This window comes from Conexibacter sp. DBS9H8, from assembly GCF_023330685.1.
Taxonomy (GTDB): domain Bacteria; phylum Actinomycetota; class Thermoleophilia; order Solirubrobacterales; family Solirubrobacteraceae; genus Palsa-465.
This window is the reverse complement of sequence record NZ_CP097128.1, coordinates 1471174-1582507: the sequence shown is the minus strand read 5'-3', so window position 1 is coordinate 1582507 and position 111334 is coordinate 1471174. Positions and strand designations below refer to the sequence as shown.

Genomic DNA, 111334 nt, shown 5'->3' with positions numbered 1-111334 from the left:
CAGCCGCCGGCTGGGGGCACCCGTCGCGATGGCTCACACGCCCTCGGGCGCCGTCGCTGCGGAGGGGACCGCAGGTGCGGCGGCGAGGACGGCATCGAGCAGACCCGGGAAGCGCTCGTCAAGTGCCTCGCGGCGAAGGCGCAGCATCCGGCACTTGCCATCGACGCGCCGGGAGACGATCCCCGCCTCCCCGAGCACCCGGAGGTGGTGGGACTTGGTTGACTTGGCGATCGGCAGCTCGAGCGAGCCACACGTCCACTCACCACCCTCGGCGAGCGTCGCGACGATTCGCAATCTCAGCGGATCGCTGAGCGCGCCGAGGACGGCCGCGAGCTCGAGGTCGGCAGCGGCGACGTCGGACAGCGGGCCGGAGAAGGCCTCCTCACCGGCCGCATCGAAACTCGCAGCGCCGCCGGTGTCGATTGAGGCGCCAATTGAGGCGACGGCTGCATTGGGGTCGACGGCTGACCGCATCTCACCCCAATAGTACGAGAAACGTCGAACCGAGTGCTAGATTCGATGCTCTTCGTACTAATGCCGTGCCCGGTGTGTCACCGGCCGCCGTCTCAATCCGCGGCCCGGCGAACTCACGCCGGCGCCCGCCCCGCCGTTCTGTCCCCGACCCGCCGACCCGCCCGACCGGAGCCGCAGATGACGCTGACTGAGACGCCGACGCAGAGAACGCACCTCACCGCCACCCTGATCCTCGCCTGCCTCGCGCAGTTCATGGTCATCCTCGATGTGTCGGTGGTCAACGTCGCGCTGCCGGCAATCCGACACGCGCTCGGCTTCTCCGAGGACGGACTGCAGTGGGTCGTCAACGCCTACACGATCACCTTCGCCGGCTTCCTCCTGCTCGGGGGCCGCGCCGCCGACCTGCTCGGCCGCCGCCGGGTGTTCGTCAGCGGGCTCGTACTCTTCTCGCTCTCCTCGCTCGCCGGCGGCCTGTCAGACAGCCAGAGCATGCTCGTCATCGCCCGGCTGATCCAGGGTCTCGGTGGCGCGATCATCGCCCCCGCCAGCCTGTCGATCATCACCACCACCTTCACCGAGCCTGCCGAGCGCAACCGCGCGGTCGGGATCTGGGGCGCGATGGGCGGAGCCGGCGGCGCCGCCGGCGTGCTCCTCGGCGGAGTGCTGACCGACCTCCTCAGCTGGCGCTGGATCCTCTTCATCAACCTTCCGATCGGCCTGATCGCCGCGGCCGCCGCCCTGCGCCTGCTGAGTGAGAGCACCAACCCGCAGGCGACCCGCAACTTCGACCTCTCCGGCGCACTGACGGCCACCGTCGGCCTGTCGCTGCTCGTGTTCGGGATCGTCCGCACCGACACGACCGGCTGGGGCAACGTCACCACCGATGCACTGATCGCCGCAGGCGTCCTCCTGCTCGGCCTGTTCCTGCTCAACGAGGGGCGCATCGCCGCCGCCCCGCTGATGCCGCTGCGCCTGTTCGCCTCCCGCGCCCTCAGCGCCGCGAACGTGATCGTGATGCTCGTCGGCGGATCGACCTTCGGCATGTGGTTCTTCTTCTCCCTCTACCTCCAGCAGGTCCGCGGCTATTCCCCGCTGCACGCCGGGCTGATCTTCCTGCCGATGACGCTGGCGATCGTCGCCGGGTCGGTGATCGCCTCCCGGATCACGCTGGCGGTCGGAGCCAAGCGGCTGCTGATTTCCGGGATGGTCGTGCTCACCGTCGGCCTCGCCCTATTCTCGACGATCCAGGTGCACAGCAGCTACCTCGGCGGCATGCTCGCGCCCTGCCTGCTGACGTCGATCGCGATGCCGTTCGCCTTCATCCCCGGCACGATCACCGCGACAAGCGGAGTCGCCGCCCATGAGGCGGGCATCGCCTCCGGGATCGTCAACACCGCCCGAATGTTCGGCGGCGCCCTCGGCCTGGCGATTCTCGCCACCGTCGCCACGTCACGCTCGACGGCCCTGCTGCACCACCCGACCGCGGCGGTCCACACCGCCGACCAGGCCCTCGTCTCCGGCTTCCAGCTCGCCTTCCTGCTCGGAGCGGCGATGGCCGCGATCGGCGCCCTCGTGGCGATCTTCATCACCCCGCGGCGGGCCGTCGGGACCGCCCCGGCGCACCAGAACGCCCCGGCGATCGAGTTCTGAGCTCCAACAGCCCCGCCGGCCCCAGAACCGGCCCGCTCCCCGTCCGAGCGCGTGATCACGCACCGGCCCTGTGAGGCCGGTGCGTGACAATGGCGGGTGATGGCTCGCGTCTGTGTCACCCGCGCCCTGCCCGGTGCCGCGCTCAGCCGCCTGGCCGCTGCGCACGAGCTCGCCGTCTGGCCCGGAGCCCAGCCGCCGAGCCCCGCTGAGCTGCGTGCCCACGCCACCGGCGCGACGGCACTCATCACCCTCGTCGCCGACCGCGTCGATGAGGATCTGCTGAGCGCGCTCCCTGACCTGAGGATCGTCGCCAACTACGCGGTCGGCTACGACAACATCGACCTGGCGGCCGCCGCCCGGCACGGGGTCAGCGTCACCCACACGCCCGACGTGCTGACCGACGCGACGGCCGATCTCACCTGGGCGCTGCTGCTCGCCGCTGCCCGCCGGCTCATCCCCGCCGCCGACCACGCCCGCGAACGGTGGCCCGCCTGGCAGCCGGACGGGTTCCTGGGGGTGAGCGTCACCGGGGCGACCCTCGGAGTCATCGGGGCCGGCCGGATCGGCTCGGCGGTCGCCCGCCGGGCCGCCGGCTTTGACATGACCGTCCTCTCCTGTGGACGCGACCACGCCGGACTCGGGGAGCTGCTCGCCCGCTCGGACTTCGTCTCCCTCCACTGCCCGCTCACCCCCGCCACCCGCCACCTGATCAACGCCGGCACGCTCGCGCAGATGCCCTCGCGGGCGATCCTGATCAACACCGCCCGGGGCGGGATCGTCGACCAGCGCGCCCTCGCCGCCGCGCTCGCCGGCGGCCAGATCGCGGGGGCCGCCCTCGACGTCTGTGACCCTGAGCCGCTCCCGGCCGAGGACCCGCTGTGGCAGGCGCCGAACCTGCTGATCACCCCCCACATCGGCTCGGCGACGGTCACCGCCCGCACGCAGATGGCCGAGATCGCCGTCACCAACGTCCTCGCCGCCCTCGCCGGCGAGCCGGTCCCGAACCCGGTTCCGCACCCGAACGCGGTCTCGAGATGAGGGTCGCGGTGATCGACATCGGGACGAACACGACGCGGCTGTTCGTCGCCGACCTCGACGGTCGGCACATCTCCGCCGAGCTGACGCGGATCAGCCGGGTCACCCGGCTCGGAGCGGGGGTCGACGCCGACGCGATCCTCTCCCCCGCGGCCCTCGCCCGCGAGTTCACCGTGCTCGACGCGTACGCTGGCGAGATCGCCGAGCTCGCCGTTGACCGGACCGTCGCGGTGATGACGAGCGCCGTCCGGGACGCCGCGAACGGACCCGCCTTCGCCGCCGAGGTCCACGCCCGCTACGGGATCGACGCGCAGATCCTCACCGGGGAGCAGGAGGCGGCGCTCACCTACCGGGGGGCAACCGACACCGTCGCCCCCGACAGCGGCGAACGGATCCTCGTCGTCGACATCGGCGGCGGCTCCACCGAGCTCGTGCTCGGACACGGCCGCACGGCTGAGTTTCACGTCTCCGCCCAGGCCGGCGTCGTGCGCCAGGCCGACCGCCACCTCCACGGCGCGGAGGCGACCGCCGCCGAACTCGCCGCCCTCCGCGCCGACGTCGCCGCGACGCTCGCCGCCGGGGTGCCGCTGTCGCTGCGCTCAGGGGTGCAGCGGACGCTCGCGGTGGCGGGCACGCCGACCTCACTCGCGGCGATCGACCTCGCCCTGGACCCCTACGACCCGACCCGCACCCACGGGTACCGGCTCAGCCTCGAACGGGTTCAGAGCCTCGAGGCGCGGCTGCTGGCTCTCAGCGCCGACGAGCGGCGCAATCTTCCCGGCCTGCATCCCGATCGCGCCGGGGTGATCGTGCCCGGCACGGCGATTCTGCTCGCGGTGATGGACCTGTTCGGACTCGATGCGATCGAGGTCTCCGAACACGACATTCTCCGCGGCACGGCGCTGTGGCTCAGCTCCGGGGAACCGCTGGTGGCGCGCTGAGCCCGAGGCGGCCGGAGAGGTCGGCGCACTCGACACAGGCGGACTCGGGTATCAGCCCAAGACCGATCAGCAGCCCGAAGAGGCGACAGCCGAGGCAGAGCCCGAGCAGCGCCTCGAGGCCGGCCGCGGGCAGGAAGAGGGCGACAAGCACCTCGCCGACGCGGTGGTCGCCGGCAAGGAACCCGAGAAGGAGCGCGGCGGTGGCGAGGGCCGCCCCGATGCCCTGGGCAAACCGCTTGGGCGGACCAGGTACCGGCCGGCGCTCCCCGAGGCGGGGGGCGATGAGATTCTGGGCGGCCCAGCCGAGCGGGCTCAACCGGGGACCGGTGAGCACACGAGCCCAGAACCCGTAGGCGAGCGGCAGGGTCAGCCACCACCAGCCGGTCACCAGCAGCAGCACCGCCTCCATGAGGACGACCGCCGCGACGGCGCGCGCGGCCTTCTCGTTGACCGGATCGGGGAATGTGAAGAACACGCGAAGCGAAGCCATGACCCATACTCTACTGAGTCAATCGACTTACCCAGCGGGTCCTCGGCGGGCGTCCGCGGGAACCCAACCGCAGACCGCCGCGCATGGACGGATGTTCGATTGCGCTCTGGCCGTCGATCCCCGATCATCCCCGTGCGGGCGTCGACAGAATATGTTGACCACCGCACACATAGGCTGGGGCGAAGCCGCACAACGGCGCCTCCCGCCGCCTCAGCCATCTAAACCAGGCCCTTCCGGCACGTACCCCTGCCCGTCCCGTTTGGGCCAACCTGGATCGAAGGCCGTCTCCTACGGGAGGCGGCCTTCGTCCGTTCTTGGCCACTGACCGCTCAGGCGAGCCAGAGCACTCAGTGGAGGGAGACCGCTCAGGGAGATCATTCAGGCGAGATTGGCCCGGCGCGGGTAGGGCACCGACGGGTCGGTGAGCACGTTGACGAGCGCGGGACGACCTGCGCCGAGCGCCCGCTCGAGGGCGGCCCGCAGCCCGTCGGGCTCGGCGACGGTCTCTCCGTGCCCGCCAAGCGCCGCGACGACCTCGTCATAGCGCGTCCCGGGCGTGAGGTCAGCGGCCACCGAGTAGCCGTACAGCAGCTCCATCGGATGCTTCTCCAACGCCCAGATACCGTTGTTGGCAACGATCGAGACGACGGCGACGCCGTGGCGGACGAGCGTGTCCCAGTCCATCCCGGAGAACCCGAAGGCGCCGTCCCCCTGGAGCAGCACGACCTGGCGAGTGGGGTGGGCGAGCTTGGCGGCCAGCGCGTAGCCGGGCCCGGTCCCCAGACAGCCAAAGGGGCCGGGATCGAGCCAGCATCCAGGAGCGTAGGAGTCGAGCAGGCGACCGGCGAAGGAGACGAAGTCGCCGCCGTCCCCGATCACGATCGCGTCACGGTCGAGCAGGCCAGCGAGCTCGCCGTAGATGCGCATCGGGTGCAACGGGGCCCGCCCGTCACGCAGCTGGGCGGCCTCGGCGGTGCGGGCGTCGGTCTCAATCCGGCGCAGTGAGGGGACCCAGTCCGGATCAGCGCTGCCCGGGCCGGCGGAGCCGGCCAGCCCGTCCAGCAGCTCTCCGAGCGGCCCGATCAGCGTGTGGGCCGGCGTCCGGGCCGGTCGGTGGACCGGGGCGGCGACGTCAACGCTGATGAGCGTCGCCTCCGGCGCGAAAGCCGCCCCGAACCCGAGCCGAAAATCGAGCGGCACACCGACGATGACGGCGACGTCCGCCTCAGCGAGCGCCCGGGCGCGAGCGCGGGAGAAGGCGAGCGGATGGTCGGCGGGGAGGCAGCCGCGACCGAGCCCGTTGAGGAAGACCGGGATGCCGCGCGCCTCGGCGAGGCGACCCAGCGCCACCTCCCCCGCCCCCCAGTAGAGGCCGGTCCCGGCCATGATCACCGGCCGTCGCCCAGCGGCGAGGGCACGCGCCGCCGCCTCCAGCTCGGCACCGCGCGCCGGTCCGGCGCCCGCTGCGACCTCCGCAGCACCGCCGTCGATCCCCCGGCCCGGGTCCTCGCCGGCACCGAGCCGGTCAGCCGGTGCCGGCGCCACCGCGTCGGCGGGCAGGTGCTCGGGCGCGGAGCCGAAGATGAAGTCGAGCGGGAAATCGACGAACGTCGGGCCGCTGCGCGGCGCGAGCGCGGTCGCGATCGCCGCCTCGACGCGCGCGGGGATCGCCTCGGTCGACTCGGCGGTGACAGCCGACTTGGTGAGCGGCGCGATAAAGGGGACGTGATCGAGCTCCTGGAGGGAGCCCTGGCCCCAGCGCAGCGCCGGCGCCCGGCCGCCGAGGACGAGCATCGGCGTGTCGTTCTGCTGGGCCGAGGCGATCGCCGACATCGCGTTGGTGATCCCGGGGCCGGCGGTCAGCGCACACACCCCGAGGGTGCGGGTGACCTTGGCCCACCCCTCCGCGGCGAACGCGGCGGTCTGCTCGTGGCGGACGTCGATGATGTCGATCCCCTCGGCCCGGCAGCCGTCGTAGATCGGGAAGATGTGGCCGCCGGACAGGGTGAACAGCTTGCTGACCCCGTGGGCCTTGAGCCGCCGGGCGATCAGCGCTCCGCCGTGGAAGGAGTCGTCCATCTCAGGGACGCTACCGGCTCACCCGTCGGAGGCGTGCAGTCGGACCCCGTTCATCACCGCACCCGCGAGGATGATCAGGGCGACGACGTAGAACCAGCCGAGGACGATGATGATGAACACGATCGTCGTGCCGAAGCGAGCGATCGTCGAGATCGAGCTGAGATAGACCGGAAAGGCCGCGGCGAGGAGGCTGATCGCGACGGTCGCCGCCAGCGCGCCCGGCCACACCGCTCGCCACGGAACCCGGCGGTTGGGAACGCGGGAATAGACGGTGGCGAGGCACCCGAACAGCACGCCGACGCTGAAGATCAGGGAGGCGAGGAAGATGATCCCGTGCACGTGGCGGAGGGTGAAGGGGAGGTCCTCGGCTCCGGCCCGCAGCAGTGACTGGAGAGTCGGGACCATCACCGTCGCGAGCATCAACAGCACCATCACGAGCACCATCACGAGCCCGAACCGTTTCTGGGCCAGCCACGGCCGTGACGGCGTGTCGTAGATGCGGGAGAAGGACGTGTCGAGCGCCCCCCAGAAGGAGGAGGCGAGCCACAGTGAGGCGATCAGGGCGAGCACCCCGGTCGTCGGGGTCGAGGAGGCGACCTGGTGCAGCAGCGCGTCGAGCTGGTGGCGGGTCGTCCCGGGAAAGAACGCCTGCAGCGAACGCTCGATCGACTGCTCGGCGGGCGAGCTGGCGAGCAGTTGGCCGGCGACGAACAGTCCGAGCAGAGCGAGCGGGACGACGCCGAGCAGCATGTTGTAGGCGAGCATCGAGGAGAGCCCGGTGACGTTGGCCTGCCAGGCGCGGCGGCCGAAGGCGCGCAGCGGGTGGGGGACCGAGGCGTGTACGGCCCGGCGGGCGCTCACCCGTGCGCTGGGCAGCGCCCGGGCACGCCGCAGGCGCCGCTGGGAACGGAAGATGGCCATGGAGACGAAGGACATCCGGCAGCCTGATTCGCGGGCGCGGGCGATTGCCCTGCCCGCCGCGGCATCAGTCGTCGCTGCCGATCGCCGCGAAGTCCTCGGTGCTGGGATCACCCCGGCGGGCACGGATCGCCCGCTCGACCTGCCACACCTGCACGGGGACGGACTTGCCCTTCAGCTCCGCCGACCCGCGCGGCTCGAAGTGAAAGAGACCGTCGGGGAGCTCGGCGCGGGTCGCCTCGGTGATGAGGATCGTGTCCCCGGTCGCGCGGGTGACCTCCTCGACCCGCGCGGCCGTGTTGACCGCGTCGCCGATCACGGTGAATTCGACGCGGCCACCGCCACCGACGGTGCCGGCGATCACCTGCCCGGTGTTCACCCCGATGCCGACGTTGATCGTGCCGTCATAGCGGGCGCTGACGAGATCGGCGATTTCGAGCGCCGCCGAGGTCGCCGCGAGGGCGTGGTCGAGCAGCTCGTCCGGTGCGCCGAAGACGCCGAGCAGCCCGTCCCCGATGAACTTGTTCGCATGGCCGCCCCAGCGCAGCAGGACGGGCACGACGAGCTCCCAGAACTCGTTCAGCAGCGCCATCACATCGCGGGGCCGGGCGCGCTCGGAGAAGGCCGTGAACTCCCGGATGTCGAGGAAGAGGATCGAGATCTGACGCTCCTCCCCCTCGAGGTCCGAGCCCTCGCGCATCACCCGTTCGGCGAGCCCCGGGTCGACGTAGGCCGAGAACGCCTCCCGCAACGCCTCGCGCTCCTCCAGACCCTCAACCATCCGGTTGAAGGACTGGGCGAGCATGCCGCCCTCGTCGGTGGAGACGACCGGCACCCGCACGCTGAAGTCCCCCGCCTGAACCCGGTCGATCGCCCGGGAGATGTCCGACAGGGTGCTGCCGACCGTGCGCACGACGAGCACCAGCAACTCGAGGCTGAGGGTGAGCGAGACCCCGACCGCGAGCGCCCACTCGACGGCGAGGTGGTCGAGAGTCTGGGGGCGCCCCTCGTTCGAGAGTCCGGCGACGATCAGGGCGGTGACGATGTTGATCACCGGCGCCGCGAGGAACAGTCGCCAGCTCACGCCGAGTCCGGCGCGCTGGGCGTGGAAGTCGTCGGGCAACTCCGCGGAGAGGCGCTCGAGCACCGGGCGGCAGACGATCTCCATCAGGAAGTAGCGCACGACGACCGCACAGGCGATCACCGTCGTCCCGACGAGTGCGAGGATGACAAACCCGCTCACCCCGATCCCCAACCGCCAGGCAGCAAAGGCGATGAAGGGGAGGTAGCTGAACAGCAGAGGCAGCCGTGGTGAGCGACGGAAGTACTCGAGCGGAAGGCTCGCGAGGGCGCGCCAGGCCGCGACCGTGCCCTCGGGGGTCCGTTCCCCGCGCTCCCACGCACGGACGGGCGCGAACATCGCCCGGGTGAGGCGGATCCCGACGACGTTGTCGATCACGCACAGCCCCTGGGAGACGCCGACGAGCAGCCAGAACTGGCTCGCGTCCATCGCCACGAAGGCTCGGAAGAGCACCATCCCCCCGAGGAGAACGAGGTGCGCGCCGCCGAACTGAGCCCAGAGAAGGGCAAAGCTGTTGCGCCGCGCGAGAGCACGGATCATGCGGTCGACCGGGTCCTTCACAGTCCTAGTCTCCCACCTGACCCGGGGGACGCAAACGCCGCTGTCCGAAAAGGTCCGTGTCGTGCCGACTCGGACCGCCCCCGCTCCAGGCGCGGGCCGGGCTCACCCCGGTTCGGCCTCCAGGGCGTGAAAGGTGACGCTCGCCGCCGCGAAGGCGGACGTACGGGTGAGAGCGGCAAACCCCGAGAACCAGCCGTCGACGATCTGCACCGCCGGGGCGTCGGTGATCCCGCGCGCCTGAAGGGTGCGGCGGTTGGCGGTCAGGCGCAGGTCAAGCAGCGGGTCTTCGGCGGCCTCGAGGGCGTGGTTGACCGCCAGCCCGGAGGCGGCAGCCGCCTCGGCGATCAGGTCCGGCTCGGACGGATCGAAGCCGCCGGCGAAGGCGAGCCGCAGCGCCGCGAGCGCGAACCCGGAGCCGCAGCCGGCCAGAACGGCGTAGGCGGCCGCGCGGGAGACGGGACGAGCGTCGAAGGGGAACACGTCCGGCTCCACCAGCGGCAACCGGTGGGCAATCGCGAGGGCGCGGGCGTCGGCGAGCCGGGCGCCGGCTGGCCCCGCGGGTCGTCCGCTCATCATCGGCACCCAGGTGATCTCACCCAGCTCCCGTTCGATCCGCTCGGCGACGAGATAGGAGACCGGGCAGTCGAGGGCGAAGTAGAACGCCGCGGGCGGGCGGGCGCCGCTTGGCGCCTCCTCCGCCTCCGGGCCGTCGCCCAGCCGAGTGCGGCCGCCGTTGCGACGGGCCATCCGCTCGGTCAAGTCGATCAACTGTCCCATAGCCACCTCTATCGGTCAGATGCGTCCGAATCCTTCGGAAACTCGACACATTCGTGATGGTGGACCTCTCTGCCCACGCCTGCCCCCGCTCCAAAACCCGTCGCTTCACGGAAAGGATGGAGCGGCAGACCTCAGTGTTACGCCGTTCTCAGAGAATTTCTAGATCTTGGTGCAAGAAGGGGTGCAAGAAATCGGACATTTCCGCCCGCCGCCCGAACCGGTAACATGAAAGACCGAGCCAGTCGGGGGACCCGTGCTCGACAGCCATGACGGCTGTGATGACCGGCACACACTGATAACTGCGGGAGTCTCGTTGCCCCACGTTCCATCGCCCAAGCGGCATCCCTATGCCCAATGGTCCCCTGATGCGCGCGCGCTTGACATCGTCGGCGACAAGTGGACGCTGCTGATCGTCCGTGATCTCGCGGCTGGGCCCCGCCGGTTCGTCGAGCTCCAGCGCGTCCTGCCCGGAATCTCCACGGAGCAGCTGCGCTCGCGGCTCAACCGGATGGTCGCCGACGGGATCCTCACCCGCCAGCGCTATCGCGAGGTCCCGCCCCGGGTTGACTACGAGCTCACCCCCCGCGCGCGGGATCTCCTCCCTGTCCTCGGTGCGCTCGCGCGTTGGGGTTATGAGTGGGCGTGGTCGGCACCGCGGACCGGAGAACGCGTTGACGTCGGGGCGATCTTCCGGCTCGCCGCGGGCCTGCTGAGCGGCGCCGATGAGCCGACCGCCGTCGAACTGACCGTCACCGACGCCGACCCGGAGGGTCAGCCGTTGACCTACACGGTGCTGCTCGGCCGCAATGGTGCGGAGGTGCAGGCGCGGCCGGGAGATCTGCCGGCCGCCACCGCCTCGGCGACGACGGCAGGGTGGATCCGCGCCCTCACCCGTCAGGATCTCGGCGGCGTCAGGGTGGATGGAGACGCACAGCTCGCCCACCGTGTGATCGCCGAGCTTGGCCAGGAGGAGATCCAGCTCGCCGCCCGCGACCGTGGCGCCGGGACCGAGCCCGAGACCGGGGCTGGTGAGGCCCGCGCCGCGTGAGCGGCGCCGGCGGCCGATACCCGGGGCGGGGATCGAACCCGCAGCCGCCGTCAGGCGAGCGGTTTTTAAGACCGCCGACTTTGCCAATTTGTCCACCCGGGCTCCGAACGCGGATGTTAGGTGGCCTTGTCCGTTTCAGCCAGCGTTGATAGCGTCGCCACGAGGTTCCCTGTGATCGTCAGCACCCCTGAGATACCGACGATGTCCGATCGGGGCCTGCGCTCTCCCCTCATCCGCCTTCAGCCGGACTCCCACCTTGTCACCCGCCTGCGCGCGGGGGACGATCGCGCCTTCGACGTGATCGTCGACCGCTACCAGACCCGTCTGCTCAGTTTCTGCCGACACATGCTCGGCTCTCATGAGGATGCCGAGGACGTCCTCCAGGAGACCTTCTCGGCCGCCTACCACGCGATCCGCGCGGACGATCGGCCGATCAACCTACGCCCGTGGTTGTACAAGATCGCCCGCAACCGCTGCCTCAACCATCTCCGGCGAACGCCGGCGATCGGGCTGGACTCGATGGACGACCTGTTCTACGGACACGGGGAGAGCACGGCTGACCTCGTTCACCGGCGCGAGGACTTTCGGCTGTTGCTCAACGACATTCAGGCGCTCCCCGAGTCCCAGCGCACGGCGCTGATCCTGCGTGAGATGGACGCCCTCTCCTATGACCAGATCGCCGAGGCGATGGAGACGACCGTTTCGTCGGTGAAATCTCTGCTCGTCCGGGCGCGGATCTCCCTCGCCGAGGCTGGCGAGGCGCGTCTGCTCAGCTGTGATGATGTCCGCGCTCACCTCGCCGAGACCGCCGAAGGGCTACGGCGACGCGTGGCCGCCCCGGTCAAACGCCACATCAAGGCGTGTGCGTGTTGCCAGGGGTTCGAGCACCAGCTGCGACAGACCGAACGTGTGCTGACCGCCTTGTTCCCGCTGGCGGGCGTCGGTCCCGGCCTGTGGGGTCTGTTCGCCCGTCACGGCACTCGAACCCGGCAGACGAACTGGCGGCCCGCGCACGCCGTCGGACCGGCCGGGTCGGGCAGCGGGGTCAGCGCCGCCGCGGGGGCGAGCGCCACGAGCGCCGCCCCCACCGGACTGCTCGGCGCTGGGATGGCCGGGATCTCGGTCAAAGCGGCGGCCGGAATCACCGTGGCCCTGATCGCCGCGGGCGCGACGATCGGCGCGGAATCGTCTCGCTCCCCCTCCGAGCCGAGCCTGGCCCGTCCCAGCCGCACGCTCACCGCCACTCGCGGGCGAACGGGTCCGTCGGCAGAGCCGGGACGGCTCACCGCCGGGCGGAGGTCCCGCGGGCCACTCGATCTCACCAGCGGCGTGCGCTCATCGGCGCGGACCGCGTCCTCCTCCAGCCGGTCAGAGGCGACGCAGGGCGGTGACCGGGCAGGCACCCTCACGCCGACGTCCACCCTGGCTGGCCAATTCGGCGCCCTTGTCACCCATGGGTCCAGCACCAAGAGCGGACCGTCATCGTTGCCGAGGGTCCATACATCAGCCGGGCCGGGTTCCGTCGAGCTCGGGCCGGAGGGGTCCTCGGCCGCGACCGTCGGGGCCGTCAACCACGCCGGCTCGGCGGCCGCGAGCGCCACCGGCACGATGCTGAGCGGCGTGGCGCCCACCAGTCTGAAGGGATCGACGGCACCGAGCGTTCCCGTGCCACCTTCCGTTCAGGTGTCAGGCTCGACTCTGACCTCGGCGATCCTGGGCCAGACCACGGCCGCGAGTCAGACGTCGGGCACGCACCCGGCCGCGACGTCCACCTCGCTGACCGATCCCCGCTTCTGAGCCGCCGCCGAACCGCCTCAACGATCGCCTCAGGTTCGGTCACGACGCCGCTCAAGCGCTGCCTGATAGGCACCCTCGAGACGGCTGAGGGCGGCGTGTTCACCGTAGGGACCCGCCGTTGCCACGCGGGCGGACTCGCCCTGGTGACGGCGCTCCTGAGGGTTCTGCCACAGCGTGCGCAGCGCCTCCGCCCAGGCCCCGGGCAGGTCGGGATCGACGAGGGTTCCCCCACCCGCCTGCACGAGTTCGGCGAGCCCGCCGCGAGGTGAAGCGATCACCGGGACGCCGGCGGCGAAGGCGTCGAGCGCGCCGTAGCCGAACGCCTCCTCACACCGCGAGGGAACGAGCAGGACCGCCGCGCGGCGAAGCTGGTCGGCGAGTGCCTCCGCGTCCAACCAGCCGGTGAAGGCGACCCGCGCACCGCTGCGGCGGGCGAGCTCGGCCAGCCGCGCCCGGTCCGGCCCGTCCCCGGCGACGGTGAGCGGCACCCCTGCGCCCGCGGCCGCTCGGATCGCCGTGTCGTAACCCTTCTCCGGCACGAGCCGACCCGCCGCGAGGGCGTGGGACCCCGCATCTGCCACCGACCGGGGCGCCCAGGCGCCGTCGGGCAGGAAGTGCGGGACAACGCTCACGCGCGTCTCGGGCAGGCCGTGTCCGGCCAGCAGCGCCCGGTGGGCGTGGCTGAGGCTGATCAGCCGGTCGGTGTGGGCGAGCAGACGGCGCTGCTGGAGGGCGAGCCCGGCGGCGTAGGTGACGGCCTCGGGCAGCGGTCCGCGGCAGCGGTGCACGAGCCCGGGCAGCGTGTTGACCCCGCGACAGAGGTGGCAGGGGGCGCCGTCGCGGTAGCCGACGCCGGTCGCGCAGAAGAGACGGAAGTTGTGGAGGGTGAGCACGGTCGCCGCCCCGGCCGCGCGGGCGGCGGCGAGGGCTCGCCAGCCGAACCCGGGGTGGAGGTTGTGAGCATGGACCACATCGGCACCCAGGTCGGTGACGGCGGCGGCGACAGCGGCGGGATCGAGGCCGCCCACAAGCAGACCCCGGGCGGCGTCGAGACGTCCGATCTCCGTGCTGTCGCGCTCCCAGATCAGCGCACGATGACCGCGACGCTCGAGCAAGTCGGCGGTCGCCGCGACCGCCCGCTCCTCACCCCCGGGGGCGCGGTAGCGGTTGTGGAGCAGGAGGACGCGCATCGGTGGGCGCCGAGTGTGTCAAGCTCGCCCGCATGAGCGCCCCGCCCGCCGGCCGGGTCCCGGACCACCTCCACCCACTGCGGGTGACCGTGGTGATGCCGGTGGCCGCCCCCTACCGTGAGGGCCTGTTCCGGTCCGTCGCCGCGGACCCGCGGATCCGCCTGCGGGTCGTCTACCTGGACGCCAGGCAGCCGAGCTGGGACGTACCGGCCGGCTACTTCCACACCGACCACCCCTACCCGGCCGTGCACCTGCGCTCCTCGCAGCTGCCCCGCCGCGGCCGTACCCCGGTGATGGTGCCTCGAGGGATCCGCGCCGCCCTGCGCGCCGGTGACCCGGAGGTGATCGTCGCCTCCGAATACGGGCCGGCAGCGCTGGTCACCCGGGCTTGGGCGGCCCGGCGCGGCGTCCCCCACCTCCTCTTGACCGAGTGCACGGCGGCCGTCGATGACCACATCAGCGGCTTGCAACGCCGCCTCCAGCACGCCTTCGCACGGCGCGTCGACGGCGCGATCGCCGTGAGCTCACCCGCCCGTCAACGTCTGCTCGAACTCGGCCTCCCCGCCGACCGGGTCGCCGTCGCCCTCCAGGCCGCCGAGCTCGCGCACATCCGGGCGGCCCGGAGCACACGGGAGGCCGCGGCGCTCCGAGGCGACCGGGGCACGCGCGTGGACGAGCAGGCCGAGTTCACACCGGCGGTGGACGCGAACGGGGCGGCCTCGGCCCTGCGGGTGCTGAGCGTCGCCCGGCTCGTGCCGGACAAGAACCTCGCGCTCCTGTTGCGCGCCGCCGCGCAGGCCGCCGCCGAGCTGCCGCGGCCGGTCACCGTCGACGTCGTCGGGGAAGGGTTCCTGCGCTCCCGGCTCGAGGCGCTTGCCGGGGAGTTGCCGATCACCGTCACCTTCCACGGCCACCGGCACGGCCCGGAACTGGCCGCCCTGTACGCCGCCGCGGACGTCTTTGTGCTCCTCAGCGCCTACGAGCCCTTCGGAGTCGTCATCCGTGAGGCGGCGGCCGCCGGGCTGCCGATCATCACCACCTCCGCGGTCGGCGCCGCCCCCGACGTCGCCCGGGACGGGGCCAATGCCCGGCTCGTCCCGCCGGGCGACCTCTCGGCCGCCGTGGTGGCGCTCACCCGCGTCCTCGGCGACCCGGCCACGGCCGGGCAGATGGCGGCCGCAAGCCTCACCGTTGACGCGGAGACCGCCGGCGGTGAGGCCGCGGCGTTCATTGAGGCCATCCTCGCCGCCGCACGGCGTCACGGCCGCCAGCCGGCGGCTGCGGGCCACGGAGACGGGTGACGCCAACGGCGCCGGCGACGCCAACGGCGCCGGCAACGGCCACAGCCGCAACCACGGCGGCGGCGACGGCGTCGCCAGGGGGTCGAACCCGGGCCCACACCCAAGCCTCAACCTCTCATCAAGACTGAGAGATCGGCCTGATCGCCCGTGATCACGGGCGATCACAGTCTCGCAGCAGAATCGGCAGCACCTGATCGGCGAGCGCGGCGATAGTCCGCTCACGGTCGTAGAGGGCAAGCGCCTGACGGGCCGCCAGCTGGTATTCGCTGCTCTCGGGCGCCTGCAGGCCGGCCGCGAGGGCACGCGCCAGTGCTGCCGGGCTACGGTCCGTCGCGACATGGTCGGCGGCGAGGCTGCGGGCGAGGGCGAGGGCGGGAAACGGGCCGCCGGCCGGCGCAGCGACGAGCCGCGCCCCGGCAGCGAGTGCCTCCAGCGGCGCCTGGCCGAAGTCCTCCCAGGCGGCGGCGCTGAGGAACACCTGGGCGCGGGCGAGCAGCGCCCGGAACCGGTCGGGCTCGATCATTCCGAGCAGTTCGCAGCGCAGCGGCAGCGTGATGATCCCGGCGCGGCGGAGGAACTCCCGCGCCCACCCCGGCTCGATTCCGGTGACGAGCAGGCGGGGCCGGCTCGGTCCACCCGGACCGGCCGCCGAACCGGGGGCGCCCAGCGGCCTGGCGGGCTCCAGCCGTCCGGCGGGCTGAGGCGAGTCGGCGGACCCCGACGGTCCGGCACAGTCCGGCGTGAGCTCCCCCTCACGCTCGAGGTAGGCCTGCCAGGCGCGGCAGAGCAGCGTCAGCCCCTTGGCCTTGGGGTCGGGGACGTAGGCGACCACGAGTGGCTCCCGGAACGGGGTCGGTGCCGGACCCATGCGGACCGGCGGCGGGATGACGATCGCGCGGCGCACACCCCGTGGCAGCGCCTCCGCGGCGGGAGGGCTCCAGGGGAGCACGACCGAGGCCCGGGCCAACCGGCTCGCCTCAAGCCGGTGGAGAACCCGGTTTCGCGCCCCCGGGCGGTTGAGCCGTGCCGGCGAGTCGAGCCAGACCGCGTCGTTGCGTCCGGGAGCACTCGGAGCGAGCAGGGAGGCGGTGGTCGTCGAGAAGATGACGGCTCGGGGGCGGTGGCGCGCCAGCCCGGCGCCTACGGCACGGCGGGCCGCGAGTGCCTCAACGATGTCGTTGACCGGGTAACCGCGGCGCAGCCGTCCGGTCATGCCGATCCGCACGCCACACACGCGAACGCGGGCGCCCGCCGACGCGAGCATCGCCGCGAGTTCCCCGTCGGCGACCCGGAGACCCCGGGTTGTCCCCAGCGACAGGATCAGCACATCCACCCCGGCTCCCGGGCCGTTCACCCCCTCACCCCCCACGAGACGCGTGGCGGGCGCGGGGCGGCGAGCACGCCGGCGTAGGCGGCGAGGGTCGCCTCCCCGCAGCGCGTCCAGGTGAAGTGGGCGGCGACGGTCGCGCGGGCGGCGGTCCCGAGCTCCCCGAGAGCGTTCCGGTTCGCGTCGAGGCGCTCGATCAGCTCCGACAGCTCCGCCGGCACGCCAGGGGTGACAAGCAGCATCCCGGGCCCGGCGGCGGCGATGTCCTCCGGTCCCCCCTCCCCGCGACCGCCGACGGCAGGGACCCCGGCGGCCATCGCCTCGATGAAGGCGACACCGAAGGGCTCCTGCACCCCCGGCATCACGAACAGGTCGGCGTCAGCGAGCCGGGCGAGCGCGTGTGCATGGTCGAGCTGGCCAGTGAACGTGACGTGAGCGCCGAGTCCGAGCGCCTCTGCGCGTGCCGTCAGGGCGGACCGTTGCTCACCGTCGCCGATCACCGTCCAGCTCGGCCGACGGTCAACCGGAATCGCCGCGATCGCCTCGAGGACGGTGTGGTGGTGCTTGCGTGCCTGCAGGTGGGCGATGGTGATGAGCCGCAACGGCCCCGAGCGCGCCGTTGGGCTCTCACCCCCCCCGGTTCGGGCGGGGAGGTCGGCCCCGAGGTGGAGCACCCGAACGCGCTCCGGGGCGGCGCCGAGCTCGAGACACCGGCGCCGAGCCCAGCCACTGTTGGCGAGGACGAGCTGGGCGCGCGTGAGGGCGGCTCTCACCGCCCTCGCCCCCACGGCCGAGCGCGTCGGGACGTCGGTCAGGTCGGGCCCGTGCGCGGAGAGGATCAGCGGCACCCTGTGGCGGCGGGCCCAGCCGCTCGCGGCGTGACCGGCCGGCGCGAGCGTGTGAACGTGGAGGAGGTCAAAGGGCCAGCGGGCGGCAAGTCGTGAGAGGGCACGGGCGAGCGGTGGCGCCATCCAGTGGCCCCAGCTGCCGTAGGAGAGCGGGCGCGGGGGGCCGAGCCAGGGGACCGGGGTGACGGGGATCCCCTCCAGGGACCACGGACGCAGGTCGCGGCGCGCCCCGTCGAACCAGACCCGGAGGGCGTGCCGGTCCCCGCCGCGAACGCGCGCCAGGACAGCACGCGGCGGCACCGGGCGGCGCAGCGCCAGCACCTCGATCTCCACGCCCGCGGCGGTCGCCGCCACCGCCTGGCGGTGGGCCCAGATCCCGTGGACGGGGTCCGCGGGTGAGGGGTACCACTCGGCGATGACGGCGACCCTCACCTCGGCGCTCGGGCGGGTCGGGGCGGCCGGGTCAGACCGTGTGGGTCTGGCCCGGCTCGAGCACGACGACGTGGGAGGTCGTCGCCGACTCGACGTCGGACTTGAACTGCGCGACGTCGATCTCGATCGGCGGGAACGTGTTGTAGTGGCAGGGGATGACGTGCCTGGCCCCGATCAGTTCGGCCGCGTCCACCCCGTCGACGGGATCCATCGTGTACCAGCCGCCGACGGGCAGGATCGCGTAGTCGATCGGGTGGCGCTTGCCGATCAGCGCCATGTCGGAGAACAGCGCGGTGTCCCCGGCGTGGTAGACGATCGTGTCCTTGAAGTTGATCAGGTAGCCGGCCGGGATCGAGGCGTTGCCCTTGGGCGTCGTCGACGTGTGCCAGGCGGGGACCATCTTGGCCCAGCCCCAGTCGAAGCGGACGGTGCCGCCCATGTTGATGCCCGTCGCCTCAACCCCGTCCTCACCGAGTTCGTCGGCGATCTCGACGATCGCCACGACCGCCGCCCCGGTCCGCTTGGCGATCGCGACCGTGTCACCGAGGTGGTCGCCGTGGCCGTGGGTAATGAGGATCGCCGTCGCGTCGACGTCCTCGGCGGCGATCGCCGCCTTCGGGTTGCCGGTGAGGAACGGGTCGATGAGGACGGTGGTGTCTCCGTCGGAGAGGGCAAAGGCCGCGTGGCCCAGATAGCGGATCTCAGTCATGGCTGTCCTAGGTGTCGTGGGTACAAGGGAGGGTCGAGGCGACGGGGGCATGCCCGCCGAAGGCGACGGTCCCCGTCGCTCATACCGGGTGCAGGCGGGACACGGGGAAGCCGACGACGATCCCCGCGGCGAGGCCCACCCCGTCCGCTACCCAGCTTGCCTCCGGGGCAACCAGCGGCATCAGCGCGACGACGAGCGCGAGCACGCCGGCGCCGGTGAGATCGCCGTCATAGTCCTCACGGGCGAGGGCGGCCCGCAGGTCGGGCACCGCCCAGGCGGCACACAGCGCGAGGGCGGCACCGTTGGCCCCGTCGATGAGGCTGTGGGAGACCTGCAGGCCGACGGCGGTGCCGGCGGCCGCGCCGAGGAGGAAGACGACGGCCATCAGCAGCGTCCCGTGGCGGCGCTCCCACAGCGTTCCGAACAGGGCGATGACGCCGATCGTGATCACCGCGTACCCGGTGTTCTCGTAGACGAACGGGGCGGTGAACACGCGCCAGTAGTGGGGTTGCAACGAGCCGAAGGCGACGAGCTGGGAGAGGTTGACCAGGCCGGTCCGCCACAGCAGCGTCCCGGCGAAGCTGAGCAGAACGACGAGCGCGGTGCCGTAGGGGTGGGAGTCGTGACGGATGCCCGGGATCTCACCTCGGCGGAGCCGCGGCAGGGTCGGCGACGGCGGACGGTGCCGACGCTTCTCGGCGATCCGGCCGTCGCGATCGAGCTTGGGTGCGCGCTTCTGGATGCGGTTGCCGCAGTACGGGCACTCGGTGATGTAGGGGCTGACCTCGGCGCCGCAGTGCTTGCAGATCACGAACAGGTCAGGACCACCGGAAGCCACGCTCGGATTCTATAGCCCGCACGCCACGATCGAGAACACGGCGCAACCGGACGGTATCGTGACGGTCAATACCCGGCGGAGCGCTGGGACCTTCACACCGCCCCCACCCTGAACCGCGAAGGAGTGCCACCCATGGCCAGCGTGACCGAGTCCACCATCGACCGCATCTCCGAGCTGCTCGGTGACGACGCCGACGCTCTCCTCAGCCACACGTCCGAGACGATCGACGCGTCGATGCTGCACCTCCCCGGGCCGGACTTCCTCGAGCGGGTGATGCTCGACACCGACCGCAGCGCCCAGGTGATCCGCAACCTCCACCAGCTCTTTCACACCGGTCGACTCGCCGGTACCGGGTACGTGTCGATCCTTCCGGTGGACCAGGGCATCGAGCACTCGGCCGCCGCGAGCTTCGCCCCGAACCCGATCTACTTCGACCCCGCCCGGATCGTCGAGCTCGCGATCGAGGGGGGATGCAACGCCGTCGCCTCCACCTTCGGTGTCCTCGGTGCGGTCTCGCGCAAGTACGCCCACCGGATCCCGTTCATCGTCAAGCTCAACCACAACGAGCTTCTCACCTACCCGAACCAGTTCGACCAGATCCCCTTCGGCAGCGTCCAGCGCGCCTGGGAGCTCGGCGCCGCGGCGGTCGGAGCGACGATCTACTTCGGCTCCGATCAGGCAACCCGGCAGATCCAGGAAGTCTCCGCGGCCTTCGAGGAGGCCCACGAGCTCGGGATGTTCACCGTCCTCTGGTGCTACCTGCGCAACCCGGCGTTCAAGCAGAACGGCACCGACTATCACCTCTCCGCCGACCTCACCGGGCAGGCCAACCACCTCGGGGTGACGATCGAGGCCGACATCATCAAGCAGAAGCTGCCCGAGAACAACGGCGGCTACCTGGCGATGCAGGCGATCGACAAGAGCTACGGCAAGACCTCCAAGCTCGTCTACGAGAAGCTGACGAGTGACAACCCGATCGACCTGTGCCGCTACCAGCTCGCCAACTGTTACATGGGCCGGGCGGGCCTGATCAACTCCGGCGGTGCGTCCTCGGGGGCGACGGACCTCGCCGAGGCGGTGCGCACCGCGGTGATCAACAAGCGCGCGGGTGGCACCGGCCTGATCTCCGGGCGCAAGGCCTTCCAGCGCCCGATGCCCGACGGCGTCGCGCTGCTCAACGCGATCCAGGACGTCTACCTCAACCGCGAGATCACGATCGCCTGAGCCGTCAGCCGGGCCCCGGGGGTGACCGCGCCGCCTCGCGGACGCACACCCCGGGGCCCGGGCCTCGCCGTGAGCCGGGCCGGGGTGGTCGGCCACCACCGGGCCCGGTCCTCTTCCGGCGACCGGCTCCTGACTTCTACACTCACGCCGCGATGTCTGAGCACCATTACGGCATGCGGATGCGCCAGAGCCTCGCCCAGTTCGAGCGGGCGTTCCTCGTCCAGCAGCAAGAGGAGGAGCGACGTCGAGCGGAGCTAGAGACCGAGTTGGCCGCCCGGTCGCGCGCTCGTTTCCGCGCCCGTCAACAGCAGCGCAGCTCCAAGCGGTTCTACCTGCTTGCCCTCTCGCTCGTGGCGACCGCGGTCGTGGTGACGGCGGCGATGCTCGGCACCCTCTACATCCTCCTCGTCTGACGCGCTCACAACCGCGCCTCCTCCCCGGGATGCCGGGCGGTCAGGTCGCCGGCCCGCCCAGGTCGCGCAGGGCGGCGTCCACCTCGGCGACCACCTCATCCCCCGCGCCCGCGAGTCGTTCGTCCTGAATTTCGAGATAGACCTCGGTACGGAACACCGGCACGTGCCGTGGCGCCTGGATTCCGATGCGGACCTTCTCACCCATGATGGCGAGCACCGAAACCTCGATCTCGTCACCGATCATGATGCTCTGGTTCGGCTTCCTCGTGAGTACCAGCACTGGCTGCCTCCCTGCTCGACGTGAACCCTCAGCGCACCAGTGCGCTCAGGTTGCGGCACCGACCCCGGCCGAGTCAGCAACCTCGCGCGAGCATACCGGCCCGGCCCGGGCGCTGACAACCGCCAGTACCGACAGCGCCGGCCGAGCCGGTGCGCTCGGGCCGCCGGAACCCGGCCGACAGGGCGCCGGGCCGGCCCCGGCGGGACGGGCGGGGCGCCGGGCCGCGCGACCTTGACTATTCTCAGCTCTCAATGCCAAGAAAATCTTTGAGGCCGGAGCTGAACCGGATCCGTGGCTGGGTGCGCCAAGGGCGCACGGACGCGTGGATCGCCCATCAGCTCGAGGTCACCGTGCAACAGATCCAGGCCTTCAAGCGTGAACAGGCGCTCGAGCCCGGGGGCGACCCCGACGGCGTCGAGATCACCGTCGACTTCGATGAGGAAATCGACTTGCGAGCCGAAGATGACGCACTGATCGCCGCTGAGCTTGACGCCGAGGCCGAAGCCCGAGCCGCCGAGGAAGCCGCCGCCGCCGAGGCCGCCGCCGAGGCCGCCGCCGCAGCCGCCGCCGCCAAGGCCGCCGCCGGCGAGGACGACGAGAGCGACGGCGAGGAGGACGACAAACCCAAGCGGCGGCGCGGTCGCCGCGGCGGTACACGGACGACCCGGCGCAAGAAGCCCGTCGGCCCGCTCGAGGCGACCTTCGACCACGGTGAGGAGGGCTACGGTCTGTGGCTCGACCCCGCCGTCGAGGACGACCCCGTCTACGCCGAGTACTGGGCCGGCCACCGGCCGGTCGAGGTGACGATCGAGGAGGACCAGATCATCATCCGCCGCGTCGTCACTGAGGCTGAGGCGGACGCTGAGGCCGACGGCGACGACGACGAGTGAGCGCCGCGGGGGGCGCGGAGCGGGGCCCTGTGACGGGCTCTCTCAGCTCCCCTCGGACTCCTCCGGGAGCCGGCGGCGGCCACCGCCGTAATCGTAGGCGCGCCGGACGTAGCGGCTGAAGGCCGCTCCGATGATCGTCGGCATGTCCCAGGCCTCGGGATGCTCGGGCATCAGCCGGGTCGCGAGATCGAAGCACCAGTCATTTCCCTCGAGGTAGAGCGCACCGAGGGCTGCGGCTGAGAACGGCGCACCGAGCCGGCGGCGCAGTTCGGCGACGACCGCATCGATCACCACCTCGAGCCGGCGCCGCTGGGCCGGGTCGGCGGCCCGCAGCCGCCGATCCCCGTCATCCCAGAGCACCGCGAGCGCCTCGAAGTCGATCTCCGGCTCCATCAGGAGCGCCTCCGCCTCGGGCTCAGTGGGTGATGATGAAGGACTGCTCCCCGCGCCCGACCATGCCGAGCTGACGGGCCCGGGCGAGGATCGTCGCCCGCTGGGTGAGTGCGTGCTCCTCCGCCAACAGCGTCCGGTTCTCGGCCGCGAGACGGTGGACTTGGGCGAGGCCGCGCTCGGCCTGGGCGTGGCGGGCCAGCAACCCGGCCAGACCGGTGATCCAAAGGTAGGCGATCAGTGCGAGCACGGCGATCATGCCGCCCCGGGCCGCCCGATCCCAGCGGATCCGTGACAACGGCGCCCGGGAACGGACCCGCCGCGGCGCGAAGCCCGCCGCGGCAGCGCTCCGCGGCCGGGGTGACGAGCCGGCGCGCGTCGCCGAGCGGTCGCTTCGGGACAGTGAACGGGCAGCAGCAGAACGGGCGGGCGGCATCGACTCGCTGTGTCCTTCGACACCCGCCGCGGCGCTCCTCCCCGGGGTCGCGCCCGCGATTCAGACATCCGCCGCGGCGCTCCTCCCCCGTCACGGCCCGCGGCTCAGATCCGGAACACCGAGCGACCCGGGTACTCGGCCTCGGGCCCGAGCACCTCGGCGATCCGCAGCAGCTGGTTGTACTTGGCGACCCGATCGGTCCGAGACGGAGCGCCCGTCTTGATCTGACCGCATCCGGTCGCGACGGCGAGGTCGGCGATCGTCACGTCCTCGGTCTCCCCCGAGCGGTGCGACATCACCGCGGTGTAGCCGGCCTCCCGGGCCATCCGGATCGCCGCGAGCGTCTCCGACAGCGTGCCGATCTGGTTGACCTTGATCAGGATCGAGTTGGCAACCCCCGCGTCAATGCCCCGCTTGAGCCGGTCGGTGTTGGTGACAAAGAGGTCGTCGCCGACCAGCTGGATGCGGGAGCCGAGCCGGTCGGTGAGACGCCCCCAACCGGTCCAGTCCTCCTCGGCCATCCCGTCCTCGATCGAGACGATCGGGTAGCGGCCGGCCAGCTCGGCCCAGTACAGCGACAGCTCCTCCGCCGACAGCGCCCGCCGTTCGTGGGTGAGCACGTAGGACCCGTTCTCGTAGATCTCCGACGTGGCCGGGTCAAGCGCGATGAACACCTGCTCCCCCGGGACGTACCCGGCCGCCCGGATCCCGGCGACGAGCACCTCGAGCGCCTCCTCATTGGAGGCGAGGTCAGGGGCGAATCCCCCCTCGTCACCGACGGTCGTGCCGAGGCCGCGGTGCTGCAGGGTCGCGCGCAGACTGTGGAAGACCTCCGCCCCAACGCGCAGAGCCTCCGGGAAGCTGTCAAAGCCGGCGGGGACGATCATGAACTCCTGGAAGTCGACCGAGTTGTCCGCGTGGGCCCCACCGTTGAGGACGTTCATCATCGGCACCGGGAGAATATGGGCGCTCTCCCCGCCGAGGTAGCGCCACAGTGGCAGCCGCTCCTCCGCGGCGGCGGCGTGGGCGGCGGCGAGGGAGACGGCGAGGATCGCGTTGGCGCCGAGGCGGGATTTGTTCGCGGTCCCGTCGAGGCTGATCAGCGTCCGGTCCAGCGCCGCCTGGGCGGAGGCGTCCATGCCGCGGATCGCCGCGGCGATCTCTGCGTTGACGTTCTCCACCGCACGGGTCACCCCGCGACCGAGGAAGGCGCTGCCGCCGTCCCGCAGCTCGGTCGCCTCGAACTCGCCCGTGGAGGCACCGGAGGGGACCGCGGCCCGACCCCATGCCCCCGACTTCACGCTCAGCTCGACCTCCACGGTCGGGTTGCCGCGGCTGTCGAGGATCTGGCGGGCGTGGACATGTTCGATCTGGCTCATGGGGTGGGGGGCTCCTGTCTGCCTGCTTTCAGGGCCGCACGCGCGTAGAAGGCGAGCTGCCGGTCAGAGTTGAGATCGTTCCAGCTCTCCCCGCAGGAGGCGGCCTCCTCCACGCCGGCCTCCACGCGGGCACGAAACCGGTCGGCGGAGGCACGCAGGGCAAGCTCCGGGTCGACCTTCAGCTTGCGGGCAACGTTGACGCCGGCAAACAGCAGGTCTCCGAGCTCGTGGAAGCGTTCCTCCGGGGTCGTTGCGGCCCCGACCGCCACGAGTGCGTCAGCGACCGCGTCCCGGGCGGCGGCCTCGCTGGCGGGGTCAAAGCCGCTTGAGGCGGCCCGCCGCTGGAGCTTGCGGGCATACAGCGGGCCGGGCAGGTTGGCGGGCACCTCCCCGAACACACCCGGCTCCCGGCCCGGCTCGGTCGCCTTGATCGCGTCCCAGTTGGCGAGCACCTCCGCGGCGGTCGCGGCCTCAGCGTCCCCGAACACGTGCGGGTGGCGACGGATCAGCTTCTGGGCCGCGTGGCGGGCAACCGCACCGAGATCCCCGGCGTTCCGCTCCTGCAGCAGCAGAGCGAGGAAGTGAACCTGGAAGAGGACGTCCCCGAGCTCGTCCAGCAGCTTGGCGTCATCGCCGGAGTGGGCGGCGTCGGCCAGCTCGTAGGCCTCCTCGAGGGTGTGGGGGACGATGCTCTGGGCCGTCTGCTCCCGGTCCCAGGGGCAGTCGGCGCGCAGGCGCCGGACGATCGCGTCCAGGCGCCCGATCGCGTCGGTGATGTCCTCGGCGCCGTCCACGGCGGGCGCAGGTTACTTCTTCTTCGTGTGTGACGGTGTCGTCGCGCCGCTCTCCGGGTTGACCGTCACCGTCGAGCCGGCGGGACTCGTGCTCGTGCTGCTCGGCGCCGTCACCGTCGAGCCGGCGGCGCTCGAGGGAGCCGTCGTCGTCTTCGGCGGCGTGTAGCCGTGACAGTCGACCATCGAGTAGGCCGGCTGGCAGTAGGTGGACGGCCCCCACTGAGCCTTGACCGTCTTGTCGATCTTCGCCTGGGCGGCCGTGTCGTACTGCTGCTGGAGCAGGGTCTTGATCTCCGCGGTCACCTTCGACAGCGGCTGGGTGACCGCCGGGGTGATCTTGGTCACCTCAACGAGGTAGTAGCCGAAGGTTCCCTTGACCGGGCCCTCGAGCTTGTTCAGCGGCGCGGAGAAGATCACCTTGTTGACCGCGGCCTCCTCCTGCCCACTCTGCAGGCCGGTGATCACGCCGCCGGTCGCCTTGCTCGCGCTGTTGGTCGAGTACTGCTTGGCGACGCTCGCCCAGCTGCGGCCCGCCTTGACCGCCGCGAGCGCCGCGTCGATCGTGCTCAGTGAGCTCGTCTGGATCAGCTTGACGTTGCGGGACTCGGGGCTGCCGAACTGGCTCTGGTGGCTCGCGTAGTACTGCTTGATCCGGGCCGGGGTGATCTTCGGGACCTGACGGCTGATCAGGCGCTGGAAGAGCGTGTTGACGCGAAGGCGGAAGGTGATGTCCTGGGGGGTCTCGCCGGTCTCGACGAGGAACGCCTTGTACTGGGCGGTCGTCGGGAACGTCTGGGCCTTGGCGGTCTTATACGCCTTGGCGGCGTCGGCGGCCGTGTAGCGCAGGCCGTCCTTGTAGGCGGTTCCCTGATACCAGTAGGCCTTGATCAGGAAGTCCATCACCTGGCTGGAGAGCTGGGCGAAGAGGAGCTTGCAGTCGTTGCGGATCGTCGCCGCCGGCGTCTTGGCGTAGGTGGCGATCTGAGCGCGCACCTGAGCGATGCAGCCGGTGAAGCTCGGCGGGTCGGTCGGGACGATCACCGGGCCGCCGCTCTGGGCGGCGTTGCCCTTCTCCGCGACGTACATCCAGTGGTTGAACGCCTGGGTGGAGATCGGGTTGCCGGCGACCATCGCCACGTCAGAGGCGGGGACCGTGGTCGAGGAGCCACACGCCGCCACCGCGACGATCACAACAAAAACGGCGCCGAGCGCCGTGACATACCGCATTATCTTCGTTCTCACGAGGGCGGATCGTAGCGGCCCCGCCGTCGACGGGTCCGCAGCGGTCGCCGATTCCTTACGAAGTTGTTAACGCCTGGGCCCGCTCGGCGGGGGCCGCATCGGCCTCCTCGGCACCCGCCCGCAACAATCCGAGCAGCGCGTCGGCGACCCCGAGCACCGCGGGGAACTGGGCGGCGGTGATCTGGTTCGCGCCGGCGTCCCCGACCCGGACCGACAGCTGGGAGCGGCCCGACTCGTACACGGCCGCCGGAATCTCGGCGCGCAGCGCCTTGGCCTGGGCGGAGGTGAGGCCGACCGGTGCGACGGCGAGTCGGCCCTGGCGGAGGGAGACGCTGTCGACCCCGGCCTGGCCCAGCTTGATCCGGGCGATCTGCAGGGAGATGAGGTTCTCCAGCGGCTCGGGGATCGGCCCGAACCGGTCGACGAGCTCGTCGGAGAGGAGCCCAAGGTCGGCCACCTCACGCGCCCCGGCGATCCGCCGGTGCACGTCCACCTTCGCCTGCTCATAGGGGATGTAGGCAGCCGGCACGTAGGCGTCGACGTTGACGTCGAGGCGGACGGGCTCCCAGTCGGCCTCACCGTCCTCCCCGTCGACGCCCGACAGCGCCTGGACGGCGTCGTCGAGCATCTGCATGTAGAGCTCGAACCCGAGCGCGGCGACATGCCCGGACTGCTCGTCCCCGAGCAGGTTGCCCGCCCCGCGGATCTCGAGGTCGCGCATGGCCACCTTGAATCCGGCGCCGAGCTCGGTGTAGTCGCTGAGGGCGGCGAGACGCTGGCCGGCGTCGGCGGTCAGCGTCGCCGCTGACGGGTACAGCAGGTAGGCGTAGGCCCGCTCACGCGAGCGGCCGACGCGGCCACGGATCTGGTAGAGCTGGGAGAGGCCGAAGGTGTCGGCCCGTTCGACGATCAACGTGTTCGCCTGGGGGATGTCGATCCCCGATTCGATGATCGACGTCGCCACGAGCACGTCCGCCTCGCCGCGCAGGAACGCCATCATCTGGCGCTCGAGTTCGCCCTCCTCCATCTGCCCGTGGGCGACGGTGAAGGACATCTCCGGGCACAGGCCACGCAGCCGGACGGCGACCTCGTCGATGTCCTCGACCCGGTTGTGGAGGAAGAACGCCTGGCCGCCGCGGGCCTTCTCGCGCAGCAGCGCGCCCTTGACGAGTGCCTCGTCGTACTCGCCGACGTAGGTCTTCACGGGGCGGCGGCCCTCCGGGGCGGTCTCGATCACCGTGATGTCGCGGATCCCCGCCAGCGACATCTGCAAGGTCCGCGGGATCGGGGTGGCCGACATCGCGATCACGTCGACCTTCAGCTTCATCTGGCGCAGCAGCTCCTTCTGCTTGACGCCGAAGCGCTGCTCCTCATCGACGACGAGCAGCCCGAGATCCTTGGCACGCACGTCCCGGCTCAACAGCCGGTGGGTGCCGATGAGGATGTCGACCTGCCCGGCGGAGAACGCCTCGATCGCCGCCTTCTGCTCGGCGGCCGGCCGGAAGCGCGAGACGTGCTCGATCCGCACCGGATAGTCCTTGAGCCGTTCGGAGAAGGTGCCGAAGTGCTGCTGGGCGAGGATCGTCGTCGGCACGAGCACCATCACCTGCTTGTTGTCCTGCACCGCCTTGAACGCCGCCCGCAGCGCGACCTCGGTCTTGCCGTAGCCGACGTCACCGCAGATCAGCCGGTCCATCGGCCGCGGCGCCTCCATGTCCGCCTTGACGAACTCGATCGCGTCACGCTGATCGGGGGTCTCGGTGTAGGCGAAGGCGTCCTCGAACGCCCGCTGCCAGTCGGTGTCGGGCGAGAAGGCGAACCCTTCGCGGCGCTTGCGTTCGGCGTACAGGTTGAGCAGCTCGCCGGCGAGCTCCCGGGCGGCCTTGCGCGCCCGCGACTTGACCGTCTCCCAGGACTTGCCGCCCAGCTTGGACAGGCTGACGCCCGCCCCGCCGACGTAGCGGCTGATCTTCGCGAGCTGGTCGACGGGCATGAACACCCGGTCTGAGCCGGCATACTCGAGGGTGAGGTAGTCGCGGGTCACCCCGGCGACCGTCTTGGTGTCAAAGCCACCGAAGCGGGCGATCCCGTGGTCCTCGTGGACGATCAGGTCGCCGGTCCGCAGCTCCGTGAAGGACCGCAGCGCCCCCCGCCGGCCGATTCGGCCGGGCCCCTCACCCGCCTGACGGCGGCGGAAGAGCCGGTGCTCGGGGATCACCGCGAGCTCGAACTGGGGGGCGATGAACCCCTCGCGCAGGCGGCCGTGGGCGAAGGACAGGGGCGCCCGGGCTGCTGCCGGTCCACCGAGACCGGCATCAGCTCCACCCGTTCCGGTCGCCAGCCAGGCGACCTTGAGCCGCCCGAGGTTGTAGGCGGCGCGCTCGCCCTCGCCCCGGTTGGGCCAGACGATGACGGTCCGGTAGCCGCTGCGGGTCAGCTTCTCCAATTCCGGCTCGGCGGCGGCGATCCCGCGGGCGGCGATGTCGGCCGCCTGGGCGCGGAAGCTGAAGGGCTGGTCCTGCTCGAGGCTGGAGAGACGGATCCGGGCGCGACGGTCGATCTCGGCGCTGACCGTCTCGGGCGCGAGGTAGAGATGGTGGGCGTCACGGTCGTGGAAGGCGGCGCTGACGTCCTGGAAGTGGTCGGCGAGCGCGGGGGCGAGCTCCTCCTCGGCGGCGAGGATCACCGGGGCGTCGGTGAGCTCGAGGAAGGCGCGGAAATCCTCGGTCGGCAGCAGCTCGGTGATGTCGGGCCGGTTGTCGTCCTCGGCGGCGAGCTCGGCGAGCTCGCGGTATTCGAGGGTGAGCTCGGCGGCGGGGGCGATCTCCACCCGCTCAAGCGTTTCGAGGCTGCGCTGGGTGAAGGTCGAGAAGGCACGGATGCTCTCCACCTCGTCCCCGAACAGATCGACCCGGACGGCGCGGTCCTCGGTGGAGGGGAACACGTCGAGGATGTCCCCGCGGACTGCGAACTGGCCCCGGTCCTCCACCTGGTCGACGCGCTCGTAGCCGGCGGCGACGAGGTCGGCGGCGGTCTCCTCGAGGTCGATGAGCTCGCCGCTGGCGACGGTGAACCCGTGCGGGCGCAGGCTCGGGTCGGGAACCTTTTCGGCGAGCGCGACAGCGGAGACGACGACGACCGGTGCGCGGTCGCCGGCCGGGTCGAGTAGGGCGTCGAGGGCAGCGATCCGCTGGCCGATCAGGTGAGCGGGCGGGTTGAGGTGCGACTCATAGGTCACCCCGCGGGTCGGGTAGTAGCGGACGGTGCGCGGGGCGAGCCAGGCCCGCAGGCTCGCGGCGAGGTCCCGTGCCTGACGGTCGTCGCCGGCGACGACGAGCATCGGCGTCGAGGGGTCGCGGTGGGCGAGCGCGGCGATCAGGTAGGGCCGCAGGACCCCGGAGACGAAGGCACGTCCACCGTCGGTGGCCAGCCGGGCCGTCTGGGGATCGCGGTCGGCGTGATCGAGCAGCTCGGCGAGCATCGGCTCTGCTCAGTCTAGGCGTCGTCGGGAGCGGCTTCGGCGGCCGCGATCAGCGCGGTGGCCGCGGCGACGCCGGCGTCGACGAGGTCAGCGACCGCGTCCGCGGGCTGACGGAAGCGGCCGAGCACGTAGGCGGCGACGACGTCCGGATCGGTGCTGTTCGGCCGTCCGACCCCGAGCCGGACGCGGGGAAAGTCTCGGGTGCCGAGCGCCCGGGAGATCGACTTGAGGCCGTTGTGTCCGGCGAGCCCGCCACCGAACTTCGTCCGTACCTCGCCAAACGGTGTGTCGATCTCGTCGTGGAGGACGAGGACCCGCTCGGGCGGGACCCGAAGCTCACCGCGGGCCGGGCCGACGCTCGCGCCCGAGTCGTTCATGTAGGTCTGGGGGCAGAGAATCGCGACCGCGGGACCTCGCGCCGGCGCCCCGGGGATGGCGCCGGGCCGGATCGCCGCCGTCCCGATGCTGATGAGACCGCGATAGCGCGACTGGGGACTGGGCATCCCCCACTCGTCACGAAGTCGCTCGGCGACGACGAAGCCGACGTTGTGCGGGGTGCCCTGATACTGGGCACCCGGGTTGCCGAGGCCGACGATCAGCCAGCTGACCGGATGGCTCGGTCGCGCGGGCACGGACGAGGCGGTGATGAGCGAGTCGCGGGCGTCAGGCGGAGCCGACGGGTCGCGACGAGTCGCCGCCTAGGCGGCGGCGTCCTCGCCGGCCGTGGGCTCGTCGCCCTCGGTGGCCGCGTCGGCGTCCGCCTCAGCCTCACCGACGAGCTCAGTCTCGGTCTCGATCTCGTCATCGCCGCCGGTGGCGCGACTGGCCCGGGACGCGCTGATCGTGGCGACCGGAGCGTCCATGTCCCCGAGGATCGTGACGCCGTCCGGGGCGACGATCGCGCTGAGAGCGACGGTCGCACCGACCTTGAGGGCTGAGACGTCGAGCACGAGCGCGTCGGGGATGTCGCTCGGAAGCGCCTCGACGGTGACCTCACGGAGAATGTGCTCGAGGATGCCGCCCTGCTTGACGCCGGGCGCGTCATCGGCGCCGGCGAGTTCGATCGTCACCTGCGTCTGGATCGCCTCGTTGAGGTTGACCCGGAGCAGGTCGAGGTGGGTCGTCACGCCGGTGACCGGGTGCCGGACGAGGTCCTTGAGCACCACCGGGCTCGGCGTGGACCCCTCGAGCTGGAGGTCGATGACCGCGCCGGCGTGGGCGAGGGTGTGGCGCAGGTCACGTTCGTGGACGGCGAAGGCGACCGGCTCCTGGCCGCCTCCGTAGACGACTCCGGGGACGAAACCCTCCCGGCGCAGACGGCGAACGGCCCGCGAATTGGACGGCTCGCGGGGCGTTGCGGCCAGGGCGGATGAAGACGATTCGGGCATAACAGGCGTCGATGGTAGCGGGCGCCCACAGAGGGCCGCTGCGGCGGGGCCGAGGGGTGGCGGCCGGGGCATGACCGGGGCGCGAACGCCCCCGTGGCCGGCTGTGTGATCGCCCGCGCCAGGGCGTGGCGGCGGTGACCTCAGTCCCGTCGTCCCAACCTCGCCAAATCCTACCCCCGGGATGTAACCTATTCCAAATGTCGGAGTTCGAGCTCCTCGCCTGGATGTTCGGGATCCATCTCGTCGGCTTCATCGCCGTGGGAATCCTGATGCTTCCCACGTTGCGTGACGACGGCGACCCTCCGACGGATCAGGACAGCGGCTCCGACGACGGCTGGGGCAACCTGCCCAACAGTCGTCCTGACCCCCGGGGCTGGCCGGGGGGCGGCCTGCCCCTCCCCGATGCCGAGCAGTCGAGTGTGCGGCTACGCGAGCCCGGGCGGCTCGCCGACAAGGTTCCCAACCGCGATCGCCGACCGGTCCGCGATCCGCGACGCACGCCGGTCCCCTCGCCGGGACACGGCCCCTCCCACCACTGACCGTCGTCCTCCGGTGCCGCCGCCGGACGCCGTCGGGACCCCGGGGGTTCAGGCGGCGTCGCTGATCTCGAGGAACCGCTCGACCGACGCCTCCTGGTGGGCGAGCCGCTCGGCGAGACGCCGGGCACGGTTCGCCGAGTAGTCGAGGAAGTCGACGACGCAGGCCTCGGGATCCTCCTGGAGCGGGTAGATCTTCGTGACGTCCTGCTGGGCACAGACGATCCCCAGGGGCGGGCGGCCCTCCGCGAGCGTGCGCGGACTCGTCACGGCGGTGACGAGCAGTTGCAGGTCCGGGGCGATCAGCGCCGTCGGCAACAGCCGCGGTTTCGGCAGCGCAAGGTCGAGGTTGACGCGGTGATCGATCTCGATCACCCGCCCGGCGAGCCGCTGCAGCGGCTCCCGCCAGACCGCGAGGACGACGTCGGCGGACAGCACCGCGTCCCGGAGCGTGCGCGCCTGCGCGCCGTACAGCTCGCGGGCCTCGTCGGCGTCCTCGGCATCGGCGAGGTCGAGGTCGCACGGGACCCGCAGCAGCTCACCGGCACTCAGCACCGAGCCCGCGCCGCGGCTGCCCGGGGTGAGGTAGGTCTGCAGGGTGCCGAGGTCACGACGGGCGTAGAAGACGACGGTCACCGCCTCAGAGACCGGCAGCCCGTCGATGCGCAGGGAGACCGAGACGGCCGAGCTGTCGTCGAGCAGCGCCCGCCGCAGCAGGTCCTCGGCGCCGTCCTGCTCCTCGTGGTGACCGGATTCGAACATCTCTACCTCCTGAATCGGCACTTCCGCTCGCTCATTTATGCATGAGACACGGTCGTTGCGCCAGCTCCAGGCGGAGCGGGGTGCCCGCCGCCGGCTGGCCCGACGCACAGGCGGGCGGCGGGCCGCCGCACGCGAGGAGCGCCGGCCGGTACCCTCGGCAGCCGTGCGCGTGCTCTACACCCCGTTCAAGATCCTCGCCGGCCTGCTCGCCCGACGGGCCGGGCAGGCCGCCCTCACCGACATCTGGGCGACCTTCGCCGACGGCACGCCGCCCCCACCGGCCCACACGAGCCGACGCCCACTCGGAGCGGTGTTCTTCACCGCCGCGGTCCAGGCGGCGATCCTCGCCGGGGTCGGTGCCGTCATCGACCAGCTCGCCGCCCGCAGCTTCCATCACCTCTTCGGCGCGTGGCCGGGGAAGGCCCCGGCCACGGCGGACCCGGTCGACCCCGCGGCCGGCTGACGCCGGCCGCCCCGCCCGCCCGGGCCCGGGGGCTCAGAAGAGCTGGTTCTCCCCGCCGAAGACGCCCGACACCGACCCGTCGGTGAAGATCTGGCGGATCGAGGCGGTGAGGAGGTCGGCGACCGACAGGGTCGTGACGTTCGCGGGCGCACCGGGACGGAGGGTCACCGTATCGGTGACGACGATCTGCTCAAAGCCGGCGGCGGTGAGGTTCGCCCACGCCTGACCGGAGAAGATGCCGTGGGTGGCCGCCGCATACACCCGGCTCGCCCCGGCGTCGAGCACCGCGTCCGCGGCGGCCTTCAGCGTGCCGGCGGTATCGATGATGTCGTCGACGAGCACGGCCGTCTTGTCCTTGACGTCACCGATCACGTAGTTGATCTCGGCGACCTGCTGGGCGGGCCGTTCCTTGTTGAGGATCGCCAGGTCGGCGCCCATCTTGGCGGCGAAGCGCTTGTTGAGCTTGACGCGACCGGCGTCCGGGGCGACGACGACGAGATCGTGCAGCCCGAGGTCGGTGAAGTACTGGGTGAGGATGAACATCGCCGTCATGTGGTCACAGGGCTTCTGGAAGAAGCCCTGGATCTGGCCGGCGTGGAGGTCCATCGTGAGGATCCGGTCGATCCCGGCCGCCTCGAGCATCCGGGCGACGAGCCGGGCGGTGATCGGCTCCCGCGGCGCCGACTTCTTGTCCTGGCGCGAGTACCCGTACCACGGGCTGACGGCGATCACGCGGTGGGCGGAGCCCCCGACGGCGGCGTCGACCATCACGAGCAGTTCCATCAGCGCATCGTTGGCGGTGAGATCGTTCTCGGGGTTGCCGCAGATCGGCTGGACGATGAACACGTCCGCCCCGCGGACGGACTCCTCGAAGCGGCCGTACACCTCCCCGTTGGAGAAGGTCTTCAGGGTCACGTTGGTGAGGTTGACCCCGAGCTTGTCCGCGATCCTGCCCGCCAGGCGCGGGTTGGCCCGGCCGGAGACGAGCATCAGGCGCTTGTCCGCCTCCGCGTGCATGTCAGACAGGCTCAGGCTCGTGCCGACGCCGCGGGGCTCAGAGTCAATCAGGCTCATGGTCGGCCAGATGCTAGGGCTCGACGGGGATGGACGGCGCCCGCCTCAGCGGCCCGGCGGCAGCTCAACCCCGCACTTTGGCGTCGTTGTCTCGGTCGAGGTAGCCATCGACGTTGCGCTGAGCCGAGCGGGCAACCCCCGGCGAGCCGGCCAATGCCCCCGGGGGAACGTCCTGGCCGATCACCGAGCCGGCGGCGGTGAAGGCACCCTCCCCGAGCCGGACCGGCGCGACGAGCGTCGTGTCGACGCTCGTCTTCACCCGCGCCCCGATCGTCGTCCGCGCCTTGCGCCGCGTACGCGCGTCGTAGTTGGCGGTGATCGTCGCCGCGCCGAGATTGACGTCCGCGCCGATGTCGGCATCGCCGATGTAGCTGAGGTGAGGCACCTTCGAGCCGGGGCCGACGTCGGCGTTCTTGATCTCGACGAAGGTGCCGGCCTTCGCGCCCGCCCGGAGCACCGTGCCGGGCCGGAGGGAGGCGAACGGACCGACGCTCACCCGCCCCTCGAGCACCGCCCCGTTGACGTGGGAGTGAACGACTCGTGCCCCCTCCCCCACCGTCGCGTCGATCAGCGTCGTGTGCGGGCCGATCACCGCCCCGGCGGCGACCGAGGTGGCGCCGAGCAGGCAGCAGCCCGGCTCGATTTGGACGTCGGGGGCGACCGTCACCCCGACGTCTGCGGTCGTCATCGCCGGGTTGACGATCGTCGCCCCTGCCGCCATCAGCTGCTCGAGGATCCGCGCCTGGGCGACCCGGGTGACCGCGGCAAGCTGGATCCGGTCGTTGACCCCCCACATCTCGACCGGGTCGGCGAGCCGGTGGGCGCCCACCCGCGCCCCGTCGCCACGCAGGACCGCGAGGACGTCCGGGAGGTAGAACTCGCCCTGGGCGTTGGCGTTGTCGATCCGCGCGAGCGCGTCCCCGAGCGCCGCACCGGCGAAGGCGAAGATGCCCGAGTTGACCTCCTGGATCGCCAGCTCGGCGTCCGTCGCGTCCCCAGCCGCCTTCGCCTCGACGACCCTCACCACCTCACCGGCGGCGTCCCGGACGACCCGTCCGTAGGCGCCGGGCTGATCGAGGATGGCGGTGAGCACGGTCGCGGCGGCCCCAGCGGCGGCGTGCGCGGCGAGCAGGCCGGTGAGGGAGGCCGCCCTGAGCAGAGGCGTGTCACCGGTGAGCACGGCGACGGTGTCGGCCCCGGCGATCTCCCCGAGGGCGGCGCGGACGGCGTCTCCGGTTCCCAGCGGCCGCTCCTGGATGACGACCCGGACGTCCGCGTCGAGATGGGAGCCCAGCGGCGCGCCGGGCGCGTCGACGACGACGATCGTCTGCGCCCCGGCCGCCCGGGCGGTCGCGACGGTCCAGCCGATCATCGCCCGGCCGCAGATCGGGTGGGCGAGCTTGGGCAGCTCTGACCGCATCCGGGTGCCCTTCCCGGCGGCGAGGATCACGACAACGGGTGACGCCACGATCGGCCTGATGCTAGGGGATGGACTGCCGGCACCGAGATCCGGGCGCGGGCGCGGGTTCCGCGAGTCGAGGCCGCCCGGAGCGAGGCCGCGGAGGCCGACGGTGGCAGCCAGACCCGGGCGGGAGCCGGTCAGCTGGGGAGCCGGGACTCGAACCCAGACCTAACAGCTCCAAAGGCTGCCGTGCTGCCATTACACCACTCCCCACAGGAGTCGCCGCCGGACCCGGCGGCACCCGTCCACCGCGAGCCGAACGCGTCCGCCGGTGACCCAGGTCACGATATCTCAGGGTGGCGGCGGCGCGGGCCGTCCCCGCCCGAGCGCGCGGGCGAGCAGCGGGCTCAGCAGCGGATCCGCGAGGGCGGCGCGGACGTCAGCGGGCCGGTGGATCGCCCGTTCGACCCGCAGCACGCCGACATCGAGCGGGGGCCGTGATTCGCGCAGCGCGGAGGCGAGCACGAGCCCGACGGCGCTCGTGGACCGCCACGCCTGCTCGGCGAGGCTGAACAGCTGAGGCAGGGGGCGGGCGAGACCGAGCAGGTAGAAGCCCCCGTCAAAGACGGGTCCGAGCACGACGTCGGCACCCTTGGCGAGATCGGCGAGCGCCATCTCCCCGTGCGCAGGGCCGAGGGTGGCGAGGTCCGGCCAGGCGATCAGCACGGGGCCGGCGTGATCCTCGAACACGCGTCCGACGGCGTGCCGGAAGCGCCCGGCGATCCCCTCCCCGACCTGGGGGAAGCTGATCAGGCCCTCCCCGAGCAGGGCGGTCATCTCCGGACCGGCGTCGGCGGGCTCATAGGCGATGTAGAGCCCATCCGGGCCAAGCGCGCGAGCCCAGTTGACCGCGTGCACGAGCAGGGCGGCATGGGCCCGCACGGCGCCGTCGACGCCAAGCAGCGGCTCGAGCGCGAGCCGGACGGTCCCGCGCCGCGGCGCGCGGGCGAAGATGAGGATGTTCACGGCTCGAACCGGTAGAGGGTGCCGGCCGCCGACGGCGGCTCGACGGCGATCCGGGGCAGAGCGCGGGTGAGCACCTCAGCGACCACCCCCGAGCTCGCGCCGAGCAGCCCGACCAGCACCTCGACGGGGGTCGTCGCTCCCGGGTGGACCTCGTTGGCGTGATCGGTGACATAGCCGAGCAGCGCGTAGGGCAGCTCGAGCTCTCCGCAGAGGACCGTCTCAGGACCGCCGGTCTGGCTGACGGCGACGACCCCGGCGGCGGCGAGCTGGGCGATCTCCGCCGGCGTGTTGAACCGGGGCCCGTCGACGTGGCCGTAGCAGCCACCGACCCGGACGGCGAGCCCGGCGTCGGTGGCGGCGTCGGCGAGAGCACGGCCCATGGTGGCCGCGTAGGGGCCGCCATGGAGGATCCAGTGGCCGCGGGCGCGGTCGCCGGGCGTGTCGAAGAACGTGCACAGCGACCCGTCGGGCAGCCGGTTGGCGAGGAACAGGAGGTCGTCGAAGACGATCAGCTGCCCGAGCTCGAGCGCCGGGTCGACCGCGCCGCAGGCGGTCACGCCGATCACCGCACTCGCCCCGCACCGCTTGAGCGCGTAGGTGTTGGCCCGGTGGTTGACGAGGTTGGACAGGCGCGCGTGGCCCGGGCCGTGGCGGGAGACCTGGAGGGCGTCAACCCCGCCGAGGCGGCCTCGCTGCACCGACACATGGCCGTAGGGCGTCTCGACGCCGACGCTCTCTGCAGTGTCAAAGCCGGGGAGGGCGTGGCTGCCCGAGCCGGTGATCAGGCCGATGCTCATGACAGCCGCGATGCTAGTGGGCCTGCCCCGGCCTCCCGTCGGACCGGGTGCCTCAGCGCGCGACACGCCCGCCCGCCCCGGTCGCCCGGCGAACCCCGGCTCCTCAGCGCGGCACCCGCCCGCCTTCGGCCCCCGGCTCAGTCGCCGGGCCACGGGGTGCGGCGATTCCGAGCACGCGCATCGCCTTGAGGCCGAGGGACAGCTTCTCGCGCCCGTCGGTGGACTGGACGTCGAGGCCGGTCAGCTCGCGGACCCGCTCGAAGCGGTACCGGACCGTGTGGCGGTGGGTGATCAGCCGGGCGGCGGTTGCGTTGACGTTCGCGTCACAGTCGAGGAAGGTGGCGAGAGTGCCGAGCAGATCGGTCTCGTACTGCTCGTCGTAGGCGACAAGCGGGTGGACCGTCTCGGCGTAGAAGCGCTGAAGTTCGGCCGGGTCGCTCATGTACGGGAGCAGCAGCTGGTAGGTGCCGGTCGCCTCGAAGGCGAGGTCGGTCGCGCCCGCCTCCCCCTCGACGACGTTGAGGGCGAGCATCGCCTCATTCGCCGCCCGCGGCAGGTCGAGGGGATCCTCGGCCCGGCGGGAGCGGCCGAGAGCGAACCCGAACCCGTCCAGACCGGCCTCGAGTTCGCGCAGGATCGCCGCCGAGACGCGCCGCGCGATCTCCCCGTCGGCGTCGGGGATGAGGACGATCACCGTCGCCGCCCCCGTCTCAGCCGGGGCCGCGATCGCGCCGGGGGCGATCGAGCGGGCCCCACGGGCGGTCACCGCGAGCAGGCGCCGGCGCCAGTCATCCTCGGTCGGCCGCTGCGGGCGGGCGCGGACGATGACGACGCTCGAGCCCGCCGACAGATCGGTCCCGAGCTCACGGCCGCGGGCGAGCAGGTCCTCGACGTCCGGGATCTGGCGGACGATGACGGCGCGCAGGAACGCGGTCGCCGCCTCCTCAGAGGCCCGCTCGGGCGCGCGCACCCGCTCGACCTCGGAGGCGATCAGGGTGCTGACGAGGGCGAGCACCGAGGCGTCCGGCGCTCCCTCGCGGGTCCGCATCCGGAGGTGACCGACCGCGGAGTCCGCGACCGTCAGGGTGACCGTCTGGACCCCGTCACTGTCGCGCATCAGCGAGCGCTCGTCCGCGGGGGAACGGGCGGCGACGGCAAGGACGGAGGCGGTCCGGTCGATCAGCACAAGTGAGGCGTCGAGGGCGCGCGCGGCCGCGCGCAGGATCTCGGGCAGACCCGCTCCCGCCTGGACGGCATGGGTGATCTCCGCGAGCGCGGCGAGGTTGGGCATGCCGGCGGGCGCGCCGGGCGGGGTCCCGTCGGGGAGCGAACTCATCTCCGCGGTCGCCTCAGAACAGCCGCGGCCACTCGGCAACCGCGACCGCGCCGATCAGCAGGCCGATGCCGACGAGCATCGCGAGCACATACAGCGACAGCGCGAAGGCGGCCCCCCGCTCCCACACGGTCCGGTAGGAACGCAGGGCCGGGACGGCGATCAGGCCGAAGAAGGCGACCACGGCGATCAGCAGACAGCCGCCGCAGATGAGATAGGTGACGTCCGAGTTGGTCATCGACTCAGACGAGATTGTGACGAACCGGAGAGCGGAAGGGCAATCCGGGCGGCCGGAAACCGCCGCTGCAGGCGCTCCAGTGCGGCGTCAGCGGCCTCACCGGCCCGCTCCCCCCACCACAGGCCGACCGCGGTCGGCCCCGATCCGGAGACGATCGCCTGCTCGGCCCCGGCGTCGGTGAGCGCACTGAGCCGCTCGGCGAGCTCCGGACACAGCGACAGCGCCGCGGGCGCAAGGTCGTTGACGACCGCCTCGGGTCCGAAGGATCCGCGCCGAAGGCCGTCGGCGAGGCCGGCCGCGAGCATCGCGAGCTCCTGGGTGGTCCGGCCGAGGCCGAGCCGGTCGGCCTCGGCAAACACGGCGGCGGTCGACAGGCCCGTTGCCGCGGGCAGGACGACGGAGGCGTGCGGGGCGATCCCGGCGCCGCGGACCAAGCCGCGGTCCCCCGCCCCGGTGGCGAGGCACAGTCCGGGGTCGATCAGCGCCGGCACGTCGGCCCCGAGCTCCCGCCCGATCGCGTACACGTCGATCCCGGCGCCGTCGTGGGCGGCCCGCGCGAGCAGCGCGGCCGCGTCCGAGGATCCGCCGCCCATCCCGGCGGCGACCGGGATCTGCTTGTCGATGCGGACCCGGACCGGCGGCGCGGCCCAGCCGGCCCGGCGGAGCGCGGCGAGCGCGGCGGCGGCGAGGTTCGGTCCGCTCACGCCCGGGCAGACCACCTCGTCCCGGGCCACTCCGAACTCGAGGGTGAGGGTGTCGGCAAGGTCGAGCGCCTCGAACACGGTGACGAGCTCGTGGCGGCCGTCGGGACGAATCGGGCCGAGGTGAAGGCAGAGGTTGACTTTGGCGGGGGCGAGCAGGCGCAGACGGGACGGGCGCTCGGACGCGCCCGGCCGCGGCGGTTCGCCGCCGGTCACGTCAGCCTCCCGGCGAGGGCGAGGAACTGCTCGGGGGCGAGCGCCTCGGCTCGCACGTCCGCGGGCAGCCCGAGCGATCCGAGCGCCTCCACGACGGCGGCGCGCACCTCAGCCGATCCGCCGCGGGCGAGGGCGACCGACCGGGCAAGCGCCTTGCGCCGATGGCTGAAGGCGTCGTGGACGAGCGCCCGCACCGGACCCCAGTCCGCGAGCTGATCCCCGGGTCCGCCCGGCCCGAGCCCGTGTCCCGGGCTCCGCCCGTCGGTGATGGCGAGCCCACCGCCGCCATCACCGCCACCGCACCGGCGCCGGGTCAGCCCGAGCAGGACCGAGTCGACGTTCGGAACCGGCCGGAACACGCTGCGGGAGACGGGGCGCAGCACGCGCACCTCACAGGCGAGCTGGGCGAGTACGGAGGGGATCCCGTAGGCGGGGCTGCCGGGCCGGGCGGCGAAGCGCTCCCCGACCTCACGCTGAACCATCACGACCCAGTCGTCGATCGCGGTCTCAAACACGCTCTTGAGGATGACGGTCGCCGCGACGCTGTAAGGGAGGTTGGCGACGAGCTTGCTCGGCGCCGGTTCGAGCGCGCCGAGGTCAGCGCCGACGGCGTCCTCCAGCCACAGGCGCCCGTGGCCGGCGAGGATCGCCGCGAGACCGTCGGCGAGGCGCCGGTCGATCTCGATCACGTGCACGAACCGGGTGTCGGCGACGAGCCGGCGGGTGAGGATCCCCTCCCCGCCGCCGATCTCGAGGATGACGTCGGCGGCGTCGAGAGCGGCGAGCCGGGCGATCACCGCGACGATGTTCGGATCGATCAGGAAGTTCTGGCCCAGCGACCCCGGCCCGGTCCGGCGCGGGCTCACCAGCCGAGCACCGCCGCGGCGGCCGCCTCCACCCCGGCGGTGAGGGCCGTGATCGGTACCCGCCGGTGCTCGGCGATCGCGGCGGCGGTGTCGAGAACCCGGGCGGGCGTGTTCGGCGTGCCGCGGTGGGGAACCGGGCTGAGGTAGGGCGCGTCGGTCTCCACCAGCAGCCGTTCGGCGGGGACGGCGAGCGCGGCGTCGCGAAGAGCTGCGTTGGCCGGGTAGGTGACGTTGCCGGCGAAGGAGATCCACCAGTCCGGGTGGGCGAGGCACTCCCCGACCCGGTCGGGCATCGAGAAGCAATGGAGAATCACCTTCAGCCCGGCCGCGTGCGTGTCGAGGATCGCGAGAGTCTCCGCCTCGGCCGCCCGCGTGTGGATGACGAGCGGCTTGGCGACCGCACGGGCGATCGCGATGTGAGCGAGGAACACGCGCTCCTGATCGGCGGCGGGGGCACCCTGACGGTAGTGGTCAAGCCCGGTCTCCCCGACGGCGGCACAGCGCGGGTCGGCGGCGAGCTCGGCGAGCTCGGCGAGGGCGCCGTCGTCGACGCCACCGGCCTCATTCGGGTGGATCCCGACGGCGGCGTGAACAACGCCGGGGAACCGGTCGACGGCGCCGAGCGCGTCCCGCGAGCTCTCCAGGTTCGTCCCGACCGTCAGCAGCTTGCCGACCCCGGCGGCGGTCGCCTCGGCCACCGTGGCGGCCTGGTCGGGCCCGCAGAGGTGGAGGTGGGTGTGGCTGTCGATCACGCCGCCGGCGCCTTGGGGAACAGCGGCGCGATCGTCGCCACGCGCACCGGCGGACCGTCGGTCCCGGCCCCGAACGCCGCGGCGCCATACCCCGACTCGGGCCGGCCGAGCGCGTTCAGCAGCGTGTGCGCCGAGGTCGGGATGTAGGGCGCGAGGAGAACGGCGAGGGCCCGCACCCCCTCATGCAGGGAGGCGAGGACGCTGTCGAGCTGGCCCGTGGCTGTGGGCTCACGGGCCAGCTCCCACGGTCGCCGCTCCTCGACGTAACGGTTGAGGCGCCGCACGCGCTGCCAGATCGCCTCGAGCCCGCCGCTGAGGTCGATCGCGTCGATCGCGGCGGCGACCGTGTCGGGGAGGCCGGTGAAGGCGTCGACGAGCTCGGGGTCGAGCGGGGCCGGAGGCACCTGCCCGTCGCGGTAGCGGACGATCATCGCGAGGGTGCGGGAGGCGAGGTTGCCGAGGTCGTTGGCGAGCTCGGACTCATAACGGGCGGTGAGCGCGTCGAGGCTGACGGGGCCGTCGGTCCCGTAGCGGACGTCGCGCATCAGGTAGAAGCGGAGCGGATCGGGGGAGCCGAAGCGGTCGACCGCCTCGGCCGGGTCGATCCCGTTGCCGAAGGACTTCGACATCCGGCGGCCGTCGGCGGCGGCGAGGTGCCCGTGGACGTAGACGCCGCGGGGCGGCTCCAGCCCGGCCGCCATCAGCAGCGCCGGCCAGAAGATCGTGTGGAACTTGAGGATGTCCTTGCCGATCATGTGGACGTCCGCCGGCCACAGCGCCGCGGTGAGGTCGACGCCCGGGCGGGCGAAGCCGGGAGCGGTGTAGTAGTTCAGCAGCGCGTCGAACCAGACGTAGAAGACGTGCCCGGGATCCCACGGGACGGTGATCCCCCAGTTGAGCTTGGCCCGGGAGAGGGAGACGTCCTGGAGGCCACCGGCGAGGAACGCCTCAGCCTCGTTGCGGGCCCGGGCGGGCGCGATGAAGCCGGGGTGCTCGCTAAAGAACGTCTCGAGCCGCTCCTGGAAGGCCGACAGGGCGAAGAAGTAGTTCTCCTCATGCTCGCGGGTGAGCGGAATCTCATGAATCGGGCAGCGGTTTCCCTCGAGGATCTCGTTCTCCACCTTGAAGTCGGCACAGCGCGGGCAGTACCACCCCGCGTAGGTGCCCTTGTAGACGTAGCCGTTGTCGTGGACGGTCTGCAGCACCGCCTGGACGCGGCGGGCGTGCTCGGGGTCGGTCGTGCGGATGAAGAAGTCAGGTTCGACGCTGAGGGTCGGCAGCATCGCCTGGAACTTCGCCGCGTTGAGGTCAGCCCACGCGCGCGGCTCCATCCCGTTGGCGCGGGCCGAATCGGCGACAGGCTCGCCATGCTCGTCGGTGCCGGTGAGGAAGAACACGTCCTCACCCCGCTGGCGGTGATGGCGGGCGACGATGTCGGAGGCGATCGCCTCATAGGCGTGGCCGAGGTGTGGCCGGCCGTTGACGTAGGAGATGGACGTGGTGATGTAGAAGGCCATGGTCAGTCGCTGACGTCGGGGTCGGTGGCAGTGGATGCGTCGACCGGGTCGGGGCGGACGCTGTGGCCGTCCGGCGGGGCGGGGTCGGGGTCGGCCGTGAGGGCGCGGTAGAGCGTGTTGGCGGCGGTGTGGGTGAGCTCGGCGACGACGCCGGCGGCGACCCGCGGCTTGGCTCCGGAGGCGATCAGGCGCCGCAGCGCGACCAGGGCCGGGGCGAGGTCGACGTCGGCGGGGGGCGGGGCGGCACCGATGACGAGGACGACCTCCCCGCGCGGCGGCTCCTCGCCGTAGCGGGCGGCGAGCTCGTCCGCCCGCCCGCGGACGACCTCTTCATGAACCTTGGTCAGCTCGCGGCAGACGGCGACCGGGCGGCCGGGGTCGAGCTCGGCGAGCACGGCGAGGGAGGCCCCCACTCGGCGCGGGGACTCGAAGGCGACGACCGTCTCGGTCGCGGTGAAAACGGCCTCCAGTTCGGCCCGCTTGCGCGGAAGGAACCCCTTGAAGCTCCAGCTGTCGGAGGGCAGCGCGGAGGCCACGAGGGCGGCGAGGGCGGCACTGGGGCCGGGAAGCACCTCGACGCCGACTCCGGCGGCGACGCAGGCACGGACGAGCACGTACCCGGGGTCCGAGACGAGCGGCATCCCGGCGTCCGCGACGAGGACGACGGTCTCACCGTGATGCATGCGTCGCACGAGGTCGGCCGCCCGGGCGGGCTCGTTGTGCTCGTGGTAGCTGACGAGCGTCGCGCCGACCCCATAGTGTTTGAGCAGCACACCGGTGCGACGGGTGTCCTCACAGGCGATCACGTCGGCGGCCCGGAGCACGGCGAGGGCGCGCAGGGTGATGTCCTCGAGGTTGCCGATCGGGGTCGGGCAGATGATCAGCTTGCCACTCATCGCCGTCATGCTGACAGGCTCACGCCGAGGTCGGAGCGCCGTCGAGCTCGCTGAGGGCGAGCACCGCGGCCCCGAGCATCCCGGCCTCGATCCCGAACCGTGCCGGCACCAACCGCACCCCGTCCGCGCACGGCGGAAGGGCACGGCGCGCGAACTCGGCCCGCGCCGGCGCGAGCAGCCGCTCGCCGGCGGCGATCACCCCGCCGCCGATCACGATCACCTCCGGGTTGAAGATGTTCGCGAGAGTCGCGCACGCCGTGCCGAGCCGGGTGCCGATCAGCTCGAGGACGACGAGCGCGGGGACGTCGCCGTCCCAGGCCAGTTCACTGACCACCGGCCCGAGCGGGTCGGTGCCGGCGGCGACCGCACGGCCGAGCCCGCTGTCAGGATGCTCGGCCCCGATTCGGACCGCCTCCCGCTCGAGGGCGGTGCCGGAGGCGAGCGCCTCCAGGCAGCCCCGACCGGGACAGTGGCCCTGACAGGGCGGCCCGTCCGCGTCGATGACGATGTGCCCGAGCTCGGCGGCGGTGCCGATGCTGCCGCGGTAGAGGCGCCCGTTGAGGATCAACCCGCCGCCGATCCCGGTCCCGATCGTCAGCGCGATCGCGTTGTCGGTGCCGACCGCGGCCCCGGCCCGATGTTCGGCGAGCGCGGCGAGGTTGCCGTCGTTGTCGACGACGCAGGGCAACCCGAGGCGCTCGGACATCAGCGCCGCGAACGGGACGTCCCCGAGTTCGAGGTTGATCGCGAGCCGGCTCACGCCGGTGCGGCGATCGATCATCGACGGGATCCCGAACCCGACCCCGATCACCTCACCGCCGGCGTGCTCGATCGCCTCCTCAACCGCCTGTTGTACCGTTTGCAGGAGGAGTTGCGGGTCGAGACCGCGAACTGGTAAGCGGGTGCGATGGTGCACCGCCAGCCCGGCGTCGACCGCCCCGGCCAACACCTTGGAACCGCCGACGTCAACGCCGATGACGCGGCGGCCAGGCATGCGCCCACTATATGGAATGCCCGGATGAGCCGTCAGCCCCCTGAAGACCCCGAATATCGTGCCTACCGCGCGAGTGGCGAGCGCCCGGGCCGGCGCGGGGGGGCGACGCACGCCGCCCGCCGGGGTCGGGCGAGCCGTCCGCAGGTCGACGCGTTCCTCGACGACCCGGACGATCGGCCCTCACCGGGCCGCGAGCCGGAGCCCAGCTACCGCGTCTACCGGTCCGCTCCGCGGGGCGTCGGGGCCCGCCTGCGCGGAGAGAGCGAGTCCGAGCTCGGACGCCGGATCGAGGCGGCCGAGCGCGCCGGCGGGGCAGGCAGGGCCAGGAGCGCGAGCGGACGGGGACGTGACCGGGTCCGCCGCCGGGGTGCGGCGACCGTCCTGGGCAGCCCGCGCGGACTCGCGCGCTGGGGCCTACGGACCTGGACGGTGTGGCGGGCGCTGAAGTATCTCGCCGTCCTCGCCGTCGCCTGGGTGGCGCTGTCGGCGGTGCTGTTCGTCATCTCCGCTCAGAACAAGGCGGGCAACATCCCGCCGGCGCTCGCCAAGGCGCTCACGCCGGTGTCCGCGCCGATGCTCGTCTCCGCCCAGAACGTGCTCGTGCTCGGACTCGACAACCGGCCGACGACGGGCTACAGCTCCCACGAGCCGGGCTCCAACTACAACGAGGCGGTCGCCAACACGGACACGATCATGCTCTGGCACGTCGGGGGCGGCGTGTCGCGCCGCCTGTCGATCCCCCGCGACACGCTCGTCGCCATCCCCGGGCTCGGGGAGGCGAAGATCAACGCCGCCTGGTCCCAGAGCCCGGCGCTGACGGTGAAGATCGTCGAGGGCCTCACCGGGGTGAAGATCAATCACGTGATCATCGTCGACCTCGGCAACTTCCCCCAGTTCATCAACGACATCGGCGGGGTGACGGTGACGACGCCGCGGATCTGCTCGACGATCTCCGGCGGGGTCAAGAACGGCGGCTACAGCCTGTTTCTCAAGCCGGGCTCCCACCACCTCACCGGGACCGAGGCGCTCACCCTCGCCCGCACCCGCGACAACTCCTGCAACCTCGCCTACAACGACATCAACCGCGAGAAGATGCAGCAGGTGATCCTCAACGGGATCAAATCCCAGCTGTTCAGCGCCCCCGCGTTCTTCCACCTTCCGTGGGCGGCCTGGGACGCCCCCGGCGTCGTGCAAACCGACATGGGCGCCTCAACGCTGCTGCAGCTGTTCGTCTCCTCCGAGCTCGGCGGCGCCTACACGCCCCAGACGCTCAACGAGACCAACGGGGTCTACAACGGTCAGGACGTGCTGATCCCGAGCGCCGCCGACATCCGGGCCAAGGTCCACCAACTCCTCGACGGCTGAGAACTCCTCGACGGTGCAGGAGCCGCCCCCCGGGGCTCCGCGACGACCGAGGCTCCGTGACGGCGGAGCCGCCCGAAGCGGGTCAGTCGGACTTGGCGGCGGCAGCCGGCGCCGACGACGTCGAGTCCGAGGAGCCGGAGGAACCGGAGTCTGAACTCGAGGAATCCGAGCTCGAGCTCGATCCCCCGCCGTCACCGCCGGCGGCGTCCTTCTCCTTGGCGCGGCGCTTGGTCCCGTAGTCGGTGTTGTAGAAGCCCGAGCCCTTGAAGTGGATCGCCGGGGCGCTGAGCACGCGCTCGGCCTTGGCCCCGCAGATCTCGCACGTGGTGAGCGGATCCTCAGAGAAACTCTGGATCGCGTCAAAGACGTGCCCCTTCTTGCACTTGTACTCGTACAACGGCATGGGGGTGAGGATAGTGGGCCCGCCCCGGAAGGCTCGACTGACCTACCCTCAGCGCTGATGAGCGACGCGACCAGCCCCACTCCTGATGCCGTCACGATGGAGAAGATCGTCTCCCTGTGCAAGCGGCGCGGCTTCGTCTTCCCCGCCTCGGAGATCTACGGCGGGATCGGCAACACCTACGACTACGGCCACTACGGGGTGCTGCTCAAGAACAACGTCAAGGCGCAGTGGTGGCGGGCGATGCTCCAGGAACGCGATGACGTCGTCGCGCTTGACTCGGCGATCATCCAGCACCCGCGGACCTGGGAGGCCTCCGGTCACCTCGCCGGCTTCACCGACCCGTTGATCGACTGTCGCACCTGCAAGAAACGGTTCCGCGCCGACAAACTCGAGGACGGCCAGTGCGGACAGAAACCGTCCAAGCGCCCCGGTGAGGCGGAGTCCTGCGATCTCACCGAGGCGCGTGAGTTCAACCTGATGTTCAAGACCCAGGTCGGCCCGGTCGCCGATGAGGGGTCCGTCGTCTACCTGCGGCCCGAGACCGCCCAGGGGATCTTCCTCAACTTCAAGCAGTACCTGCAGTTCAGCCGCAAGAAGCCGCCGTTCGGCATCGCCCAGGTCGGCAAGTCGTTCCGCAACGAGATCACGCCGGCGAACTTCATCTTCCGCACACGCGAGTTCGAGCAGATGGAGATGGAGTTCTTCGTCCCCCCGACGGAGGCCGGGACGTGGTACGAGTACTGGAAGCGCGAGCGCTTCGACTGGTACCTGCGCCTCGGGGTGCGGCCCGACCGGCTCCGTCTGCGCGAGCACGACCCGGACGAGCTGAGCCACTACTCGAGCGGGACGGCCGACGTCGAGTACCGGTTCCCGATGGGTTGGGGCGAACTCGAGGGGATCGCCAACCGCGGCAACTTCGACCTCACCCAGCATGCGGCCGCCTCCCGCCAGAACCTCGAGTACGTCGACACCGCGACCGGCGAGCGCTACCTCCCGCACGTGATCGAGCCGGCCGCCGGAGCGGACCGGGCCGCGCTCACCTTCCTCATCGACGCCTACGACGAGGATGAGATCGACGGAGAGACCCGGACCGTGTTGCGCCTGCACCCGGCGATCGCGCCCGTCAAGGTGGCGGTGCTGCCGCTCGTCAAGAAGGACGGCCAGCCCGAGCTCGCCCGCCAGATCGTCGCCGCCCTGCGTGAGCTGATGCAGGTCGAATACGACGAAGGCGGCGCGATCGGACGGCGCTACCGCCGCCAGGATGAGATCGGCACCCCGTGGGCGGTCACCGTCGACCACCAGTCCCTCGAGGACGCGACGGTCACCGTCAGAGACCGCGACAGCCTCACCCAGGAGCGGCTCCCGATCTCCGGGCTGCCCGCCCACTTCCAGGCGCGGCTGCGCGCCCCGTGGCGTTCCCCCAAAGCCGGCTGAGCCGGCTGCGGTCCCGTACGCCCGGGCCGGTGTCGACCCCGGCCCAACGCGAGCGGGGTGGGGTCCCGGCGTGCACGCCGGGACCCCACCGGATCAGTACCCGGACGATGAGCTGCTGGAGCTGCTCTTGGTCGTCTTGGTGAGCGGCTGACCGCTTGGGCTCAGCACGTACCAGACCCCACCGAAGCTGTGGATTCCCTGCCCGGTGGCGCGCCCCGGACCGGAGTCGCCGATGAACTCATAGAGCGGGTGGCCGTCGAGGGTGAGCTGGCTCATCCCTGCGTGATGCCAGACCCCGACCTTGCCGTGCAGGCCACGGGCGGTCGGGTGCGCGGCGGTCACCGCCGGCCAGACGTGCAGGCAGGCCTTGGTCGCGCACTTGGGGTGGGCGATGGTGTTACCGGTCAGCTGGTAGACGGGACGGCCTGCGCCGGTGACGACGATCTGCTCCTTGACGCCGTTGACGGTCACCTTGGCGGTCATCAGGGCGGCCTTGCTCATCTTCGCCGCACTGTTCGTCGTCGCACTCGACGTCGCCTTCGCCTTGGTCTTGGCGGTCGCGGAATGGGCGGAGGCGGCGTTGGCCGCCGAGCCGCAGCCGCTGATCGCAACGGCACTGGCGGCGATCGCGACGAGAGGGCCGACGGGAAGGATCTTGGGCATATGCATCTCCTGGTTGGTGTGCTGTCTCCTGTCAGACGCCAACGTCGTCACAACCTTCCCGACCATAAGCTCCCGGTGGCGCGATGGCAGGCCACCGTCTTGACCCCGACTCCCTCGGCGACCACATCGATCGTCTCTATCGGGCCGCCTGGAGCCTCACCGGCTCACGTGAGGAGGCCGAGGACCTGGTCCAGGAGACCTTTGCACGGGTTCTCGCCCGGCCCCGGTGGGTGACGCGAGCCAACGACGTCGGCTACCTGCTGAGCGCGCTCACCAACACGCACCGATCACGCCGGCGCTCTCGTCAGCGCCGCCCGGTGCTCGTCCCCGCGCTCGAGGACGATCAGCTCGCCGACGTCCGCGCGGGCGCGACCCCCGAGCGTCACCTCGAGACCAGTGAGCTGTACGCCGCGATCGCCGAACTGCCGGGGGAGTTCCGGGAGGCGGTCGTCGCCGTTGACGTCGTCGGCCTGTCCTACCGGGAGGCGGCCGAGCACCTCCGGGTGCCGGAGGCGACGATCGCCACCCGCGTGCACCGTGGGCGCAAGCGGCTGGCGGCGCGGCTCGGGTAGCGGAGGGGAGGCCGCGGCTCCGGCAGCGCAGGTCGGGACCGAGCGGCGGCCGGGTGTTCAGCTGCTCGCGATGGCGAGGAGACGGGCGGCAGAGAGGTTGGCGCTCAGCAGCAGGCAGCTATGCCCGGCCTCCTGCCAGCTCACGACGGTGCGGGGCCCGAGGCGGAACGTCGAGTAGCCGCGTGACTGGCCTCTGAGCACGGGACGGGCCGCGACCGCATAGGTGACCGCCACCTGACCGGCGCGCGTGAGGTAACCGGAGACCTCAAGCGCACGGCCCCCGACGAACACCGTGCGCGTCCCGGTCGTCCTCCATCCCGGGCGACTGAGGACGGCGGGGAGGTGGATCCCGGCGAAGCCGCGGTAGGCCCGCCGCCCTGTCCCGCCCGACGCGGAAGCCGGCCCGGACCAGCCGCCGGCCCGGGGCAGTGACGCGGCCGCCGCGAGGACCGTCGGTCCGGAGTGCCCGCCCGTACCGAGGCTCAGGATGAGGGCGATCGCGAGCGCGGCGATCAGCGCGACGGCACCGGCCAGCGGGCGCGGTCCCCGCGGGCCGAGACCGATCCCCCGGTGCGGTGGGGTCCCCCCGGCGGATCTGGACACGCGCCGCAGCCCGGTCCGCCGGGCAGGACCGGCGTCGGCGCGCTCGAGGATCCGCCGGTGCAGATCCTCGGGCGCGTGCTCGCTGACGCGAGCACGCGCCAGTTCGGCGGCGATCCAATCGACCTCAGGCTCGCGCTCGCGTTCCACTCACTCCACCTTAACGGCATGGCAATGGCATTCCTGTCGATCGCCAGGACGCACGATCGGGCACAAACCTTCCCGCCCCCGGTCATCGCGGTGCCCTGCGCCGGACCCGCTCAGCGGTAGCGTGCGCGGACGCTGATGCTGAGTCCGCCGGGGCGGCGCGCCCCGGCGACCGACAGCACCTCAAGGTGCGGGTCGGAGAAAACGGTGAGGTGGAAAATCGAGAAGAGGCCGGCCCCGGCGACGACGACGCTGCCGTTCACGGCGGATACGGTCGCCTCCGCGCTGACGGGGCCGAGGAAGGGCACGTTGGCGGTGCCCAGGAGCGTGAGCTGACCGCCGGCGGAGGCGACGGGCGTGACCGAGCTGAGAAACGGCACGGCACCGCGCAGCGTCGCCTCGGAGATGTCGCCGCTCCCGGTGACCAGGGTGCCGCGCTTGGTCACCGTCACCCCGGTGAGGGTGAGCAGCCCGGCGGTGACCGAGTGGACACGCACCTGGAGAACATTGACCCCGGCCGCCTGCTCGAGGTCGCTGGCCACCTGGGCGGCATCGGCCCGGTAGTGCCCCATCACGACGCTGACGCGGTCGGCCGCCCCGAAGAGCAGTTCGATCGCCGGGAACACGGAGACCCGGGCGCTGAGGACGTTCCCGTGGGGCGCGAGCCGGGAGCGGATCGTCTGGGCGGCGATCCCGGGCAGGACGAGCTGGCCGACCCCGAAGGCGAGGATCGCCACGGCGGCGGCCGTGGCGATCCCCAGACGGGCGCGAAGGCTCAGAGCCGATCAGGCCGCGGGCGGCGGCGTTCCCGCGCCCGCTGCGGCGGGCGGCTCAGGCGGGGTGTACTGAAACTCCTCCTCGGCCCCGAACAGGGCATCGAGCAGCTTGGAGCGCAGCGACTCGGAGACGACCAGGGCGGCGACAGCGGCGCCGCCACCCAGCGTGAGGATCCGCTTGACCGAACCCTTCTTCTGCTTGGCGAGCACCTTGCCCTCAGCGGCGACCGCCGCACCCTTGCGGGCGAGCTTGCGCTGCTGCTTGGCGGCCTTGCGGCTCGCCTTCCTGCCCATCCGCTTGAGCTCCCGCTTGGCCTGCTTGCGCGCCTTCCGGCCCGTGGCGGGAAGGCGGTCAGCGGCAGCCTGTCCTTCGTCGATCAGCTTCTCGACCGCCTCACGGAGCTGAGACTCGTCGATGAGACGCTTCAGCAGGGAGCTGGCTTCCTCCGCCAGATCGCCCCCCACCGAACTCGCGTTGCCGAGCTTGGTGCGCTTGGCCATATATCTCTCCTTTGGGCAGCTTGAGGATGGCCCGAGCATACCCGCGAACCTCACCGGACATGCACGGCGATCAGGCGTGCAGGGCGCCCTGTTCGGCCGGCGAGGGAAACGCCCAGGCGACCTGCAGGCGTCGCTCGTGGCGGAAGTTGAGCCGCAGCTGCTGGGGTGGGCGCAGCCCACCGGGATGGTTGGGCCGGTAGGTCGGACACGGCGCCGCCTCACTCACCGCGCAGAGCATGTTCTCACCGAAGAAGCAGCTGTCACAACTCGGCTTCGCGGCGACTCCGGGGTTCGGCATGCCCGTCACTAAAGCGGCTCCCCGAGCGGGTCGCAACGCCGAAACCCGGAAATCGCATGACTTTCTCCGTCGAGGCGTTTTCCCTGGATCCTGCAGGGTTTTTCCGATCCCAGCGCGGTTCTCCCCGCATTTTCCGTAGCTTTGAGGGGAATGGAGATCCTCATCCTCGGCATCACCGGCGCGGTCGGGTCCGCTCTCGCGCCCGGTCTGCTCGCCGACGGGCACCGTGTCCGCGGGCTCAGTCGGCGTGCGCCGGACCTGCGCCAGCACCCCCACCTCGCCGAGGTCGAGTTCTTCGCCGGCGACGCGGTGAGCGGAGCCGGGTTGGATCGCGCCCTCCGCGGCGTCGACGTCGGCTACTACCTGATCCACTCGATGGAGGGGCCGAGCGGCGCCGCCTTCCCCTCATTCGAGCGCCGCGCCGCCGAGCATTACGCCTTCGCCGCCCGCCTCGCCGGCGTTCGCCGCACCCTCTACCTCGGCGGGCCGGTTCCACCCGGGGTCCGCCCCTCCCCCCACCTCGCCAGCCGCCTCGCCGTCGAGTCGCTGCTGCTCGGGGCGACCCCGGAGGCGCTCGCCTTCCGCGCCTCGATCGTGATCGGCGCCCAGTCGCGCTCCTTCCGCTTCCTCGTCCGCCTCGTCGAGCGGCTGCCGGTGCTCGCGCTGCCCGCCTGGCGCGAACACCGCACCGCGCCCGTCGACGACCGCGACGTCAGCGCGTTCCTGCGGGCGGGGGCGACCGTCGCCGACCCCGGCGCACGCGCCCTTGACATTTCGGGGCCCGACGTGCTCAGCTACCGCGCCCTGATCGAACGGATCCGTGATCTGATGATGCTCGAACGACCGACCCTCCCCCTCCCCGGAATCACCCTCACCCCGATCGCCGCCCGCGTCGCCGCCCTGATCGCCGGAGAGGACCCCGACTTCATCCGCCCGTTGATGGAGAGCCTCGACAGCGACCTGCTTCCCGACGGCGCCGCGGCCGCCGCACTGCTCGGGGTTCGCCGTCACCGGCTCGACGCCGCGATCGAGCACGCCCTCGCACAGTGGGAGACCAGCGAACCGCTGGCGGCCCGATGAACCCGCACCGGCCATGACCGTCGTCAACGCGTCCATCGAGATCGCCGTCGCCCCTGACGTCGTCTTTGCGACCATCCTCGACCCGAACCGGCTCGCCGACTGGGTGACCATCCACCGGTCCGTGAAGGTCAAATCCGCCAACCCGACGGCGGAGGGGTCCGAGATGGATCAGGTCCTCTCCCTCCACGGTCTCTCGGTGACGATCCACTGGACACTCACCTCGGTGCAGGCACCGACGGAGGCGCAATGGCACGGGCGAGGCCCGGCCGGGTCTCGGGCCGCGATCCGCTACTGCCTCAGCGGGCCGGCCGAGGGACCGACCCGGTTTGACTATGCAAACGAGTTCACGGCACCGGGGGGCCCGATCGGCAAGGCCGCCTCACGGGTGGTCGTCGGTCCGGCGTCAGCGCGTGAGGCCAACCGCTCCCTCGCCAAGCTCAAGGCGCTACTGGAGCACTGAGGTCCGTCCGCCGCCCCGGACCGCGGGTCGGGGCGCCGACCGTCAGGGTGACGTGACCGTCAAGGCTGACGAGGGGGGAGAAATGCGTCCACAGAACACATTTCTCCCCCCTCGCGGTGTCTGCCTCCCCCTCGCGGTGTCCGTACCATCGGCCGGAGAATCGGCTGTCCCGGTCCGCCATTGCCGCCTTTGGCAGGTGACCCGCTAGGGTGATATGTCTTTCCCACCCTTTTGAGGAGCAACTGAATGGCAGATTTCGTTGATGCGACAGTTCGTGACATTGACACACGGATGGCCGAACTTCAGGAGGAACTGACCCGCCTTGAGGCGGCGCGCAGTGCTCTCACCGGCGGCCGTCGCAGCGCCGGACGGCCGCGGGGCGCGAGCACCGCCGGCGAGTCCAGCACCGAGGCGCCGCCAGCGCGTGCGGCGACGCCGCGGGGGAAGGCCGCCTCCGGGAGCCGCCGTCGCGGTCCGGGCCGTCCGCGGGGACGCCGCAACGGCAGCACGCGCGCCAACCAGGCCCTCACGCTCGTTCAGCAGCGGCCCGGGATCACCATTCCCCAGATCGCCGAGGAGCTGACGATCGAGCCGAACTACCTTTACCGCGTGATGCCCAAGCTCGTCTCCGACGGGCTCGTCAAGCGCGACGGTCAGGGCTGGCACCCGGTCGAGGGTGCGGCGACGACGACCGCCGAGTAAGGCCCCGAGGCACTCGGTGGGGGGTACCTCGACTCGGCCGAGGGACCGTCACCACGGTGCCGACGGCGCCGATCTCAGAACCGGTCGCTGACACGGAAAGCAACCCGACTCCGGGACCGGTCACACACTGTCAGTGTGTGACCGGTACCCCAGGCGAGTCACTTCGGTCCAGATTCAGATCAGGCCGAGCTCGGTGATCTGGGCGCGCTCGTCCGCGAGTTCCTGAGCGGTTGCGTCGATTCGCGCACGGGAGAACGTGTTGATCTCCAAGCCCTGCACGATCCTGTAGGTCCCACCGTGGGTGGTGACCGGGAAGGAGGAGATGAGCCCCGCGGGCACCCCGTAGGAACCGTCAGAGGTCACCGACATCGACACCCAGTCACCGGCAGGGGTGCCGGCGACCCAGTCATGGACGTGATCGATGGCGGCGTTCGCCGCCGAGGCGGCCGAGGACGCGCCGCGCGCGTCGATGATCGCCGCCCCGCGCTTCTGCACCGTCGGAATGAAATCGTGCTCGAGCCACTCCTGATCGTCGATCGCAGCGACGGCGTTCTCCCCGGCGAGCTTCGCGTGGAAGATGTCCGGATACTGCGTCGAGGAGTGGTTACCCCAGATCGTGACGTTGGTGATGTCGGCGATCGTCACACCGGCCTTCCTGGCCAGCTGCGCCTTGGCGCGGTTGTGATCGAGGCGCGTCATCGCGGTGAACCGCTCGGCCGGAATGTCGGGCGCGTGGGATCGGGCGATGAGAGCGTTGGTGTTCGCCGGGTTGCCGACGACGAGCACCTTGATGTCCGCGGCTGCGTGGGCGTTGAGCGCCGCACCCTGTGGCTTGAAGATCCCGCCGTTGGCTTCGAGCAGGTCGGCGCGTTCCATTCCCGGACCGCGGGGCCGCGAGCCGACGAGCAGGGCGACGTTGGCGCCGTCGAAGGCGACGTTGGGATCGTCGGAGATGTCGACGGAGGCGAGCAGCGGAAAGGCACAGTCGTCGAGTTCCATCGCGGTCCCCTCGGCCGCCTTGAGGGCGGGCGCGATCTCCAGCAGCGACAGCGCGACGGGCGTGTCGGGACCGAGCAGGTGGCCGCTGGCGATCCGGAACAAGAGGGCGTATCCGATCTGTCCGGCCGCGCCGGTGACCGCGACCTTCACGGGGGGGTGACTCACAGTTTCTTCTCCTGGTGGCTCAAAGCTGGCTCGATCCTACGAGGTCCGCCCCGGGGGAGGCTCGCCGCCAGACCGACGGCCTCTGACCGGCGGGAGGAAGGCCGCCGGCAAGGCCCGGGCGGGGGCCGGGAAGGGACCCCCTCCCCGGCCCCCGCCCCTCAGTCGAGCGCGATCCCGTACACGGCGGAGAGCTTGGCCTTGAGGTAGGCGACGAAGGGACCGACCTCGATGCCGGTCCCGACGACGCGCTCGAGCAGCCCCGGGGTGAGGTACTTGGCGCCGTGACGGTGAACGTGGGTGCCCAGCCACTCCCGCAGCCGCGAGAGCTCCCCCGCGGCGAGCGAGTCAGCAAGGTCGGGGATGTCGCGGTTGACCGCCCCCCACAACTGGCCGGCGATCAGGTTCCCGAGCGCGTAGGTGGAGAAGTACCCGATCAGCCCGCCCGACCAGTGCACGTCCTGGAGCACCCCGTCTGCGTCACTGGGCACGTCGATGCCGAGGTACTCCTTGTACTTGGCGTTCCAGGCCTCCGGCAGATCGGCCACCGCGAGAGTGCCGTTGACGAGCGCCTGCTCGAGCTCGAAGCGGATGATGATGTGCAGGCCATAGGTCGCCTCGTCAGCCTCAACGCGGATGAGCGACGGGGAGATCCGGTTGACCGCGCGGAACAGCGCGTCGGGGCTGACCCCGGTCAGGGCGCCGCCGAAGCAGTCGGCGACCTTCGGGGCGAGAACCTCGGCGAATGGACGTCCGCGCCCGACCATGTTCTCCCACAGCCGGCTCTGTGACTCGTGTACGCCGAGGGAGACGCCGTGCCCGAGCGGCGTGCGCATCAGCTCGGGAGCGACCTGAGCCTCATAGAGCCCATGGCCGGTTTCGTGCATCGCCCCGAACAGGCTGGAGGCGAAGTACCCCTCCTCCCAGCGGTCGGTGATCCGCACGTCGGTGGCGCCGAAGCTCGTCGCGAACGGGTGGGCGGAATCATCCATCCGCCACCCCTCCGGGTTCCAGCCCTGGAGGGAGATGACCTCGCGGACGAGCCGGCGCTGAGCCTCGACGGGGAAGTGACCGTGGAGGATCGAGGTGTCGACCTCACGGGCACTCAACGTCGCGATGAGGGGAACGAGCTCGTCGCGCAACTCCGAGAACAGCCGGGTCACCTCAGCGGTCGTCATCTGCGGCTCATAGTCGTCCAGCAGCACGTCATAGGCGCAGTCGAAGCCGTCAAAGCATTCGACGTAGCGCCGCTTCAGCTCGAGGTTGTGCGTGAGCGCCGGGATGAAGGCGGCGAAGTCGTTGCCGGCCCGCGCGGTGACCCACACCTCCTGCCCAAGGGAGGAGGCGCGGGCGATCTCCCCGGCCAGGTCGGTCGGGACTTTGCGCGCCTTCTCCCACACCCGACGGGCGTGGAAGACGAGCGCGACATCATCATCGTCGGGGCTGTCACGTCCGGCCGCGTCCAGCTCGGCCGCGGCAGCGTCGAGCAGCCGGCCGACCTCAGCGGAGACGAACCGTTCGTGGGCGAGCCGTTCGAGGGTGGCGAGCATCTCCGCCCGCTGGGCTGCCCCGCGCGGAGGCATCTGTGTGTGCTGATCCCAACTGGCCAGCTCGGCGGCCTGGGTGAGGTCCTCGACCTCGGCGAGCCGCTCACGCAGCTGCTGGAGCTTGGTACTCATCAGATCTCCTTCAGATCGGGGACGGGCGGGGCGGACGCGCTGTGCCACCATTGCAGCATGTTCCGACCGGGTGGCTCGATCAAGCTGGCACGCATCGCCGGCATCAGAATCGGGGTCGACGCGACCTGGTTCCTCATGCTGTTCCTGATGATCTTCCTCGTCTCCGGGTCCTTCCGGACGGTGCTGGGCTCCTCCGACGCCGTCGCCTACCTGACGACGCTTGCGACCGTCCTGCTGTTCTTCGCCTCCCTCATCCTGCACGAACTCGGGCACGCCCTCGCCGCCCGCCGGGAGGGGATCACCGTCAACCGGATCGAACTGTTCCTGTTCGGCGGAATCACCCAGATGAGTCGGGATGCCGCCACCCCCGGCGAGGAGTTCCGGATCGCCGTCGCCGGCCCGCTCGGCACGCTCCTGTTCGGACTGATCTGCGCGGGAGTGGACATGGCGATCGTCGGTCCGAGCCGCCTCATCGACGCGATCGAACTGACCGGTGGGGTCCGCCTCACCCCCGTGCTGCTCGCCCTCTCCTGGCTACTGGTGATGAACGCGGCGATCCTCGTCTTCAACCTGATCCCCGCCTACCCGCTCGACGGCGGACGGATCGCACGCGCGATCGTCTGGCGTCGCACCGACAGCAAGGTCGCCGGCACGCGGGCGGCGGCGACGCTCGGGCAGTGGCTCGCCCTGCTGATCGGCGGTGGAGGCTTCCTCCTCCTGCTCCGCCACGACACCTTCACCGGGATCTGGCTGATGATCGTCGCCTGGATGATCTACTCGAGCGCCCGGGCGAGCCTGCGCCAAAGTCGGGTGGCCGAGCGGATGGAGACGATCCGGGTCTCGGACATCATGGACCACGAGCCGGTGATCATCACCTCCTCGGTCCCGGCCACCCAGGCCCTCGATGAGTTCTTTCACCGCTACGACGCGACGTGGCTGCCCGTCGTCGACGACCGTGGCCACTACCTCGGGATCTCCCAGCGCGATGCGGTCGCCCGGGCGACGGAGGCCGGCGAGGGCTGGCTGACGGTCGCCTCGATGCTGGAGGCCGACGACGGGGACTCACGCGTCTCCGAAGACCGCCCGCTCAGCGACCTGATCGCCCTGCCCGCCCTCGGCCGGCTCGGTGGGGTCGTCGCCGTCGACGTCAACGGGATCGTGCGTGGCGTCGTCACCCTCGATCAGGTCAAGCGCGCGCTGATGAGCCTGTTCCCCTCCAGCCAGACCTGAGCCGCGCGTATCATCGCCCGCTCCGCCCCGCACAGGCACGGGGGGCGGGGCGCCTCCGGCGCGCCGACGCCCGCTGCCCCCCACACGCACGAGGGGCGGGGCGCCTCCCAGCGCTCCGCCCCTCTCCTACCCCTGATCGTCCCTGATGGAAGTTGTGTGTCGCCGGTGCCCCGCACCGGCGATGTCGTCATGGTGACGGACCCGGCGCAATCCGTCGTCCCCTGAGGTGGGTGATCTTGGGGGTGCAAGGGGGATGGTGAACGGGTGATCTGCCCATCACCCGTTCTGGTAGCCTCATGGTCGTCACGGGAGACGCCGATGGAGAGAGAGATATGTCGCTGCGCGCCCCCGTCACCGTCGTCCTGTCCCAGTTCGAGGACATCATCGGCCTCGGCCTGAGGGTGCTCATCGACGGTGACCCCGGCCTCGAGCTCGTCGCCCACAACGTCCCCCACAGCGAGCTCGCCGCCGTCCTGCTCCGGCACGCCCCGCGGGTGGCGGTGCTCAACTTCGGCTCCCTCGTCTCGGCCACCGACCTGCGGGCCCTGCGACGCAGCTGCCCGGACACGCGACTGCTCGTGCTCGCCAACCACCCCGGCCCGAACGAGTGCCGCCAGCTGCTTTCCTTCGGCGCCGACGCCTGCCTCGCCAAGCACACCGAGGCGCGGGACGTGCTGCACGCCATCCACCTCGCCTCCCGCGGCCTCCAGGTCCTCCCGGCGATGGACGGCGGCGGCGAGGAACGGGCGCCCGCGCCCGGACCGGACCTGCTCACCCCGCGTGAGGCCGACGTCCTCACCCTGCTTCAGCGCGGCCGTTCCAACGCAGAGATCGCCCTCGAGCTGTCGGTCGGGATCGAGACGGTCCGGACCCACGCGCGACGGGTCTACCGCAAGCTCGGGGTCAGGACCCGGCGGGAACTGCGCAGCGCGTCCGGCCGGACCTGATCAGCGCCTCGGCGATCTGGACCGCGTTCGTCGCCGCGCCCTTACGCAGGTTGTCGGCGACGACGAACATCTGAAAGGCCCGCGGGTGGCTCGCGTCGTCGCGCAGGCGGCCGACGAACACCTCATCCCGACCCTCGGCGCGCAGCGGCGAGGGCACGTTCTCGAGGACAACCCCAGGCGCAGCCGCCAGCAGTGCCCGCACGTCGTCGATGGCGATCGGCTCGCGGGTCTGGACGTTGACGCTCTCAGAGTGGCCGACCCGGACGGGGACGCGCACGCAGGTGACGGCGACCGCGATGCTGTCGTCCTCGAGGATCTTTCCCGTCTCGAAGATCATCTTGCGCTCCTCATCGGTGTGGTCGTCCCCGTCGGGGAAGCTGCCGGCCGCACCGATCACGTTGAAGGCGATGTGGTCCGGGTAGACGGCCGGGGCCGGCAGCGGCGCGCCGGCGAGGGCGGCCGCCGCCTCCGCGTCCAGGGCGCTGAGCGCAGCCACGCCGGTGCCCGATACCGACTGGTAGGTGGAGACGATCAGCCGCTCGATCCCGACCGCCCGGTGGATCGGGGCGAGGGCGACCATCAGCTGCATCGTCGAGCAGTTCGGGTTGGCGACGATCCCCGGCGTGTCCGGACCGATCCCCGACAGCGCATGCGGGTTGACCTCGGCGACGACGAGCGGGACCGCCGGGTCCCGCCGGAACGCGGAGGAGTTGTCGATCACGGTCGCCCCGGCCGCTACGAACCTCGGCGCCCAGTCCCGGGAGGTGGCCGCCCCGGCCGAGAACAGGGCGAGATCGAACCCGGACAGGTCGGCGGCCTCATCGAGTCCGCGCACCGTCCGACCGCCGAGCACCCGCCCGGCTGACCGCGGGGTGGCAAACAGGGTGAGGTCGCCGTCGAGCCCGCGCTCGGCGAGGCAGGCGAGCATCACCGTGCCGACCGCGCCGGTCGCCCCGACGACGGCGATCCGCGGGGTCACCGCCCACCTCCGGGGCCGGTCCCACAGACCGGCGAAGTCGGCGCGGTCATCGTGACTGCTGTCCGATCGGAAGCTCCTGCTCGCCGCCGCCGAGACCGAAGGCGGTGTGAAGGGCGAGCACGGCCGCCGGGACGGCGTCCTCGCGGATCAGGCAGGTGATCTTGATCGGGGAGGTGTGGATGATCTCGATGTTGATCTCCTCCTCGGCGAGAACCTGGAACACCTTGGCGGCGACCCCGGGGTGTGAGCGCATCCCCGCCCCGATGATCGACACCTTGCCGACCTGCTCGTCGAGGGCGATGCCGCTGATCCCCAGCTCGGTGGCGACGGGGCCGAGGGCGGTCTCGGCGGCGTGGAGATCGTCGGCGGCGAGAGTGAAGGAGACCTCGGCCTGGACCCCCTCCCCCTTGGGCTCGTTCTGGACGATCGTGTCGACGTTGACGCCCGCCTCCGCCAGCGCGGTGAAGATCGCAGCGGCCGCGCCCGGCCGATCGGGGACGCCGCTGAGGGTGATCAGCGCCTCCTCGGTCGTGTGGGTGACAGCGGTGATGAGCGGGTTCTCCATGGTCTCCTCCTCCCCGACGACCACCGTGCCGGTGGCGTCGCTGAAACTCGAACGGCAGTGGATCCGGACCCCGTGGGTCCGGGCGTACTCGACGCTGCGCAGCTGCAGCACCTTCGCCCCGGAGGCGGCCATCTCGAGCATCTCCTCGAAGGAGACGACCGGCAGTTTGCGGGCGTCGGGGACGATCCGCGGGTCGGCGCTGTAGACCCCGTCGACGTCGGTGTAGATCTCACACACCTCCGCGGAGACGGCCGCGGCGAGCGCGACCGCGGTCGTATCCGAGCCGCCGCGCCCGAGCGTCGTCACGTCGCGGGAGGTCGACACGCCCTGGAAGCCGGCGACGAGGACGATCATGTCCTCCTCGAGCGCCTTGCGAATCCGGTCGGCACGCACGTCGATGATCCGCGCCCGGGTGTGGGAGGTGTCGGTGACGATCCCGGCCTGGGAGCCGGTGAGGGAGATCGCGCGGTGACCAAGGTCGTTGATCGCCATCGCACACAGGGCGCAGGAGATCCGCTCGCCGGTGGACAGGAGCATGTCCATCTCCCGCGGGTCGGGGTGGGCGGAGACCTCCAGGGCGGCGGCGATCAGCTCATCGGTCGTGTGGCCGCGGGCGGACAGGACGGCGACGACCCGCCGGCCCGCCTCCCGCTGGGCGACGATCCGGGCGGCGGCCCGGCGGATCTTCTGGGCGTCGGCGACGGAGGTGCCGCCGAACTTCATCACCACGGTCGGTTGCATGCGCGCAGTGGAGGGTAGAGGGCGGCGGCTGCGGTAGGGTATCCAGACAGAACATCAATCCCGGGGAGCCCCCCACCGGGGGGGCTGAGAGGGCGCTTGGCTGCGCCGACCCGCCGAACCTGATCTGGCTCATACCAGCGAAGGGAGGACCGCATGACTCAGCTGTCTGAGGCCCGTGAGGGCACCGTCACCACCGCGATGGCGCGCGTCGCCGAACGGGAGGCGCTCGACCCCGAGACGATCCGCACCGAGGTCGCCGCCGGCCGGATGGTGATTCCCGCCAACGTCGGCCACCACCGGCTCGACCCGATGGGGATCGGCATCGCCGCGCGCGTGAAGATCAACGCGAACATCGGCAACTCGCCGACGAGCTCGTCCCTGGGCGAGGAGGTCGACAAGCTGCTGCTCGCCCAGCGGTGGGGAGCCGACACGGTGATGGACCTCTCCACCGGCAAGAAGATCGAGGCGATCCGCGAGGCGATCCTCGCGGAGGCGACCGTGCCGATCGGGACCGTGCCGATCTACGAGGCGCTCGAGCGGGCCGGCTCGCCGGGTGAGCTGAGCGCCGAGCTGCTGTGTGCGGTGATCGAGGATCAGGCCCGCCAGGGGGTCGACTACATGACCATCCACGCCGGGGTACTGCTGGAGCACCTGCCCCTGTGCCGGGACCGGGTGACCGGCATCGTCTCCCGTGGCGGTGGTCTGCTCGCTCGCTGGATGGTCGAGCACAGCGCCGAGAACCCGCTCTATGAGGCCTTCGACGACGTGCTGGAGATCTGTGCCCGCTATGACGTGACGATCTCCCTCGGCGACGGCCTTCGCCCCGGATGCATCGCCGACGCCTCCGACGCCGCCCAGTTCGCCGAGCTCGACACGCTCGGCGAGCTCGTTCAACGCTGCCGGGCCGCCGGGGTCCAGGCGATGGTCGAGGGGCCCGGCCACATCCCCCTCGATCAGCTCGAGATGAACGTCGCCCGCCAGCAGACCGTCTGTGACGGCGCGCCGTTCTACACCCTCGGGCCGCTGGTGACCGACATCGCCCCCGGCTATGACCACATCACCTCAGCGATCGGGGCGGCGATCGTCGGCTGGCACGGCACCTCGATGCTCTGCTACGTCACCCCGAAGGAGCACCTCGGGCTGCCGAACGCCGAGGACGTCAAGCAGGGGCTGATCGCCTACCGGATCGCCGCCCACGCCGCCGACCTCGCGCGCGGATCGACGCGGGCGGCCGCCTGGGACCGGGAACTGTCAGAGGCCCGCTTCTCCTTTGACTGGAACCGCCAGTTCGATCTGTCACTGGACCCCGATACCGCACGGGCGATGCACGACGAGACCCTCGCCGACGACTACTTCAAGACGGCGGAGTTCTGTGCGATGTGCGGGCCCAAGTACTGCCCGATGCACAACTTCCGCAACGTCGACTGGGACGCGCTCACAGCGCTCGCCGACCGGAGAAGGCGCGCCCGAGCGTAAGTTCGTCGGCGTACTCGAGGTCGGCGCCGACCGGCAGCCCGGAGGCGAGGCGGGTCACCGCCACCTCCGGGCTGGCGGCGCGGAGGTGAGCGGCGATGTGCAGGGCCGTCGCCTCCCCCGTCGTCGTCGGGTTGGTGGCGATGACGACCTCGCGAACGCCGTCGACGGCGACCCGCGCGTACAACTCGTTCAGCTTCAGGTCCTCGGGGTCGATCCCGTCGATCGGGGAGAGCGCCCCGCCGAGGATGTGGTAGCGGCCCCGCCACTCGTGGGTCCGCTCGATCGGGATCACGTCCGCGGGCTCCTCGACGACGCAGATCAGCCCCTCGTCGCGGCGGGCGTCCTGGCAGATAACACAACGAGGCCCCTCCGCGAGGTTGAAGCACACCTCACAGAAGGTGATCTTCTCCTTCACCTCGCGGATCGCGGCGGCGAGGGCGAAGGCGTCGTCCTCGGTCGCCTTGAGCAGGTGGAAGGCGAGCCGCTGGGCGGTGCGGCCGCCAACCCCCGGGAGCTTGGACAGCTCGGTGATGAGACGCTGCAGCGGCGGGGCGTGAAGGGACACGGAGGCTTTGGGGGGTACCGGGGCGGGGGGGTGCCGGGGGTGGCGGGGGTGGCGGGGGCGCCGGGGGCGCTAGAACCCGGGGATCCCGAGGCCACCCATGCTCTGTCCGAGCGGGCCGGCGGCCGCCTCCATCCGGGAGGCGGCGAGCTCCTGGGCCTTGCGGATCCCCTCGTTGACGGCCGACAAGACGAGGTCGGAGAGCATCTCGACATCCTCGGGGTCGACCGCCTCAGGGGCGATCGTGATCGCCTTGAGGACCATCTCCCCGGTCACCTCGACGCTGACGGCGCCGCCGCCGACCGTCGCGGTCACCGTCTCGTCCTTGAGCGCCTCCTGGGCGCGGGCCATGTCGGCCTGCATCTTCTGGACCTGCTTGAGCATCTGCTGCATGTTGGGTTGGGGCGGCATCTACGTTCTCCTCAGTCGGTGAGTTCCTCGGCGTCAAAGGTCTCGACGAGACTCTGGATCAGCTCGGCCTCTGAGAGCTTGTCAGAGGCCGGTGGGGCGACCCCCGGCGCCGGGTCGGCGTGCGGATCGGCGATCACGTAGCGCAGCGCGAGACGGACGCCGGTGACCGCATGGACGGCGTTGGCGGCACTCTGGCGGTGATGCTCGTTGCCTTCGAGCTTGCGCTTCTGAAACTGGGCGCCGGCTGGGAGCGCGAGGGTGAGCTCTCCATCGCTGAGTGCGACGGGAACGGCGACACGCAGCAGTGCCGCGAGCATCTCATTCTCGGCCCGGATCGCCTCGACGACGGCGGGCCACACGTCGGCCATCTCCGGGAGGGCGGGAAGGGACGGGGGTGGCGGTGGTGCCGGCGGGGCGGGCGCCGGCGGGGCGGGCGCCGGCGGGGCGGGCGCCGGCGGGGCGGGCGCCGGCGGGGCGGGCGCCGGCGGGGCGGGCGCCGGCGGGACCGTCGCCGCGACGGCGCGCGGGGCCGGGGCGCCCCGGCCCTGCTCGAGCCGCTCGATCCGGGACAGCAGCGCGGCGACGGACGGGTCGTACTCGGGCGCGGCGGCGCGGATCAGCACGAGCTCAAGCTGGATCCGTGCCTGGGCGCCGTCACCGATCGCGCCGAGGGCGCTGGAGATGAGATCGAGCAGCCGGACCGCGTCGGTCGGCGCGAGCGCCTCCGCCTGGGCGCGCAGGCGGGCATCCCGGTCGGAGGTGAGGGCGAGCTCCGGCGGCACGCTGCCGATCACCTGCACGGCGAGCAGCTCGCGGGCGTGGGACTCGAGGTCGCGCAGCACCTGACCGGGATCGCGCCCGGTCCCGGCGAGCGCGTGGCCGGCCCGCAGGGCCGCCGCGGGGTCACGGGCGATCATCGCCTCCACCGCAGCGAACAGTGCCTCCGCGTCGGCGATCCCGAGCACCGCCAACACGTCGGCAGGCACGATCGGGGCGTCCCCGGCGTAGTCGACGAGCTGCTCGAGGGTGCCGAGGGCGTCCCGGTAGGAGCCCGTCGCGTGGCGCGCGATCAGCGCCGCCGCCCCGTCGGCGAGGGCGATCCCCTCCTGGGCGGAGACCCGGGTGAGCAGGCCGGCGATCTGCTCCGCGCCGGGCCGACCGAAGTCGAAGCGGTGGCAGCGGTCGACGACGGTCGGCAGCACCTTCTGGGCCTCCGTCGTCGCGAGCACGAAGACGGTGTGGGGCGGCGGCTCCTCGAGGGTCTTGAGGAACGCGTTCCAGGCCTGGCTGGAGAGCATGTGGGCCTCATCGAGGATGTAGACCTTGTGGCGGCCACTCACCGGGGCGTAGGCGACGGTCTCGCGGAGCTCGCGGATGTCGTCGACGGAGTTGTTGGAGGCGGCGTCCATCTCGATCACGTCGAGGGAGGTCGCGTTGGCGATCGACACGCACGAGTCACACACGCCGCACGGCGTCACCGTCGGGCCGTTCACGCAGTTGAGACAGGCGGCGAGGATCTTGGCCATCGAGGTCTTGCCGGTCCCGCGCGAGCCGACGAACAGATAGGCGTGGTGGACCTTGTCGCGCTCCACCGCGTGGGTGAGGGTCCGCACGACGTGCTCCTGGCCGACCACGTCCGCGAAGCTACGGGGGCGGTGACGGCGATAGAGAGAGGGTCCGGCAGGCACGGCCGCGGAGTCTAGAGGCGCGCCGGACGACCGCAGACGCCCCGCCGCGCCTGGAGGTTGCCGCTTAAGGCTGCTTGCTTCCGCACCTGACCTGGTTCACAGGCCTCCACCGCGACGGGACGGCATCGATTCTAGATCAGCCCCGCTGGGCCGGGCGATGCAGCCCTCCCGGCAGGGCCGGGGGGCCGCTAATGTCGCCCGCTCATGGTCGTCGGGGTGCTCGGACTCGGATACGTGGGGCTGCCGCTCGCGGTCGCCTTCGCTGAGGCGGGGGCGGAGGTGATCGCCGTCGACACCGACCCGGCGAAGGTCCGGGCGATCCGCGCCGGCGCGTCCTACATCGAGGATGTCAGCTCCCTCCGGCTCGCCGCCGTCGCCGGACAGCTGACGGCGACGACGAGCTACAGCCCGCTCAACCATGCAGAGGCGGTCATCCTCTGCGTGCCGACGCCCCTCAGCGTCAACCGCGAGCCCGACCTCGGCCCGCTGCGCTCGGCGGTCACCCAGCTCGGCCAGGTCGTCTCCCCCGGCCAGCTGATCGTGCTCGAGTCGACGACCTACCCGGGCACGACCCGGGATCTGCTCGTCCCCGAGCTGACCCGTATCTCCGGTCTGCGCGTCCCGGAGGATCTCAACGTCGCCTTCTCCCCCGAGCGGATCGACCCCGGCCGGACCGACTACACGCTCGCGAACACGCCGAAGGTGATCGGTGGGCTCACCTCGGCCTGCGGCGCTCGCGCCCGCGCCCTGTATGCGACCGTGTGCGCCGAGACCGTCGAGGTCTCCAGCCCGGAGGCGGCCGAGCTCACCAAGCTGCTGGAGAACATCTTCCGCAGCGTGAACATCGCGATGGTCAACGAGCTGGCGATCCTCGCCGAGCGGATGGGGATTGACATCTGGGAGGTGATCGACGCCGCCGCGACCAAGCCCTACGGGTTCATGCCGTTCTCCCCCGGGCCCGGAATGGGCGGCCACTGCCTGCCGGTCGATCCGTTCTACCTCACCTGGCGGGCGCGTGAGTTCCACATGTCGACAGAGTTCATCGAGCTCGCCGGCAAGATCAACCAGCAGATGCCGACCCACTGCGTCGAACGGATCGAGCTCGCCCTCAACGATCAGAGCAAGCCGATCCGCGGCTCGGCGATCACGGTCCTCGGGGTCGCCTACAAGGGCGGGGTCGCCGACGTCCGCGAGAGCCCGGCGATCCGGATCATCGAGTCGCTCGCCCAGCGCGGGGCACGCCTGCGCTACCACGACCCCTACGTGGCCTCGCTTGCCGAGCTCAGCCTCACGAGCGTGCCGCTCCCCGAGGCGCTCGCCGGCGCGGACGCGGTCGTCCTGATCACCGCCCACCCGGGCATCGACCACCTCGCGATCGCCCGCGATGCCGCCCTGTTCGTCGATCTGCGCGGGGTCACCCGCGGGGTCGATGCCCCCAACATCGTCCGCCTGTAGGGTGAGTCCATGCCCGCCATCCGCCTGCTCCTCGCCGACGTCGACGGAACCCTCGTCACCTCCGAGAAGGAGCTGACCGACGCGGCGATCGCCGCCGTCCACCGCCTTCACGAGGCGAAGATCATCTTCGCGGTGACCAGCGGCCGTCCCCCGCGCGGGATGGAGATGCTCGTCGAGCCGCTCGGGCTGGAGGGTCCGATCGCCGCGTTCAACGGCGGCCTCATCGTCGACCCGCAGATGCAGCCGATCGAGCAGAAGACGATCCCCGAGGACCTCGTCGCCGACATCATCGCCGTCATCTCCGACTCCGCCGACGCCTGGGTCTACCGGGACGCCGACTGGTTCATCCCCGACCCCGACGGCGCCCACGTCGCCCGCGAGACGAGCACCGTCCAGTTCGATCCGACCGTCAGCGACAATCTCGCCGCGATCACCGCCAACGTCGAGAAGATCACCGGCGTCAGCGACGACCACGACGCGATCGCCCGGCTCGAGCGGGCGCTGGCGGACCGCTTCGGCGACCACGTCTCCGCCGCCCGCTCCCAGCCCTACTACGTCGACGTCACCCACCCGCAGGCGAACAAGGGCGGCGTCGTCGCCTATCTCGCCCACCACTACGGGATCGACCCGGGCGAGATCGCCACGATCGGCGACATGCCCAACGACGTGAGCATGTTCACCCCCTCGGGCCTGTCGATCGCGATGGGCCAGGCCGACGACGAGGTCAAGGACGCCGCCACCCACGTCACCGCCACCAACGACGAGGACGGCTTCGCCAAGGCCATCGACCGGTTCATCCTCACCGACTGACGCACCGGCGCCGGTGGCGGAGGCGCCGGCTGTGGGCTCGGCACCCCCGTCGGCGTGAGCCGAAGCCTCAGACGGCGACCTCGGCGAGGGAGCGCGCTCGAGCACGTGCCCGCCGCCGCGTCATAGTCTCTCAAACGGGAGGTGTAGGGGTGCCGTCTCGGGTTCGGGGACGCTGCGCGCCACCAGCGCAACTGCGCGACGTCACCGCCCCGGCGGCCCCGGCGTCGCCGAGGCCGCCGAGGTGGCGGAGAGCGCCTTAGATCGTCGCCGCGTCGATGACGAACCGATAGCGGACGTCCGAGTCCACGACCCGGTCCCAGGCGGTGTCGATCTCGTCCGCGGAGATCAGCTCGATGTCGGCCCCGATGCCGTGCTCGGCACAGAAGTCGAGCATCTCCTGGGTCCTGGCGATCCCGCCGATCATCGACCCGGCCCACACCTTGTCGCCCTGGATGAGGCTGAAGGGGTGGATCGGGATCGTCGTATCCGCCGGCGGGGCGCCGACGTTGACGACCGCCCCCCCGCGGCGCAGGAGGTCGAGCAGCCCGCTCATGTCCAGCGGCGCCGAGACGGTGTTGATGATCAGGTCAAAGCTCGCCCGGTGGGCCTTGAGCGCCCCCGCCTCTGAGGTGTTGAGGAAGTGCTGGGCACCGAGGGCGGCCGCGTCATCGGCCTTGGCGGCGGTGCGGGAGAGCACGGCGACCTCCGCGCCCATCGCGACGGCGAGCTTGACCGCCATGTGCCCGAGACCACCGAGCCCCACGACGCCGACGCGCTTGCCCGGGCCGGCCCCCCAGCGCTTGAGCGGCGAGTAGGTGGTGATGCCCGCGCACATCAGCGGCGCGGCGACGTCGAGTCCGATTCCCTCCGGGATGTGGCAGACGAAGTGGTCCTTGACGACGGTGTGGGTGCTGTAGCCGCCGTCATGCCAGTGACCGTCATAGCCACGCGAGTTGTACTGCTCGACCATCCCCCGCTCACAGAACTGCTCCTGACCGTCCGTGCAGGCGCCGCACTCTCCGCAGGAGTCGACCATCACGCCAACCCCGACGCGGTCGCCGACCTTGACCTTGGTCACCGCCTCTCCGACCTCCTCGACGGTTCCGGCCACCTCGTGTCCGGGGACGAGCGGGAAGTGGGTGCCGGCCCACTCGTCTCGGCCGGTGTGGATGTCCGAGTGGCAGATGCCGGCGTAGTGGACTTTGATCTTGACGTCATGGGGCCCGAGGTCACGGCGTTCGATCGTGACCTGGGTGAACGGCTCGGAGGGTCCCGCGGTGGCGCGGGCGGTGACGGAGGTGGGCATGGCATTGATTCTACGAGGGTCGAACTGACCCGCCGGCGGCATCCCGGCACAGCGCTTCCACGTCCTCGATGCGACCGCCGGCCCCGGCGGCGCGATCCGTGTGCTGTGCAGCACATTTTGCGTCGGGGGCCTGTCCAGGAGCCTGCTCACCCTCTTGGGCCTCGGGCTGACATCTCCGGCGCTCCCGGCTTGCACGTACCGGGACCGTTAGCGGGAGGGGAACGCCGGTCGGCCCAGGAACCACGCCGCCAAACCAGGATGCGAGCAGTCCAGGTGAGGTCGACGGCCGCCGGCGCGTCACCGCCATCGCCACGCCTCCGTTTGACCGGCCTCCCGGGAGGGTACGCTAAATTGTCCGTACATTTAGCGTGCGATGGGCCTCCCAGATGGAGAACTCAGAGCACAGGAGGCCATAGATGAAGAACACGATCCTCAAGACCAAGGGCGGCGCTTCGGTCGCGCTGATGGGCTTGGCCCTGACGGCGTGCGGGAGCCAGAGTGCGTCCGCAGCCGGAAACCCGGCGCCGAAGCAGGTCGCGGCAGCAGGCAGCTCGGCGACGTCGGCGAACCGTCCCGCGCCGCCGAGCTATCACGTGGTCGCAACCTGGCCGGCAGGGTCGACGCCCCACTTTCCGGGGGTCGACCCTCAGCTGCACAAGCTCTTCGTGAGCAACCTCGCCGCCGGCACGCTGACGGTCATCGACACGCGGACGGGGAAGATATCCGGAACCATCAAGTTGGGCGGGACGGTCCATACCGTCGTGGTCGACGCCAAGACCCAGCGGGTGTATGTCACCGACATCGCGCGAGGCTATCTCGACGTCATCAACGCCCGGACCGACGCGGTGATCAAGGAGCTGCCCGTCGGAGCCCACCTGCACGGCCTGGCGGTCTCGAACCGACTTCACGAGGCGTTCGTCACAGACGTCGCCCAGAGCAGGCTCTACGTCGTAAACACGCTGACCAACAAGGTTGTCAACCCTGCGGGGCTCGCCGTCGGGGCCAATCCGTGGGGCGTGGCCGTCGACGCGGGCACCCGCACCGCTTATGTGGCCAACACCGGAGTCACACTCACCGGGACGGTCGATCCGGCCGGCGACAGTGTAAGCGTGGTCAACCTGTCCACCATGACGGTGACCAAGACGATCACCGTCGGCCCCCACCCCTGGAACGTTGCGACGGATCCCCGCGCCAACACGATCTACGTGGGCGTCGCAGGTAGTGGGCAGGTGGCGGTGATCCGTAACGGCGCCGTGGTCACTGATATCGCGGTCGGCAAGTCACCCCACGGTGTCGCTCTCGACCGGAAGCTAGGTGTGCTCTTCGTGAACAACAGCCTCTCCAATACCGTGTCGATCATCAACGTCGCCGCCGATACCGTCAGCGCGACCGTCAAGGTAGGATCCCAACCGCAAGGTGTGGCCGTTGGTCCCAAAGGGACCGTCTATGTCGTCAACCAGAAGTCAGGGACCGTTTCGGTGCTTCGCCGCACGACGGGATGACGCGCCCCACCGCCCAGCGAGCCCACCCACGTGGGCGAACCTCGCCAGGCGGTGCCGGGCACATGATGGTGTCGGTCACCAGCGCGCGGACGCCCGTCCGCCAATCCGCAGCCTCCGGGGATCAGCGCACGGGCGTCTCGGGGACCGTCAGCGTACGCGCAGGAACACGTAGCGGCCGGCGACGTTCCGGGTCGCGCGGTGACGGTTGTCGAGCGCGTGCTCCCAGATGTGGTAGACGCCCGGCCGCAGGTGGACGCGCAGGAAGAATGTCCAGCGTGTCGTTCCACGGGCGCGCAGGTAGTCGTGGGGTCGACAGCCGCCAAAGCGGGTGAACCGGTGTCGGCCGGTGAGGAAGGCGCACTCGAGCCGACGATGGAACCGGCGGACCCGGGCGATCGCGATCCCGACGTGGACGATCCGGTCGGGGCAGTGGGCAAAGGCGTCCCCGCGCAGCTGCAGGAAGCGGGCGTTGAGGCGCTTGGCCGTGATGTGAGTCACCGGCATCTCCGACCGGGTCTGGCAGCCCGCTGCGTGGTTGTGCCGCTTCTTCGTCGTCGTCGGGCCTTTGGGTGACGCCGGCGTGGTCGGGTGCACCGGTGCCGTGCCGGCCGGCATCGGCGAGCAGTTCGAGCCTTTGACCCCGCCGACGACGACGTTGACCCCGACCGAGTCGGTCCGGCCCTGATCGGTCGAGTACGGCGCAAGGTTGTCGGAGCTGTCGATCGTCCCCAGGGTCACCTGATCAAACGCCTGGGGATCGGTGAGCAGCGCACCGGCCGATGGGGACCCCACCTCGCTGGTGGGAACCGTCACCGTGATCACTCCGGTCGTCGTGTTGACGCTGCCGGTCGCCGCCGAGCCTGCGGTATCCGTGTAGGAGCCGAAGTTGGGGGAGCCCTTGGTTTCGAACGGGCCGGTGTTCCCGGAACTGTAGGTGAAGCCGCCCCCGGACGATTCGACCGCCTGGGCGTAGTAGACGAGCCCGTGGTACTCCCACGCGACATAGAAGGTGAGCGAGTTGGAGTCCGGGGGCACTCCCTGGGAGAGGTCCGGGACCGTCCAGGTGGCGGTGATCTTCGCCGCGCTCGGCGAACTGAGCGTCGCGTTGGTGAGGTCCGCGCCCGGCTGGTTGCCGAGGCTGACGTCGGCCGGGTCGGTGGCGTTGCCGACCGGCGAGTTCATGCTCGCCGTGCAGACGCTCACCGCCGGCCGCTCGGTGCCCGTGTAGGACACCGGCGAGGTCGTCTCTCCATCCGCGGCCTGCATGAAGTCCGACACGTTCAGGGACCCCCAGCCCGAGGCGTAGTCCCAGCCGGGACCGGGCTGGTAGACGCCGTTACCGGTGTCGGTCTCAGAGGCGGTGATGTCGTAGAAATCCTGGCCGTACTGACCGCCGCACGGCGCGGCCGAGCACGTGTCCGCGCTGGACGCCAGCTGGTAGATGAGCGGGTCGGCGAAGCCGTTGCCCCCAGCCGCCTGGACCTTCGCTGCGGCCGCCGACTGGATCCGGGCCCACTGCCCCATCATCAGCGGACTGGACAGGCTCGTTCCGCCCTCCGAGGAGGGGTTCCCGTCGATGTAGATGAAGTACCCGTCGCCGGTGATGTTTCCGGACAGGTCGGCGACGTCGGGCACCCCACGACAGAGCGGAGCGTTGCCGGTGTAGACGACGCTGCCGGAGGCGTTGGAGATGCAATCGTGGTTGATGTGAGCGACCTTGGACTGCCAGCTGGGCGCGGGGATGAACTCGCTCGACCCGCCGCCGCCGGTACTCCAGGAGGTCATCGCGGACTGCTTGTTGGCGCCGGTCGGGTACGTCGTGCCCGGTGAGGAGACGACGGTTCCGCCGACACAGACGACGTACGCGCTCGCGCACGGGTAGTTGACGAGCGGCACCGGCTGGGGGGCGACCCCGTTGCCGGCCCCGGCGACGGGGATGGCGACCTCAGGGCAGCCCGAGCCGGTGTCCCCGGCGGCGGCGAACAGGGTGCGGCCCTCCATCGTCGCCTGCTCGAGCACGGGTTCGGCGCCCGCCTCCAGCTCGTCTCCGAGTTCGGTGCCGTAGGGCTGCTGGGCCAGCGGGCCGGAGACCGGGTTGGTCGGGTTGGCCTCACATTCGCCGAAGCTGGCGTTCATCTCCGCCGGACCGGTCGGATCGTTGGCCCAGGCGCTGAAGGCCGAGAGGATGTCGGCGTCATAGAGCGTCTTGGCGAAGAAGAAGTCGAGCTGCTTGGCGTCGGGGGCCATTCCGGTTGAGGACTGGGAGTCGAGGTACCACTCGATTGCGCCGGTGTTATCCCCATAGGCGCTGTCGGGCCCGCCCTCGGTCTCGATCGTCCGCACCGGGATCTTCGGCAGGCCGACGGCGTTCTCGAACAGGCGCAGCTGGGCGGTGACGCTGGAGGTCTCCCCCTCACCGATGATCCCGATCTTCTGGCCCTGTCCGAGCGCTTCATGGGAGCTCGCGAGCTCCGCGGGGGTCGTCAGGCCGGTGGTCGGGTTCGGGAGCGTGGTCGCCCCCGGCATGTTGTAGATGCCCCACAGCTCCTGCGGGGTGTAGACCTGCTCGTTACCGGACTGGATGCCGACCCCGGGAATGAGTTTGGCGTGCGCGGCACGTTTGTGCTGGCGCACAAGAAAGGCCCGCACTGCCGCGGCCCGCTGGAGGGTCGGGAGGCCGGCGACCCGGTGGCCGGTGAGGCTGGCCAGGCTCATCTTGTCGACCGTGTTGAGACCGAGGACGGCACGGATCGGGAGGCTGTCGGGGACCGACGGCGCGACGTTGTTGGCCAGGAAGGTATGGTCGCCGTAGCTGTAGCGGCTGATGGTGACGTTGAACAGACGGTCCAGTTGCGCGGGAGCGCCGGTGGCGAGGATGTACGCCCCGCCGGGTTCGACGTCGGTGACCGTCAGGCCGCCCGAGGTGAGGAAGGCCTTGACCGCCGCCGTCGTCGCCGGGCTGACCCCGAAGCGCCGCTGGAACTGCGCGACGGTGAGAAAGTGGTGGTACTCGGGGCTGGAGCGGTCATACATCGCGGCCTGCAGCGCGGCTTCGGCCGCGGGGTGCGGGCCGTTGACGGCCACCCCAACGGTCATCTGCGTACCCGCCGGCGGAGCGCCGATCCGGGTGGCCCGTGAGATGCCCGCCAGCCAGCCGGGCACGAGATGGGTCCCCGAGGCCGCCGTCGCCTGGGCCGCCCCGACTCCCAGCACGACGGCGCCGGTGCCGAGCAGCCCCAGCGTCAGCGCGACGGCGAGCAGCTGCGCCCTCAGGGAAGCGCCGAGATGAGCGGGACCGCCGGCTTTCCGGGGGTGCATTCGCAGTCGTCGTCTCATCGTGGCTCGCTCCTTGATCGTTCTCGGCCCCGCGCCGAGGGTTGCACCGGCTCTCAGCCGGCCGGGGGGCGGCGGACCGCCCTTCACCCCCCGATAACAACCGGAGGCGCGCGAAGTTGCGGTGCGCTCGCGGGGGGACCCCTGCGTGGCCGCCGCCGGGCCGAAGGGGGTGCGGGCCCGGGGCCCGAGCCGGGATGACGACCGTGCCGCCCTCCGCTAACCTCGACATGCCCGACGGGCGCGTAGCTCAGTGGGAGAGCGCTCGCTTCACACGCGAGAGGTCGGTGGTTCGAAACCACCCGTGCCCATCACCGCGAGAGTCCGACGGGGACTCCTGCAGAGGCCGCTGACCGGTTCGCTGCCCGGCAGCGACCGGTTCGCGCCACCTCCGGGTTCACCTGGCGAGGGCCGCCCGCGAATGCGCGCTCTCGGTCTCGTCCCGGGCCACCGGCCCCAGCAGCGATCCGAAGGCGGTCGCGTTCCCGAGCAGCCGGCCGATGTCGGCCGCCGACCCTGGCCGGGCGAAGAGGTACCCCTGGCCGATGTCAAAGCCGAGCTCGCGCACGATCCGCAGCTGCTGAGCGGTCTCGATGCCCTCAGCCACGATCTTGAGACCGAGCGAGCGACTCATCGTCACGATCGCCTCCACGATCGCCCGGGCCCGATGGTCGTTCCCGAGCTCGGCGATGAAGGAGCGGTCGACCTTGACCACCGAGGCGGGAAACCGGCGCAGATAGGAGAGTGAGGCGTACCCGGTCCCGAAATCATCGATCCCGATCTCCGTGCCGAGGCAACGCAGCGCGGTGAGCACGCTCAGGCCCGCCTCCGCATCATCGAGGACGACACTTTCGGTCACCTCGAGCAGCAGGCGTGCCGGGTCGGCGCAGCGATGCTCGAGCGCCGCGGTGACGCGCGGTATCAGCTCAGGGTCAGAGAGCTGTCGCACTGACAGGTTGACCGACATCCACGGGCTCGTGGCGATCGCGGCATCGTTCTCCCAGGCGGCCAGCTGGCGCAGAGCCTCCGTGAGCACCCAGGTCCCGATCGGGACGATCAGGCCCGTGTCCTCCGCCAGCCCGATGAACTCGCCCGGCGTCACCAGCGCCTCCGGCCGTTGCCAGCGCAGCAGCGCCTCAACTCCGACGATCGCACCGGTGTGCAGGTCGACCTCAGGTTGGTAGTGCAGTCGCAACTCCCCCCGTGCGATGGCGTGACGCAGGGCGCTCTCCAGCTCGAGGCGATGCGCGATCCGCTCGCGCAGCGCATCGGAGAAGAACTCGTACCGAGCGCGTCCCAGCTCCTTGGAGCGATACATCGCCGCGTCGGCTTGCTCGATCAGGGCGCCTGGCTCCTCCGAGCCGTCGGCAAGGGCGATGCCGATGCTCGCACTGACGAGAAACTGCTCCCCGTCAAGGGTGAACGGCTCGCGAAGGCTCACGCCGAGGCGGTCGGCGATCATCACGACGGGATACTCATCGGTGAGCGCTTCACACACGATCACAAACTCGTCGCCGCCCAGTCGACCGAGCGTGTCCTCACAGCGGATGACCCTACTGAGGCGAGCCGCGACCTCACTCAGCAGTCGGTCGCCCGCGGCGTGCCCGAGCGTGTCGTTGATCGCCTTGAAGCCGTCCAGATCGACGAAGAACACCGCGGTCCGCTCCCCATCGGCACGGGACTGACGCGCGAGTGAGCGCTTGAGCAGGTCGAGGATCAAGACCCGGTTGGGCAATCCCGTGAGCGCATCGTGGGTGGCCTGATGCACGAGTGCCTCGGCGGCCCGCTGGCGCTCAACCACGCGCCCCAGCTGCGTCCCCGCCTGGGACATCAGCGCGAGCAGTTCCAGGTCCGGCTCGAGGACAGAGTCAGCAAAGAACTCAAGGGCACCGACAACGTCCGGACCGGCCAGAAGCGGGAAGCACAACGCCGTGCGCAGCTGCGCGGCACGCATCGCATCGTCGCGCGGGAGGGACATAAGCCCGGCCGGATCGGACATCCACACGGCCCTGCCGTCCTTCAGGACGCGGCCGGGAAGTCCGACCCCGGGGCCGAAGCGCAGGCCGCGGGAAGCCTCACAGAACGGGGCGTGCCGATCGGTGTCGCCCGCCCACACGTCCGTCGACACCATCTCGTCGGCTCGATCGCGGAGCCACAGATGTCCCAGGCGCCAGGACGCGTGCGCCCGGATCGCCTCCAGGCTCGTCGCGATGGCCGGCTCGATGCCGGTGGCCTCATTCGCCGCCGTGGCCACCGTCTCGAGCAGCACCAACCCCTGCTGCTTGTCATAGAGCTCACGGGTCGCACGTTCGCTGATCCTCTCGGCCTCCTGGCGGGCCAGGCGCTGGCGCCGGAGCTGACGTTCCAGACGGTCCACCCGCGCCTGGATCTCCGGCAGTTCGGTCAACGCGTACGGCTGAAGCGAATATTCATCCGACACTCCCGATCCCCTCTGTTCATGCACTGCGGCTGGTCGATGGTGACGGTCTGCCCGTAGTGCTCACCCGCTCCGATCAACAAGCCCTCGGCAAAGGCACAGAGCTTGCGCGGCGAGTAGTAGTCCATCCCCAGCCAGTCAGCGTCGGACGTATCGAACCCGAACTCGGGGACGATGGCGCCCGGGTAGAGCTTGCGAACCTCCGGATGGATGATCTCGTTGAGAGTGAGCACGAAGGAGCGGGCATCAACGTGCCGGGAGAACAGCTGCGGGTACCGCTCGGCGAACAGAGGCAGCGACCGCTGCCCGAACCAGCGAACGACGTCATCGGACCGAACCTCGAGCACCGATGCGGCGGCGCCGACGAGCGCGAACAGGTCCTCGTCCGGATAGCTCCCCAGCGAGGTGTAGACGCCATCGAGGCAGCTCACGTCGAGCAGCTCCTCCCAGACGTCCTCCCCGTGGTCGGCGACCACGCTCTGCTCGAGCAGGTTGAAGACGATGCCCTTCACGGTGCCGGCAATCTTGCCGCACCCGGCGACACACGACGCGGGGGAGTGAGGACGACGGGGTTCGGATGCATGCGTTCGGGTGTCGTCACCGGGATCATCAAGGCGGTCTGGGTCGGGGGCGTCTCCCCGCGGCCGTTATCGGTGTATCGGCCCATCGGCTTGAGCCGCAGCTTCCGCCGGCGCGATCCCCAGTTCCGGACACGGTGGCGCACGTTTGTGCGCTGACAGGGCCGGTTTTCTCCCACCACCCCCGGGTAGGGCAGGAGCAGGCTCATTGACCCTCTCCCTCGATCGGAAGGCCCCGTCTGATGCAGGCAGCTCCCCCGAAGATCGCCGTCGTCACCGGCGGCAGCGCCGGTGTCGGCCGCGCCACCGTCCGCGCCCTCGCCGACCGCGGCTATGACGTCGCGGTCCTCGCCCGGGGGCGGGCCGGACTTGAGGCGGCCGTGGCGGAGGTGAAGGACTGCGGCCGCCGCGGGCTCGCGCTCGCCTGCGACGTCAGTGACGAGACGGCGGTTGAGGCGGCGGCCGACCGCGTGGAGGCCGAGCTGGGGGCGATCGACGTGTGGGTCAACGCCGCGTTCGCCGGCGCGCTTGCGTTCTTCTGGGATACGACACCGGCCGAGTTCCGCCGAATGACCGATGTCACCTACTACGGTCAGGTCAACGGCACCCGAGCGGCGCTGGCGCGAATGCGCGCCCGCAACCACGGCACGATCATCAACGTCGGCTCGGCGATGGCGTTCCGGTCGATCCCGCTCCAGTCGGCCTACTGCGGCGCCAAGCACGCCGTCACGGGGTTCACCGAATCGGTGCTCACCGAGTTGAAGCACGAACGCAGCGCCGTCCGGATCTGCATGGTGCAGCTGCCGGGGCTCAACACCCCGCAGTTCAACTGGAACCTCAACCGAATGCCCGCCCACCCGAGGCCGGTCGCTCCGGTGTTCGCCCCGGAGGTGCCCGCGCGGGCGATCGCCTTCCTCGCCGAGCACCCGCGGCGCAACCTGTGGGTCGGCGTCTCGACCGCGTACACGATCATCGGCGAGCGGTTCGCACCCTGGCTCGCGGACCTCTACCTCGCCCGCCGCGGCGTCAGCGGGCAACAGAGCGACGCCGACCTGCCGCGGCTCGGTGAAAACCTGTTCGAGCCACGCGATCAGGAGGTCGACTGCGGGGCCGCCGGGCCGTTCTCCGAGCAGGCCCACCACCGTGACCCGATCTTGTGGTTGTTGACCCAGCGGGGCGCACTCGGCGTCGCCGCCGGGGTCACCGCCCTCGCTCTCGCCCGTCGGCAGGCGCGGCGATGACCGGCCCAGCCTCCTCGGCCCGGCTCACCCCTCCGCGGAGGGGGATCGCCGCCCGGCCCGAGCCACCACGGATCCCGGCCGCCGACCTGCCCGGCGGGCTGCGTTGGCTCACCGTCGCCCGAGCGGCGATCGCCGGGGCGCTGCTGATCGCGCCCGAGCCGCCGCTCGCCGCACTCAAGCGGTCCGAGCCCGACCGGGCTCGCCTGCGCTTCGCACGAATCCTCGGCGCACGCCAGGGAATCGAGGCGGCGCTGCTGTGGCGGTATCCGACCCCGGCGGCGGTGCGCACGGGCGCGGTCGTCGACGGCATCCACGCCGTCACCGCCCTCGGGATCGCCGCCGTGGTCTCACCGCGCCGGCTGGCGCTGCTCAACTGCCTCAGCGCAACCGGGTTCGCTCTCGCCGGCTGGCAGGCCGCGACAGCCGTCGCGCACGCCACCCGGGAGCGCTCATGAGCCTCCCGCCCGCACCGCACGTGCTGCGGGAGTACGCGCTGCTCGCCGACGGGCACCGTGGGGCGCTGATCGGCCCGCACGGAGACATCGCGTGGATGTGCTTCCCCGGGTGGTCGGACCCGGCCGTGTTCGCCTCCCTGATGGGAGGCGCTGGACGGTTCGCGATCACCCCCGTCGGACGCCACGTCTGGGGCGGGAGCTACGAGCGGGGCTCGCTGATCTGGCGCAGCCGCTGGGTGACCGAGGACGGGATCATCGAGTCGCGTGAGGCGCTCGTGTTCCCGGGCGAGCGCGACCGGGCGACCCTCCTGCGGCGGGTGATCGCCGTTGAGGGAGTTGCCCGTATCCACCTCAGCGTCGGTCTTGCGCACGACTACGGTCGCCGCCGGGCCACCCAGCTGCGCTGCGAGGACGGCATCTGGCGCGGATCGCTGGGCCGACGGCACTTCAGCCTCGCCGGGGCCGCGGACGCACGCCCCGACGCCGAGCACGAACTCGGCGCCGAGTTCGTGCTCGAACCCGGCGGCTGTCACGATCTCATCCTCTGTCTCGACGGTGACGCGGGTGAGGTCGATGCCGCGCAGGCGTGGCGAGGAACCGAGACCGCCTGGCGCGAGCGGGTTCCGCCCCCGGCCGTCGCGCTCGGCGAGCGCGACGCCTGGCATGCCCGCGCGGTCCTGCGGGGACTGACGACGCCGGGGGGCGGGATGGTCGCCGCCGCGACGATGTCACTGCCCGAGCGCGCTGACGCCGGCCGGGCCTACGATTACCGCTACGCCTGGGTGCGCGACCAGGCGATCAGCGGCCAGGCGGCGGCCCGGGCCGGCGCTGATGACCTGCTCGATGACGCGACCGCGTTTCTCACCGAACGTCTGCTCGAGGACGGCGCCGGACTCGCCCCCGCCTACACCGTCGACGGCGGCGCGGTGCCGGACGAGAGCGCTCTCGGGCTCCCCGGGTATCCCGGCGGGGCCGACTTCCTCGGCAATCACGCCAACCGCCAGTTCCAGCTCGACGGGTTCGGGGAGAGCCTGCTCTGCCTCGCCGCGGCTGACGAGCGAGACCGCCTCGACGCGGACGGATGGCGGGCGGTGCAGGCCGCGGTAGAGGCGATCGCCGCCCGTGGCGGCGAGCCCGACGCCGGGATCTGGGAACTCGAGCCCGCCCATTGGACCCACAGCCGGCTCATCTGCGTCGCGGGGTTGCGTCGCGTCGCGGCCGCCCCGAACGCCGGAGCGCGGGCCGGCGCGTGGCTGGGGCTCGCCGAGCGGATACTCGCCGACACCTCCGACGCCCTCACCCCCCACGGTCACTGGCAGCGCGCGCCGGATGACCCACGCGTGGACGGGGCGCTGCTGTTCGCCGCGTTGCGCGGAGCCACCCCGGCCGATGACCCGCGGGCGATGCGAACCCTCGACGCCGTCACCGCCGAGTTGTGCGATGACTACTTCTGCTACCGCTTCCGCCCGGACGCGCGGCCGCTCGGCGAGGCTGAGGGCGCGTTCCTGCTCTGTGGGTTCGCGATGGCCCTCAGCCTCGACCGGATCGGGGCACACGCCGAGGCCGCTCACTGGTTCGAACGCAATCGCGGCGCCTGCGGCCCCCCGGGACTTCTCTCGGAGGAGTTCGACGTCACCCAGCGCCAGTTGCGCGGCAATCTGCCCCAAGCCTTCGTCCATGCGCTCCTGCTCGAGTGCGCGGCGTCCCTCCGCGGCGCCGACCCCGCCCCCAACGAAAAGGATCCAACATGAGCCAGACCGTCGGCGAACGAATCCTGCGCCGCCTCATCGCGTGGGGCATCCCGCGGGTCTACGGGTACCCGGGGGATGGCATCAATGGCATCCTCGGCGGCTTTCACGCCGTCGGAGACGAACTGGAGTTCATCCAGACCCGGCATGAGGAACTCGCCTCCTTCCAGGCCTGCGCGCACGCGAAGTTCACCGGCGAGACGGGCGTCTGCATGGCCACCTCAGGCCCCGGGGCGATCCACCTCCTCAACGGGCTCTACGACGCCCGCCTCGACCACCAGCCCGTCGTGGCGATCATCGGACAGCAGGCCCGCTCATCACTCGGTGCCGACTACCAGCAGGAGGTCGACCTGATCAGCCTGTACAAGGACGTCGCCCGCGAGTTCGTGCAGGTCCTCAACGTGCCCTCCCAGACCGATCTGCTGATCGACCGTGCCCTGCGGGTGGCGGCGGCATCCCGGTCTGTGACGGCGATCATCGTCCCCAACGACGTTCAGGAGCTTCCCTTCGAGGAACCGCCCCGCAGCCACGGGGCGGTGTATTCGAGCGTCGGCTACAGCGCACCCCGGGCAGTGCCGGCCGCAACGGACCTCGACCGTGCCGCCGAGGTCCTCAACGCCGGCGAGCGGGTGGCGATGCTGATCGGACAGGGCGCAATCGGCGCCGCGGCGCAGGTGCTCGCCGTCGCCGACCGGCTCGGCGCCGGGGTCGCCAAGGCGCTCAACGGAAAGGCCGCCCTTCCTGATGACCTGCCCTTCGTGACCGGCGGCATCGGCCTGTTGGGGACCAAGCCATCCTACGACATGATGGAGGGCGCCGACACGCTGCTGATGGTCGGGACCAACTTCCCCTACGCGGAATGGCTGCCCGAGCCCGGCCAGGCGCGGTGCGTCCAGATCGACATCGACGGTCGGCTGATCGGGATGCGCTATCCGACGGAGGTCTGCCTCGTCGGGGACGCGGCGGCGACCCTGACCGAGCTCCTTCCGCGCCTGCAGCCCACCACTGACCGGGCCTGGCGGGCGGACATCGAGACGGGCGTCCGACGCTGGTGGGAGATCCTCGCGGATCGAGCCCACCAGAGCGCGGACCCGCTCAATCCCCAGCGGGTCTTTCACGAACTGTCGGAGCGGTTGCCCGACCGGGCCATCCTCACCTCCGACTCGGGGTCGGCGACGAACTGGTGGGCACGCCACGTCAAGGTGCGCCAAGACATGATGTGCGCGCTGTCGGGGACCCTGGCGACGATGTGCCCGGCCGTCCCCTACGGTGTCGCGGCCAAGTTCGCCCATCCGGACCGGCCGGTGATCGCCGCGATCGGCGACGGGGCGATGCAGATGGTCGGGATCAACAGTCTCATCGACGTCGCCCGCTATCAGGACCGCTGGACCAACCCGACGTTCGTCGTCTGCGTCCTGCATAACAACGATCTCAACCAGGTGACCTGGGAACAGCGGGTGATGTCAGGGGATCCCCGGCTTGCGGTCTCCCAGCAGCTGCCCGATTTCGACTACGCCGGGTATGCCCGGCTGCTCGGCCTGGAGGGGATCCGGGTCGACTCGCCCGAGGCGGTCGGGGAGGCGTGGGATCGTGGGCTCAGCGCCGGTCGGCCCGCGCTGCTCGAGTTCATCACCGACCCGGAGGTGCCGCCACTGCCCCCGCACATCCGCTTTGAGCAGGCGAAGGGAATGGCCAGCGCGCTCGCCCGCCGCGACCCGGCGTCCGCGCAGATGGTGCGCCAGGCCCTGAAGGGCAAGCTCGTCGAGTTCACCAACCGATGAGCGTTCTCGCCAATCTCCGCTGCGGCCGGACCCAGAAGCTGCTGAGCGCGGCGACCGCGGCGAGCGCGCTTCCGCTCGGGGCGGAGATCTACATCAACCACTACGGGGGCTCGTTCGGCAACAAGTGGATGTGGACACCGGTCGCCCTCTCCCCCGCGCTCACTGCCGCCGGTCTGGCGGGCGTGCGTTCGGAGCGGGCCGCGCACACCGTGTTGCCTGCGCTGTCAGCGCTGTTTCTCATCGACGGGCTCGCCGGTGTGTACTTCCACCTCCGCGGAGTCGCCCGCAAGCCGGGTGGGTTTGCCGAGGCGAGCTACAACCTCGTGATGGGCCCACCGGCGTTCGCCCCGGGATCCCTGGCGATGGTCGGCGCGATCGGGATCATGGCGAGCCTCAGCCGCCGGGAGGGCGACGCATGAGCCACAGCTATCGCGAAGCCGACCATCTCCCCCATCACCGTCGTCACGGGGACCCACCCGACCCCCGCGGTCTCCCCCGCCAGCGGGTCGGGATCACCCCACAGATGCACGGCCGCTACCCCGACTTCGACGTGATGGCCGGCCGGCGCCACTGGGATGAGGTGACCCGTCGGGCACTCGTCGACCGTGTCGAGGCGGTCCCCGCCTGCCGGTTCTTCACCGCCGGGGAGCAGCGCACGCTGCGGGCGTTCCTCGACGTCGTGCTCGCCCAGGACGACGACCCGCGGATCCCCGTGCTCGAGATGATCGATGCCAAGCTCGCCGACGGCCGCCTCGACGGCTACCGGTACGAGAACATGCCCCCCGACCCTGAGGTGTGGCGGCGGGTGGCGGCTCACCTCGACGGGTTTGACAGCCTCGACCCAGACGCCCGCCGTGAGGTCGTCGCGCGGTTCGCGGAGGGGGACCTCGTCTGGAAGAATCTCGACGTCTCACGTGCCTGGGGGGTGGTGATGCGGGGCGCCTTGGCGGCGTTCTACTCCCACCCGTGGGCGTTCAACGAGATCGGCTTCCGGGGTCCCGCCTATCCGCGCGGCTACATGCGCCGCAACATGGGACCGACGGGCGTCGATCCGGGGGAGCCGCGTGAGGCCTTCGGCCTGGACCCCGTCCGTGACCTGCGGGAGCGGGCGTGAGCCCCCGTCCGGCGCTGGGGCGCCGGCTGATCAAGGGCGCCCCCGTCCCACACGACAACGACTCCGCGTGGTTGCTCGACCCTCACCGGCGCGGTATCCCCGGGCTGGAGTCGATGTCGCGCTACCGGGACGCCGACGAAGTGGACATGGTGATCGTCGGAGCGGGCGCCGGCGGTGGCACCCTCGCCCAGAGGCTCGCCCGGCGGGGGTGGCGGATCGTCGTCCTCGAGTCGGGACCGTTCTGGGATCCCGACCGGGACTGGGCCTCTGACGAGGCCGCCCAACACCACCTGTACTGGAACGCTCCACGGGTGATCGGCGGCCACGACCCGGTGGAGCTGGGCAAGAACAATTCCGGGCACGGGGTCGGCGGATCGATGATCCACTATGCGGGCTACACCCCCCGGTTCCACCCCTCGGACTTCTCCACCTTCAGCCGCGACGGGGTCGGGGCTGACTGGCCGATCGGCTACGAGGACCTCAAACCCCACTACGAGCGGGTCGAGCGGGAGCTGCCGGTGGCCGGACAGGACTGGCCCTGGGGTGACCCGCACACCTATCCGCACGCCGCCCACCCGATCTCGGGGGCGGCCGAGGTGGCCTGGGAGGGAGCGCGACGGATCGGCGTCCGGATGCGGGTCGGCCCGGTCGCGATCACCAACGGCGTGTTCGGCAACCGCCCCCACTGCATCTACCGGGGTTTCTGCCTGCAGGGGTGCAAGGTCAATGCGAAGGCCTCCCCGCTCGTCACCCACCTCCCCGATGCGATCGCCCATGGAGTCGAGGTCCGAGCTGACAGCCATGTGACCCGGATCGAGCTGGATGAGCGCGGCCGCTGCCGCGGGGTCGCCTACATCCACAACGGGGTCGAGCACCACCAGCGGGCCGCGATTGTGGTCGTCGCCGGTTATTCGATCGAGACGCCGCGGCTGCTGTTGAACTCCGCCGGCCCGGGCTTCCCGGACGGCCTGGCCAACCGTCATGACCAGGTCGGGCGCTACGTGATGGTCCAGGGCGCCCCCCAGGTCGCGGGTCGCTTCCCCGAGACGGTGCACCAGTACAAGGCGCCTCCGCCGGAGATCTGCTCCGAGGACTTCTATGAGACCGACGTCAGCCGTGGCTTTGCTCGCGGGTTCTCGATCCAGACGGTCGGGCCGCTGCCGATCGCCTGGGCCGAGCACGTCCTCGCCGACGGGCACTGGGGACATGCCCTGCGTGAATACATGCGCGACTACGCCCACTGGACGACGCTCGGCCTGCTCTGTGAGCTGCTGCCGCAACCCGAGAACCGGGTGACGCTTGCGGAGGAGACCGATCGCCATGGGCTGCCGGTCGCACACATGTCCTACAGCCAGTGTGAGAACGACCGGGCGAACATCGCCTACGGCAAGGAGGTGCTGACGCGCCTGTGGGAGGCCGCCGGCGCCCAGGACACCCTCAGCATCGACCGCTACGCCCACCTCGTCGGTGGCTGCCGGATGGGAACGGACCCCGAGATGTCGGTGATCGACGCCGACCACCGCACCTGGGACGTCCCGAACCTGTTCATCTGCGACGGCAGTGTGATGCCGACGCAGGGGTCGGCCAACCCGGCCCTGACGATCATGGCGCTCGCCTCCCGACTCGCCGACCGGCTCGGGCAGCGGCGCGTCGACCCCGCAGGGCCGGCGGGAGCCCGTCATGCCTGAACGGCGACCGGGCGGGGTCGACGCGCTGCGAACCCGAGTGTTCCGGGTGCCGACCGACGGCCCCGAGTCGGACGGCACCTTCGCGTGGACGACGACGACCGTCGTCGTCGTCGAGGTCGACTGCGGGTCGGTCACCGGGCTGGGCTACACCTACGGGCCGACCGCGGTCGCGGCGCTGATCGAGGCAGAGCTCGCCGACATCGTCCGCGACGGCGATCCGCTCACCCCGCAGCGGACGTGGGCGGCGCTGCACGCCGCCCTGCGCAACGCCGGTCAGGGCGGGATCGGCGCGCTCGCGATCGCGGCGCTCGACATCGCCCTCCACGATCTCCGGGCCCGGATGCTCGACCTCCCGCTCAGCGTCAGCCTCGGCGCGGTCCGGGACGCGGTCGAGATCTACGGTTCCGGAGGGTTCACCAGCTACGGGCCGGCGCAGACGGCCGAACAGCTCGCCGGCTGGGTCGGCCAGGGGATCGGGCGGGTGAAGATGAAGGTCGGGCGCCGCCCCGAGGCGGACCTCGCCCGGCTCGCGGCCGTGCGGACGGCGATCGGCCCGGACATCGAGTTGATGGTCGATGCCAACGGGGCCTTCACGCCGGCCGCCGCGCGTCACTGGGCCCAGCGTTACGCCGACTTCGCGGTGACGTGGCTGGAGGAGCCGGTCACCCAGGACGATCCGGGCGGGCTCGCCGACGTGCGGGCGCGAGCCCCCGCCGGGATGGCGGTCGCCTCCGGCGAATACAGCTGGAGCCGCTTTGACAGCCGGCGTCTGCTCGACGCCGAGGCCGTCGACGTGCTCCAGGCCGACGTCACCCGCTGTGGGGGACTGACCGAACTGCTGCGCATCGACGCGTTGTGTGCGGCGGCGAACCGGCCGCTGTCGCTGCACTGCGCGCCGGCGATCAGCGCCCATGCCGGGACCGCCCTCACCGCACTGCTGCACCTCGAGTACTTCCACGACCATCAACGGATCGAACGGCTGCTCTTTGACGGTGTCCTCGACGTGGACGGGGGAACCCTGCGTCCCGACCGTGGCCGGGCCGGCCACGGTCTCAGTGTCCGGGACGCCGAGGCCAGGCGGTACGCGGTCAGTTAAGCCGGCCCAGCCGGAGGAACGCAGCGACCGCGGGCCGGGATGGGCCGGGCAGCACCGGCGCGGGCCGGTCCCCGAGCGCGCACCCCGACCGTCGCCCTCAGAGCGTTCCGGCGGCGAGCACGTAGCGGGCGGCCCGCCGCAGCCCGGGGAGGGTCGGCGAGGTCGTCCGCGCACCGTGCAGACCCCGGTTGCGAGCCGGTTCGACGACCGTCTCGGGGACCCCGTCGTGGTCGAGGATCCAGTCGATCACGGCCATCCCGTCCACGCCCGCAGCCATGATCGCCGCCCGTTCGACCACCTGCCCGCCGGAGGGGTGCGGCCGGGCGAGCCGTCGCAGCAGAGTGAGAATCTCAGCGTCGTCCATCTCTCACACCCTACCCGTCATCGGCTCGCGGTCGGACGCGGCCCCGGGGCGCCGCAGGGTGACCGCGCCGACCGGGGCAGCGAGAACGCCGGTGACGGGCTCATCCCCGGGGGTGAGCCCGAGTAGCGTGCTGAGCAGCAGCAGTGGCGTCCCGGCCGCCCACGCCTGGGGTCTCGAGGCGGTCGGGAAGGCGACGGGCACCGAGGTGTCAGCGGCGGGGAAGCCCGCGAACACCTCCGGGAGCCGGTACTGAAAGAACGGAGCGGCGGCGAGCATCGCGGTGGCGATCTGACCGGCCGCGTCGGTGTGGCCGTAGCGGGCCAGACCGGCGGCGATCAGCGAGTTGTCGTGGGGCCACACCGTTCCGGTGTGGTATCCGAGCGGGTTGTATCCGGCGGCCGAACGGGCGAGCGTCCGCACCCCCCAGCCGGAGTACAGGTCCTCCCCCAGCAGCGCAGCGGCGGTGAGCGCCGCCTCGGCGTCATCGACGATGCCGGACCAGAGGAGGTGACCGATGTTGGAGCAGAGGCCGTCCACCGGCCGCTTGTCACCGTCGAGGGCGAGCGCGTGGGTGCCGCGCTCGGGGAGCCAGAAGTCGCGCCGGAACTGGGCGGCGAGCCGCTCTGCCCGGCCTTCGAGCGCGACGGCGAGCGCCTCGTCGTGCCAGACCGTACGGGCGAGCCGCGCCGCGCGGCGCTGCGCGTCATAGACATAACCCTGAATCTCACAGGTGGCGATCGGACCGTGGGCGAGGTGTCCGTCGGCGAACTGGATCGAGTCCCAGCTGTCCTTCCAGCACTGGTTGACAAGCCCGCTGGCGACGTTGCGCCGCGCGTACTCGACGTACCCGTCCCCGTCGATGTCGCCGCTGTCGGCGATCCAGGTGAGCGCGGCGCGGGCGTTCGGCTCGAGCCTGGCCACGAGCTCCGAATCACCGGTCCAGCGGTGGTATTCGTCCAGCAGGATGAGAAACAGCGGGGTCGCGTCGGCGCTGCCGAAGTAGGGAGAGTGCGGCCGTTGCCCGGTCGCAGTGAGCTCACCGAACCGAAGCTCGTGCAGGATCTTGCCCGGCTCCTGCTCATGGAAGTCATCGCGCGTGGTCGCCTGGCGTGCGGCGAGCACCGTCAACGTCGTCGCCGCCAAGCTGGGCAGGTAGGGCAGCGCCTGCAGGCTCGTGATCAAGCTATCGCGGCCGAACAGCGCCATGAACCACGGCAGCCCGGCCGCCGGGAGGGTCAAGCCGGTGCGCAGATCCGGTGCCATCCTCAGCGCCGCCAGATCACTGAGGCTCGCCCGGTAGGTGCGTGCGAGGTCCTCGTTGGCGGTGTCGAGCACCGGCGCGGCCGCTGTCCAGCGAGCGAGCTCCGCCGCCTTGTCGACTGACATCTCCGCGCGGCTCCCGCGGGGAACCCGAGCGGTGAACCGGGTGCCCGGTTGGGCGGCGCTGGAGAGAATCGTGAAGGTGACCGACCACTGCTCAGCGGCGGCAAGCTCCAATGCGAAGGCAAAGCCGTTCGGGGTCACCGTCCCGGGCCGGCTGGCGGTGATCGTGACGGCACGGTGAAAGCCGCCGGCGCGGTAGGCGAAGGTGAGCGTGCGATCGTCGTGCTCGACGGTGACCGGCCGTGGGGCCACCGGGCCGCTCTTGACCTCGAACAGGTCGGCGAACTCCGCGGCGGCGGTGAGCGTGACCGGCCAGGCAACGGGCGTGTGGAGATGGTTGGTGACCGTCACCTCCTCGAGCCAGACGCGGTCGATCAGACGGCGGCGGATCACCGAGCAGGGCGCCTGCTCCTCGGGGGCGACCTGGGGGGTGAGAATGAAGTCCGACTCATAGTGGGTGCCCTGGTGGAGGCTCAGCAGCTCGAGGGGCCGTTCTCCGACCGATAGGCTCCAGCGGGCGAGGAACCGGGTGTCCTGGGCAAAGAAGCCGTGCTCGGCGCCCGCTTCGGGCGACACGTCGCCGCGCCGGTCGCTGACCACGAACGTGCTTCCGTCCAGCACGCTGATCGCGTCCTCAGACACCGCTCGCACCGCCCTCCGGCCCCGACTGGGCCGGCGCACAGGACCGGTAGGCCAGCTCATATCGGGCCGCGACGACGTCGGCGTCGCAGTGTTCGGCCACCCACGCCCGGCAGGCCCCGGACCGAATACGCGGTAGGTGTCCGATCGCGTCGGCCATCCCCCGCTCATCGGGAACGAGGAAACCGGTGATCCCGTCGTGGATCAGTTCGGGTGCGGCGCCCTCCGGGAAGGCGATCACGGGCGTCCCGGAGGCGAGCGCCTCAACGATCACCATGCCGAACGGCTCGGGCCAGCGGATCGGCATCAACAGCCCGCGGGCGTGGGCGAACAGGGACTGCTTGGCCGAACCGCCAACCTCCCCGATGAACCGGACCCGTTCCCCGTCGATGTGGGGGGCGATCTCCGCGTCGAAGAACGCCTGTTGGCCGGGCTGGATCACGCCGGCGAGGATGATCGGGACATCCACCGCCCGCGCGGCCGCGATCGCGCGGTGCGGCCCCTTCTCCGGGGTGATCCGCCCGATCCAGAGCACGTAATCCCCCTTCCGTTCCCGGGAGGACCAGCGCTGCAGGTCGATCGGGTTGGGGATCGGCCCGGAGGAGACGAGCCCGGTCGGCGCCCCGGCGAGCTGGGCGCGGCTGATCGCCACGAGCGTCCCTTTGTGTCCATGCTCGGCGTAGAAGGGACCCGTCTCAGGCGTGAAGGGGCCGTGGAGGGTGTGCAGGAGCGGGGTGGCGATGCGGTTGGCCATCGCCAGTGCGGTGAACCCGCAGTGGTCGTGGATGACGTCGAAGCGACGGGCGCGTTCGGCGCCGTCGATCCGGTCAAAGGCCTGGGAGACGTGGTCAGCCTCATAGAGGGCCCGTTCGATCTCCTCTGGGTGCGCGCGCTCGAGCAGCGGAGCGACGGTCGCGGTCGAGACCGACCCCGGGGCCGCGAACAGGACGACGTCGTGGCCACGGCGGACGAGCGCGTCCGTGAGGGTGCTGACGACCGACTCGACCCCGCCGTAGCCGGGTGAGGGGACCGGGATCCACGGCGGGGCGAGCATCGCGATGCTCAGCGGGGAGAGGTGCCGGGCCCGTCCCTCGCCACTGCGATCCGGCACCCGCGGAGTGAACCGGCGCCGGGGCGGGGCTCGCGTCGGCACCGCCACTGCAGGGATGTCCAGCGCGTCCATCGTGGCTCCTGATGGGCCTCTCCGACAGACCGCTCACCCGGCAGAGAGGTCACGTAGGACCGGGGTGCGGATCACCGTCCCCGGGACCGACAAGAGGACGCTCACTGAACATACCACCCGTCGGCCCGCCCGCCGCTGAGGCGAGGAAGCGGCGGATCTCCCCCGCCCGTGCGGGCGCGAGGTCACGGCTGGGCGGGTCGATCGCCACCGCCGGCCCGTCCGGGCTGACCGTGACACGCAGGCGCGACAGGGCGCCGCCGTGATGAAACATGTAACAGGAGGCCTCAAGCGGCACCGGGGCGGGGGCGTCGGCGAGCCCGAGCGCCGCCAGCGCGCCGTCGGCGGCGGCCTCCCCGCTCCCGCGGGCGATCCCCGCCGCCCGGGGGAGGCCGGTCGCCGCAGCGTCCCCGACGACATACAGCAACTCCTCCCCGACCTGGCCGCGCGGGCCGACCGGGACGAGCGGACCGTCGCCGGGCAGTCCGGCCAGGCAGGCCGGGCGGTCGTGGGGCGGGATGAGAAAGGCACCGTCATAGGCCAGCTCACGCCCGTCGACGCTGACGAGCACCCCGTCCCGGCTCGCCTCGAGGTCGGGCACGAAGGCCCGCTCGAGGGTCACCCCGGCGGCCCCGGCCGCGTCCATCACGAGCGCCGGCGCCTCGCCACCGACCCCGGCGAGCGGCATCGGCTCGGGGGTGGCGGCGCTTACACGCGTCTGGTGGTGGGCGTCGTAGTGGGCGTCAGAGAGCCCGACGGCGAGGGCGAAAGGGGCGGGCGGGCAGCGGTAGGGCATGCCGCAGACGGCGACGAGCATCCGGCCAGCCCGAAGCTCGGGCAGCGCCGCCCGGGCGGCGGCCGCCCCGAACGGATCCCAGGCCCAGACCGCCCGGGACCAGGCGGGCAGTCGATCGGCGGGACGGAGGCACAGGCCGGGGGCGGCGATCACCGCGTCCGCGGCGAGCCAGTCGCCGCCGACCCGGACCCCGGCGGCACCGACCGTCTCCGCCGCCGCGTCGATCACCTCAACGCCATCCAGGCGCAGAGAGGCGCAGAAGTCCTCGGGCTCGCCCCGGCCGAGCATCACGTCGAGGGTGCCGCCGAGGAACACGGCCCGGGCGCCAGGAGCGATCACGGTCAGCTCGACCTGTTCGGCCGCACGAGCGCGCAGCCGGGCGAGGGCTCCCAGCCCGCCGGGCCCCGCTCCCACCACGATCACCCGCGGACGGCCGCTCATCCGCCGTGGAGGGTAGTCGACGGGGGGAGCTCGACGAACGCCTCCCCCGCGTCCATGATCACCGGGAAGGTCGCGAGCGCGAGGTCGGCGGGCCCACGCAGGCGCTCACCGTCGGTAACCCGGAACTGGCTGCCATGCCGCGGGCAGGTGAGGACGTTCTGGTCCAACTCGCCTTCGCAGAGGGAAGCGCCGGCGTGCGGGCAGGTGTCGGCGACCGCCCACAGCCGACCGGACAGGTGAAAAAGGGCGATCGCCCCGACCGGCGTCTCGGGGATGCGGCCGACGAACCCGAGCCGCCCGGCGAAATCGGCGAGCGGCGCGAGCCGGATCCGCCTGGCCCGCCGGCGGCCCGACAGCTGATCGGCGAGCCGGTCGGCGAGCACTCGGTCCGCGCGGCCGCGCGTCGTCACCGCGTCGGCGCCGGCCGCCTCCATGTCCCGCCACAGTTCAGCGTCGGGGAGCACCACGTAGCCGACGATGATCGCCTCCGGGACGGTGCTTCGCCAGTGGCCGATGATCGTCCGCGCGGCCGCTCCCTCGAGCTCGATGAGGACGCCCACCACCGGGTGGGCGTCCCCTTCCGGCTCCCCCAGCCGACCATCCGTGACACTCAGGACCGACACGTCGAGTGGCGCGAGCGCCCGTGCGGTCCGGCGCGCCACCCCCGGGTCGGAGCCGTAGAGCAGGACGGTGCCGCTCATTCGGCACAGCGCATGCAGGAGATCTGCTCGGCCTCGATCCGGGCGCGCACGAGCGGGAAGGCGGCGATCCCGTCGAGCAGATGGCCGCGTTCGGCCTCCAGGGCGCTTGGGTCCAGCCGCACGAGCCAGCCGGCGCCGAACGGGTCGCGGTTGACGATCCCCGGGTCGGTGGCGAACTGCTCGGCGTTGACCTCGAGCACCGCGCCGGTGAGCGGGGAGCGGAACGGCCCGACCCACTTGGCGCTCTCGATCACCGCCAGGGTCCGCCCGCGGCGGACCTGGGCCCCGGCGGCCTTCTGGAAGGTGACGGCAACCATCCGCCCGCACAGGGTCTGGGCGACGTCGGTCATGCCGAGCCGGACGCTGCCGTCCGCCTCGGGCCGGACCCAGACATCGAGCTCGAGGTCATAGAGGTACTCCTCCGGCAGCGCGCACCCGGCAAAGCTCTGCATCTCAGGCCTCCTCGCAGGAGATTCCTTCCTGCTCGAGGAACGCCTGGTAGGCAGCGACCCCGTCGGCGCCGGTGACGAGGTCGGCACTGTCACGCTCCCAGTCCTCGGGGGCGAGCTTGGCGATCCACCCCTCCCCGTAGGGATCGCGGTTGAGCAGGCCCGGGTCGCCGACGAGCGCTCCGTTGACCTCGAGGATCTCCCCGCCGACGGGGGCGGGGACCGGCCCGACCCACTTGGAGCTTTCGACCGTGCCGAGGCTCTTGCCCTTGGCGAGGCTTTTGCCCGCCTTCTTGGTGGTGACCGAGATGATCCCCTTGGCGAGGTTCTGGGCGACGTCGGTGAGGCCGACGATCACGACGTCACCCTCCCGGCGCCCCCACACGTGCTTCTCAATCAGGTAGTAGAGATCCTCGGGGATGTTGCAACCGACCACGGTGCTCATCGCTGGCTCCTTTCAGTGACCATCAGCTCGGGATGCTCGACCGTGACGTGGTTGAGCAACATGTCATAGGCGACCATCCGGATCTCCCGGGCGAACGTCTCCAGGAAGTCGGGGTCCTTGCTGCGCGGTTTGACGCGCGCCTCATGGGCGGCGCCGCACACCGGACAGGTGACGAGGTAACGCCGCCGCGAGTCACTGATCGCCCAGATCTCGACCCCGTCGGCGTGTTCGCTGACGAGGTGGGCGTGGACGTCACCGCGCGCGCCGGTGAATGGACAGAACGGACAGCGCACACGCTCAGCCCTTCCGGCGTTTCTCCAGCCAGCCGGCGATCTCGGCGTCGAGCTCGCAGACGAGCTCGAAGATCGCCTCCCCGGCCGGGGTGACCGCGACCGCGTCATGCTCGAGATCGCGGGTGAGCAGACCGAGCTGGATGAGCGCGTTGACCCGCTCGGTGACGGCCAGGCGCGGCAGCCCGACCGCCGCGGTGAGGGCGTCGAGACCGGTTCGCTCCGCGCCGGCGACCGCCTGGGCGAGCAGCTCCCAGGCGAGCGGCTCCGACACGCCGTGGAGGACGCGCAGGAGGAAGTCATGGGCGACGGCGCGCTCCTCCCCGGCGATCAGTTCGGGCCCGGGTGCGGGGGCGCCCTCGGAGAATGCGAAGGAGGCCAGCTGTTCCCCGGCGGCGGTGGCGTCGCGCAGCCGGGCGGCGAGAGCACGGGCGAGGGCGGGTGAGACACACGGGGTCACCATCCTCACTCCCCGTCCTCACCGGCCGGCGACCCGGCTCCGGCCGGCTCGGCCCCGTCGGCCATCGCGCTCGCGCCCGCCCCGACCCCGGCGAGCAGCGGCTCGGCGGCGGCGAGGGCCGGTTCGATCAGGGCGGTCAGCTCGGCCACCGCAAAGCTCGCCCCGACCGTCTTGGCCGCATCCGAGTACATCGCGAGGTCCTTGGGGCAGCTGACGATGAAGTAGTCGAGTTCCCCGAGCGCCTGGGCCTCCCTGATCCGCTGCTCACTCGGCCGTTCGGTGAGACCTGAGTCGTCCATCCACACCCGGCCGCCGCCGGCCCCGCAGCAGAATGTGTTCGTGCCGTGCCGGGGCATCTCGATCAGCTGCGCGCCGCTGGCGGCGATCAGCGCCCGCGGGGCGTCGGTGATCCGGTTGTAGCGGGCGAGATAGCAGGGGTCGTGGTAGGTGACCCGCGTCCCCGTCAGCGGGGTGGTGAGCCGGATCTGTCCGGCCTGGACGAGCTCGGCGAGCAGTTCGGTGTAGTGGTAGACGGGCTTGTCGAGTCCGTAGGCGGGGTACTCGTTGCGCAGCGTGTTCAGCGAGTGCGGGTCGGTGGTGAAGATCGCCTCATACTCGGCGTCGGCGAGGGCGCCGAGGTTGTGCTCGACCAGCAGCTCGAACAGGCCCTCCTCCCCGACCCGGCGGACGTCGTTGCCGGCGTTGCGCTCCCCGTCATAGAGCATCCCGAAGGAGACGCCGGCGCCGTGGAGGATCCGCGCGACCCGGCGCGAGGCCGCCTGGACGCGCTCGTCAAAGGAGGCGAAGTCCCCGACGAACCACAGGTACTGGACGGGTTCCTTGCGCGCGTCCGGGATGCTGAAGTCGAGCTCCTTGGTCCAGCGGGCGCGCATCTTCGCCGACTTGCCGTAGGAGTTGCCCTGCTTGGAGAAGTTCTCCAGCGTCTTCTGCAACAGCGGTTCCATCTCGCCGCGGTCCACCAGGGTGCGGCGCATGTCGACGATCGTCGGCACGTGCTCGATCCCGACCGGGCAGGCCTCAACGCAGGCCATGCAGGTCGTGCAGGACCATAGGACGTCGGCGCCGATCAGCGGCTCGGCGCCCGCGACGGCCCCGTGCTGCTCGTCGGGGTGGCGGTAGAGGCGGTCGCGGATGTCGAGGATCACCTGGCGGGGTGCGAGCGGTGCGCCGCTCGCGGTCGCCGGACAGACCGAGCTGCAGCGTCCACATTCGGTGCAGGAGAACGAGTCGAGCACCTGCTTCCAGGTGACGTCGGCGAGGGTCGCCACACCCGGACGCTCCTTCGGCGGAGGGTCGAGCCGGGCGACGGAGGCGGGGACGTGGGTGACCGCGAAGGTCCGCGGGGCGGTCTCGGGCGTGAGCTTGGAGAAGAACACGTTCGGGACCGCGGTGATGATGTGGAAGTGCTTGGAGAGCGGCAGCAGGTTGAGGAACGTCACCACGGTGACGTTGTGCATCCACCAGCCGACCTTGGAGACGATCAGGGCGCTGTGGGCCGACAGCCCCGAGAGCAGGTCGGCGACGAGGGCGGTCAGCGGCGCGAACGTGCGCGCGTTGCCGTGTGTGTGGTTGGCGACAAGCAGGCCGGCGTCGTGGAGCAGCCCGCCGACCATGATCATCAAGATGAACAGGAGGATGAGGATCCCCTCCCAGTGCGGGGCCTGGCGGTAGCGGTCCTCGGCCCGGCCGAGGCCGAACAGGCGCGGGGTGTGGGCGATGAGGCGCCGGTAGAGCATGTAGGAGACCGCGACGATGACCCCGAACTCGAGGATGTCGCGGGCGAGGAAAAACGGCGGCCCGAGGATCTGGTTGGCCCCGAACCCGGGGATGTGGAAGTTGTAGTTGAACGCCCCGCCGAACAGGGTGATCACCTGCAACAACAACACCATGAACGCCCAGAAGATGATCGCGTGCATGATCCCGGCGGGCTGCTCGCCGCGCAGGAACTTGCGCTGGGCGAGCGCGTCGATCGTCATCCGCCGCAGCCGCTGGGGGATGTGGTCAAAGCGCGCCGCGGGCGCGGCTGCCAGCAGCAGCCGCGCGCGACGGAACAGGGTCACCGCGAAGGTGAGCATCGCGATCCCGAAGACGATCGGGAATATCGGCTCGGCCATCCTCTCTCCTCCCTCTCCTCAGATCCGCCGCTTACGCGGTGACGCCCTCAAGGGCCTCGGTCAGCGCCGGCAGCAGGTCGAAGAGGTCCTCGGTGCTGCCGTAGTGGGCGACGTCGAAGATCGGCGCCTTCTCATCCGTGTTGATCGCGATGATCAGCTCCGCGTCGGACATCCCCTCGAGATGCTCGGGGGCGCCGGAGATCCCGCAGGCGAGATACAGCTTCGGCTTGACCTTGCGTCCGGACTTGCCGACCTGCCGGGTCTTGGCCAGCCAGCCGGCGTCAGTCACCGGCCGTGACCCGGAGACGGTCCCGCCGATCGCGTCGGCGAGCTCCTGGGCGAGTCCGATGTTGTCCTCCCCGCCGATACCCCGACCGACGGAGACGAGGATCTCCTCGCCGGTGATGTCGACGTCACTGCCGTCCGGCTCGATCCGGGTCAGGAACCGGGTCTGGAGCCCGCCGAGTTCGGGGGCGGCGACGTCCTCGACGCTGCCGGGGCTGCCCTCCGCGGGCGCCGTCGCGCCGGCGACCATCGTCACGATCGCCGGCCCGGCGATCTCGACCTCGGCGTTGAGCTTGCCGCCGTAGACCTGGCTGGTCGCGAGGATCGTGTCACCCTCGACGGCCAGGCCCTTGCAGTAGGCCACCAGCGGTCGTCCGGTGCGGGCCGACAGCGGCCCGCCGACGTCGATCCCGACCGTCGAGTTGGCGATCAGCACGAGCCGCGGGTCGCGGTCGCGAACGAGCGCGGCGAGCGCGGCGGCGTAGGCCTCGGGCAGGAAGTGGGAGAAGGCGGCGTCGTCAACGCTGAGCACCCGGTCGGCGTAGAGCCCGTCGGCGAGCGCACGCTCGCCGCTGTGCAGCAGCACGGCGACGGTCGGACCGCCGAGCGCCTCGGCCTGTCCGAGGCACTCATGGGTCGCATCGGTCACCTCACCGTTGTGGTGCTCGACGAGGACGAAGATCTCCTGGCTCATTTCAGAACTCCTCTCTCACGGATGATTTCGACGATCCGGGCGGCGACCGCGTCGACGCCGCCGGAGAGCATCTCCGCGTGCGAGCTCGACTCGGGGGCATACATCCGCCGGACGGTGAGCCCGGCGGGAACGTCCACCTCGGGGGCGGGGACCTCCGACAGCCCGCCCTCCCCCATCGCCGCACGGATGCGGGAGATCGGGACATAGCGCGGAGCCTGGCGGGCCGCCTGGACGCCGATCACCGCCGGCCCGGTGACGGCGAGCTCGTGGGCGACCCCGGCTCCGAACTCCTGGGTGACCTTCAGGCCCGCGTCGAGGGGTTCGACCCCGACGGCGACCGAGACGTGGGGGACGTTGAGCAGGCCGGCGAGGATCCCGCCGGCCTGGCCGTCGAGGTCCTCGGGGGTCTGGACGCCGATCAGCACCGCGTCATAGCCGGCCCCCTGGAGATAATCGGCGAGGATCGCCGCGCGCCGGTGACTGGAGACGCCGGCGGAGAAGTCGCCGGTCAGCTTGACCGCCTCGTCGGCCCCCTTGGCGAGCGCCGAGTACAGGCTCTGGTCGATGTCCTCCTCCTCGAGCCCGACGACGGTGACGCTCGCGACGCCGGCGTCCTTGAGCAGCAGCGCCTCCTCAAGCGCCTGCTCGTCCCATTCGTTGAGCTTGAACGTGAGGTACTCCCGTTCGACGTCGGTCGCCTCGTCGTTGAGCTCGAGCTCCTCGACAAGGTCGACCGTCTGCTTGAGCGGCACGACGATCTTCATGCTCTCTCTCCTTGATCGGAATCAACATGGGCCCTCACCCGTCCGGCCGCCGGCGGGGCCCACCGCTCACGCGGACGGGTCCGCGCGGGGGCGGGCCGGATCAGCTCGTCGAGAGCGAGGTCCGCGCGGATCCCGTCGGTTTCCGCCGCCGTCGGTTTCCAGGGGAAGTCACGCGGCGCCTCGGTCGGGCGCCAGCTGCCCATCGGCCGGGTGCAGCCGGGCTCACCGCCGCTGGAGGGGCAGCCGTTGGTCATGAACGCATGCCCGTCGGCGATCACCTCCTCCACGAGCGCACGGGGGGCGGCGATCGCACTGAGCGTCCCGTCGTCGTCGAAGCCGAAGGCCGACAGCTCGAGGCCACGCTCCTCCAACAGGAACTTCGCGAGCTGGATCCGGCGCCAGCGCTGCAGCGGTGTCTTGGGCAGATGCCCCATCCGCGAGTCCGGCTCGGGGTTGAAGCAGAACAGGTAGGAGAAGATCTCCTGGTCGAGCAGGCGGTCGAAGATCCCCAGCAGGTCCGCGTCGCACTCGCCGAGCCCGACAAGGGTGTGGCAGTTGACCTTCCAGGCCCCGAAGATCTCGCGGGCGTGACCGACGATCGACCAGTACTGATCCCAGCGCAGGCCGCCCTGGGGAACGTTGGTCCGCAGCGACGCGAACAGGTCCTCGGTGACGGCGTCCATCCCGATCCCGATCATGTCCGCGCCCGCGGCGCGGAAGGCGGCGAGCCGGTCACGATTGAGGGTCGGGGGCGCGACGAGCAGGGACAGCGGAGCGTCGACCTGCGCGGTGATCCGACGGGTGATCTCCAGCGTGTCGGCGAACGCGCGTCCGTGAGTGACCATGGAGATGCACAGCCGGGTCAGCGACGCCTGGTGGCGGACGAGCCGCGCGATCAGCTCGTCGGTGGCCACCAGCGGCCACTCCACCCGGATGAAGGACTTCTCCTCATACTCGCCGGGCCGGTTGCGGGCGAGGCCGCAGTAGCCGCAGTCCGAGGAGCAACCGCGGTCATAGGAGAGCAGCAGGTTGATCCCGCCGAACGGGAACGGACGACTGAACCGGCCGGATTTGAACCCGAGCGCGAGCGCGCTCGCGTAGGAGATTCGTACCCACTCCGGGCTTTCCTGGCGGTCGCCGGTGACCGGCAGCTCAACGGTGGTGGCGGTCGCGCTCACGCCGCACTCCTCTCTGACAGCGGCGCACGTACGCGCCGGTCTCTCTCGGCTGGGGAGCCCGACGTGGCCGCGGGCTCGGGGAAGTAACAGGACCCTGCCGGACGCATCGGGCTCGCCCCGCCGGCCCGCGCGAGCGCCCGGGCCGCCGCCGCCGAGATCGTCTCCGCCAGTGCCTGTGGGGCGACGCCGAGCTCAGCGGCGGCACCGTCGGCGTTGACGATCTCGGCGATCCGGTCCGGGTCGGCCCGGCACCAGCGCAGGCGGGTCTCGAGCCCGAGCAGCGCGGGTGCCATCACGGACAGGTCCCCGGCGAACAGGACCGCGGAGAGGGCGTCGCGCTGGACGCCGACGTAGACGCGGAGCAGGCCGCCGGGGGTGGCGAGCATCGCGCTCGCCCGGGCCCCGGGCGGTTGGGGCCGGCCCGACAGCCAGGCGGGCGCCCCGTAACGCTGCTCGGTGAGCGTCGCGGCTCGGTGCTGCTCGGCGGCGGTCGGGACCGAAGCGAGCCCCTCGGCGCCCGCGGCGGCGAGCAGGGCGTCCGCGACCCGTCCGCGCACGTCGGCGGCGCTGACGTGGCGGCCGAGCTGCTCACTGACGGTGGTGATCCGCTCCTGCACGCGGGAGACGCCGTGGCCGGCGAGCTTGGCGCCGGGGATCGACAGGACCGACAGCATCAGGGCGACGTCGAGGTCACAGAGCAGGCTCGCGTGAAAGAGGAGCGCCCCGTGGGGGTCGAGGTAGAGACCGAGACCGGCGATCTTGCGCCCGCCGACGACAAGGTCGTTCTTGCCGGCGAAGCGGGCGTCGATCCCGAGGCCGGCGAGGCCGTCGGCGAGGCCGCCGCCGTAGCGGGCCAGCAGCGTCCGGGGGCTGGCTCCGGCGGGGGCGCGGGTGGCGATCGCCACCCCGAGCTGGTCGGGGCCCATGATGATCGCCCCGCCGCCCGTCGGCCGGCGTCCGACCCCGACGCCGGCGGCCGCACACGCGGCGAGGTCGAGCTCACTCTCCAGGGACTGGTAGTGGCCGACCAGCGCGCAGTGGGGGGCGTAGGTGTAGAGACGCACCGTCGCCGTGACGGGCTGATGGGAGCCGTCGGTCGGGTGGGCCGCGTCGACCCCGTCGACCCCGTTGGCCTCCCGGCCGTAGGGGGCCAGCAGCGCCTCATCGAGGGCGAGCCCGTCCACCGCCCCGGCGCCGTCGTCACAGAGCACCCGCCAGCGTGGGCCGATGCCCGTGTCCTCACGTCCGGTGTCGGGGCCGCTGGGCGTCATCGGGCTCACAGGTCCGCCCAGGTGAGCGAGCAGCAGTACTCGTGGAAGGCCGGCTCGAGCCCGCGCTCGCGGGCGTAGGCGATCATCCCGTCCGCCGGATAGGCGATCCCGTTGAGTCCGTGGTCGATCGCCGCCCGGTCGAGGGCGACCTTGGTCGCGCCCATCGGCCGCCCGCAGCCGAGGTTGATGCGCGTATCGGGCATCCGTGTCCGGGCGAGCGCGAAGAAGTCGGTGACGTCGCCGACCGGCGGCGGCGGCAGGTGGCCCATCGGGGTCCCCACCAGCGGGGTGAGAACGACGAGGATCAGCGTGGAGACGGGGTGGCCGGCGATCATCTCCAGGGCCCGCCACTCCCCGAGGAAGCGGCCGTAGTGAAGCCCGAGGACGATGTGGGGGATGATCCGCAGCCCACGCGCGGCGAGGACCCCGAGGGCGGTGTCGAAGTCCTCGGGGGTGAGGTCGAGATGGTAGACCTCCCGGATCGTCTCCTCGGCGCCGATGATGTCGAGCATCACCCCGTCCACCCCGGCGTCGGCGAGCCCGTCGGCGAGCTCGGGGGAGATCACCCCGGAGTGGACGACGACCCGCATTCCGAGCTCCTCGCGGATGCGCGCCATCGCCTCGAGGTGGGGGCCGAGCGGCACGCCACCGTGCTTCTGGGAGCCTCCGGAGACGAGGATGCCGTCGGTGCCGCCGGCCTGGAGCTGGACCGCGCGGGCGAACAGGTCCCGTTCACTCCCGAGGGTGATCATCCCCTCCAGCACCTTGGTCTTGCAGTGCTCGCACTGGAGACCGCAGGCGGTGCCGGTGACCGACACGGGACGGAACCGGTTGGGGTTCTCCGGGGTCCACTCACTCGACTGCCAGCGCTTGAGCCCGGGCGCGTAGAACTCGATCTGGCTGCCGAAGCGCTCGAGCCGAAGGCTCATCCCGTCCGTGAGGGGGGTGAGCGTGCTCATTGGGCGATCGCCCCCTCGGCGCGGAACCGGGCGACGGCATCGGCGAACCAGGCGGTGATGGCCGCCTCGCCGCCGACCAGGGCGGCGAGGCGGTCGGCCGGCACCCCGTCCAGCTCGGCCAGCCAGGCGCCGTAGGGATCGGCGTTGATCTGGCCGGGGGCGTCGATCACCGCCGGGTTGACGGCGGCGAGACGGCCGGGGACGGGGGCGGCGAGAGGTCCGACGAACTTGGCCGCCTCGATGATCGCCATCGCCTCCCCGGCGGCGAGCGCGGCACCGGACGCGGCGAAGGACACCGCGACGATGTCCCCGCTCGTCTCGGCGCCGAGCGGGTCCAGCCCGACCCGCACCCGACCGTCGCCGAGGTCGGCGACCCAGACGTTGGTCGCGGGCTCGTACCGCAGGGCGGGGTCGAGGGTGTATCCGGCAACTGTCAGCATCAGCGCACCACCATTCCGGGTGCGAGCGCGTCACGCACCCGCACCCCGTCGTCTCCGAACTCCTCCAACCGGGCCGCGAGCGCACCCGCCTCCGCGGCCACCCCGATCAGCGCCCGCTCGAGCACGGCGGAATCGACGCCCGCGTCCGCGAGGGTGATCGCCGCCCGCACGACACGGCCGTCCTCCACCGTGATCTGCACCGCGAGGCCGTCACCGCGGCGGTCATAGACCCACACACCGGCCCGGATCTTCACCTGCCGGCCCGCGGAAGCCGGCAGCGGCGGCCCGGCCGTCCAGGCGGGGTCATCAAGCCGCCGTTCCCAGTCACGAACCGCAGCCAGCTCCGCGTCACTGAGGGCGCTGTCAGAGACCGTCGCGCCGAGCGCGTCGGCGTAGGCGTCGGTGAGGGCGGCGGTGACCGTGTCCGGGTCCAGGCGCGGGAGCGTCCCGAGGTGGGCGCGCATCAGACGCAGGCACTCGTCGCGCATCGCCTGATCGGGGACGGACAGGATCGCGGCCATCTCCTCGTGGGCGAAGGCGAACATGACGTTGGCGACGACGACGACCCCGTCACCGATCTGGCCCGCCCCGGTCCCCGAGATCTTGCGCCCGCCGGCGACGATGTCGTTGGTGTGGGCGAGACGGGCGGGCACCCCGAGGCGGCACAGGGCGGCCGCGGCCGGTCCGAGCATCCGCTCATACAGCCGGCCGATGTGGGCGGGGGCGCGACGGGCGGGCAGCGTCAACTGAAAGAACAGCTGGTCGGCGTCCAGGTACACGGGCCCGCCACCGATCTGGCGGCGCAGGACCGGCAGCCCGCGGGCCGCACACGCGTCGAGGTCGAGCTCGGCCAGTCGCCGGTGATAGCCGAGACACACGTAGGGCTCCTCGGGCCGGCAGAAGGAGAGCACGGGAGGATCCTCGGGACCCATCGCGGCGGCGATCCCGTGCCAGAGCGCCTGGGAGCGCAGCGCGCTGACGCTCCCGGCGTCAATCCGCCGCAGCACGGGCACCGTTGCCGTCTCCTGACTGGGCCGGGGTGGCACCTAGGCTCCCGCGACCCTGTCCGGGCCCCCGAGGGCCATGTCGAGCAGCTCGGCGATGTCGAGGACCCGGAGCCGGTCATCGACCCCGGCGGCCTTGGCCCCGTCCTCGAACCGGGAAACCTCATAGGGGCAGCAGACCGCGAGGACGTCCGCGCCGGTCTCGGCGGCCTCCTTGACCCGGCGCACCGACAGCCGCTCGGACGTGTGGCTCTGGGTGTGGCCGTCGAGCCACATCCCGCCGCCACCACCGCCACAGCAGTACCCGTTCTCCCTACAGCGCATCATCTCGATGAGCTCGAGCCCGGGGATCGCCTCGAGCAGCCGGCGGGGCGCGTCGTACTCGCCGTTATGGCGGCCGAGGTAGCAGGGGTCATGGAAGGTGACCTTGACGTCGAGCGGGGTGGTGAAGGTCAGCTCGGAGACCCGGGGGGCGAGCAGCTGGGTGTAGTGGAGGACCTCGAAGGTGTGGCCGTACTTCGGGTAGACGGTCGCGAGCGCGTTGAAGCCGTGCGGGTCGGGGGTGACGATCGCCCCGAACTCATGACGGTCAAGGGTCTCGACGACCTGCTCCATCAGCATCTCGAACAGCCCCTTCTCCCCGGCGAGGCGCTGGGAGTCCCCGAGGGTGCGCTCCTCATGCCCGAGGATCCCGTAATCGATCCCGAGTTGGTGGAGGATCCGGGCGAACGCCTGGGCGGCCTGATGCCCGCGCGGGTGGTAGGACCAGTAGTCCTCCACGTAGAACAGGTAGTCGACGGGGCCGGGCTCCTTGGTCAGGTCGCGCACCGGGACACCGGCCCCCTTGGTCCAGGCCGACCGGCGCCGCGGGGATTGGCCGAGCGCGTTGCCGTATTTGAAGGTCGCCTCGAGCACCCCCTGCAGCTCCGCGGGCACCTCCTTGCCCGCGGTCATCGCCGCCTCCCGGGCGGCCGGCATGATCTTGATCATGTCAACCTGTTTGGGGCACACGCGCAGACAGTTGCCACAGGTCGTACACAGCCACAGGTCCGGGTCCTCGAGCAGGTCGATGCCCATCTGCAGCTTACGGTGGACCTTGCGTGGGCCGTACTCGCCGACGAGGTCGACGGGGCAGACCGGCACGCAGCGGCCACAGCCATAACACCACTCGATCGACTCGGCCTCCGACAGGGCGGCGAGGTCAAACAGCGGGCTGCTGTCGTAGTCCTCGATCACCCGTGTCTCGAACTGGCGGTTCCAGTCCGCGGTGAGCTCGACCCCATCGACGGTCGCCGAGGCGACCTCATGGACGATCGGCAGCAGTTTGTATCCTCCAACCGGCATGTTCAGCGAGCCTCCTGTGCGGGCTTGACGTGGGTACCGAGCAGGCGGCGCACGAGCTGGGGCAGAGCCGGCACGAGTGCGTTGAACTCCTGCGTCATCTTCAGACCGAGCACGGTCCGCATGTAGATCCCGTACGTGCAGGCGAGCAGCACGTCCGTGCCGAATCGCCCGCCGCCGTGGAGCCGAAAGGCACCCGCCTCCGGGGAGTCGTGCAGCGCGGCGACCGCCGCGCCGACGCGCAGGTACCCCTCCCCGAGACCGTCGGCGTCGAGTTCGTACTCCTCCCCGATCAGCAGCGCAAGCGCACCGGTCCGGCTCTCCTGGCTCCACATCCAGCGGGAGAACAGCCAGTGATCCCGGGGGGCAGTGAAGTGGAGGAGCTCACCGGCGAGCTCGACGGCCGCGGCCGGGGACAGCTCGCCGGCCTGGGCACAGAATCGCTCCACGCGGACGTCGATCGGATCGGGGCCGGTGAGGAGGTCAGAGACCCAGCGGGCAAGCACATCGTCATCACGGGTGCCGAGGATCGCGCTCGCGCGGCGGCGGCCGACGAAGGTGAGCTCGACCGCGGCCCGCACCCGGCCGGCGCCGAGGTCGGGGCCGCCGAGGAGGGCGTGCATCCGTTCGGCCTTGCCGGCAAGCTCCCCGGTGAGCTCGCCGATCACCTCGGGACTGATGTGTTCGTGGATCTGCTCGATCAGCTCCTTCGCGGTCGGGATGTCGACCTCGGGGGGGCTGCCGGGCACGGTGGGTCCTGCGCCGCCGGCCATGATCGGCTCAGACGGTCTGGAGGGTGCCGCGCCGAACGAGTGCGACGGCCTTGCCCGCCGCAGCTCCCGCCGAGGAGATCGTGTCCTCGAGGTCGGCCGGGCCAAGCGCCGCCCCGCAGGCGAACACCCCCGTGCGGGAGGTGCTGACCGTGTCGAGCGGCGGCTTGGCCGCCTCGATGAACCCGTACCGGTTCGGCTCGATCCCAAGGACCCCGGCCATCGACTTGGTGCCCGCCGACGGCTCCATCCCGACCGACAGGATCACCATGTCCATCGGCACCTCGAGCGGACGGCCCATCGTCGTGTCCTCACCGCGGACGACGAGCCGGTCGCCCCGCTCGAGCACCTCGGTGATGATCCCCTTGATGTACTGGACGTGGTGCTTCTCCTGGGCGGGCCAGTAGAGCTGGGTCTCCCAGTAGCCGTACATGCGCATGTCGATGTAGAAGATGTAGGCCCGGCAGCCGGGAACCATCTCCCGTACCTCGATCGCCTGCTTGGAGGCGATGCCACAGCACACCTTCGAGCACCACTCGTTGCCGATGTTGCGGTCCCGCGAACCGACGCACTGGACCCAGCAGATTCGCTCTGGCGGCTTGCCCGTCGAGGGGACGAGGACCTCGTGGGCCTTGAGCTGGGCCTCGAGGTCCTGCAGGGTGAGGACGTCGGGATACTGGTAGTAGTTGTAGATCTGGCGCTCGCGGCCCGGGTCGAAGTGATCGAAGCCGGTCGCGACGATCACCGCGCCCGCCTCGAGGCTCTCACCGGTGGAGAGTTCGACGGTGAAGGCGCCGGCCTCCCCCGAGAGCCCGGTCACCGTCGTGTTGGTCCGCACCTCGGCGAGCGGGCGAGCGTTGAGCTCGGCGATCATCGCATCCATCGCCTGCTCGGCATCTTCGAAGTAGGGTGTCAACGCCGCGTAGTTGGCGAAGATCGGTGTGCCGCCCAGGCGCTCACGCTGCTCGATGAGGATCGAGGGCAAGCCGAGGTCGGCAACCCCGCGGGCGGCCTCGATCCCGGCGGGGCCGCCTCCGATGACGACGACGGACTCAGACATCGGTGTCCTCCCAGGTCAGGTACTGCTGCTCACCGCGTTCGAGGCGGGCGGTTGCCTCCTCAAACTCGGCCCAGCACTTCTCGTGGTCGATTCCCATCTTCTCCAACAGCGGCTTGTAGTCGGCGGCGTGCCAGTGCAACTGGCAGACGAGATAGGGATGGGCGCCCATCGCCAGGGCGGCGAACTGGGCCTCGGACAGCACCGGGATCGTCGCAAAGCTCGGATCCTGGGCGCGCGCGGCGAACTGGCTCTTGTCGAGGGTCGTCACACAGCCGGTGTCGTGGGTGAGGGTGACGTCGGGGTCGGCCTCCTCCTTCATCCGCTTGATCTTGCGCTGCGTGGCGAAGGAGCGGGTGAAGTCGCGCTGGACGAGGATGTGGCGGAAGCCGAAGCCACAGCAGTCAAACCAGGTCGAGTAGTCGCGGACCTCCGCGCCGAGGGCCTCGGCAACGCCGGAGACGATCGCCGTCCGCTGTCCGCCGTAGACCTCCGGGTCGTAGATGGCGTCGCCCTCCACCAGCTTGTAGTAGTGGCAGGCGGGGTGGACGGTGACGGCGATCTTGGAGAAGTCACGGACCTGGTGACGGGCGATCTCGTGGCGCATCGCGTAGAACCACTCGGAGTAGTGGACCATCTCCTCCGGCAGCACGAGCGGCTTGCCGAGAGCGTCCATCACCCGGCGGACCTCCTCACGCAGGTGGTCGTGGGCGAGGATCTCATGGCGCACCTCCTTGTAGTGTCCGAAGGAGGTCCCGCAGTGGATGATCGGGAAGCGCCCGGTCTCATAGGCGGCAGCGAAGTTGCGCATCGCCACGGCCGCCTGGGCGGCCGCGTTGGAGGTCGCCGAGGCGTAGTAGTTCCACGCCGTGCACGAGGTCTGGTCCCGCGGATCCTCGTACTCGATCCCGAGCTTGCGGTTGACCCAGAAGATCGACGTCGAGTAACCGGGGATGTGGCCGCACTGGCCACAGCTCTTGTGGTGCCAGGTGTGGCCGATCGGCACCTTCTTGGTGCGACCGTACTTGACCGGCACCTCCATGTACTCGGTGTCGACCCGCTGGACGACAAGCTCGCCGCGCTCCTCGAGCTCGAACAGCCGCTCATGGAAGTCTGCGGGCGCCTGGTCGGCACTCCACTGAAACTCTGCCTTGTTCTGGCGGCGGGGGCCCGCCACCTTCTCCACGGGAATCGCCATGGTTCACATCCCTCTCATCAGTCGAGCTCGTATCCCTCTTCATCCAGCAGGTCTTCCATGACCTCCTCCAGCAGGCTGTGCAGGCTCGGGTCGAGCTCCTCGATCATCGCCAACGCCCCCGTCTTGTGCCAGATCAGGTAGAGCTCGACGAGCGTCTTGGTCGAGATCTCCCAGCCGGTCGTCGTCGTGTGGTGGGTGTCGGGGGGCAGCGCCCGCCGCCACAGGTCGAGTTTCTCCGACACCTTGGCGACGCTCGGCCCCCAGTCGGGGAACGCGTCGGCCTGGAGCATGTCGGGGGACACCTGGGTCCCCGTCGACATGATCTTGTAGATGATCCGCGTGTAGCCACGCAGCGCCTGGCGGGCGCTGTCGAGGCCGTTGTTGACGGCGACCTCACGCATCACCGTGATGATTCCGCCGGGGTTGTTCCCGCGCGGACAGCGCAGACAGGAGAAGCACTGGGAGCAGTCCCAGATGTCCTCCTGCATCTGCTGGTAGATCAGTTCGACGTCCTCCCGGGCGGCCGCCTGGGCGATCCGCCGTGGTGAGAAGTCGTAGTAGCGCGCGGACGGGCAGGCGGCGACGCAGATCCCGCACTCATAACAGCCGTAGAGGTAGTCGGCGAACCGCTCGTCGGCTTTCATCTCGCCGAAGAGTCGCTCCTTCTCCGCATAGGGGACGTCCGGATATGTCGTCCCGAGCTTGTACGCGGCCGAGTCCGAGTGGACGGGGGTGGGGTGGGCGGTGGCGGACATCAGAAGCTGATCACCGCGTCCGCTTCCATCGCCATATCGTTGAAGGCCGCCCCGCCGATCATCCGCACCCCGTCGATGAGGTCCTCGAACACCATGTCATTGAGGTCGAGAGAGGGCTGGCAGACGAGCAGGTGCACCCCGCAGTCGAGCGCCTGCTCGATGAAGAAGCTGAGGCGCTCACCCTCCTCCCCCTTGGGGCCGATGCTCTCGGGAACCCCCTTCTTGAGCAGCTGGGGCCCGTTCATCGTGAAGTAGATCGAGGTGTCCGCGTCCATCGCCGCCGCGGAGGCGGCGAGGAAGAAAGGGGTGGCACACCGGCGCGGCGACTCCAGCCCGTGTGTCATCACGTACAGGACCGAGGCCTCCCCGTCATCACTCATCGGCCCATCCCCTGCCCGCCCCGCACACTGCGGGCGACCGCGACGGCGTTCCCGGCGCTCATGACTTGCGCAGCAGGACGCGGAAGACGCCGGCGTTCTGCTCGATGGAGATCAGCTCGTTGCCCGTCTGCTTGGACCAGGCGTGCATGTCCGGGTCGACCCCCGGGTCGGTTGCGAGCACCTCGAGCACGTCTCCGCTCGACATCTCCTTCATCGCCTTGGCGGTCTTGACGACCGGAATCGGGCAGGCCTTACCGGTGACGTCGAGCGTCTGGCCCGGAGCAATCTCCGACATCTCTCTCTCCTTCACTGCAACGGCTGGGGTGCTTGGAGTTATAACGCGACGGCCTTACCTGTGGGGAAAATTTTCTCAAAGAGGAAAATTGCCCGAATGCCCAAGCGATCGTTTAGTGTGAGCGCGATGATGTTCGGGGACGATCTCAATGACACCCTGCCGCTGCCGGTGATCGAGACCGTCGCTGAGCGCTTCCGCCTGCTCAGTGACCCGACGCGCCTGCAGATCCTCAACGACCTGCACGCCCACGGTGAGCGCGCCGTCGGTGAACTCGTCAGCAGCCTCGGGCTCTCCTACGCGACCGCGTCCAAGCAACTCGCGCTGCTGCGCGCCCACCGGGTCGTCGCGCGCCGGCGCGAGGGCAACCGAGTCTTCTACCGGATCTCCGACCCCTCCCTGGAGGAGGTCTGCACCGTCGTCTGTCAGTCCGTCCGCGAGCACTGGGCCCAGTGGGGCAAACAGCTCGAGGCGACACTGCCCATCCAATAGGTCAAACGCGTATCAGAGGAGGAGGGTCCGTGGAGACAACAGCGGCACCCGGCAAGGTCGGGGAGATGGACACGAGTGAGCTGGAGGCGTTCGTCAACGAACTGATCCTGCGCCGGGAATCGGAGGTCCGTGACCCGAACATGGTCACCCTGATCGCTTGGGGTGGCGACCTCGACCGAATCTGGCCGACGACGATCCTCGCCACCACCGCGGCGGCGGGCGGAATGGACGTCGCCGTCTTCTTCACCTTCTGGGGCCTGTTCGGCCTCGTCAAGCCCGAGCGGCGACTCACCGGCACGAACCTGATGACCAAGGGCCTGTCGCTGATGAACCGCGGCAGCGCCAACCACGCCGCCCTGTCGAAGCTGAACATGGCCGGAGCGGGCCCGGCGATGATGCGCAAGCTCGCCACCCAGAACGGCGTCGCGCCGCCCGAGGAGCTGCTCGAGATGGCCAAGGACCTCGACGTGAAACTGTGGCCCTGCCGGATGACGATGGACCTGATGGGGCTCAAGGACGAGGACATGATCGACGGGCTCGATGAGGCCGCCGGGGCAGCGACCGCGCTCGAGCGGATGCAACGCTCGGCGATCAGCCTGTTCATCTGACCCGGCTCCGGGGAGGCTGAGGCTGCGCGGGCTCGGCGCCTGAGCGCCCGGCCAAAGCCGGATCGGGCATCATCGGCGGATGTGCGCGATCAGGCTGCTGTGACGGCGGCGAGCGACGGCCAGCTCGCCGCGATCGTCTCCTGGTGGGACACCCACCGCCGCGAGGTGCCCTGGCGGGCGACCCGGGACGTGTACGCGATCTGGGTCGCCGAGGTGATGTCCGTCCAGACGACCCTGTCCCGGGCGGTCACCGCCTGGGAGACGTGGATGGCGCGCTGGCCGACTGTCGAGGCGCTTGCGGCCGCGAGCCTCTCAGAGGTGCTCGCCCAGTGGCAGGGCCTGGGCTACCCGCGGCGGGCCCGGGACCTCCACCACGGCGCCCGGATCGTCTCCGAGACCGGATGGCCCGAGCCGCTCACCCGTCTGCCCGGCGTCGGACCCTACGTCGCGGCGGCGGTCGCCTGCTTCGCCCGCGAGGAGCCGGTGCTTCCCCGGGACGTCAACGTCAACCGGGTTCTCGCCCGGCGCTTCCCGGACGGCGTCGACATCGCCGCAGACCCATGGCGGTCCGGGCAGGCGCTGATGGAGTTCGGTCAGCGGGTGTGCCGGGCCCGGCCGGCCTGCGGCGACTGTCCGGCGCCCACAGGGTGCGGCGGGCCGGCCGCGGATGTCCACCACCCACCCCGCCGCCGGCAGGCGCCGTATCCGGGCAGCTTCCGGGAGCGGCGGGGCACCGTCCTCGCCGGCGTGCTCGCCGCCGGGCGCCTCCCCCGTGCGGGTACGGACCCCGAGGCGGCTGCGAGCCTCGCCCGGGACGGCCTGATCCGGATCGAGGGCGCCTGGCTGCTGAGCCCCGACTGACCTGCGGGCGACCGGCGGGCGACCAGCGGGGGGACGGCCCGCGTTGCGCCTCAGCAGTCGGGGTCGGGGTCGGCGTGGAGACTGTGGCCGGTCTCGGCCTCGTAGGCCTCGATGAACTTCAACCACAGCTCGCTGCGGGTCGGGAACGGCGCGATCGCGTGGGCGAGGCGGCCCAGGCTCACCTCGCCGATGACCGCGACGGTGGCGGCCTGGAGGAAGTCCGCCACCTCCGCTCCGACGAAGGTGACCCCGATCAGCCGCTCACGGTCGCGGTCGACGACGAACCGACTCGTCCCCGCCGCCCCGCGGCCATAGAAGCTCGCACCCGCCGTACCGGAGGTCGGCAGGTCGATCGCGATCGCGTCGACTCCCTGCTCCCGGGCGTCGGCGAAGGTGACGCCGACCGCAGCGACCTGGGGGTCACAGAAGATCACCCGCGGCGCGCCGGCGAGGTCGGCCCAGGCCCGGGCAGGCCGTCCGAGGATGTGATCGGCGGCGATGCGGGCCTGGTACTTGCCCGAGTGGGTGAGAAGCGAACGTCCGTTGATGTCCCCGACCGCGTAAAGCCCGGGCACACCGTCAACGCGCAGCTGATCGTCGACCGGGACCGGTCCGCGACCGCTCAGCCCGACGCTCTCCAACCCGAGATCCTCGGAGTGGGGCCGCCGTCCGATCGCCACGAGCAACTCAGAACCGGTCACCTCGGTGCCGTCCTCGAGCGTGACGGTCGTCGTCTGCCCCTGTCGGGTGACGGCGGTTGCCTTGCGGCCGATGTGCACGGTCACCCCGAGATCGCGCAGCGCCGCGGCGATCTCCTCACCGACGTAGGGCTCCTCACGGGCGAGCAGGCGGTCAAGGGCCTCGACGATCGTCACGTCACTGCCGAGGCTTGCCCACGCCTGGGCCATCTCGACCCCGACGACCCCGCCGCCGAGCACGGTGAGCGACGCCGGGACCGTCGTCGCGGTGGTGATCTCTCGGTTCGACCAGGCGGCCGCCTCGGCAAGGCCGGGGATCGGGGGGATCACCGGGCCGCTGCCGGTGGCGAGGATCACCGCTTCACGGGCGAAGAGGAGATCGTCACCGACCCGGACACGGGTGGCGCCCTCAAGGCGGCCACGCCCACGCACGAGCGTGATCCGGCGCTGCTGGAGCCACGGAACCTGGCTGCTGTCGTCGAGGTGGGCGATCACCTCGTCCCGGCGCGCGAGCACGGCGGCCGCATCTAGACGTCCGCCGTCGGCGAGCACGCCCGGCACCCGGCCGACCTCGGCGAGCAGCTCACCGGGGCGCAGCAGCGCCTTGGAGGGCATGCAGGAGTAGAAGGAGCATTCCCCGCCGACGAGTTCCTGCTCGACGATCACCACGTTCCGGCCGTTCTCGGCCAGCCGCCCGGCGGCGATCTCCCCGGCGGGACCGGCTCCGATCACGACCACATCACAGTCGCGTTCCATCTCAGCTCCCTCTCGTCGGTTGCCTGCGGACACGCCCGGACCGGACACCGCCCCGAGGAGCCCGGGCAACGCGGTCGGCGGGCGTTCGAGGCGTAGAGGCTCTCACATCCGCGCGCGGCGCGGGCCGCTGAGGCGGCCCCTCAGCGGCCGATGACGCTCAGTGAGGATTCGGGCAGGTGCGCGCCGGCGTGGGTCGCCGTGGTGGCCGGGGCATGGTCGACGACGAACACGTTCCAGAGCCCCGCCGGAGCCTCCCGGCGGTCACGTCCGGGGCGCCC

Annotated in this window: 110 protein-coding genes, 3 tRNA genes, 1 other RNA gene and 1 riboswitch (1 of these 115 cut by a window edge); of the genes, 35 read left to right on the top strand and 79 right to left on the bottom strand. The window is 71.2% G+C overall.

The annotated features are described in order from the left end of the window. Window positions 1-33: 33 nt before the first annotated feature. Window positions 34-474 (bottom strand): helix-turn-helix transcriptional regulator, encoded by a 441-nt coding sequence (locus M3M55_RS07490; protein WP_249012199.1) that lies wholly within the window; start codon window positions 472-474, stop codon window positions 34-36. A 177-nt stretch (window positions 475-651) separates the two neighbouring features. Between M3M55_RS07490 and M3M55_RS07485 the strand changes: the two genes are divergently transcribed. The 3 genes from M3M55_RS07485 to M3M55_RS07475 all read left to right on the top strand — a co-directional run bounded on the left by M3M55_RS07485 (window position 652) and on the right by M3M55_RS07475 (window position 4100). Continuing rightward, window positions 652-2124 (top strand): MFS transporter, encoded by a 1473-nt coding sequence (locus M3M55_RS07485; RefSeq protein WP_249012198.1) that lies wholly within the window; start codon window positions 652-654, stop codon window positions 2122-2124. A 99-nt stretch (window positions 2125-2223) separates the two neighbouring features. Then, complete coding sequence (locus M3M55_RS07480) at window positions 2224-3162, top strand: D-glycerate dehydrogenase (protein WP_249012197.1); 939 nt, start codon at window positions 2224-2226, stop codon at window positions 3160-3162. Continuing rightward, entirely contained in the window at window positions 3159-4100 is a 942-nt protein-coding gene (locus M3M55_RS07475; RefSeq protein ID WP_249012196.1) for a Ppx/GppA family phosphatase, read from the top strand. The genes M3M55_RS07480 and M3M55_RS07475 overlap by 4 nt, the downstream gene beginning before the upstream one ends. Here M3M55_RS07475 and M3M55_RS07470 read toward each other — a convergent pair. From M3M55_RS07470 to M3M55_RS07450, 5 genes are all read right to left on the bottom strand, one after another. Further along, a complete protein-coding gene (locus M3M55_RS07470) occupies window positions 4069-4590 on the bottom strand; it encodes a DUF4395 family protein (protein ID WP_249012195.1) in 522 nt (173 codons plus the stop codon). The genes M3M55_RS07475 and M3M55_RS07470 overlap by 32 nt on opposite strands. A gap of 378 nt (window positions 4591-4968) precedes the next feature. Beyond that, entirely contained in the window at window positions 4969-6669 is a 1701-nt protein-coding gene (locus M3M55_RS07465; RefSeq protein WP_249012194.1) for an acetolactate synthase, read from the bottom strand. Between the two features lie 18 nt (window positions 6670-6687). Continuing rightward, the gene (locus M3M55_RS07460) at window positions 6688-7605 is read right to left on the bottom strand and encodes a YihY/virulence factor BrkB family protein (RefSeq protein WP_249012193.1); all 918 of its coding nucleotides are present in this window, start codon (window positions 7603-7605) and stop codon (window positions 6688-6690) included. A gap of 49 nt (window positions 7606-7654) precedes the next feature. Then, window positions 7655-9229, bottom strand: coding sequence for an adenylate/guanylate cyclase domain-containing protein (locus M3M55_RS07455; protein ID WP_249012192.1), 1575 nt, complete (start codon window positions 9227-9229; stop codon window positions 7655-7657). 102 nt (window positions 9230-9331) lie between these two features. Beyond that, on the bottom strand, window positions 9332-10006 hold the full coding sequence (locus tag M3M55_RS07450) for a hypothetical protein (RefSeq protein WP_249012191.1): 675 nt from the start codon (window positions 10004-10006) through the stop codon (window positions 9332-9334). A gap of 313 nt (window positions 10007-10319) precedes the next feature. Here M3M55_RS07450 and M3M55_RS07445 point away from each other — a divergent pair, with 313 nt between their 5' ends. Beyond that, complete coding sequence (locus M3M55_RS07445) at window positions 10320-11054, top strand: helix-turn-helix domain-containing protein (RefSeq protein WP_249012190.1); 735 nt, start codon at window positions 10320-10322, stop codon at window positions 11052-11054. Between the two features lie 17 nt (window positions 11055-11071). On the opposite strand, the gene M3M55_RS07440 is transcribed toward M3M55_RS07445, so the two are convergent. Beyond that, window positions 11072-11156, bottom strand: a tRNA-Leu gene (locus M3M55_RS07440). A 99-nt stretch (window positions 11157-11255) separates the two neighbouring features. Between M3M55_RS07440 and M3M55_RS07435 the strand changes: the two genes are divergently transcribed. Next, entirely contained in the window at window positions 11256-12851 is a 1596-nt protein-coding gene (locus tag M3M55_RS07435; protein ID WP_249012189.1) for an RNA polymerase sigma factor, read from the top strand. A 29-nt stretch (window positions 12852-12880) separates the two neighbouring features. Here M3M55_RS07435 and M3M55_RS07430 read toward each other — a convergent pair whose 3' ends face one another. Then, entirely contained in the window at window positions 12881-14041 is a 1161-nt protein-coding gene (locus M3M55_RS07430; protein WP_249012188.1) for a glycosyltransferase family 4 protein, read from the bottom strand. A gap of 32 nt (window positions 14042-14073) precedes the next feature. On the opposite strand from M3M55_RS07430, the gene M3M55_RS07425 reads away from it, so the two are divergent. Then, a complete protein-coding gene (locus tag M3M55_RS07425) occupies window positions 14074-15342 on the top strand; it encodes a glycosyltransferase family 4 protein (RefSeq protein ID WP_249012187.1) in 1269 nt (422 codons plus the stop codon). A 151-nt stretch (window positions 15343-15493) separates the two neighbouring features. On the opposite strand, the gene M3M55_RS07420 is transcribed toward M3M55_RS07425, so the two are convergent. The 4 genes from M3M55_RS07420 to M3M55_RS07405 all read right to left on the bottom strand — a co-directional run bounded on the left by M3M55_RS07420 (window position 15494) and on the right by M3M55_RS07405 (window position 19496). Continuing rightward, entirely contained in the window at window positions 15494-16696 is a 1203-nt protein-coding gene (locus M3M55_RS07420) for a glycosyltransferase (RefSeq protein ID WP_249012186.1), read from the bottom strand. Beyond that, on the bottom strand, window positions 16693-17949 hold the full coding sequence (locus M3M55_RS07415; RefSeq protein ID WP_249012185.1) for a glycosyltransferase: 1257 nt from the start codon (window positions 17947-17949) through the stop codon (window positions 16693-16695). The genes M3M55_RS07420 and M3M55_RS07415 overlap by 4 nt, the downstream gene beginning before the upstream one ends. Window positions 17950-17980: 31 nt before the next feature. Next, window positions 17981-18658, bottom strand: a complete 678-nt coding sequence (locus M3M55_RS07410) for a metal-dependent hydrolase (protein WP_249012184.1) — start codon at window positions 18656-18658, stop codon at window positions 17981-17983. A gap of 79 nt (window positions 18659-18737) precedes the next feature. Beyond that, entirely contained in the window at window positions 18738-19496 is a 759-nt protein-coding gene (locus M3M55_RS07405; RefSeq protein ID WP_249012183.1) for a zinc ribbon domain-containing protein, read from the bottom strand. 132 nt (window positions 19497-19628) lie between these two features. Between M3M55_RS07405 and M3M55_RS07400 the strand changes: the two genes are divergently transcribed. Together M3M55_RS07400 and M3M55_RS07395 are read left to right on the top strand one after the other, a co-directional pair. Beyond that, window positions 19629-20720: a class I fructose-bisphosphate aldolase gene (locus M3M55_RS07400; protein ID WP_249012182.1), complete on the top strand. Its 1092-nt coding sequence runs from the start codon at window positions 19629-19631 to the stop codon at window positions 20718-20720. 152 nt (window positions 20721-20872) lie between these two features. Next, window positions 20873-21133 carry a hypothetical protein gene (locus M3M55_RS07395; protein ID WP_249012181.1) on the top strand — a complete coding sequence of 87 codons (261 nt, stop codon included), beginning with the start codon at window positions 20873-20875 and terminating at the stop codon, window positions 21131-21133. Window positions 21134-21173: 40 nt separating this feature from the next. On the opposite strand, the gene csrA is transcribed toward M3M55_RS07395, so the two are convergent. Continuing rightward, on the bottom strand, window positions 21174-21413 hold the full coding sequence (gene csrA, locus M3M55_RS07390; protein ID WP_249012180.1) for a carbon storage regulator CsrA: 240 nt from the start codon (window positions 21411-21413) through the stop codon (window positions 21174-21176). Window positions 21414-21664: 251 nt separating this feature from the next. Between csrA and M3M55_RS07385 the strand changes: the two genes are divergently transcribed. Next, the gene (locus M3M55_RS07385) at window positions 21665-22303 is read left to right on the top strand and encodes a hypothetical protein (RefSeq protein WP_249012179.1); all 639 of its coding nucleotides are present in this window, start codon (window positions 21665-21667) and stop codon (window positions 22301-22303) included. Window positions 22304-22345: 42 nt separating this feature from the next. Here M3M55_RS07385 and M3M55_RS07380 read toward each other — a convergent pair whose 3' ends face one another. The 8 genes from M3M55_RS07380 to M3M55_RS07345 form a co-directional block, all read right to left on the bottom strand. Beyond that, window positions 22346-22696 (bottom strand): hypothetical protein, encoded by a 351-nt coding sequence (locus tag M3M55_RS07380; protein ID WP_249012178.1) that lies wholly within the window; start codon window positions 22694-22696, stop codon window positions 22346-22348. Window positions 22697-22718: 22 nt separating this feature from the next. Next, on the bottom strand, window positions 22719-22991 hold the full coding sequence (locus M3M55_RS07375) for a septum formation initiator family protein (RefSeq protein WP_249012177.1): 273 nt from the start codon (window positions 22989-22991) through the stop codon (window positions 22719-22721). A gap of 242 nt (window positions 22992-23233) precedes the next feature. Next, window positions 23234-24508 (bottom strand): phosphopyruvate hydratase, encoded by a 1275-nt coding sequence (gene eno / locus M3M55_RS07370; RefSeq protein ID WP_249012176.1) that lies wholly within the window; start codon window positions 24506-24508, stop codon window positions 23234-23236. Next, the gene (gene mazG, locus M3M55_RS07365) at window positions 24505-25302 is read right to left on the bottom strand and encodes a nucleoside triphosphate pyrophosphohydrolase (protein ID WP_249012175.1); all 798 of its coding nucleotides are present in this window, start codon (window positions 25300-25302) and stop codon (window positions 24505-24507) included. Before mazG ends, eno begins: the two co-directional genes overlap by 4 nt. Window positions 25303-25314: 12 nt before the next feature. Next, window positions 25315-26544, bottom strand: coding sequence for a peptidyl-prolyl cis-trans isomerase (locus tag M3M55_RS07360; RefSeq protein WP_249012174.1), 1230 nt, complete (start codon window positions 26542-26544; stop codon window positions 25315-25317). A gap of 55 nt (window positions 26545-26599) precedes the next feature. Beyond that, window positions 26600-30025, bottom strand: coding sequence for a transcription-repair coupling factor (gene mfd, locus M3M55_RS07355; RefSeq protein WP_249012173.1), 3426 nt, complete (start codon window positions 30023-30025; stop codon window positions 26600-26602). A gap of 14 nt (window positions 30026-30039) precedes the next feature. After that, window positions 30040-30657, bottom strand: coding sequence for an aminoacyl-tRNA hydrolase (gene pth, locus M3M55_RS07350; protein WP_249012172.1), 618 nt, complete (start codon window positions 30655-30657; stop codon window positions 30040-30042). A gap of 66 nt (window positions 30658-30723) precedes the next feature. Further along, entirely contained in the window at window positions 30724-31413 is a 690-nt protein-coding gene (locus M3M55_RS07345) for a 50S ribosomal protein L25 (protein WP_249012171.1), read from the bottom strand. A gap of 197 nt (window positions 31414-31610) precedes the next feature. Here M3M55_RS07345 and M3M55_RS07340 point away from each other — a divergent pair, with 197 nt between their 5' ends. Continuing rightward, window positions 31611-31952, top strand: coding sequence for a hypothetical protein (locus M3M55_RS07340; protein WP_249012170.1), 342 nt, complete (start codon window positions 31611-31613; stop codon window positions 31950-31952). 48 nt (window positions 31953-32000) lie between these two features. Here M3M55_RS07340 and M3M55_RS07335 read toward each other — a convergent pair whose 3' ends face one another. Next, entirely contained in the window at window positions 32001-32711 is a 711-nt protein-coding gene (locus M3M55_RS07335; protein WP_249012169.1) for a hypothetical protein, read from the bottom strand. A 163-nt stretch (window positions 32712-32874) separates the two neighbouring features. Here M3M55_RS07335 and M3M55_RS07330 point away from each other — a divergent pair, with 163 nt between their 5' ends. Then, on the top strand, window positions 32875-33174 hold the full coding sequence (locus M3M55_RS07330; protein WP_249012168.1) for a DUF4235 domain-containing protein: 300 nt from the start codon (window positions 32875-32877) through the stop codon (window positions 33172-33174). 33 nt (window positions 33175-33207) lie between these two features. On the opposite strand, the gene M3M55_RS07325 is transcribed toward M3M55_RS07330, so the two are convergent. From M3M55_RS07325 to M3M55_RS07265, 13 genes are all read right to left on the bottom strand, one after another. After that, window positions 33208-34164 (bottom strand): ribose-phosphate diphosphokinase, encoded by a 957-nt coding sequence (locus M3M55_RS07325; protein ID WP_371878746.1) that lies wholly within the window; start codon window positions 34162-34164, stop codon window positions 33208-33210. 148 nt (window positions 34165-34312) lie between these two features. Further along, complete coding sequence (gene glmU / locus M3M55_RS07320; protein WP_249012166.1) at window positions 34313-35716, bottom strand: bifunctional UDP-N-acetylglucosamine diphosphorylase/glucosamine-1-phosphate N-acetyltransferase GlmU; 1404 nt, start codon at window positions 35714-35716, stop codon at window positions 34313-34315. A gap of 135 nt (window positions 35717-35851) precedes the next feature. Beyond that, window positions 35852-35923, bottom strand: a tRNA-Gln gene (locus M3M55_RS07315). Window positions 35924-36001: 78 nt separating this feature from the next. After that, window positions 36002-36676 (bottom strand): DUF2064 domain-containing protein, encoded by a 675-nt coding sequence (locus M3M55_RS07310; RefSeq protein ID WP_249012165.1) that lies wholly within the window; start codon window positions 36674-36676, stop codon window positions 36002-36004. Beyond that, the gene (locus M3M55_RS07305) at window positions 36673-37473 is read right to left on the bottom strand and encodes an MTAP family purine nucleoside phosphorylase (RefSeq protein WP_249012164.1); all 801 of its coding nucleotides are present in this window, start codon (window positions 37471-37473) and stop codon (window positions 36673-36675) included. Before M3M55_RS07305 ends, M3M55_RS07310 begins: the two co-directional genes overlap by 4 nt. 103 nt (window positions 37474-37576) lie before the next feature. Continuing rightward, window positions 37577-38809, bottom strand: coding sequence for a CdaR family transcriptional regulator (locus M3M55_RS07300; RefSeq protein ID WP_249012163.1), 1233 nt, complete (start codon window positions 38807-38809; stop codon window positions 37577-37579). A 13-nt stretch (window positions 38810-38822) separates the two neighbouring features. After that, a complete protein-coding gene (locus M3M55_RS07295; RefSeq protein WP_249012162.1) occupies window positions 38823-39044 on the bottom strand; it encodes a hypothetical protein in 222 nt (73 codons plus the stop codon). Then, window positions 39041-39961 carry a 4-(cytidine 5'-diphospho)-2-C-methyl-D-erythritol kinase gene (locus M3M55_RS07290; RefSeq protein WP_249012161.1) on the bottom strand — a complete coding sequence of 307 codons (921 nt, stop codon included), beginning with the start codon at window positions 39959-39961 and terminating at the stop codon, window positions 39041-39043. The genes M3M55_RS07295 and M3M55_RS07290 overlap by 4 nt, the downstream gene beginning before the upstream one ends. Next, complete coding sequence (gene rsmA, locus M3M55_RS07285; protein ID WP_249012160.1) at window positions 39958-40827, bottom strand: 16S rRNA (adenine(1518)-N(6)/adenine(1519)-N(6))-dimethyltransferase RsmA; 870 nt, start codon at window positions 40825-40827, stop codon at window positions 39958-39960. Before rsmA ends, M3M55_RS07290 begins: the two co-directional genes overlap by 4 nt. Next, window positions 40824-41579 carry a TatD family hydrolase gene (locus tag M3M55_RS07280; protein ID WP_249012159.1) on the bottom strand — a complete coding sequence of 252 codons (756 nt, stop codon included), beginning with the start codon at window positions 41577-41579 and terminating at the stop codon, window positions 40824-40826. The genes rsmA and M3M55_RS07280 overlap by 4 nt, the downstream gene beginning before the upstream one ends. Next, window positions 41576-43096, bottom strand: a complete 1521-nt coding sequence (locus tag M3M55_RS07275; RefSeq protein ID WP_249012158.1) for a class I tRNA ligase family protein — start codon at window positions 43094-43096, stop codon at window positions 41576-41578. The genes M3M55_RS07280 and M3M55_RS07275 overlap by 4 nt, the downstream gene beginning before the upstream one ends. A 2-nt stretch (window positions 43097-43098) precedes the next feature. Further along, a complete protein-coding gene (gene rsmI / locus M3M55_RS07270; protein ID WP_249012157.1) occupies window positions 43099-44001 on the bottom strand; it encodes a 16S rRNA (cytidine(1402)-2'-O)-methyltransferase in 903 nt (300 codons plus the stop codon). Window positions 44002-44011: 10 nt separating this feature from the next. After that, window positions 44012-44986 (bottom strand): ROK family protein, encoded by a 975-nt coding sequence (locus tag M3M55_RS07265; RefSeq protein ID WP_249012156.1) that lies wholly within the window; start codon window positions 44984-44986, stop codon window positions 44012-44014. Window positions 44987-45010: 24 nt separating this feature from the next. On the opposite strand from M3M55_RS07265, the gene M3M55_RS07260 reads away from it, so the two are divergent. Continuing rightward, window positions 45011-46351: an LCP family protein gene (locus M3M55_RS07260; protein ID WP_249012155.1), complete on the top strand. Its 1341-nt coding sequence runs from the start codon at window positions 45011-45013 to the stop codon at window positions 46349-46351. An 82-nt stretch (window positions 46352-46433) separates the two neighbouring features. Here the strand turns inward: M3M55_RS07260 and M3M55_RS07255 are convergent, their stop codons facing one another. Continuing rightward, complete coding sequence (locus tag M3M55_RS07255; protein WP_249012154.1) at window positions 46434-46754, bottom strand: FmdB family zinc ribbon protein; 321 nt, start codon at window positions 46752-46754, stop codon at window positions 46434-46436. A gap of 57 nt (window positions 46755-46811) precedes the next feature. Between M3M55_RS07255 and M3M55_RS07250 the strand changes: the two genes are divergently transcribed. Continuing rightward, window positions 46812-48188 (top strand): glycine--tRNA ligase, encoded by a 1377-nt coding sequence (locus M3M55_RS07250; RefSeq protein ID WP_249012153.1) that lies wholly within the window; start codon window positions 46812-46814, stop codon window positions 48186-48188. 93 nt (window positions 48189-48281) lie between these two features. On the opposite strand, the gene M3M55_RS07245 is transcribed toward M3M55_RS07250, so the two are convergent. Further along, a complete protein-coding gene (locus M3M55_RS07245) occupies window positions 48282-48851 on the bottom strand; it encodes a hypothetical protein (protein ID WP_249012152.1) in 570 nt (189 codons plus the stop codon). A gap of 83 nt (window positions 48852-48934) precedes the next feature. Between M3M55_RS07245 and M3M55_RS07240 the strand changes: the two genes are divergently transcribed. Beyond that, window positions 48935-49423 (top strand): RNA polymerase sigma factor, encoded by a 489-nt coding sequence (locus M3M55_RS07240; protein ID WP_249012151.1) that lies wholly within the window; start codon window positions 48935-48937, stop codon window positions 49421-49423. A gap of 57 nt (window positions 49424-49480) precedes the next feature. On the opposite strand, the gene M3M55_RS07235 is transcribed toward M3M55_RS07240, so the two are convergent. The 4 genes from M3M55_RS07235 to M3M55_RS07220 form a co-directional block, all read right to left on the bottom strand. After that, window positions 49481-50173 carry a hypothetical protein gene (locus M3M55_RS07235; protein ID WP_249012150.1) on the bottom strand — a complete coding sequence of 231 codons (693 nt, stop codon included), beginning with the start codon at window positions 50171-50173 and terminating at the stop codon, window positions 49481-49483. 110 nt (window positions 50174-50283) lie between these two features. Further along, complete coding sequence (locus M3M55_RS07230; RefSeq protein WP_249012149.1) at window positions 50284-50907, bottom strand: hypothetical protein; 624 nt, start codon at window positions 50905-50907, stop codon at window positions 50284-50286. Between the two features lie 48 nt (window positions 50908-50955). After that, on the bottom strand, window positions 50956-51447 hold the full coding sequence (locus M3M55_RS07225; protein WP_249012148.1) for a hypothetical protein: 492 nt from the start codon (window positions 51445-51447) through the stop codon (window positions 50956-50958). A 70-nt stretch (window positions 51448-51517) separates the two neighbouring features. Next, window positions 51518-51745 (bottom strand): hypothetical protein, encoded by a 228-nt coding sequence (locus M3M55_RS07220; protein WP_249012147.1) that lies wholly within the window; start codon window positions 51743-51745, stop codon window positions 51518-51520. 150 nt (window positions 51746-51895) lie between these two features. On the opposite strand from M3M55_RS07220, the gene M3M55_RS07215 reads away from it, so the two are divergent. The 3 genes from M3M55_RS07215 (at window position 51896) to M3M55_RS07205 (ending at window position 53987) form a co-directional block, all read left to right on the top strand. After that, entirely contained in the window at window positions 51896-52825 is a 930-nt protein-coding gene (locus tag M3M55_RS07215; protein ID WP_249012146.1) for an NAD(P)H-binding protein, read from the top strand. 13 nt (window positions 52826-52838) lie between these two features. After that, window positions 52839-53285, top strand: a complete 447-nt coding sequence (locus M3M55_RS07210; protein WP_249012145.1) for an SRPBCC family protein — start codon at window positions 52839-52841, stop codon at window positions 53283-53285. A 246-nt stretch (window positions 53286-53531) separates the two neighbouring features. Further along, window positions 53532-53987, top strand: a complete 456-nt coding sequence (locus tag M3M55_RS07205; RefSeq protein WP_249012144.1) for an Rrf2 family transcriptional regulator — start codon at window positions 53532-53534, stop codon at window positions 53985-53987. Between the two features lie 174 nt (window positions 53988-54161). Here M3M55_RS07205 and M3M55_RS07200 read toward each other — a convergent pair whose 3' ends face one another. Both M3M55_RS07200 and M3M55_RS07195 read right to left on the bottom strand, forming a co-directional pair. Beyond that, a complete protein-coding gene (locus M3M55_RS07200; protein ID WP_249012143.1) occupies window positions 54162-55151 on the bottom strand; it encodes a malate dehydrogenase in 990 nt (329 codons plus the stop codon). A 158-nt stretch (window positions 55152-55309) separates the two neighbouring features. Continuing rightward, complete coding sequence (locus M3M55_RS07195) at window positions 55310-56827, bottom strand: carboxypeptidase M32 (RefSeq protein WP_249012142.1); 1518 nt, start codon at window positions 56825-56827, stop codon at window positions 55310-55312. A 57-nt stretch (window positions 56828-56884) separates the two neighbouring features. Between M3M55_RS07195 and M3M55_RS07190 the strand changes: the two genes are divergently transcribed. Both M3M55_RS07190 and M3M55_RS07185 read left to right on the top strand, forming a co-directional pair. Further along, window positions 56885-58057 (top strand): site-2 protease family protein, encoded by a 1173-nt coding sequence (locus tag M3M55_RS07190; protein ID WP_249012141.1) that lies wholly within the window; start codon window positions 56885-56887, stop codon window positions 58055-58057. Between the two features lie 332 nt (window positions 58058-58389). Next, window positions 58390-59004, top strand: coding sequence for a response regulator transcription factor (locus tag M3M55_RS07185; protein ID WP_249012140.1), 615 nt, complete (start codon window positions 58390-58392; stop codon window positions 59002-59004). On the opposite strand, the gene M3M55_RS07180 is transcribed toward M3M55_RS07185, so the two are convergent. Both M3M55_RS07180 and M3M55_RS07175 read right to left on the bottom strand, forming a co-directional pair. Next, window positions 58961-59983 carry an aspartate-semialdehyde dehydrogenase gene (locus tag M3M55_RS07180; RefSeq protein ID WP_249012139.1) on the bottom strand — a complete coding sequence of 341 codons (1023 nt, stop codon included), beginning with the start codon at window positions 59981-59983 and terminating at the stop codon, window positions 58961-58963. The two genes, M3M55_RS07185 and M3M55_RS07180, sit on opposite strands and share 44 nt — an antisense overlap. A 46-nt stretch (window positions 59984-60029) precedes the next feature. Beyond that, window positions 60030-61289, bottom strand: coding sequence for an aspartate kinase (locus M3M55_RS07175; RefSeq protein ID WP_249012138.1), 1260 nt, complete (start codon window positions 61287-61289; stop codon window positions 60030-60032). 51 nt (window positions 61290-61340) lie between these two features. Further along, a riboswitch (TPP riboswitch) is annotated at window positions 61341-61452 on the top strand. Between M3M55_RS07175 and thiC the strand changes: the two genes are divergently transcribed. Continuing rightward, entirely contained in the window at window positions 61443-62765 is a 1323-nt protein-coding gene (thiC, locus tag M3M55_RS07170; RefSeq protein ID WP_249012137.1) for a phosphomethylpyrimidine synthase ThiC, read from the top strand. (Overlaps the previous riboswitch by 10 nt.) Here the strand turns inward: thiC and recR are convergent. The 4 genes from recR to ffs form a co-directional block, all read right to left on the bottom strand. Continuing rightward, window positions 62725-63330, bottom strand: a complete 606-nt coding sequence (gene recR / locus M3M55_RS07165; RefSeq protein WP_249012136.1) for a recombination mediator RecR — start codon at window positions 63328-63330, stop codon at window positions 62725-62727. The two genes, thiC and recR, sit on opposite strands and share 41 nt — an antisense overlap. A 69-nt stretch (window positions 63331-63399) precedes the next feature. Then, complete coding sequence (locus M3M55_RS07160) at window positions 63400-63738, bottom strand: YbaB/EbfC family nucleoid-associated protein (RefSeq protein WP_249012135.1); 339 nt, start codon at window positions 63736-63738, stop codon at window positions 63400-63402. Between the two features lie 11 nt (window positions 63739-63749). Beyond that, complete coding sequence (dnaX, locus tag M3M55_RS07155; RefSeq protein WP_256469045.1) at window positions 63750-65426, bottom strand: DNA polymerase III subunit gamma/tau; 1677 nt, start codon at window positions 65424-65426, stop codon at window positions 63750-63752. 31 nt (window positions 65427-65457) lie between these two features. Next, an RNA gene (ffs, locus tag M3M55_RS07150) (signal recognition particle sRNA small type) lies at window positions 65458-65551 on the bottom strand. Window positions 65552-65630: 79 nt separating this feature from the next. Between ffs and M3M55_RS07145 the strand changes: the two genes are divergently transcribed. Together M3M55_RS07145 and M3M55_RS07140 are read left to right on the top strand one after the other, a co-directional pair. After that, window positions 65631-66881 (top strand): nucleotide sugar dehydrogenase, encoded by a 1251-nt coding sequence (locus M3M55_RS07145; RefSeq protein ID WP_249012134.1) that lies wholly within the window; start codon window positions 65631-65633, stop codon window positions 66879-66881. A 9-nt stretch (window positions 66882-66890) separates the two neighbouring features. Further along, window positions 66891-67691 (top strand): Cof-type HAD-IIB family hydrolase, encoded by an 801-nt coding sequence (locus M3M55_RS07140; protein ID WP_249012133.1) that lies wholly within the window; start codon window positions 66891-66893, stop codon window positions 67689-67691. Window positions 67692-67947: 256 nt separating this feature from the next. Here the strand turns inward: M3M55_RS07140 and M3M55_RS07135 are convergent, their stop codons facing one another. Next, window positions 67948-68997, bottom strand: coding sequence for an NAD(P)-dependent alcohol dehydrogenase (locus tag M3M55_RS07135; protein WP_249012132.1), 1050 nt, complete (start codon window positions 68995-68997; stop codon window positions 67948-67950). 416 nt (window positions 68998-69413) lie between these two features. Here M3M55_RS07135 and M3M55_RS07130 point away from each other — a divergent pair, with 416 nt between their 5' ends. Then, window positions 69414-70499 (top strand): YncE family protein, encoded by a 1086-nt coding sequence (locus tag M3M55_RS07130; RefSeq protein WP_249012131.1) that lies wholly within the window; start codon window positions 69414-69416, stop codon window positions 70497-70499. Between the two features lie 147 nt (window positions 70500-70646). Here the strand turns inward: M3M55_RS07130 and M3M55_RS07125 are convergent, their stop codons facing one another. Then, entirely contained in the window at window positions 70647-73817 is a 3171-nt protein-coding gene (locus M3M55_RS07125) for a protease pro-enzyme activation domain-containing protein (protein WP_249012130.1), read from the bottom strand. Window positions 73818-74071: 254 nt separating this feature from the next. Here M3M55_RS07125 and M3M55_RS07120 point away from each other — a divergent pair. After that, a tRNA-Val gene (locus M3M55_RS07120) sits at window positions 74072-74143 on the top strand. A gap of 86 nt (window positions 74144-74229) precedes the next feature. Here M3M55_RS07120 and M3M55_RS07115 read toward each other — a convergent pair. After that, window positions 74230-76272: a bifunctional diguanylate cyclase/phosphodiesterase gene (locus M3M55_RS07115; protein ID WP_249012129.1), complete on the bottom strand. Its 2043-nt coding sequence runs from the start codon at window positions 76270-76272 to the stop codon at window positions 74230-74232. Then, the gene (locus M3M55_RS07110) at window positions 76236-76781 is read right to left on the bottom strand and encodes a heme NO-binding domain-containing protein (RefSeq protein WP_249012128.1); all 546 of its coding nucleotides are present in this window, start codon (window positions 76779-76781) and stop codon (window positions 76236-76238) included. Before M3M55_RS07110 ends, M3M55_RS07115 begins: the two co-directional genes overlap by 37 nt. Window positions 76782-77089: 308 nt before the next feature. Here M3M55_RS07110 and M3M55_RS07105 point away from each other — a divergent pair, with 308 nt between their 5' ends. The 8 genes from M3M55_RS07105 to M3M55_RS07070 all read left to right on the top strand — a co-directional run bounded on the left by M3M55_RS07105 (window position 77090) and on the right by M3M55_RS07070 (window position 85970). Continuing rightward, complete coding sequence (locus M3M55_RS07105; RefSeq protein ID WP_249012127.1) at window positions 77090-78088, top strand: SDR family oxidoreductase; 999 nt, start codon at window positions 77090-77092, stop codon at window positions 78086-78088. Beyond that, complete coding sequence (locus M3M55_RS07100; RefSeq protein WP_249012126.1) at window positions 78085-78543, top strand: hypothetical protein; 459 nt, start codon at window positions 78085-78087, stop codon at window positions 78541-78543. The genes M3M55_RS07105 and M3M55_RS07100 overlap by 4 nt, the downstream gene beginning before the upstream one ends. Then, the gene (locus tag M3M55_RS07095) at window positions 78540-80294 is read left to right on the top strand and encodes a glycoside hydrolase family 15 protein (protein WP_249012125.1); all 1755 of its coding nucleotides are present in this window, start codon (window positions 78540-78542) and stop codon (window positions 80292-80294) included. Before M3M55_RS07100 ends, M3M55_RS07095 begins: the two co-directional genes overlap by 4 nt. Continuing rightward, a complete protein-coding gene (locus tag M3M55_RS07090) occupies window positions 80291-82072 on the top strand; it encodes a thiamine pyrophosphate-requiring protein (RefSeq protein ID WP_249012124.1) in 1782 nt (593 codons plus the stop codon). Before M3M55_RS07095 ends, M3M55_RS07090 begins: the two co-directional genes overlap by 4 nt. Then, the gene (locus M3M55_RS07085) at window positions 82069-82491 is read left to right on the top strand and encodes a hypothetical protein (protein WP_249012123.1); all 423 of its coding nucleotides are present in this window, start codon (window positions 82069-82071) and stop codon (window positions 82489-82491) included. Before M3M55_RS07090 ends, M3M55_RS07085 begins: the two co-directional genes overlap by 4 nt. Further along, on the top strand, window positions 82488-83186 hold the full coding sequence (locus M3M55_RS07080) for a gluconate 2-dehydrogenase subunit 3 family protein (RefSeq protein ID WP_249012122.1): 699 nt from the start codon (window positions 82488-82490) through the stop codon (window positions 83184-83186). Before M3M55_RS07085 ends, M3M55_RS07080 begins: the two co-directional genes overlap by 4 nt. A 113-nt stretch (window positions 83187-83299) precedes the next feature. After that, the gene (locus M3M55_RS07075) at window positions 83300-84874 is read left to right on the top strand and encodes a GMC family oxidoreductase (protein ID WP_371878745.1); all 1575 of its coding nucleotides are present in this window, start codon (window positions 83300-83302) and stop codon (window positions 84872-84874) included. After that, a complete protein-coding gene (locus M3M55_RS07070; RefSeq protein WP_249012120.1) occupies window positions 84867-85970 on the top strand; it encodes an enolase C-terminal domain-like protein in 1104 nt (367 codons plus the stop codon). The genes M3M55_RS07075 and M3M55_RS07070 overlap by 8 nt, the downstream gene beginning before the upstream one ends. Window positions 85971-86067: 97 nt before the next feature. On the opposite strand, the gene M3M55_RS07065 is transcribed toward M3M55_RS07070, so the two are convergent. From M3M55_RS07065 to M3M55_RS06950, 24 genes are all read right to left on the bottom strand, one after another. Continuing rightward, entirely contained in the window at window positions 86068-86334 is a 267-nt protein-coding gene (locus M3M55_RS07065) for a hypothetical protein (protein ID WP_249012119.1), read from the bottom strand. A 3-nt stretch (window positions 86335-86337) separates the two neighbouring features. After that, window positions 86338-88359, bottom strand: coding sequence for a glycogen debranching N-terminal domain-containing protein (locus tag M3M55_RS07060; protein ID WP_249012118.1), 2022 nt, complete (start codon window positions 88357-88359; stop codon window positions 86338-86340). Then, complete coding sequence (locus M3M55_RS07055; protein ID WP_249012117.1) at window positions 88352-89539, bottom strand: glycosyltransferase family 4 protein; 1188 nt, start codon at window positions 89537-89539, stop codon at window positions 88352-88354. The genes M3M55_RS07060 and M3M55_RS07055 overlap by 8 nt, the downstream gene beginning before the upstream one ends. A gap of 49 nt (window positions 89540-89588) precedes the next feature. Next, window positions 89589-90773 (bottom strand): hypothetical protein, encoded by a 1185-nt coding sequence (locus M3M55_RS07050; RefSeq protein ID WP_249012116.1) that lies wholly within the window; start codon window positions 90771-90773, stop codon window positions 89589-89591. Continuing rightward, window positions 90770-91474, bottom strand: coding sequence for a Rieske 2Fe-2S domain-containing protein (locus M3M55_RS07045; protein ID WP_249012115.1), 705 nt, complete (start codon window positions 91472-91474; stop codon window positions 90770-90772). Before M3M55_RS07045 ends, M3M55_RS07050 begins: the two co-directional genes overlap by 4 nt. Continuing rightward, on the bottom strand, window positions 91471-91926 hold the full coding sequence (locus M3M55_RS07040) for a hypothetical protein (RefSeq protein WP_249012114.1): 456 nt from the start codon (window positions 91924-91926) through the stop codon (window positions 91471-91473). Before M3M55_RS07040 ends, M3M55_RS07045 begins: the two co-directional genes overlap by 4 nt. 1 nt (window position 91927) lies before the next feature. Beyond that, on the bottom strand, window positions 91928-92368 hold the full coding sequence (locus M3M55_RS07035; RefSeq protein WP_249012113.1) for a glycine cleavage system protein H: 441 nt from the start codon (window positions 92366-92368) through the stop codon (window positions 91928-91930). Beyond that, window positions 92365-92661: a hypothetical protein gene (locus tag M3M55_RS07030; protein WP_249012112.1), complete on the bottom strand. Its 297-nt coding sequence runs from the start codon at window positions 92659-92661 to the stop codon at window positions 92365-92367. The genes M3M55_RS07035 and M3M55_RS07030 overlap by 4 nt, the downstream gene beginning before the upstream one ends. 4 nt (window positions 92662-92665) lie before the next feature. Continuing rightward, window positions 92666-93121, bottom strand: a complete 456-nt coding sequence (locus M3M55_RS07025; RefSeq protein ID WP_249012111.1) for a hypothetical protein — start codon at window positions 93119-93121, stop codon at window positions 92666-92668. Between the two features lie 2 nt (window positions 93122-93123). Continuing rightward, a complete protein-coding gene (locus tag M3M55_RS07020; protein ID WP_249012110.1) occupies window positions 93124-95253 on the bottom strand; it encodes a (Fe-S)-binding protein in 2130 nt (709 codons plus the stop codon). A 31-nt stretch (window positions 95254-95284) separates the two neighbouring features. Then, on the bottom strand, window positions 95285-96232 hold the full coding sequence (locus tag M3M55_RS07015) for an electron transfer flavoprotein subunit alpha/FixB family protein (protein WP_249012109.1): 948 nt from the start codon (window positions 96230-96232) through the stop codon (window positions 95285-95287). After that, window positions 96229-96996 carry a hypothetical protein gene (locus M3M55_RS07010; protein WP_249012108.1) on the bottom strand — a complete coding sequence of 256 codons (768 nt, stop codon included), beginning with the start codon at window positions 96994-96996 and terminating at the stop codon, window positions 96229-96231. Before M3M55_RS07010 ends, M3M55_RS07015 begins: the two co-directional genes overlap by 4 nt. Beyond that, entirely contained in the window at window positions 96993-98174 is a 1182-nt protein-coding gene (locus M3M55_RS07005) for a radical SAM protein (protein WP_249012107.1), read from the bottom strand. The genes M3M55_RS07010 and M3M55_RS07005 overlap by 4 nt, the downstream gene beginning before the upstream one ends. Further along, on the bottom strand, window positions 98171-99445 hold the full coding sequence (locus M3M55_RS07000) for a hypothetical protein (RefSeq protein WP_249012106.1): 1275 nt from the start codon (window positions 99443-99445) through the stop codon (window positions 98171-98173). Before M3M55_RS07000 ends, M3M55_RS07005 begins: the two co-directional genes overlap by 4 nt. A 5-nt stretch (window positions 99446-99450) precedes the next feature. Next, entirely contained in the window at window positions 99451-100404 is a 954-nt protein-coding gene (locus M3M55_RS06995; RefSeq protein WP_249012105.1) for a radical SAM protein, read from the bottom strand. Beyond that, window positions 100401-100844 carry a glycine cleavage system protein H gene (locus tag M3M55_RS06990; protein WP_249012104.1) on the bottom strand — a complete coding sequence of 148 codons (444 nt, stop codon included), beginning with the start codon at window positions 100842-100844 and terminating at the stop codon, window positions 100401-100403. The genes M3M55_RS06995 and M3M55_RS06990 overlap by 4 nt, the downstream gene beginning before the upstream one ends. Beyond that, window positions 100844-101890, bottom strand: coding sequence for a hypothetical protein (locus M3M55_RS06985; RefSeq protein ID WP_249012103.1), 1047 nt, complete (start codon window positions 101888-101890; stop codon window positions 100844-100846). Before M3M55_RS06985 ends, M3M55_RS06990 begins: the two co-directional genes overlap by 1 nt. After that, complete coding sequence (locus M3M55_RS06980) at window positions 101891-103192, bottom strand: (Fe-S)-binding protein (RefSeq protein ID WP_249012102.1); 1302 nt, start codon at window positions 103190-103192, stop codon at window positions 101891-101893. A 2-nt stretch (window positions 103193-103194) separates the two neighbouring features. Next, window positions 103195-103938, bottom strand: a complete 744-nt coding sequence (locus tag M3M55_RS06975) for a hypothetical protein (RefSeq protein ID WP_249012101.1) — start codon at window positions 103936-103938, stop codon at window positions 103195-103197. A gap of 31 nt (window positions 103939-103969) precedes the next feature. Beyond that, window positions 103970-105019 (bottom strand): FAD-dependent oxidoreductase, encoded by a 1050-nt coding sequence (locus M3M55_RS06970; protein ID WP_305883323.1) that lies wholly within the window; start codon window positions 105017-105019, stop codon window positions 103970-103972. Beyond that, window positions 105012-106214, bottom strand: coding sequence for a heterodisulfide reductase-related iron-sulfur binding cluster (locus tag M3M55_RS06965; protein ID WP_249012100.1), 1203 nt, complete (start codon window positions 106212-106214; stop codon window positions 105012-105014). Before M3M55_RS06965 ends, M3M55_RS06970 begins: the two co-directional genes overlap by 8 nt. A 17-nt stretch (window positions 106215-106231) precedes the next feature. Next, window positions 106232-106858 carry a 4Fe-4S dicluster domain-containing protein gene (locus M3M55_RS06960; protein ID WP_371878744.1) on the bottom strand — a complete coding sequence of 209 codons (627 nt, stop codon included), beginning with the start codon at window positions 106856-106858 and terminating at the stop codon, window positions 106232-106234. Between the two features lie 110 nt (window positions 106859-106968). After that, complete coding sequence (locus M3M55_RS06955) at window positions 106969-107349, bottom strand: DsrE/DsrF/DrsH-like family protein (RefSeq protein ID WP_249012098.1); 381 nt, start codon at window positions 107347-107349, stop codon at window positions 106969-106971. Between the two features lie 58 nt (window positions 107350-107407). Beyond that, a complete protein-coding gene (locus M3M55_RS06950; protein ID WP_249012097.1) occupies window positions 107408-107644 on the bottom strand; it encodes a sulfurtransferase TusA family protein in 237 nt (78 codons plus the stop codon). 126 nt (window positions 107645-107770) lie between these two features. Between M3M55_RS06950 and M3M55_RS06945 the strand changes: the two genes are divergently transcribed. The 3 genes from M3M55_RS06945 (at window position 107771) to M3M55_RS06935 (ending at window position 109602) form a co-directional block, all read left to right on the top strand. Continuing rightward, window positions 107771-108133 (top strand): helix-turn-helix transcriptional regulator, encoded by a 363-nt coding sequence (locus M3M55_RS06945; RefSeq protein WP_249012096.1) that lies wholly within the window; start codon window positions 107771-107773, stop codon window positions 108131-108133. Between the two features lie 29 nt (window positions 108134-108162). After that, window positions 108163-108741, top strand: coding sequence for a DsrE/DsrF/DrsH-like family protein (locus M3M55_RS06940; RefSeq protein ID WP_249012095.1), 579 nt, complete (start codon window positions 108163-108165; stop codon window positions 108739-108741). Between the two features lie 81 nt (window positions 108742-108822). After that, on the top strand, window positions 108823-109602 hold the full coding sequence (locus tag M3M55_RS06935; RefSeq protein WP_249012094.1) for an A/G-specific adenine glycosylase: 780 nt from the start codon (window positions 108823-108825) through the stop codon (window positions 109600-109602). Window positions 109603-109652: 50 nt separating this feature from the next. Here M3M55_RS06935 and M3M55_RS06930 read toward each other — a convergent pair whose 3' ends face one another. Further along, window positions 109653-111056 (bottom strand): NAD(P)/FAD-dependent oxidoreductase, encoded by a 1404-nt coding sequence (locus M3M55_RS06930; protein WP_249012093.1) that lies wholly within the window; start codon window positions 111054-111056, stop codon window positions 109653-109655. A gap of 140 nt (window positions 111057-111196) precedes the next feature. Further along, window positions 111197-111334, bottom strand: partial view of a glycosyltransferase family 2 protein gene (locus M3M55_RS06925; RefSeq protein WP_249012092.1) — the final stretch only. It continues 975 nt past the right edge of the window; 138 of the gene's 1113 nt are visible here — the last part of the coding sequence; its start codon lies beyond the right edge, outside the window — the gene reads right to left on this strand; it ends in the stop codon at window positions 111197-111199.

Excerpts from the sequence above, each read along its gene's own strand:
- M3M55_RS07490 (WP_249012199.1), bottom strand. The coding sequence starts at position 474 with ATGCGGTCAGCCGTCGACCCCAATGCAGCCGTCGCCTCAATTGGCGCC.
- M3M55_RS07485 (WP_249012198.1), top strand. The coding sequence starts at position 652 with ATGACGCTGACTGAGACGCCGACGCAGAGAACGCACCTCACCGCCACC.
- M3M55_RS07480 (WP_249012197.1), top strand. The coding sequence starts at position 2,224 with ATGGCTCGCGTCTGTGTCACCCGCGCCCTGCCCGGTGCCGCGCTCAGC.
- M3M55_RS07475 (WP_249012196.1), top strand. The coding sequence starts at position 3,159 with ATGAGGGTCGCGGTGATCGACATCGGGACGAACACGACGCGGCTGTTC.
- M3M55_RS07470 (WP_249012195.1), bottom strand. The coding sequence starts at position 4,590 with ATGGCTTCGCTTCGCGTGTTCTTCACATTCCCCGATCCGGTCAACGAG.
- M3M55_RS07465 (WP_249012194.1), bottom strand. The coding sequence starts at position 6,669 with ATGGACGACTCCTTCCACGGCGGAGCGCTGATCGCCCGGCGGCTCAAG.
- M3M55_RS07460 (WP_249012193.1), bottom strand. The coding sequence starts at position 7,605 with ATGTCCTTCGTCTCCATGGCCATCTTCCGTTCCCAGCGGCGCCTGCGG.
- M3M55_RS07450 (WP_249012191.1), bottom strand. The coding sequence starts at position 10,006 with ATGGGACAGTTGATCGACTTGACCGAGCGGATGGCCCGTCGCAACGGC.
- M3M55_RS07435 (WP_249012189.1), top strand. The coding sequence starts at position 11,256 with ATGTCCGATCGGGGCCTGCGCTCTCCCCTCATCCGCCTTCAGCCGGAC.
- M3M55_RS07430 (WP_249012188.1), bottom strand. The coding sequence starts at position 14,041 with ATGCGCGTCCTCCTGCTCCACAACCGCTACCGCGCCCCCGGGGGTGAG.
- M3M55_RS07425 (WP_249012187.1), top strand. The coding sequence starts at position 14,074 with ATGAGCGCCCCGCCCGCCGGCCGGGTCCCGGACCACCTCCACCCACTG.
- M3M55_RS07410 (WP_249012184.1), bottom strand. The coding sequence starts at position 18,658 with ATGACTGAGATCCGCTATCTGGGCCACGCGGCCTTTGCCCTCTCCGAC.
- M3M55_RS07400 (WP_249012182.1), top strand. The coding sequence starts at position 19,629 with ATGGCCAGCGTGACCGAGTCCACCATCGACCGCATCTCCGAGCTGCTC.
- M3M55_RS07395 (WP_249012181.1), top strand. The coding sequence starts at position 20,873 with ATGTCTGAGCACCATTACGGCATGCGGATGCGCCAGAGCCTCGCCCAG.
- M3M55_RS07385 (WP_249012179.1), top strand. The coding sequence starts at position 21,665 with ATGCCAAGAAAATCTTTGAGGCCGGAGCTGAACCGGATCCGTGGCTGG.
- M3M55_RS07380 (WP_249012178.1), bottom strand. The coding sequence starts at position 22,696 with ATGGAGCCGGAGATCGACTTCGAGGCGCTCGCGGTGCTCTGGGATGAC.
- eno (WP_249012176.1), bottom strand. The coding sequence starts at position 24,508 with ATGAGCCAGATCGAACATGTCCACGCCCGCCAGATCCTCGACAGCCGC.
- mfd (WP_249012173.1), bottom strand. The coding sequence starts at position 30,025 with ATGCTCGCCGAGCTGCTCGATCACGCCGACCGCGATCCCCAGACGGCC.
- M3M55_RS07345 (WP_249012171.1), bottom strand. The coding sequence starts at position 31,413 with ATGCCCGAATCGTCTTCATCCGCCCTGGCCGCAACGCCCCGCGAGCCG.
- M3M55_RS07340 (WP_249012170.1), top strand. The coding sequence starts at position 31,611 with ATGTCGGAGTTCGAGCTCCTCGCCTGGATGTTCGGGATCCATCTCGTC.
- M3M55_RS07335 (WP_249012169.1), bottom strand. The coding sequence starts at position 32,711 with ATGTTCGAATCCGGTCACCACGAGGAGCAGGACGGCGCCGAGGACCTG.
- M3M55_RS07325 (WP_371878746.1), bottom strand. The coding sequence starts at position 34,164 with ATGCTCGTCTCCGGCCGGGCCAACCCGCGCCTGGCGGGCAGGATCGCG.
- M3M55_RS07305 (WP_249012164.1), bottom strand. The coding sequence starts at position 37,473 with ATGAGCATCGGCCTGATCACCGGCTCGGGCAGCCACGCCCTCCCCGGC.
- M3M55_RS07300 (WP_249012163.1), bottom strand. The coding sequence starts at position 38,809 with ATGAGTTCGCTCCCCGACGGGACCCCGCCCGGCGCGCCCGCCGGCATG.
- M3M55_RS07295 (WP_249012162.1), bottom strand. The coding sequence starts at position 39,044 with ATGACCAACTCGGACGTCACCTATCTCATCTGCGGCGGCTGTCTGCTG.
- M3M55_RS07275 (WP_249012158.1), bottom strand. The coding sequence starts at position 43,096 with ATGGCCTTCTACATCACCACGTCCATCTCCTACGTCAACGGCCGGCCA.
- rsmI (WP_249012157.1), bottom strand. The coding sequence starts at position 44,001 with ATGACGGCGATGAGTGGCAAGCTGATCATCTGCCCGACCCCGATCGGC.
- M3M55_RS07265 (WP_249012156.1), bottom strand. The coding sequence starts at position 44,986 with ATGCCTGGCCGCCGCGTCATCGGCGTTGACGTCGGCGGTTCCAAGGTG.
- M3M55_RS07260 (WP_249012155.1), top strand. The coding sequence starts at position 45,011 with ATGAGCCGTCAGCCCCCTGAAGACCCCGAATATCGTGCCTACCGCGCG.
- M3M55_RS07255 (WP_249012154.1), bottom strand. The coding sequence starts at position 46,754 with ATGCCGTTGTACGAGTACAAGTGCAAGAAGGGGCACGTCTTTGACGCG.
- M3M55_RS07250 (WP_249012153.1), top strand. The coding sequence starts at position 46,812 with ATGAGCGACGCGACCAGCCCCACTCCTGATGCCGTCACGATGGAGAAG.
- M3M55_RS07245 (WP_249012152.1), bottom strand. The coding sequence starts at position 48,851 with ATGCCCAAGATCCTTCCCGTCGGCCCTCTCGTCGCGATCGCCGCCAGT.
- M3M55_RS07240 (WP_249012151.1), top strand. The coding sequence starts at position 48,935 with ATGGCAGGCCACCGTCTTGACCCCGACTCCCTCGGCGACCACATCGAT.
- M3M55_RS07225 (WP_249012148.1), bottom strand. The coding sequence starts at position 51,447 with ATGGCCAAGCGCACCAAGCTCGGCAACGCGAGTTCGGTGGGGGGCGAT.
- M3M55_RS07220 (WP_249012147.1), bottom strand. The coding sequence starts at position 51,745 with ATGCCGAACCCCGGAGTCGCCGCGAAGCCGAGTTGTGACAGCTGCTTC.
- M3M55_RS07215 (WP_249012146.1), top strand. The coding sequence starts at position 51,896 with ATGGAGATCCTCATCCTCGGCATCACCGGCGCGGTCGGGTCCGCTCTC.
- M3M55_RS07210 (WP_249012145.1), top strand. The coding sequence starts at position 52,839 with ATGACCGTCGTCAACGCGTCCATCGAGATCGCCGTCGCCCCTGACGTC.
- M3M55_RS07205 (WP_249012144.1), top strand. The coding sequence starts at position 53,532 with ATGGCAGATTTCGTTGATGCGACAGTTCGTGACATTGACACACGGATG.
- M3M55_RS07195 (WP_249012142.1), bottom strand. The coding sequence starts at position 56,827 with ATGAGTACCAAGCTCCAGCAGCTGCGTGAGCGGCTCGCCGAGGTCGAG.
- M3M55_RS07190 (WP_249012141.1), top strand. The coding sequence starts at position 56,885 with ATGTTCCGACCGGGTGGCTCGATCAAGCTGGCACGCATCGCCGGCATC.
- M3M55_RS07185 (WP_249012140.1), top strand. The coding sequence starts at position 58,390 with ATGTCGCTGCGCGCCCCCGTCACCGTCGTCCTGTCCCAGTTCGAGGAC.
- M3M55_RS07175 (WP_249012138.1), bottom strand. The coding sequence starts at position 61,289 with ATGCAACCGACCGTGGTGATGAAGTTCGGCGGCACCTCCGTCGCCGAC.
- thiC (WP_249012137.1), top strand. The coding sequence starts at position 61,443 with ATGACTCAGCTGTCTGAGGCCCGTGAGGGCACCGTCACCACCGCGATG.
- M3M55_RS07160 (WP_249012135.1), bottom strand. The coding sequence starts at position 63,738 with ATGCCGCCCCAACCCAACATGCAGCAGATGCTCAAGCAGGTCCAGAAG.
- M3M55_RS07145 (WP_249012134.1), top strand. The coding sequence starts at position 65,631 with ATGGTCGTCGGGGTGCTCGGACTCGGATACGTGGGGCTGCCGCTCGCG.
- M3M55_RS07140 (WP_249012133.1), top strand. The coding sequence starts at position 66,891 with ATGCCCGCCATCCGCCTGCTCCTCGCCGACGTCGACGGAACCCTCGTC.
- M3M55_RS07135 (WP_249012132.1), bottom strand. The coding sequence starts at position 68,997 with ATGCCCACCTCCGTCACCGCCCGCGCCACCGCGGGACCCTCCGAGCCG.
- M3M55_RS07130 (WP_249012131.1), top strand. The coding sequence starts at position 69,414 with ATGAAGAACACGATCCTCAAGACCAAGGGCGGCGCTTCGGTCGCGCTG.
- M3M55_RS07125 (WP_249012130.1), bottom strand. The coding sequence starts at position 73,817 with ATGCACCCCCGGAAAGCCGGCGGTCCCGCTCATCTCGGCGCTTCCCTG.
- M3M55_RS07105 (WP_249012127.1), top strand. The coding sequence starts at position 77,090 with ATGCAGGCAGCTCCCCCGAAGATCGCCGTCGTCACCGGCGGCAGCGCC.
- M3M55_RS07100 (WP_249012126.1), top strand. The coding sequence starts at position 78,085 with ATGACCGGCCCAGCCTCCTCGGCCCGGCTCACCCCTCCGCGGAGGGGG.
- M3M55_RS07095 (WP_249012125.1), top strand. The coding sequence starts at position 78,540 with ATGAGCCTCCCGCCCGCACCGCACGTGCTGCGGGAGTACGCGCTGCTC.
- M3M55_RS07090 (WP_249012124.1), top strand. The coding sequence starts at position 80,291 with ATGAGCCAGACCGTCGGCGAACGAATCCTGCGCCGCCTCATCGCGTGG.
- M3M55_RS07085 (WP_249012123.1), top strand. The coding sequence starts at position 82,069 with ATGAGCGTTCTCGCCAATCTCCGCTGCGGCCGGACCCAGAAGCTGCTG.
- M3M55_RS07080 (WP_249012122.1), top strand. The coding sequence starts at position 82,488 with ATGAGCCACAGCTATCGCGAAGCCGACCATCTCCCCCATCACCGTCGT.
- M3M55_RS07075 (WP_371878745.1), top strand. The coding sequence starts at position 83,300 with ATGTCGCGCTACCGGGACGCCGACGAAGTGGACATGGTGATCGTCGGA.
- M3M55_RS07070 (WP_249012120.1), top strand. The coding sequence starts at position 84,867 with ATGCCTGAACGGCGACCGGGCGGGGTCGACGCGCTGCGAACCCGAGTG.
- M3M55_RS07065 (WP_249012119.1), bottom strand. The coding sequence starts at position 86,334 with ATGGACGACGCTGAGATTCTCACTCTGCTGCGACGGCTCGCCCGGCCG.
- M3M55_RS07055 (WP_249012117.1), bottom strand. The coding sequence starts at position 89,539 with ATGGACGCGCTGGACATCCCTGCAGTGGCGGTGCCGACGCGAGCCCCG.
- M3M55_RS07050 (WP_249012116.1), bottom strand. The coding sequence starts at position 90,773 with ATGAGCGGCCGTCCGCGGGTGATCGTGGTGGGAGCGGGGCCCGGCGGG.
- M3M55_RS07045 (WP_249012115.1), bottom strand. The coding sequence starts at position 91,474 with ATGAGCGGCACCGTCCTGCTCTACGGCTCCGACCCGGGGGTGGCGCGC.
- M3M55_RS07040 (WP_249012114.1), bottom strand. The coding sequence starts at position 91,926 with ATGCAGAGCTTTGCCGGGTGCGCGCTGCCGGAGGAGTACCTCTATGAC.
- M3M55_RS07035 (WP_249012113.1), bottom strand. The coding sequence starts at position 92,368 with ATGAGCACCGTGGTCGGTTGCAACATCCCCGAGGATCTCTACTACCTG.
- M3M55_RS07025 (WP_249012111.1), bottom strand. The coding sequence starts at position 93,121 with ATGGTGACCCCGTGTGTCTCACCCGCCCTCGCCCGTGCTCTCGCCGCC.
- M3M55_RS07020 (WP_249012110.1), bottom strand. The coding sequence starts at position 95,253 with ATGGCCGAGCCGATATTCCCGATCGTCTTCGGGATCGCGATGCTCACC.
- M3M55_RS07015 (WP_249012109.1), bottom strand. The coding sequence starts at position 96,232 with ATGAGCCAGGAGATCTTCGTCCTCGTCGAGCACCACAACGGTGAGGTG.
- M3M55_RS07010 (WP_249012108.1), bottom strand. The coding sequence starts at position 96,996 with ATGAAGATCGTCGTGCCGCTCAAGCAGACGGTCGACCTTGTCGAGGAG.
- M3M55_RS07000 (WP_249012106.1), bottom strand. The coding sequence starts at position 99,445 with ATGACGCCCAGCGGCCCCGACACCGGACGTGAGGACACGGGCATCGGC.
- M3M55_RS06995 (WP_249012105.1), bottom strand. The coding sequence starts at position 100,404 with ATGAGCACGCTCACCCCCCTCACGGACGGGATGAGCCTTCGGCTCGAG.
- M3M55_RS06990 (WP_249012104.1), bottom strand. The coding sequence starts at position 100,844 with ATGCTGACAGTTGCCGGATACACCCTCGACCCCGCCCTGCGGTACGAG.
- M3M55_RS06980 (WP_249012102.1), bottom strand. The coding sequence starts at position 103,192 with ATGCCGGTTGGAGGATACAAACTGCTGCCGATCGTCCATGAGGTCGCC.
- M3M55_RS06970 (WP_305883323.1), bottom strand. The coding sequence starts at position 105,019 with ATGTCTGAGTCCGTCGTCGTCATCGGAGGCGGCCCCGCCGGGATCGAG.
- M3M55_RS06965 (WP_249012100.1), bottom strand. The coding sequence starts at position 106,214 with ATGGCGATTCCCGTGGAGAAGGTGGCGGGCCCCCGCCGCCAGAACAAG.
- M3M55_RS06960 (WP_371878744.1), bottom strand. The coding sequence starts at position 106,858 with ATGAAAGCCGACGAGCGGTTCGCCGACTACCTCTACGGCTGTTATGAG.
- M3M55_RS06955 (WP_249012098.1), bottom strand. The coding sequence starts at position 107,349 with ATGAGTGATGACGGGGAGGCCTCGGTCCTGTACGTGATGACACACGGG.
- M3M55_RS06950 (WP_249012097.1), bottom strand. The coding sequence starts at position 107,644 with ATGTCGGAGATTGCTCCGGGCCAGACGCTCGACGTCACCGGTAAGGCC.
- M3M55_RS06945 (WP_249012096.1), top strand. The coding sequence starts at position 107,771 with ATGATGTTCGGGGACGATCTCAATGACACCCTGCCGCTGCCGGTGATC.
- M3M55_RS06930 (WP_249012093.1), bottom strand. The coding sequence starts at position 111,056 with ATGGAACGCGACTGTGATGTGGTCGTGATCGGAGCCGGTCCCGCCGGG.